Origin of the sequence: Haloarcula sebkhae (genome assembly GCF_014647415.1) — an archaeon.
Taxonomy (GTDB): Archaea; Halobacteriota; Halobacteria; order Halobacteriales; family Haloarculaceae; genus Haloarcula; species Haloarcula sebkhae.
In genome coordinates this window covers 435793-546840 of the sequence record NZ_BMPD01000002.1, presented here as the reverse complement: position 1 = coordinate 546840, position 111048 = coordinate 435793, and the positions used below count along the sequence as shown (strand labels likewise).

At 60.4% G+C, this 111048-nt stretch carries 122 protein-coding genes, 3 tRNA genes and 1 pseudogene (2 of these 126 cut by a window edge); 69 read left to right on the top strand and 57 right to left on the bottom strand.

Annotation, left to right across the window (positions count from 1 at the left end; all coding sequences use genetic code 11):
• Positions 1-1026 carry the 5' portion of a branched-chain amino acid ABC transporter permease gene (locus IEY38_RS08820; protein ID WP_170096066.1) on the bottom strand. 90 nt of this gene lie to the left of the window's left edge, so the window shows 1026 of its 1116 coding nt (coding positions 1-1026); the start codon lies at positions 1024-1026; its stop codon lies beyond the left edge, outside the window.
• Positions 1027-1346: 320 nt separating this feature from the next.
• On the opposite strand from IEY38_RS08820, the gene IEY38_RS08815 reads away from it, so the two are divergent.
• The 11 genes from IEY38_RS08815 (at position 1347) to IEY38_RS08765 (ending at position 9395) form a co-directional block, all read left to right on the top strand.
• On the top strand, positions 1347-2561 hold the full coding sequence (locus IEY38_RS08815; protein WP_188977059.1) for a helix-turn-helix transcriptional regulator: 1215 nt from the start codon (positions 1347-1349) through the stop codon (positions 2559-2561).
• Positions 2562-2701: 140 nt separating this feature from the next.
• Positions 2702-2776: transfer RNA gene (locus IEY38_RS08810), tRNA-Glu, on the top strand.
• Positions 2777-2856: 80 nt separating this feature from the next.
• Complete coding sequence (locus tag IEY38_RS08805) at positions 2857-3552, top strand: competence/damage-inducible protein A (protein WP_188977057.1); 696 nt, start codon at positions 2857-2859, stop codon at positions 3550-3552.
• Positions 3553-3748: 196 nt separating this feature from the next.
• A complete protein-coding gene (locus IEY38_RS08800; RefSeq protein WP_188977055.1) occupies positions 3749-4819 on the top strand; it encodes an ATP-NAD kinase family protein in 1071 nt (356 codons plus the stop codon).
• 98 nt (positions 4820-4917) lie between these two features.
• Positions 4918-5952 (top strand): phosphate signaling complex PhoU family protein, encoded by a 1035-nt coding sequence (locus tag IEY38_RS08795; RefSeq protein WP_170096062.1) that lies wholly within the window; start codon positions 4918-4920, stop codon positions 5950-5952.
• A 143-nt stretch (positions 5953-6095) separates the two neighbouring features.
• Complete coding sequence (locus IEY38_RS08790; protein ID WP_188977053.1) at positions 6096-6326, top strand: HalOD1 output domain-containing protein; 231 nt, start codon at positions 6096-6098, stop codon at positions 6324-6326.
• Between the two features lie 141 nt (positions 6327-6467).
• Positions 6468-6698: a DUF7525 family protein gene (locus tag IEY38_RS08785; RefSeq protein ID WP_229775254.1), complete on the top strand. Its 231-nt coding sequence runs from the start codon at positions 6468-6470 to the stop codon at positions 6696-6698.
• A gap of 63 nt (positions 6699-6761) precedes the next feature.
• Positions 6762-6989 (top strand): DUF7123 family protein, encoded by a 228-nt coding sequence (locus IEY38_RS08780; protein ID WP_004592831.1) that lies wholly within the window; start codon positions 6762-6764, stop codon positions 6987-6989.
• 67 nt (positions 6990-7056) lie between these two features.
• On the top strand, positions 7057-7488 hold the full coding sequence (locus tag IEY38_RS08775) for an SRPBCC family protein (RefSeq protein ID WP_188977051.1): 432 nt from the start codon (positions 7057-7059) through the stop codon (positions 7486-7488).
• A complete protein-coding gene (locus IEY38_RS08770) occupies positions 7485-8303 on the top strand; it encodes a carbon-nitrogen family hydrolase (RefSeq protein WP_188977049.1) in 819 nt (272 codons plus the stop codon). Before IEY38_RS08775 ends, IEY38_RS08770 begins: the two co-directional genes overlap by 4 nt.
• Positions 8304-8381: 78 nt before the next feature.
• A complete protein-coding gene (locus tag IEY38_RS08765) occupies positions 8382-9395 on the top strand; it encodes a DUF4349 domain-containing protein (protein WP_188977047.1) in 1014 nt (337 codons plus the stop codon).
• Positions 9396-9669: 274 nt separating this feature from the next.
• On the opposite strand, the gene IEY38_RS08760 is transcribed toward IEY38_RS08765, so the two are convergent.
• Positions 9670-11787, bottom strand: a complete 2118-nt coding sequence (locus IEY38_RS08760; protein WP_188977045.1) for a CDC48 family AAA ATPase — start codon at positions 11785-11787, stop codon at positions 9670-9672.
• Positions 11788-11872: 85 nt separating this feature from the next.
• Here IEY38_RS08760 and IEY38_RS21645 point away from each other — a divergent pair, with 85 nt between their 5' ends.
• Positions 11873-12007, top strand: a complete 135-nt coding sequence (locus IEY38_RS21645; RefSeq protein ID WP_004517924.1) for a DUF7128 family protein — start codon at positions 11873-11875, stop codon at positions 12005-12007.
• A 39-nt stretch (positions 12008-12046) separates the two neighbouring features.
• On the opposite strand, the gene IEY38_RS08755 is transcribed toward IEY38_RS21645, so the two are convergent.
• A complete protein-coding gene (locus IEY38_RS08755; protein ID WP_170096055.1) occupies positions 12047-12472 on the bottom strand; it encodes a DUF5796 family protein in 426 nt (141 codons plus the stop codon).
• Between the two features lie 123 nt (positions 12473-12595).
• Here IEY38_RS08755 and IEY38_RS08750 point away from each other — a divergent pair, with 123 nt between their 5' ends.
• Both IEY38_RS08750 and IEY38_RS08745 read left to right on the top strand, forming a co-directional pair.
• A complete protein-coding gene (locus tag IEY38_RS08750) occupies positions 12596-14140 on the top strand; it encodes an alkaline phosphatase family protein (RefSeq protein ID WP_188977043.1) in 1545 nt (514 codons plus the stop codon).
• Positions 14141-14216: 76 nt separating this feature from the next.
• Positions 14217-14747, top strand: coding sequence for an Rrf2 family transcriptional regulator (locus tag IEY38_RS08745; protein WP_005534495.1), 531 nt, complete (start codon positions 14217-14219; stop codon positions 14745-14747).
• Positions 14748-14783: 36 nt separating this feature from the next.
• Here IEY38_RS08745 and IEY38_RS08740 read toward each other — a convergent pair whose 3' ends face one another.
• Complete coding sequence (locus IEY38_RS08740) at positions 14784-15734, bottom strand: zinc-dependent metalloprotease (protein WP_188977041.1); 951 nt, start codon at positions 15732-15734, stop codon at positions 14784-14786.
• An 84-nt stretch (positions 15735-15818) separates the two neighbouring features.
• Positions 15819-16097, bottom strand: coding sequence for a hypothetical protein (locus tag IEY38_RS08735; RefSeq protein ID WP_188977039.1), 279 nt, complete (start codon positions 16095-16097; stop codon positions 15819-15821).
• Between the two features lie 113 nt (positions 16098-16210).
• Between IEY38_RS08735 and IEY38_RS08730 the strand changes: the two genes are divergently transcribed.
• The 5 genes from IEY38_RS08730 to IEY38_RS08710 all read left to right on the top strand — a co-directional run bounded on the left by IEY38_RS08730 (position 16211) and on the right by IEY38_RS08710 (position 19767).
• Positions 16211-17269, top strand: a complete 1059-nt coding sequence (locus IEY38_RS08730) for a M20/M25/M40 family metallo-hydrolase (RefSeq protein ID WP_188977037.1) — start codon at positions 16211-16213, stop codon at positions 17267-17269.
• A 71-nt stretch (positions 17270-17340) separates the two neighbouring features.
• Positions 17341-17523: an LSM domain-containing protein gene (locus IEY38_RS08725; protein WP_004517917.1), complete on the top strand. Its 183-nt coding sequence runs from the start codon at positions 17341-17343 to the stop codon at positions 17521-17523.
• Positions 17520-17693, top strand: coding sequence for a 50S ribosomal protein L37e (locus tag IEY38_RS08720; protein WP_004517916.1), 174 nt, complete (start codon positions 17520-17522; stop codon positions 17691-17693). The genes IEY38_RS08725 and IEY38_RS08720 overlap by 4 nt, the downstream gene beginning before the upstream one ends.
• 14 nt (positions 17694-17707) lie before the next feature.
• Positions 17708-19150 (top strand): amidophosphoribosyltransferase, encoded by a 1443-nt coding sequence (purF, locus tag IEY38_RS08715; protein ID WP_170096050.1) that lies wholly within the window; start codon positions 17708-17710, stop codon positions 19148-19150.
• Positions 19151-19206: 56 nt separating this feature from the next.
• Positions 19207-19767 carry a GNAT family N-acetyltransferase gene (locus tag IEY38_RS08710; RefSeq protein WP_188977035.1) on the top strand — a complete coding sequence of 187 codons (561 nt, stop codon included), beginning with the start codon at positions 19207-19209 and terminating at the stop codon, positions 19765-19767.
• Between the two features lie 2 nt (positions 19768-19769).
• On the opposite strand, the gene IEY38_RS08705 is transcribed toward IEY38_RS08710, so the two are convergent.
• Together IEY38_RS08705 and IEY38_RS08700 are read right to left on the bottom strand one after the other, a co-directional pair.
• Positions 19770-20330 (bottom strand): DUF420 domain-containing protein, encoded by a 561-nt coding sequence (locus tag IEY38_RS08705; RefSeq protein ID WP_188977033.1) that lies wholly within the window; start codon positions 20328-20330, stop codon positions 19770-19772.
• Positions 20331-20391: 61 nt separating this feature from the next.
• Positions 20392-21951, bottom strand: a complete 1560-nt coding sequence (locus tag IEY38_RS08700; RefSeq protein ID WP_188977031.1) for a hybrid sensor histidine kinase/response regulator — start codon at positions 21949-21951, stop codon at positions 20392-20394.
• A gap of 129 nt (positions 21952-22080) precedes the next feature.
• Between IEY38_RS08700 and IEY38_RS08695 the strand changes: the two genes are divergently transcribed.
• A complete protein-coding gene (locus IEY38_RS08695) occupies positions 22081-22833 on the top strand; it encodes a TrmB family transcriptional regulator sugar-binding domain-containing protein (RefSeq protein ID WP_188977361.1) in 753 nt (250 codons plus the stop codon).
• Between the two features lie 57 nt (positions 22834-22890).
• Here the strand turns inward: IEY38_RS08695 and IEY38_RS08690 are convergent, their stop codons facing one another.
• Both IEY38_RS08690 and IEY38_RS08685 read right to left on the bottom strand, forming a co-directional pair.
• A complete protein-coding gene (locus IEY38_RS08690; protein ID WP_188977029.1) occupies positions 22891-25164 on the bottom strand; it encodes a CDC48 family AAA ATPase in 2274 nt (757 codons plus the stop codon).
• The gene (locus IEY38_RS08685) at positions 25164-25409 is read right to left on the bottom strand and encodes a DUF7127 family protein (RefSeq protein ID WP_005534511.1); all 246 of its coding nucleotides are present in this window, start codon (positions 25407-25409) and stop codon (positions 25164-25166) included. The genes IEY38_RS08690 and IEY38_RS08685 overlap by 1 nt, the downstream gene beginning before the upstream one ends.
• Before the next feature lie 147 nt (positions 25410-25556).
• Between IEY38_RS08685 and IEY38_RS08680 the strand changes: the two genes are divergently transcribed.
• Positions 25557-26333 carry an alpha/beta fold hydrolase gene (locus IEY38_RS08680; protein ID WP_188977027.1) on the top strand — a complete coding sequence of 259 codons (777 nt, stop codon included), beginning with the start codon at positions 25557-25559 and terminating at the stop codon, positions 26331-26333.
• A gap of 21 nt (positions 26334-26354) precedes the next feature.
• Here the strand turns inward: IEY38_RS08680 and IEY38_RS08675 are convergent, their stop codons facing one another.
• From IEY38_RS08675 to IEY38_RS08660, 4 genes are all read right to left on the bottom strand, one after another.
• Entirely contained in the window at positions 26355-27041 is a 687-nt protein-coding gene (locus IEY38_RS08675) for a protein sorting system archaetidylserine synthase (protein WP_188977025.1), read from the bottom strand.
• Positions 27042-27113: 72 nt separating this feature from the next.
• Positions 27114-27806 carry a metal-dependent hydrolase gene (locus IEY38_RS08670; protein ID WP_188977023.1) on the bottom strand — a complete coding sequence of 231 codons (693 nt, stop codon included), beginning with the start codon at positions 27804-27806 and terminating at the stop codon, positions 27114-27116.
• A gap of 191 nt (positions 27807-27997) precedes the next feature.
• On the bottom strand, positions 27998-28294 hold the full coding sequence (locus tag IEY38_RS08665; protein ID WP_058996015.1) for a hypothetical protein: 297 nt from the start codon (positions 28292-28294) through the stop codon (positions 27998-28000).
• A 14-nt stretch (positions 28295-28308) separates the two neighbouring features.
• Positions 28309-28833, bottom strand: a complete 525-nt coding sequence (locus tag IEY38_RS08660) for a DoxX family membrane protein (RefSeq protein ID WP_005534519.1) — start codon at positions 28831-28833, stop codon at positions 28309-28311.
• A 222-nt stretch (positions 28834-29055) separates the two neighbouring features.
• Between IEY38_RS08660 and IEY38_RS08655 the strand changes: the two genes are divergently transcribed.
• A complete protein-coding gene (locus IEY38_RS08655) occupies positions 29056-30519 on the top strand; it encodes an RtcB family protein (RefSeq protein ID WP_188977021.1) in 1464 nt (487 codons plus the stop codon).
• 55 nt (positions 30520-30574) lie between these two features.
• Positions 30575-30991, top strand: a complete 417-nt coding sequence (locus IEY38_RS08650) for a universal stress protein (RefSeq protein ID WP_188977019.1) — start codon at positions 30575-30577, stop codon at positions 30989-30991.
• 15 nt (positions 30992-31006) lie between these two features.
• Here IEY38_RS08650 and IEY38_RS08645 read toward each other — a convergent pair whose 3' ends face one another.
• The gene (locus IEY38_RS08645) at positions 31007-32146 is read right to left on the bottom strand and encodes an acyl-CoA dehydrogenase family protein (protein WP_188977017.1); all 1140 of its coding nucleotides are present in this window, start codon (positions 32144-32146) and stop codon (positions 31007-31009) included.
• A gap of 82 nt (positions 32147-32228) precedes the next feature.
• Between IEY38_RS08645 and IEY38_RS08640 the strand changes: the two genes are divergently transcribed.
• Complete coding sequence (locus IEY38_RS08640) at positions 32229-33023, top strand: RIO1 family regulatory kinase/ATPase domain-containing protein (protein WP_005534526.1); 795 nt, start codon at positions 32229-32231, stop codon at positions 33021-33023.
• A gap of 17 nt (positions 33024-33040) precedes the next feature.
• Here the strand turns inward: IEY38_RS08640 and IEY38_RS08635 are convergent, their stop codons facing one another.
• From IEY38_RS08635 to IEY38_RS08620, 4 genes are all read right to left on the bottom strand, one after another.
• Complete coding sequence (locus IEY38_RS08635; RefSeq protein ID WP_188977359.1) at positions 33041-33949, bottom strand: DMT family transporter; 909 nt, start codon at positions 33947-33949, stop codon at positions 33041-33043.
• A 144-nt stretch (positions 33950-34093) separates the two neighbouring features.
• Complete coding sequence (locus tag IEY38_RS08630; protein WP_188977016.1) at positions 34094-34579, bottom strand: SRPBCC family protein; 486 nt, start codon at positions 34577-34579, stop codon at positions 34094-34096.
• A 63-nt stretch (positions 34580-34642) separates the two neighbouring features.
• Positions 34643-35899: a Glu/Leu/Phe/Val family dehydrogenase gene (locus IEY38_RS08625; protein WP_188977015.1), complete on the bottom strand. Its 1257-nt coding sequence runs from the start codon at positions 35897-35899 to the stop codon at positions 34643-34645.
• Between the two features lie 190 nt (positions 35900-36089).
• Complete coding sequence (locus tag IEY38_RS08620) at positions 36090-36473, bottom strand: DUF5658 family protein (protein WP_188977014.1); 384 nt, start codon at positions 36471-36473, stop codon at positions 36090-36092.
• Between the two features lie 238 nt (positions 36474-36711).
• Here IEY38_RS08620 and IEY38_RS08615 point away from each other — a divergent pair, with 238 nt between their 5' ends.
• Positions 36712-38721: a PKD domain-containing protein gene (locus tag IEY38_RS08615; RefSeq protein ID WP_188977013.1), complete on the top strand. Its 2010-nt coding sequence runs from the start codon at positions 36712-36714 to the stop codon at positions 38719-38721.
• A gap of 18 nt (positions 38722-38739) precedes the next feature.
• On the opposite strand, the gene IEY38_RS08610 is transcribed toward IEY38_RS08615, so the two are convergent.
• A complete protein-coding gene (locus IEY38_RS08610; protein ID WP_188977012.1) occupies positions 38740-39615 on the bottom strand; it encodes a class 1 fructose-bisphosphatase in 876 nt (291 codons plus the stop codon).
• Between the two features lie 268 nt (positions 39616-39883).
• On the opposite strand from IEY38_RS08610, the gene IEY38_RS08605 reads away from it, so the two are divergent.
• Positions 39884-40741: a 3-hydroxyacyl-CoA dehydrogenase family protein gene (locus IEY38_RS08605; protein WP_188977011.1), complete on the top strand. Its 858-nt coding sequence runs from the start codon at positions 39884-39886 to the stop codon at positions 40739-40741.
• Positions 40742-40846: 105 nt separating this feature from the next.
• Positions 40847-41995 carry an acyl-CoA dehydrogenase gene (locus IEY38_RS08600; RefSeq protein ID WP_170096031.1) on the top strand — a complete coding sequence of 383 codons (1149 nt, stop codon included), beginning with the start codon at positions 40847-40849 and terminating at the stop codon, positions 41993-41995.
• On the opposite strand, the gene IEY38_RS08595 is transcribed toward IEY38_RS08600, so the two are convergent.
• Positions 41992-42246, bottom strand: coding sequence for a hypothetical protein (locus IEY38_RS08595; RefSeq protein WP_005534539.1), 255 nt, complete (start codon positions 42244-42246; stop codon positions 41992-41994). The genes IEY38_RS08600 and IEY38_RS08595 overlap by 4 nt on opposite strands.
• An 88-nt stretch (positions 42247-42334) precedes the next feature.
• Positions 42335-42625, bottom strand: a complete 291-nt coding sequence (locus IEY38_RS08590) for a PadR family transcriptional regulator (protein WP_188977010.1) — start codon at positions 42623-42625, stop codon at positions 42335-42337.
• 87 nt (positions 42626-42712) lie between these two features.
• On the opposite strand from IEY38_RS08590, the gene IEY38_RS08585 reads away from it, so the two are divergent.
• The 6 genes from IEY38_RS08585 (at position 42713) to IEY38_RS08560 (ending at position 49346) form a co-directional block, all read left to right on the top strand.
• Positions 42713-43000, top strand: coding sequence for a DUF7111 family protein (locus IEY38_RS08585; RefSeq protein ID WP_188977009.1), 288 nt, complete (start codon positions 42713-42715; stop codon positions 42998-43000).
• 278 nt (positions 43001-43278) lie between these two features.
• Complete coding sequence (locus tag IEY38_RS08580; protein ID WP_188977008.1) at positions 43279-45945, top strand: alkaline phosphatase PhoX; 2667 nt, start codon at positions 43279-43281, stop codon at positions 45943-45945.
• 45 nt (positions 45946-45990) lie between these two features.
• On the top strand, positions 45991-46728 hold the full coding sequence (locus tag IEY38_RS08575) for a cell surface protein (RefSeq protein WP_188977007.1): 738 nt from the start codon (positions 45991-45993) through the stop codon (positions 46726-46728).
• A 22-nt stretch (positions 46729-46750) separates the two neighbouring features.
• The gene (locus IEY38_RS08570; protein WP_188977005.1) at positions 46751-47173 is read left to right on the top strand and encodes a hypothetical protein; all 423 of its coding nucleotides are present in this window, start codon (positions 46751-46753) and stop codon (positions 47171-47173) included.
• A 207-nt stretch (positions 47174-47380) separates the two neighbouring features.
• Positions 47381-48916, top strand: a complete 1536-nt coding sequence (locus IEY38_RS08565; RefSeq protein WP_188977003.1) for a TrkH family potassium uptake protein — start codon at positions 47381-47383, stop codon at positions 48914-48916.
• Positions 48917-48989: 73 nt separating this feature from the next.
• Positions 48990-49346 carry a hypothetical protein gene (locus IEY38_RS08560; protein ID WP_170096023.1) on the top strand — a complete coding sequence of 119 codons (357 nt, stop codon included), beginning with the start codon at positions 48990-48992 and terminating at the stop codon, positions 49344-49346.
• A 22-nt stretch (positions 49347-49368) separates the two neighbouring features.
• On the opposite strand, the gene IEY38_RS08555 is transcribed toward IEY38_RS08560, so the two are convergent.
• Together IEY38_RS08555 and IEY38_RS08550 are read right to left on the bottom strand one after the other, a co-directional pair.
• The gene (locus tag IEY38_RS08555) at positions 49369-51063 is read right to left on the bottom strand and encodes a potassium transporter TrkG (RefSeq protein ID WP_188977001.1); all 1695 of its coding nucleotides are present in this window, start codon (positions 51061-51063) and stop codon (positions 49369-49371) included.
• A 1-nt stretch (position 51064) separates the two neighbouring features.
• Complete coding sequence (locus tag IEY38_RS08550; protein ID WP_188976998.1) at positions 51065-51748, bottom strand: potassium channel family protein; 684 nt, start codon at positions 51746-51748, stop codon at positions 51065-51067.
• 124 nt (positions 51749-51872) lie between these two features.
• Between IEY38_RS08550 and IEY38_RS21640 the strand changes: the two genes are divergently transcribed.
• The gene (locus IEY38_RS21640; RefSeq protein WP_255356166.1) at positions 51873-52007 is read left to right on the top strand and encodes a hypothetical protein; all 135 of its coding nucleotides are present in this window, start codon (positions 51873-51875) and stop codon (positions 52005-52007) included.
• Positions 52008-52029: 22 nt separating this feature from the next.
• Here the strand turns inward: IEY38_RS21640 and IEY38_RS08545 are convergent, their stop codons facing one another.
• The gene (locus IEY38_RS08545) at positions 52030-52467 is read right to left on the bottom strand and encodes a hypothetical protein (RefSeq protein ID WP_188976996.1); all 438 of its coding nucleotides are present in this window, start codon (positions 52465-52467) and stop codon (positions 52030-52032) included.
• Positions 52468-52608: 141 nt separating this feature from the next.
• On the opposite strand from IEY38_RS08545, the gene IEY38_RS08540 reads away from it, so the two are divergent.
• On the top strand, positions 52609-53487 hold the full coding sequence (locus tag IEY38_RS08540; protein ID WP_188976994.1) for a shikimate kinase: 879 nt from the start codon (positions 52609-52611) through the stop codon (positions 53485-53487).
• On the top strand, positions 53484-53777 hold the full coding sequence (locus IEY38_RS08535) for a chorismate mutase (protein WP_004592890.1): 294 nt from the start codon (positions 53484-53486) through the stop codon (positions 53775-53777). The genes IEY38_RS08540 and IEY38_RS08535 overlap by 4 nt, the downstream gene beginning before the upstream one ends.
• 192 nt (positions 53778-53969) lie before the next feature.
• Here IEY38_RS08535 and IEY38_RS08530 read toward each other — a convergent pair whose 3' ends face one another.
• The 7 genes and pseudogenes from IEY38_RS08530 to IEY38_RS08500 form a co-directional block, all read right to left on the bottom strand.
• Complete coding sequence (locus IEY38_RS08530) at positions 53970-54356, bottom strand: PIN domain-containing protein (RefSeq protein ID WP_188976992.1); 387 nt, start codon at positions 54354-54356, stop codon at positions 53970-53972.
• Positions 54353-54598 (bottom strand): AbrB/MazE/SpoVT family DNA-binding domain-containing protein, encoded by a 246-nt coding sequence (locus IEY38_RS08525; RefSeq protein ID WP_188976991.1) that lies wholly within the window; start codon positions 54596-54598, stop codon positions 54353-54355. The genes IEY38_RS08530 and IEY38_RS08525 overlap by 4 nt, the downstream gene beginning before the upstream one ends.
• Positions 54599-54734: 136 nt before the next feature.
• Entirely contained in the window at positions 54735-55415 is a 681-nt protein-coding gene (locus tag IEY38_RS08520; protein ID WP_188976989.1) for a carbonic anhydrase, read from the bottom strand.
• A gap of 280 nt (positions 55416-55695) precedes the next feature.
• The gene (locus IEY38_RS08515; protein ID WP_229775252.1) at positions 55696-56751 is read right to left on the bottom strand and encodes a tyrosine-type recombinase/integrase; all 1056 of its coding nucleotides are present in this window, start codon (positions 56749-56751) and stop codon (positions 55696-55698) included.
• A 247-nt stretch (positions 56752-56998) separates the two neighbouring features.
• A pseudogene (locus IEY38_RS08510) lies at positions 56999-57150 on the bottom strand (DUF7563 family protein); the annotation flags it as partial.
• A 1-nt stretch (position 57151) separates the two neighbouring features.
• A complete protein-coding gene (locus tag IEY38_RS08505) occupies positions 57152-58048 on the bottom strand; it encodes a hypothetical protein (protein WP_188976987.1) in 897 nt (298 codons plus the stop codon).
• Positions 58045-58248: a hypothetical protein gene (locus tag IEY38_RS08500; protein ID WP_188976985.1), complete on the bottom strand. Its 204-nt coding sequence runs from the start codon at positions 58246-58248 to the stop codon at positions 58045-58047. The genes IEY38_RS08505 and IEY38_RS08500 overlap by 4 nt, the downstream gene beginning before the upstream one ends.
• Before the next feature lie 249 nt (positions 58249-58497).
• Between IEY38_RS08500 and IEY38_RS08495 the strand changes: the two genes are divergently transcribed.
• The 3 genes from IEY38_RS08495 to IEY38_RS08485 all read left to right on the top strand — a co-directional run bounded on the left by IEY38_RS08495 (position 58498) and on the right by IEY38_RS08485 (position 59439).
• The gene (locus IEY38_RS08495) at positions 58498-58761 is read left to right on the top strand and encodes a winged-helix domain-containing protein (RefSeq protein WP_188976984.1); all 264 of its coding nucleotides are present in this window, start codon (positions 58498-58500) and stop codon (positions 58759-58761) included.
• A 156-nt stretch (positions 58762-58917) separates the two neighbouring features.
• Positions 58918-59187: a type II toxin-antitoxin system HicB family antitoxin gene (locus tag IEY38_RS08490; protein ID WP_188976982.1), complete on the top strand. Its 270-nt coding sequence runs from the start codon at positions 58918-58920 to the stop codon at positions 59185-59187.
• Positions 59188-59226: 39 nt separating this feature from the next.
• The gene (locus IEY38_RS08485) at positions 59227-59439 is read left to right on the top strand and encodes a type II toxin-antitoxin system HicA family toxin (protein ID WP_229775251.1); all 213 of its coding nucleotides are present in this window, start codon (positions 59227-59229) and stop codon (positions 59437-59439) included.
• 8 nt (positions 59440-59447) lie between these two features.
• On the opposite strand, the gene IEY38_RS08480 is transcribed toward IEY38_RS08485, so the two are convergent.
• From IEY38_RS08480 to IEY38_RS08450, 7 genes are all read right to left on the bottom strand, one after another.
• Positions 59448-59717, bottom strand: coding sequence for a hypothetical protein (locus IEY38_RS08480; protein WP_188976980.1), 270 nt, complete (start codon positions 59715-59717; stop codon positions 59448-59450).
• A 509-nt stretch (positions 59718-60226) separates the two neighbouring features.
• Positions 60227-62287: a DUF2254 domain-containing protein gene (locus IEY38_RS08475; protein ID WP_188976978.1), complete on the bottom strand. Its 2061-nt coding sequence runs from the start codon at positions 62285-62287 to the stop codon at positions 60227-60229.
• A 363-nt stretch (positions 62288-62650) separates the two neighbouring features.
• Positions 62651-63646, bottom strand: a complete 996-nt coding sequence (locus IEY38_RS08470; protein ID WP_188976976.1) for a Cdc6/Cdc18 family protein — start codon at positions 63644-63646, stop codon at positions 62651-62653.
• 471 nt (positions 63647-64117) lie between these two features.
• A complete protein-coding gene (locus IEY38_RS08465; RefSeq protein WP_188976974.1) occupies positions 64118-65254 on the bottom strand; it encodes a DNA cytosine methyltransferase in 1137 nt (378 codons plus the stop codon).
• A 110-nt stretch (positions 65255-65364) separates the two neighbouring features.
• A complete protein-coding gene (locus IEY38_RS08460; protein ID WP_188976971.1) occupies positions 65365-67029 on the bottom strand; it encodes a DEAD/DEAH box helicase family protein in 1665 nt (554 codons plus the stop codon).
• Entirely contained in the window at positions 67029-69545 is a 2517-nt protein-coding gene (locus IEY38_RS08455; RefSeq protein WP_188976969.1) for an ATP-binding protein, read from the bottom strand. The genes IEY38_RS08460 and IEY38_RS08455 overlap by 1 nt, the downstream gene beginning before the upstream one ends.
• A 99-nt stretch (positions 69546-69644) precedes the next feature.
• Positions 69645-70559, bottom strand: a complete 915-nt coding sequence (locus tag IEY38_RS08450) for a PDDEXK family nuclease (protein ID WP_188976967.1) — start codon at positions 70557-70559, stop codon at positions 69645-69647.
• 93 nt (positions 70560-70652) lie between these two features.
• Here IEY38_RS08450 and IEY38_RS08445 point away from each other — a divergent pair, with 93 nt between their 5' ends.
• The gene (locus tag IEY38_RS08445) at positions 70653-71819 is read left to right on the top strand and encodes a DNA cytosine methyltransferase (protein WP_188976965.1); all 1167 of its coding nucleotides are present in this window, start codon (positions 70653-70655) and stop codon (positions 71817-71819) included.
• Positions 71820-72046: 227 nt separating this feature from the next.
• On the opposite strand, the gene IEY38_RS08440 is transcribed toward IEY38_RS08445, so the two are convergent.
• Together IEY38_RS08440 and IEY38_RS08435 are read right to left on the bottom strand one after the other, a co-directional pair.
• A complete protein-coding gene (locus tag IEY38_RS08440; RefSeq protein ID WP_188976962.1) occupies positions 72047-73378 on the bottom strand; it encodes a hypothetical protein in 1332 nt (443 codons plus the stop codon).
• Positions 73379-73380: 2 nt separating this feature from the next.
• Positions 73381-75441: an AAA family ATPase gene (locus tag IEY38_RS08435; RefSeq protein ID WP_188976960.1), complete on the bottom strand. Its 2061-nt coding sequence runs from the start codon at positions 75439-75441 to the stop codon at positions 73381-73383.
• Positions 75442-75818: 377 nt separating this feature from the next.
• Between IEY38_RS08435 and IEY38_RS08430 the strand changes: the two genes are divergently transcribed.
• Entirely contained in the window at positions 75819-76415 is a 597-nt protein-coding gene (locus IEY38_RS08430; RefSeq protein WP_188976958.1) for a site-specific integrase, read from the top strand.
• 111 nt (positions 76416-76526) lie between these two features.
• A complete protein-coding gene (locus IEY38_RS08425; protein ID WP_188976956.1) occupies positions 76527-78821 on the top strand; it encodes a GLUG motif-containing protein in 2295 nt (764 codons plus the stop codon).
• A 404-nt stretch (positions 78822-79225) separates the two neighbouring features.
• On the opposite strand, the gene IEY38_RS08420 is transcribed toward IEY38_RS08425, so the two are convergent.
• Positions 79226-79474: a hypothetical protein gene (locus tag IEY38_RS08420; protein ID WP_188976954.1), complete on the bottom strand. Its 249-nt coding sequence runs from the start codon at positions 79472-79474 to the stop codon at positions 79226-79228.
• 155 nt (positions 79475-79629) lie between these two features.
• Between IEY38_RS08420 and IEY38_RS08415 the strand changes: the two genes are divergently transcribed.
• The 19 genes from IEY38_RS08415 to IEY38_RS08325 all read left to right on the top strand — a co-directional run bounded on the left by IEY38_RS08415 (position 79630) and on the right by IEY38_RS08325 (position 94539).
• The gene (locus tag IEY38_RS08415) at positions 79630-79809 is read left to right on the top strand and encodes a hypothetical protein (RefSeq protein ID WP_188976952.1); all 180 of its coding nucleotides are present in this window, start codon (positions 79630-79632) and stop codon (positions 79807-79809) included.
• Positions 79806-80366: a hypothetical protein gene (locus tag IEY38_RS08410; protein WP_188976950.1), complete on the top strand. Its 561-nt coding sequence runs from the start codon at positions 79806-79808 to the stop codon at positions 80364-80366. The genes IEY38_RS08415 and IEY38_RS08410 overlap by 4 nt, the downstream gene beginning before the upstream one ends.
• Positions 80363-80941, top strand: a complete 579-nt coding sequence (locus IEY38_RS08405; protein ID WP_188976949.1) for a hypothetical protein — start codon at positions 80363-80365, stop codon at positions 80939-80941. Before IEY38_RS08410 ends, IEY38_RS08405 begins: the two co-directional genes overlap by 4 nt.
• Before the next feature lie 5 nt (positions 80942-80946).
• Positions 80947-81438: a hypothetical protein gene (locus tag IEY38_RS08400; RefSeq protein WP_188976947.1), complete on the top strand. Its 492-nt coding sequence runs from the start codon at positions 80947-80949 to the stop codon at positions 81436-81438.
• Positions 81439-81474: 36 nt separating this feature from the next.
• Positions 81475-81918 carry a hypothetical protein gene (locus tag IEY38_RS08395; RefSeq protein WP_188976945.1) on the top strand — a complete coding sequence of 148 codons (444 nt, stop codon included), beginning with the start codon at positions 81475-81477 and terminating at the stop codon, positions 81916-81918.
• Complete coding sequence (locus IEY38_RS08390; protein ID WP_188976943.1) at positions 81890-82378, top strand: hypothetical protein; 489 nt, start codon at positions 81890-81892, stop codon at positions 82376-82378. Before IEY38_RS08395 ends, IEY38_RS08390 begins: the two co-directional genes overlap by 29 nt.
• Positions 82378-82662, top strand: a complete 285-nt coding sequence (locus IEY38_RS08385; RefSeq protein ID WP_188976941.1) for a hypothetical protein — start codon at positions 82378-82380, stop codon at positions 82660-82662. Before IEY38_RS08390 ends, IEY38_RS08385 begins: the two co-directional genes overlap by 1 nt.
• Positions 82663-82734: 72 nt before the next feature.
• Positions 82735-83985 (top strand): hypothetical protein, encoded by a 1251-nt coding sequence (locus IEY38_RS08380; RefSeq protein WP_229775250.1) that lies wholly within the window; start codon positions 82735-82737, stop codon positions 83983-83985.
• The gene (locus tag IEY38_RS08375; protein ID WP_188976939.1) at positions 83978-84778 is read left to right on the top strand and encodes a hypothetical protein; all 801 of its coding nucleotides are present in this window, start codon (positions 83978-83980) and stop codon (positions 84776-84778) included. The genes IEY38_RS08380 and IEY38_RS08375 overlap by 8 nt, the downstream gene beginning before the upstream one ends.
• Positions 84778-85107, top strand: coding sequence for a hypothetical protein (locus IEY38_RS08370; protein WP_188976937.1), 330 nt, complete (start codon positions 84778-84780; stop codon positions 85105-85107). Before IEY38_RS08375 ends, IEY38_RS08370 begins: the two co-directional genes overlap by 1 nt.
• Positions 85100-87049, top strand: coding sequence for an AAA family ATPase (locus IEY38_RS08365; RefSeq protein ID WP_188976935.1), 1950 nt, complete (start codon positions 85100-85102; stop codon positions 87047-87049). The genes IEY38_RS08370 and IEY38_RS08365 overlap by 8 nt, the downstream gene beginning before the upstream one ends.
• 2 nt (positions 87050-87051) lie before the next feature.
• Positions 87052-88599: a hypothetical protein gene (locus IEY38_RS08360; RefSeq protein WP_188976933.1), complete on the top strand. Its 1548-nt coding sequence runs from the start codon at positions 87052-87054 to the stop codon at positions 88597-88599.
• On the top strand, positions 88592-88804 hold the full coding sequence (locus IEY38_RS08355) for a hypothetical protein (RefSeq protein ID WP_188976931.1): 213 nt from the start codon (positions 88592-88594) through the stop codon (positions 88802-88804). Before IEY38_RS08360 ends, IEY38_RS08355 begins: the two co-directional genes overlap by 8 nt.
• Positions 88794-92813, top strand: coding sequence for an autotransporter outer membrane beta-barrel domain-containing protein (locus tag IEY38_RS08350; RefSeq protein WP_188976929.1), 4020 nt, complete (start codon positions 88794-88796; stop codon positions 92811-92813). The genes IEY38_RS08355 and IEY38_RS08350 overlap by 11 nt, the downstream gene beginning before the upstream one ends.
• The gene (locus IEY38_RS08345; protein WP_188976918.1) at positions 92813-93127 is read left to right on the top strand and encodes a hypothetical protein; all 315 of its coding nucleotides are present in this window, start codon (positions 92813-92815) and stop codon (positions 93125-93127) included. The genes IEY38_RS08350 and IEY38_RS08345 overlap by 1 nt, the downstream gene beginning before the upstream one ends.
• A complete protein-coding gene (locus IEY38_RS08340) occupies positions 93127-93435 on the top strand; it encodes a hypothetical protein (RefSeq protein WP_188976916.1) in 309 nt (102 codons plus the stop codon). The genes IEY38_RS08345 and IEY38_RS08340 overlap by 1 nt, the downstream gene beginning before the upstream one ends.
• Positions 93432-93758, top strand: a complete 327-nt coding sequence (locus IEY38_RS08335) for a transcriptional regulator (protein WP_188976914.1) — start codon at positions 93432-93434, stop codon at positions 93756-93758. The genes IEY38_RS08340 and IEY38_RS08335 overlap by 4 nt, the downstream gene beginning before the upstream one ends.
• The gene (locus IEY38_RS08330) at positions 93755-93973 is read left to right on the top strand and encodes a hypothetical protein (protein WP_188976913.1); all 219 of its coding nucleotides are present in this window, start codon (positions 93755-93757) and stop codon (positions 93971-93973) included. Before IEY38_RS08335 ends, IEY38_RS08330 begins: the two co-directional genes overlap by 4 nt.
• Positions 93974-93975: 2 nt before the next feature.
• The gene (locus IEY38_RS08325) at positions 93976-94539 is read left to right on the top strand and encodes a hypothetical protein (protein WP_229775249.1); all 564 of its coding nucleotides are present in this window, start codon (positions 93976-93978) and stop codon (positions 94537-94539) included.
• Here the strand turns inward: IEY38_RS08325 and IEY38_RS08320 are convergent.
• The 9 genes from IEY38_RS08320 to IEY38_RS08280 all read right to left on the bottom strand — a co-directional run bounded on the left by IEY38_RS08320 (position 94536) and on the right by IEY38_RS08280 (position 100280).
• Complete coding sequence (locus IEY38_RS08320) at positions 94536-94673, bottom strand: hypothetical protein (protein ID WP_188976911.1); 138 nt, start codon at positions 94671-94673, stop codon at positions 94536-94538. The two genes, IEY38_RS08325 and IEY38_RS08320, sit on opposite strands and share 4 nt — an antisense overlap.
• A 38-nt stretch (positions 94674-94711) precedes the next feature.
• A complete protein-coding gene (locus IEY38_RS08315) occupies positions 94712-94936 on the bottom strand; it encodes a hypothetical protein (RefSeq protein WP_188976909.1) in 225 nt (74 codons plus the stop codon).
• Positions 94937-95272: 336 nt separating this feature from the next.
• The gene (locus IEY38_RS08310; RefSeq protein WP_188976908.1) at positions 95273-96907 is read right to left on the bottom strand and encodes a winged helix-turn-helix domain-containing protein; all 1635 of its coding nucleotides are present in this window, start codon (positions 96905-96907) and stop codon (positions 95273-95275) included.
• The gene (locus tag IEY38_RS08305; protein WP_188976907.1) at positions 96904-97434 is read right to left on the bottom strand and encodes a hypothetical protein; all 531 of its coding nucleotides are present in this window, start codon (positions 97432-97434) and stop codon (positions 96904-96906) included. The genes IEY38_RS08310 and IEY38_RS08305 overlap by 4 nt, the downstream gene beginning before the upstream one ends.
• On the bottom strand, positions 97434-97946 hold the full coding sequence (locus IEY38_RS08300; protein ID WP_188976906.1) for a hypothetical protein: 513 nt from the start codon (positions 97944-97946) through the stop codon (positions 97434-97436). Before IEY38_RS08300 ends, IEY38_RS08305 begins: the two co-directional genes overlap by 1 nt.
• Before the next feature lie 413 nt (positions 97947-98359).
• Entirely contained in the window at positions 98360-98692 is a 333-nt protein-coding gene (locus IEY38_RS08295; protein ID WP_188976905.1) for a hypothetical protein, read from the bottom strand.
• A gap of 196 nt (positions 98693-98888) precedes the next feature.
• Positions 98889-99069: transfer RNA gene (locus IEY38_RS08290), tRNA-Trp, on the bottom strand.
• A 54-nt stretch (positions 99070-99123) separates the two neighbouring features.
• Complete coding sequence (locus tag IEY38_RS08285; protein ID WP_050037997.1) at positions 99124-99351, bottom strand: DUF5795 family protein; 228 nt, start codon at positions 99349-99351, stop codon at positions 99124-99126.
• 41 nt (positions 99352-99392) lie between these two features.
• Entirely contained in the window at positions 99393-100280 is an 888-nt protein-coding gene (locus IEY38_RS08280) for a DUF5794 domain-containing protein (protein WP_005534605.1), read from the bottom strand.
• A 413-nt stretch (positions 100281-100693) separates the two neighbouring features.
• Here IEY38_RS08280 and guaB point away from each other — a divergent pair, with 413 nt between their 5' ends.
• Entirely contained in the window at positions 100694-102178 is a 1485-nt protein-coding gene (guaB, locus tag IEY38_RS08275; RefSeq protein WP_170096011.1) for an IMP dehydrogenase, read from the top strand.
• 205 nt (positions 102179-102383) lie between these two features.
• Here the strand turns inward: guaB and IEY38_RS08270 are convergent, their stop codons facing one another.
• Complete coding sequence (locus tag IEY38_RS08270; RefSeq protein WP_170096010.1) at positions 102384-102608, bottom strand: hypothetical protein; 225 nt, start codon at positions 102606-102608, stop codon at positions 102384-102386.
• 87 nt (positions 102609-102695) lie between these two features.
• Between IEY38_RS08270 and IEY38_RS08265 the strand changes: the two genes are divergently transcribed.
• Positions 102696-103136, top strand: coding sequence for a GNAT family N-acetyltransferase (locus IEY38_RS08265; RefSeq protein WP_188977353.1), 441 nt, complete (start codon positions 102696-102698; stop codon positions 103134-103136).
• Between the two features lie 71 nt (positions 103137-103207).
• Here the strand turns inward: IEY38_RS08265 and IEY38_RS08260 are convergent.
• A tRNA-Lys gene (locus tag IEY38_RS08260) sits at positions 103208-103281 on the bottom strand.
• A gap of 256 nt (positions 103282-103537) precedes the next feature.
• On the opposite strand from IEY38_RS08260, the gene IEY38_RS08255 reads away from it, so the two are divergent.
• Positions 103538-105004 (top strand): DHH family phosphoesterase, encoded by a 1467-nt coding sequence (locus tag IEY38_RS08255; protein WP_005534613.1) that lies wholly within the window; start codon positions 103538-103540, stop codon positions 105002-105004.
• On the opposite strand, the gene IEY38_RS08250 is transcribed toward IEY38_RS08255, so the two are convergent.
• Positions 105001-105300 carry a PRC-barrel domain-containing protein gene (locus tag IEY38_RS08250; RefSeq protein WP_005534615.1) on the bottom strand — a complete coding sequence of 100 codons (300 nt, stop codon included), beginning with the start codon at positions 105298-105300 and terminating at the stop codon, positions 105001-105003. The two genes, IEY38_RS08255 and IEY38_RS08250, sit on opposite strands and share 4 nt — an antisense overlap.
• 203 nt (positions 105301-105503) lie before the next feature.
• On the opposite strand from IEY38_RS08250, the gene IEY38_RS08245 reads away from it, so the two are divergent.
• Positions 105504-105959: a redoxin domain-containing protein gene (locus IEY38_RS08245; protein WP_188976904.1), complete on the top strand. Its 456-nt coding sequence runs from the start codon at positions 105504-105506 to the stop codon at positions 105957-105959.
• On the opposite strand, the gene IEY38_RS08240 is transcribed toward IEY38_RS08245, so the two are convergent.
• Positions 105960-106499, bottom strand: coding sequence for a GNAT family N-acetyltransferase (locus IEY38_RS08240; protein ID WP_188976903.1), 540 nt, complete (start codon positions 106497-106499; stop codon positions 105960-105962).
• Positions 106500-106554: 55 nt separating this feature from the next.
• Entirely contained in the window at positions 106555-107073 is a 519-nt protein-coding gene (locus IEY38_RS08235) for a GNAT family N-acetyltransferase (RefSeq protein ID WP_188976902.1), read from the bottom strand.
• Positions 107074-107190: 117 nt separating this feature from the next.
• Here IEY38_RS08235 and nth point away from each other — a divergent pair, with 117 nt between their 5' ends.
• Positions 107191-107874: an endonuclease III gene (nth, locus tag IEY38_RS08230; protein WP_188976901.1), complete on the top strand. Its 684-nt coding sequence runs from the start codon at positions 107191-107193 to the stop codon at positions 107872-107874.
• 16 nt (positions 107875-107890) lie between these two features.
• On the opposite strand, the gene IEY38_RS08225 is transcribed toward nth, so the two are convergent.
• Entirely contained in the window at positions 107891-108397 is a 507-nt protein-coding gene (locus tag IEY38_RS08225; protein WP_188976898.1) for a universal stress protein, read from the bottom strand.
• A gap of 90 nt (positions 108398-108487) precedes the next feature.
• Positions 108488-108970 (bottom strand): DUF7321 family protein, encoded by a 483-nt coding sequence (locus IEY38_RS08220; RefSeq protein ID WP_188976896.1) that lies wholly within the window; start codon positions 108968-108970, stop codon positions 108488-108490.
• 87 nt (positions 108971-109057) lie between these two features.
• Between IEY38_RS08220 and IEY38_RS08215 the strand changes: the two genes are divergently transcribed.
• The 3 genes from IEY38_RS08215 to IEY38_RS08205 all read left to right on the top strand — a co-directional run.
• Positions 109058-109981: a DUF7319 domain-containing protein gene (locus IEY38_RS08215; protein WP_188976894.1), complete on the top strand. Its 924-nt coding sequence runs from the start codon at positions 109058-109060 to the stop codon at positions 109979-109981.
• A gap of 64 nt (positions 109982-110045) precedes the next feature.
• Complete coding sequence (locus IEY38_RS08210) at positions 110046-110702, top strand: halocyanin domain-containing protein (RefSeq protein ID WP_170096001.1); 657 nt, start codon at positions 110046-110048, stop codon at positions 110700-110702.
• Positions 110702-111048, top strand: partial view of a DUF7318 family protein gene (locus tag IEY38_RS08205; RefSeq protein ID WP_170096000.1) — the 5' portion only. Its footprint extends 73 nt past the window's final position; the window shows 347 of its 420 coding nt (coding positions 1-347); it begins with the start codon at positions 110702-110704; its stop codon lies off the right edge, out of view. The genes IEY38_RS08210 and IEY38_RS08205 overlap by 1 nt, the downstream gene beginning before the upstream one ends.

Genomic DNA, 111048 nt, shown 5'->3' with positions numbered 1-111048 from the left:
GGATGGCAACCAGATCAGGGCCAGACTATCGACCAGCCCGATGAGAATCCCGCCGGCCATTGCCCCGTATATCGAGCCGATGCCGCCGACGATGACCGCGGCGAAGATGAGCAGGAGCAGAATCCAGCCGAAGTTGAACGATATCGTGCCGCTTTCGAGCACAAGGAGGTAGCCGCCGATGCCTGCCAGGCCACCGCCGAGAATCCACGTGAGCCGGATCACGCGTTCGGTCGGAATCCCGGTCACGCGTGCGAGGTCTTCGTTGTCGGCCATCGCCCGCATTGCTTTGCCGAGCTTCGTCCGCTGTAACAGCAGGTGGACGCCGAGCATCAACAGGACCGACACCACCAGAAGAGTGATCTCGTTGTCGGTTATCGAAATCATCGAGAACAGCGTCACCCGAAGCCCACCGCTTGCGACCCCGCTTGTCTGTGTGCCGAAGACGAATGCAATGAGATAGCGCAGCGCAAGCGCGACACCGATTGACGCAATCAGCAAAGAGATGTTGTCCGTATTGCGCATGGGGCGATAGGTGAGGCGGTCGACGAGCAACACGACGGCGACCGACCCGATACCGGCGACGACGAGTCCGAGAAGCACTGGAAGGAACGTTGAAACAGTGCTCAACTGCCGCCCCGAATTGAGCATGAACAGTTCGGAAATCGGGGCTCCGGTCCCGAGGCCGGCGGTGATGTACGCGGCGACCCACCCCAGGAACGCCCCAGCAGTCACCGTGTCCCCGTGTGCGAAGTTGGCGAAGTCGAGGATGCTGTAGGTCATCGACAGGCCGATTCCGGCGAGCCCGACCGCCAGTCCGACAAGCAGTCCGTCCACCACCATCGAGAGCAACGAGCCCACGGTGAGGGACCCACCCAGTAATCTGGTCCCGAGGAAGAACACGGTTGTCCCAGCGAGCTTTGCAACTAAATCCAGCAAGAGGAAGCCACTTACGGCGGCCACCACTGCTGCCCCCGGCCGGTCACCCATCACCACACGGCCATCTCTTGCGAACTCGGCAATTCCCATAGGTTACCGTTCGTTGGACCTTCCTGTCTAAATAACCCACCGGAAATTCATGTGAAATACCGGTGTAGAAGCCAAGACACCGGTGTCAAAACAAGAATCGCCCCCTCCCATGGTCGCGTGTCAAGCGAGAGACTAGTGATACCACGGTACAGACTGTCGAATAGAGCCACTTCGAACCCAGTGCGGACCGGGATATTCGAGCGCTCGCACGGCGCGCGATACCAGTTTCGGTCACCACCGATTTGAGTCGTACCAGTCTCGAAAAATCACCGGACACTGGCCGGATACTGGCTGAGAACAGTGCTATTCACAGCGCTTTTATGCGGTCCATCGATGATATACGACAGATGGTACGCCTGGTCGTCGCCAGTCTTGTGCTGGTTCTCCTGCTGGGGAGCGGTGCCGCGCCGCTGGCGATGTCACAGCCGGCCGACGAGAGCGTCGGCGTCCAGACGCCCGACAGGTTCGACCGGACGACGTTCCAGGTCACGCTGTATCAGAACGGGTCCGCGGAGTGGGCAATCATCCACAGGACCCCGCTCGAGAACGAATCCGAGCAACAGCAGTTCGAGGAGTTCGCCACGGAGTTCGAGCAATCGGAGCAGCCACTGTACCGGAATTTCGTCGAGCAGTCGACACTGCTGACACGGTACGGGGCGAACGTGACTGGCCGGGACATGAGTGCGACCGACTACGACCGGTCGGCGACGGTCGACCCGCTGCAAAACACTGGTACAGTGCAGATGTCGTTCCGCTGGCGTAACTTCGCGGTCGTCGAGGGCGACGCAGTCAAGGTCAGCGACGTGTTCGACGGCGGGTTCTACATCGGGTCGAGCCAGTCGTTCGTCTTCGAGCGCGGCCCCGGACTGAAATTCGCCGACGTCCGGCCGACGCCGGACTCACAGAGCGCTCCCGATTCGCTCGAAAACAGCGAGAGCGTCACGTGGAACGGCGAGCAGTCGTTCAACGACCGCCGGCCTTACGTGGAACTGCAACCGCGCGAAACCGGTCAGAGCGCTGGCACTGAGCGAGCCACCACGGCGGGCGGTGACACAGCTGGCGAGGCCGCCAGCGGTCCGTCGTGGCTGCTCCCGGCCGCTGTCGTCGTGATCGTCATCGTCGCCGGCGGTGCGGCCGCGTGGCGGTCCGGGGCACTGGGACAGGTGCTGGGACGTGACGACGACGAACCGCCCGCTGCGTCACCGTCGGCGGCTACGGACACGGAGCAGTCGTCGACGGCTCCGCCGAGTGAGACTGCGGCAGACACCGACACAACGGAGGAACCGGCAGTCCCCGATGAAGAACTACTCACCGACAGCGACCGCGTCCGCAAACTGCTGGAGGAGAACGGCGGCCGAATGAAGCAAGTCGACATCGTCGACAGCACCGACTGGTCGAAGTCGAAGGTGAGTATGCTCCTTTCGGACATGGAAGACGACGGCGACATCTCGAAGCTCAGAGTCGGGCGTGAGAACATTATCAGCCTCGCCGGTCAGGAGCCCGACGCCGCCGGGTCACCGTTCGACGACGAGTGATACCGTCGGCTGTGCGTCTGTGTCGCGTTTCGCCACCGCAGACATCTGGTAATAGTTACAGCTGACAGCATGATAAACCAGCACAGGGCGGGGCTGAAACGCAATGATTATACGTATATCCTCGCTACGAACTTGTGTACGCTCCGTTGGTGTAGTCCGGCCAATCATATCACCCTCTCACGGTGATGACTAGGGTTCAAATCCCTGACGGAGCATTTCTCTCCGATTCAACGGATGCACAGTTACCACGTTCTGTGACCGACAGTATTTGTGTCCCCCAGTCCAATCGGGCGGTATGCGCGTCGCGGTAGTCACCGTCGGAGACGAACTGCTCAGTGGCGAGACGGTCAACACGAACGCCGCGTGGCTGGGACAACAGCTCGCAGAGCGTGGCGTCACTGTCGGCCGAACGACGGTCGTCCCCGACGAGATCGCAGATATTGCCCGCGTGGTCAACGAGTACCACGCGGAGTTCGACGCCGTCATCGTTACCGGCGGCCTCGGACCGACGCACGACGACAAGACAATCGAAGCCGTCGCCGCGGCGTTCGGGCGGGACGTCGTCGAGAGCGAGGACGCCCTCGCGTGGCTTGAGGAACACGGCGGGTACACGCGCGACGACCTGACCGACGGGACGGGGGACGTGCCGGAGGGGTCCCGTGTCTTGCCCAACCACGAGGGCGTCGCGCCCGGCTGTGTCGTCGAGAACTGTTACGTCTTGCCGGGCGTACCAGCCGAGATGAAGCGGATGTTCGAGGAGATTGCGGGCGAGTTCTCCGGCGAGCAGCGGTACGTTCGCACCGTCGACGCCGATGAGCCCGAGAGCGCACTGCTTGACCGACTCGCCGAGGTACAGGAGCAGTTCCCGGTCAAGGTCGGTAGCTATCCCGGCGACCACGTAACCGTCCGGTTCGAGGGGACAGAGGAAGAGCTAGTCGAGGAGGCGGCGGCGTGGTTCAGCGACCGCGTCGAGTCACCGACGGCGGAGTGACTACCGGTAGAGGTGGTTCAGCCAGAGAAACGTAAGCAGCAGGCCACCGAGCGTGATGACTGCGCCGGACGCGTTGATGATTCCTGTCTGGACGCCACTCTGGAGTACGACTGACATAGCAGTGCGTTCTGCGTGGGGTGGCTTGAAAGGCACGCTCCCGGGCCGCTTTTGCCGCGGGGTCGCGTAGTGACGGCGAATGCGACGAATCGGTGTTGTGGTCAACCCCATCGCCGGCATGGGCGGCCGCGTCGGCCTCAAGGGCACTGACGGGAAGATTGCGGAGGCGCGCCGCCGCGGTGCGGAGCAACGCGCACCGGACCGGGCACAGACAGCGCTGGAATCGCTCGCCGACATCGGGGCGGACGTGGAACTGCTTGCGTACGGCGACCCGATGGGGGCGGGACTCGCCCGCGAGACAGGGTTCGACCCGACAGTGGTCGGCTCCCCGGCGAATCCCGACGAGACGATGAGCGATGACACACGAGACGCGATCCGAGCGTTCGTCGAGGCGGACGTGGACGTGATTCTGTTCGTCGGCGGCGACGGCACGGCCGTCGACGTGGCGACGACGCTTGACGGACTGAACGCGGACATCCCGATTCTGGGCGTCCCAGCTGGTGTTAAGGTGTACTCCTCCGTGTTTGGCGTGTCGCCGCGTGCGGCCGGGCGAATCGTCGCCCGCTTCTCCGAGACGGAGCGCGCGGAGGTCAACGACATCGACGAGGACGCTTTTAGAGGTGGAGAAGTGGTCACTGAGCTCCGGGCCGTCGCGGAGGTCCCCGTCGCCGACCAGCGCCAGTCGGCCAAGCAACTGGGCGGCGGCAGTGTCGACTCCCTCGCCGAGAGCGTCGCTGACGCCGTCGAGTCGGGCGTCACCTACGTCCTTGGTCCGGGGAGTACTGTCGGCGCTATCAAGGAACAACTCGGGTTTGACGGGACGACCCTCGGCGTGGACGTGTGGCGTGACGGGGAGGTGCTTGCCCGCGATGCCGCTGAATCTGACATCCTCGACGCCCTCGGCGACCGGAACGTCATCGTCGTCTCGCCTATCGGCGGGCAGGGGTTCGTGTTCGGTCGGGGGAACCAGCAGCTATCGCCGGCGGTCATCAGCCAGTGTGACCTCGAAGTGGTCGCCTCACGGCGGAAACTGGACGGCATCGGCACGCTCCGCGTCGATACAGGTGATTCCGACCTCGACGAGGAACTGCGCGGCTGGCTGCGGGTCCGCGTCGGGCGACACGAACGCAGGCTCGTCGAAGTCGTCTGAAGCTTCTCCAGTCGAGCGAAATGAACCATGATACATCGCTCGCGGTATTTTATCATGTATAGTCAAGATTAAGGTATCTCACGCCCCACAAAGGACATATGGAAACCCGGAAAGTCCAGCGATTGGGACCGTCGACGCTCGCGATGACGTTGCCGGCGGAGTGGGCCAGTGAGCACGACGTTGAAAAAGGCGACGAGGTGTCGCTACGAATGGGCGGCAAAGGCACGCTGACAGTCATGCCCGAGTCCGTCCAGACCGAGGAATCAGAAGCTATCATCCACGCGGAGAACCTCGACGCCGATTCCGTCGAGCGGGCTATCGTCGCCCAGTACGTGCTCGGCCGGCGCGTCATCCACGTCGAAGCCCCGGAGGGCGAGACGCTGGAATCCTCGCACATCAACGCCGTCTACAACGCCGAAACCCAGTTGATGGGTCTCGGTGTCATCGAGGAGACACCCGACCGGATCGCGATTCGCTGTTCCGTCGACCCGGAGGACTTCACGCTCAACAACCTCCTCGAACGGTTGGAATCGACCGGCTCGACGATGCGAAACGAGGCAGTGAAGTCTCTCGCTCACGGCAACCCCGACCTCGCGCAGCGGGCGCTCAACCGCGAGCGACAGGCCAACAAGATATTCGTCCTCCTGTTGCGGCTCATCTTCACGGCCTACCAGAACCCGAACCTCGCGCGGGCCATCGGTCTCAACGACGGCTTCCCGCTCATCGGCTACCGCTCCATCGCGAAGAACCTCGAACTGACGGCGGACAACGCCGAGGACATCGCCGAGATCGCGCTGGAGACGGAGGACCACTCGCTCAACGTCGACAGCTCGACAATGCGGCGTATCCGCGAATTCACCGACCAGGTCAACGACATCACCGAACTTGCGGTGCAGGCGGCCGTCGACCGCAACTACGACACCGCGATTCAGGTCCGGGAGCTGTACAAGGACATCGGCGACAAGGAACACGAAATCCTCGACGACCTGCCCGAAATGGACAACGAGGCGCTGCTGGAAGTGCGTGAAGTGCTGGTCAGCCTCCAACAGACGGCCGAATTCGCGGTCCGGAGCGCAGAGATCGCGACGAATCTCGCACTCAACGAGGAGTCCGAACACACGACCATCGAGTGAGGCGGCTATCGCGGAAGGCGGTCGCGGTTCGCAGCGACTATCCTGTTTTCCGACTCCGTCGCTACGTAACTGAGGTTCACTAGCACGACAGGCTGCTGTGAAAAACACCTGTAGCTTTGATTGGTGATGCTGAAGACTCCAGTATGAAGCGGCCTGTCGACCCATCGACACCCATTCATGTCGCCGTCAAAGAAACCGTCGCGGCGCTTGAGGACTGTCATCCAACACAACTCGGGAGCCTTGATATGGCTGTCGACGGTGAGCGACTGGACGCGGTGCTGGACACCGCCCCAGAGGAGTTACCGATGCTGTTCCAGTACTGTGGCTACACGGTAACAGTCGATGACACGGGGACGCTCTGTGTCAAGAACTGAGGGAACAGACAAACACTACCGGCTATCTGAGGGAGTCGCCGTCGTCTGTCGCTGCTTGCTTGGTCGTGTCGTTCACGGGCGGTCCCTATCCTGTGGCTCCAGCCCGAATGAACTAAGTGGGCAACACCGAAAGCGTCGTACATGAGTTCCAAGGCGTCCAAAAGCGACATGGGGATGGGCCTGGCCCTGCTGTTCGGGCTCGTCTCGGTCGGCGCGGCCCTGTTCACAGCAACCAACAGCTACAACTACGCGATTCTGCACGCACAGGAGCTTGAGACGGGGAACCTGCTCGTGAGCTCCGGGGGCGCGTTCGGGCTCGCGATGCTGGCCGCGGCCGTGGCTATCGTGGCGATCCACGCCTACGACGCCTGATACCGGTATCAGCCGCGAGACTGTGAAGGGAACCGTTAAAAACGCAGAGACCGTATCTCTTGTATGGCCGATTACAGCGAGGAAGACCGACGCATTCTCGAATATCTCCGGGACAGCGTCTCGCGTGGGGAGAGCTACTTCCGCGCGAAGAACATCGCTGAGCAGCTCGGCCTCTCGTCGAAGCAAGTGGGCGCGCGGCTCCCGCGCCTAGCTGAGGAGGCCGACGAAGTCGAAATCGAGAAGTGGGGGCGCGCACGGTCGACGACGTGGCGCGTCACACCGACTGGATAGTCGCCCTCAGGTTTTACACACTGTGACAATCGGTGGATTCATCGGCCAGTAGTCCTCAGTACCTTGCATGACTGTCCGGGTCGAACGAACGATGACTGTGCCGGCCACACCGGAACGTGTCTGGGAATTCATCACCGACCCGGATAAACGGGCCCGGCCGATTAGTGTCGTTACAGACTGGGAGGTCATCGACGACACACACGCGAACTGGTCGATCGAGCTCCCGATTCCAGTAGTCAACCGGACGATGACGGTGAAAACCGAGGACGTCGAGCAGCGTCGCCCGGAGTACGCCCGCTTCATCGGTCGCTCGAAGGTGATGACCGTCCAAGGCGAACACGAACTCGAAGAGACAGCCGACGGCGGGACGAAACTGACGAACCGGTTCATCGTCGACGGCAAGCTGCCCGGCGTCGAGCGATTCTTCAAGCGGAACCTCGACGACGAGATGCAGAACCTCGAACGGGCACTGCGGGACGACCTCGAAGTCGAAGCATGAGGCTCACGCTTGCCCAGATAGACGTGTCATCGGGCTCGGTGGCCGAGAACGTCGGCCGTGCGACGACCGCCATCAGGGACGCGGCCGCGGACGGCGCGGACCTCGTCGTACTCCCGGAACTGTTCAACGTCGGCTACTTCGCCTTCGACCGCTACGCCCGTGACGCAGAGGGGCTGGACGGCGAGACGCTCAGCCGGATTCGCAGCGTCGCAACAGACAACGACGTGGCGGTGCTGGCCGGGAGCGTCGTTGAGGATCTATCGACGAGCGCTGACAGCGGGTTCGACGTGCCCGCAGATGAGGGGCTGGCCAACACCGCTGTGTTCTTCGACCGAGACGGGGAGCGACGGGCAGTGTACCGCAAGCACCACCTGTTCGGCTACGACTCCGCGGAATCCCAGTTGCTGGAACCGGGTGAGACTGTTCCGACCGTCGACTTCGAGGGACTCACCGTGGGAGTCACCACCTGCTATGACCTCCGGTTCCCGGAGCTGTACCGTCACCTCGTCGACGAAGGCGTGACGCTGACGCTCGTGCCCAGCGCGTGGCCGTATCCGCGCGTCGAGCACTGGAAGCTGTTCGGCCGCGCTCGCGCCGTCGAGAACCAGCTGTACGTCGCCGCGGCGAACGGCGTCGGACAGTTCGAAGACGCGGAACTGCTGGGTCGGTCGACGGTGTACGACCCGTGGGGGACGACGCTCACCAGCGCCGACGACCACCCCGCGCTGGTGACCGCCACCCTCGACCCGGCTCGTGTCGAGCAGGTACGCGAGGAGTTCCCGGCGCTTGCTGACCGCCGGACGGACTGGCCGTAACTGCAGTCGCTGTTTGACAAAAAGCGGTTTTTGAGCGTTCGCTGTCGTTATGCTCCTCTCAGAACGAATCCATGCCGTATGGCTTCGCGAGTCAGGGTCCTCGCTGTCGTCGCGCTCCTCCTCCTTGCCGGCTGTGCCGGGTTGGGTGGGAGCGGCGACACGAGCGAGGCACAGGACGGCGGTGACGGCGCACAGATGTCCAGCGGCGGCGACGGATCGAGCCAACCCGTCGAAGCCGATTCCGGGGCGAACGGCGGAGATAGCGAGAACATCCAGGCCGGCGACGCGGCGGCCGACCGGGCCATCATCCGCAACGGGCGGATGGTCGTCGAGGTGGCGAACTACTCCACGACAGCCGACGCAATCGCCGCCCGCGCTCGCACGTCCGGCGGGTACGTGAGCGACTCCAACCGCGAACTCCACCGAAATGACGGCGAGACGTGGTACACCGGATACATCGTCGTCAGAGTGCCAAGCGAGGAGTACGAACCGACGCAGTCGATGGTAGCCGAACAGGGGACGGTCCGCTCCGAGGAGACGACGACGAAAGACGTGACCGATAAACTGGTCGACCTCGAAGCTCGATTGACCAACCTCCGAGAGCGCCGCGACCGACTGCGGACCTTCTACGAACAGGCCAACAGCACGGAGGAGCTGCTCCGCATCGAGGAGGAACTGTCGTCGGTCCAGAGCGATATCGAACGCCTTGAAGCGCAGAAGCGCTCGCTCGAACAGCGGGTCGCCTATTCGACGCTGCGCGTCGAGATTCGCGAGCCAGCTCCGGAGCCGTCGGCGCAGCAGGTGCCGTACCACGAGCGGTCGCTGGTCGCTGCGTTCCTCTCCTCCGTGACTGACGTGTACGTGTTCACCCGTGGCCTGCTGGTGACGGCCGCGAGTCTCGCACCGTGGCTCGTTGTCCTCGCCGTCCCAGTCGTTGGCGGCCGTCGACTCCTCCGCAGTCGGTCGCTCCCGCTGCTGGGCCGACGTGGCACGTCTGAATCAGCCACAGAAGACGGCGACGGCGGCGGTGGCGACCCACAGCAGGAGCCCACTCCCGAACAGACTGACGAGTCGCCCGACGACGACGCGTAGCCGGAACCGAACACCGGGCCTTTTTTGCGTGTGCACTTGCTACGAGTAGCTGCCGGCAAGGCGCTTTTCACGTCGATGCCGGCGTTAACGCCCGTCTCGCTGCTCGGCCACTCAGCGTCGCTCGTCCGCCAAGGCTGTCCGGACAGCCTTTTCACTCCTCTCCCGGAGTCGACCCTTTCGCCTCTCCTCGCCTTTCCGACGGAATCGCCCGGAGAAGTATCTCAGCGGCAAGAACAGACAAACACGGTTCGACTGGGCCACGCCGCCCGGAGTGTTATCGGGCCCGTTCCCGCTCCAGCGCTTTACTGAAGTGCTCGGGCGTGATCTCCACTTCGTCGGCGTTCTCGGTGGCTTCCTCGGGTCCATAGGCTGACGCCATCTCCCGGATGGCCAGCATCGATGCTTCGCGGACGACAGCCTCCAGTTCCGCACCCGAGAAACCGTCAGTCTCCTCGGCAAGATCCCCGATATCGGTGTCGGCAGCGAGTGGTTTCCCGCCGGTGTGGACGGCGAGAATCTCTTCCCGGGCTTCGCGGTCAGGGTTCGGGACTTCGACGTGCTGTTCGATGCGGCCGGGTCGCAGCAGCGCGTCGTCGATCATGTCTCGGCGGTTGGTCGCGGCTAGCACGACCAGATTGGGGTTCTCGGTGATGCCGTCCAGTTCGGCGAGCAGCTGGGAGACGACGCGCTCGGTGACTTCGTTGCCCTGGCCGCGGTGGCTGGCGATGGCGTCGATCTCATCGAGGAAGATGATGCTCGGCGCGGTCTGTCGAGCGCGTTCGAACAACTCCCGCACGGCTTCCTCGCTCTCGCCGACGTAGCGGTCCATGATCTCTGGGCCGGCGACGTGGATGAAGTTCACGTCGCTCTCGCCGGCGACGGCCCGAGCGAGCAGCGTCTTCCCCGTCCCCGGCGGGCCGTACAGCAGGATGCCGCTCGGCGGGTCAGTATTCGTCGCGGTGAACAGTTCACCGTACGACAGCGGCCACTCGATGGTCTCGGTCAGCGTCTGCTTGACCTCGGACAGCCCACCCACGTCGTCGAAGGTCGCCGTCGGCGACTCGGCGACGTACTCCCGCATCGCACTGGGGTCGACCGTCGCGAGCGCGGTTTCGAAGTCGTCCTGATGGACATCGCCGTCGTCGCGGTCGGCCCGGAGCGCGGCCATCGCGGCCTCGGTGGTCAGCGACGCGAGGTCAGCCCCGACGAAGCCGTGTGTCTGTGCAGCGATGCGGTCCAGATCCACGTCGTCGTGCAGCGGCATGTCCCGCGTGTGGACGTCCATAATCTCGCGCCGGCCGTGCTCACCGGGGACGCCGATCTCGATCTCGCGGTCGAAGCGGCCGCCGCGGCGCAGCGCCGGGTCGATGGCGTCGACGCGGTTCGTCGCGCCGATGACGACAACCCGGCCCCGGTCTTCGAGGCCGTCCATCAGCGTGAGCAGCTGTGCGACGACCCGGTTCTCCATGTCGGCGTCCTCGTCCCGGGAGCCGGCGATAGAGTCGATCTCGTCGACGAAGAGGATGGCCGGCGCGTTCGCTTCGGCTCTCTCGAAGGCCTCCCGGAGCCGCTCCTCGCTCTCACCCTTGTACTTCGAGACGATTTCGGGGCCGGAGATAGTGTCGAAGTAGGCGTCGACCTCGTTGGCGACGGCGCGGGCGATGAGGGTCTTCCCCGTCCCGGGTGGGCCGTGCAGCAGGACCCCGCTTGGCGGGTCGATACCCAGACGGCGGAACTCCTCGGGCTCCGAGAGCGGCATCTCTATCATCTCCCGGATACGGTCCAGTTCTTCGTCGAGGCCGCCGATGTCCTCGTAGCTCACGCCGGACTCAGTCTCGGTGGTCGGCGTGTTCGCCGTCGTTGCCTCGCCGGACGACGACTGGCTCGCGTCGCTGCCACCGTCGAGGCCAGGTAGCACGGTCACCGCCGTCGCGTCGGTAACCCGGACCGGCCCCGACGGAGACGTTTTGCGGACGAGGAAGGTACCCAATCCATCGATGTGGGTCCGCTCGTCGGCCTGAATGATCTGGTCGACCAGCCGCTTCCTGACCAGACTCTCGTAGTCCTCGCTGCCCGGCATCGGATCGACCGGCTGGATGGCGATTTCGGCGGCCTCGGAGACCGACCCGCTGGTCACTGTAACCGTGTCGCCGATGTTGACGCCGGCGTTCGCTCTGGTGTCTGAGTCGATGCGGACGAACGACCCGTCGTCGTCCGCCGGCCAGACCTTCACGACGGTCCTGTCGTCGCCTTCAATGATAACAGGCGACCCGCTCAGCACGCCCAACTCGTTCCGTGCGGACTCCGGTAGCCGTGCGATACCGCGCCCGGCGTCGCGCTTGTTCGCACCCTCGACGGTGAGTTCGACACCGGCGTCAGTGGCCCCGCTCATGCCGCCTTCTTGCAATCCGACTCCCTTGAGGGTTCCCGTTGTGTTGCGGGAAAATAATATACGGGCGGCCGTCGGACTCTCTGGTATGGTTGTCCAGACCGAGCGAGACGAGGTCACGTGGTACAAATGCGAGACCTGTGGCCTGATGTTCGACGACCAGAGCGACGCGCGCCAGCACGAGGAGAACTGCGACGACGAAGACCCGTCCTACATCCAGTAACGGTCCTCGTTCCGCGGACACGGCCGCCTCACACAGGCGTCACGCCTCGACGATTTCGAAGCTTCGCTCGCCGAGTTCATCCTCCTCGAAGACGAACACCCGACCGTTCGTCACGTCGTAATCGACTTCGACTTCCGTCCGCATCTGATTGTCCCGAACCGTGACGCCCGGGAACAGTTCGTCCTCCTCGCCGTCGTCGAGGATGACCCGACCGACGCCTGTCTCTTCGAGAATATCGTCGTGTGTCCGGAGGTCGTTGACGTACACGAGGATACCCGACGTCTCTGTCTCGTCAGTAATCAGGACGTGCGTGTCTTTGCCCGGCGCAGTCTGGATACTCCCTTCGACCGTCGTTGGGACGCCGTGGTAGAACGCTTGACGGCCGTCGAGGTACTCCACGACGACGCCGTCCTCGGTCAACTCGACCGAGACGGTGTCCGGTGCGATGTCCGACCGGTTGCTCATACCGACCCTTCCGGCGGCGCGGTCAAAAGTGACGCGTTGTCCGTTTCGGCCCGTAGTCGCCCGGCGACCCATCTCTGGAACGGGTGCGAAAGGGACTAGTGACTCGCCTGTCTCCGTCTCACCATGACGAAGACCCTCGTCGTCGGACTCGACGGTGCGAGCTGGGAACTGCTCGACCCGTGGATCGAGGCCGGCGAGCTCCCGAACTTGGCCGCGCTGCGGGACACCGGCACCTGGGCGGGGACGCGGAGCTGTCTGCCGCCTGTGACCTTCCCGAACTGGAAGTGCTACTCCTCGGGCAAGGACCCCGGTGGGTTCGGTGTCTTCTGGTTCGAGAACGTCGACCTCGACGCGGGCGAAATCAACGTGATGAACGGCGGCGACTACGACACCGCCGAACTGTGGGACTACCTCAACGACGAGGGACAGTCGGCCGGCGTCGTCAATATGCCGACGATGTACCCGCCGCGGGACATCGACGACCTCGTCGTCGCCGGCGGTCCGGACGCCGTCGAGGGGGAGTACAGATCGATCAGCTCCGGCTACACCTCGCCGCCGGAACTGGCCGAGGAACTCGAATCGCGGTTCGACTACAGCGTCCACCCGGACCCGCTATTGTCTTCGAATGACGAACGCGGCGCTGAGGTCGAGGCTATTCTGGACCTGCTAGAGAAGCGCTTCGAGGTGGCGACGACGCTCATGGACGAGCGGGACCTCGATTTCGTCCACGTCACGCTGTTCTATCTCAACGTCCTGCATCACTTCTTCTGGGACGACGAGCCGAGCCTGCGCGCGTGGAAGCTGGTCGACGAGTGGGTCGGCCGGCTCGACGACCGCGAAGATCTGAACCTCGTCCTGATGTCCGACCACGGCTGTGACGCGACCCAGACGGAGTTCTACATCAACGAGTGGCTGGCCGAGAACGGCTACCAAGTTCGGGATACGAGCGTCGATGCGCTCCTCACGCGAATCGGGCTCGACCGGGAAAACCTGCTGGCGGTCGCAAAGCGGGCCGGACTGGTGGACACGCTCGCCCGCGTCGTCCCCGAGTCCATCCAGCAACTCGTCCCGCAACGCGACGGCGTCAAACGGGACAGAAAGCTCGAAGCCGTCGACTTGGAACAGACGAAGGTCGTCGCCAGCGGCCAGGGGCCGGTGTACATCAACCCCCGGTTCGACGTGGAATCGGTCCGTGAGTCGCTGATGGCTGACCTACGCGAGGTGGAAGACGAGCATGGACCGCTGTTCACTGACGTGTACAGAGGCGAAGACGTGTACAACGGCCCCTACGTCGATGCGGGCCCCGACGTGGTCGTCGACCAGCGCCCGGGCGTCCACGTCAACGACGGCATCGGCGGCGGGACCATTCAGAGCGGTCCCGACCGCTGGGCGGCCGAGAACACGCCCTACGGCATTTTCGCCGCCAGCGGGCCGGATTTCGAACCACAGGGGGAACTCGACCGCATCAGCATCCTTGATATCGCCCCGACGGTGCTGGCTGCCCACGGCTGCGCTGTCCCGACTGATATGCGCGGCAAGGTGCTCCCGGTATTCCCCGAGGACCCTGATGTCGGCGAGCGCGACCCACTCAGTATCGATGATGCACTCGGGAGCGACGATGACGACGCCGTCGAAGACCGCCTGAAGCAGCTGGGATACATGGAGTAGCCCCGTCTGTGAGTTCGACCGGCGTTCAAATGAGTGAACCCAATGGGATAAGTAGCCGCTCCCGATACACACCGGTATGGTTAGCATCGATCTGAACAACAGCCAGCGAACGATGCTTACGACGCTGGTAAACAGGTATCAACAGACCGGTGAGGCAGTTACCGGCGAGACAATCGCAGAGGAGATCGACCGGAACCCCGGAACGGTACGGAACCAGATGCAGAGTCTGACCTCGCTGGGACTCGTCGAGGGTATTCCCGGCCCGACGGGTGGGTACAAGCCGACGTCCGAGGCATTCGACGCAATCGACCGCCAGCAGATCGACGAGGCCGAGAGCGTCGTCGTCGCCCACGACTACGAGCGCGTCGACGTCACCGTCGAGGAAATCAACTTCACAAACGTCCACGACCCGGAGAAGTGCCGCGCCCGGTTCCACCTCCAGAGCTCGGTTCAGGACTTCAGCGAGAGTCAGGCGGTCATTCTCGGCCCGACGCCGATCTCGAAGCTCGTCGTCGCCGGGACGGTCGTCGCGGTCGACGAATCGAACAGCGAAATCCTCCTCGACGTCGCGAAGATCGAAGCGCCTGTGGAAGAACCGGAGAAATAAGCGTTCTGCGGGACCGCGTAGCGTGCTGTAGCGGTTTCAGGGGTCGACGCGGTCGATCCACAGCGTCGGCGTCTCTATCTCGTCTTCGGTGGGCAGGGTGTCCGGTGAGTCCCAGACGCGCCCCGCCGCAGCGACGCCGCGGGCATCGGCGACTGTGTCGAAAAACGCCTTCCCGCGTTCGTACTGCTGCCGTTTCATCCCGAGGCCGAGGAGTCGGCGCATGAGCGACGCGATGGGGCCACGTCCCTGCCGGCGCTCGTCGACTTTCCGCCGCAGGTCGTCGTACTCGTCGTCGAAGGCACGGTCCATCAGCAGTTCCGCGTAGCCCTCGACGGCAGTCATCGTCGTATCGAGTTCGCCAAGCGTCGCCCGATCGATGTTGCCGTCGGTGAGATTGTCGATGGCGTCCTCCATCGCCGTTTCGAGGTGGTCCGAGAGCCACGGGGCCGCACCGAACTCCGCCGCGTGCGTGACCTCGTGGAACGCGATCCAGCGGCGGAACCGGTCCCGCTCGACGTTCAACTGATCGGCGACCCGGTGGATGTTGGGACGCACGAAGTACAGTGCGTGGGCGTCGTTGTCCGCGAGCAGGACGGGGTCGTACTGGCCCAGGACGTTGTTCCCCAGAAACGAGAGTGCAACGGCCATCGATCCGGTGTTGACCACGCGGGCGATACCGGGGATGTACTCGGCCTGTTGTTCGATCGGCTCCATCACGCGACTGAACGTGGCGACGTTGGCATCGATCCAGTGGTGGCGGTTCTGGATCTCGACGGTTTCGGGCAGGTCAAAGGCGAGTTCGCCGACCTCCCGGACGCGATCCCTGGCGTCCCGAACGTCGGTCGCGTAGCCGTCGCGTTCGGGCGTCTCGACGGTGAGGTCGCCCGTATCCGTCGCGCCCTTCGCGGCGTCGGCGACGGCACTCCAGTCGATAGGGCCGTCGCCGGTCGCGCCGGCGACAGCCTGAACGCTGTGGTATATTCCCATACGCCTGAAATGTGGCGGGAGAAAATAGGCCTTCTCCCTGTAAAAACGACTCCCCGCGTTCGGTTCGAGAGCGAGACCTATCCGCTACAGGTCGACGTCGCTGTCATCAGCGTCTTCTGACCCGGCGAGATACAGGCGCAGAACGAGCGCGACAACTGCGACGACACCGAGCACCGCGAGCGCGAGGCGACCGACACTGGGGCCGCTGCCGTCTTCTGTATCTGTTTCGTTGCTCGACCCGTCCGTCCGCGACCACTGTGATTTGCTGTCTGATTCGTCGTCATCGTCGCCAGCGCTGAACGGAGCGTTCGCAGTGAACTCCGCACCGTCGAGATGTACTTCGAGGAAGGTGAATTCTGCCATACTAACAGTTCGACGCCCCGACTATTAGCCGTGGCGGTACCATGGCCACGCTGAGATGTCCTAGACCGTATGCCGTCCGTTGTTTTCATGACCACGGGGCAATTATCTCGTGTATGGACACACGACGACGAGAGTTTCTCGAATCGCTGCTGACAACGCCCGGCCCGTCTGGATACGAGGCCGACAGCCAGCGGGTGTGGCTCGACTACGTCAGCGAGTTCGCCGACGAGGTCCGAACGGACGACTACGGGAACGCCGTCGCGAAGGTCGAGGGCGGCGATACGACCGTTGCGCTCGCGGGCCACGGTGACGAAATCGGGTTCATCGTTCGAGACTTCACGGACGACGGCTTCGTCAAACTGGGCCGCATCGGCGGCTCTGACAAGACCGTCTCCCGCGGGCAACACGTCACCATTCACACGGCAGACGGCCCCGTCTCGGGCGTCGTGGGACAGACCGCGATTCACCTCCGGGATTCGGACGACGATTCGGTCCCCGAAATCTCCGAACAGTACGTCGACGTGGGTGCAGCGGACGGCGACGAGGTGGAATCACTCGTCGACCGCGGCGACCCAGTGACGTTCGTCCAGACGCTGAGCGAACTGGAGAACGGCCGCCTTGCCGCACGGGGGATGGACAACCGTATCGGTATCTGGGCGGCCGCCGAGGGCCTCCGCCGCGCGGCAGAATCAGACCCGGACGCGACGGTGTACGCTGTCTCGACAGTACAGGAGGAAGTCGGCGTACAGGGGGCGAAGATGGTCGGGTTCGACCTCGCGCCGGACGTGGCCATCGCGGCGGACGTGACGCACGCAACAGACGCACCGGGTTCGCCCGGCAAGGCCGCGACGGGTGTGGATCTCGGCGAGGGACCGGTCGTCGCCCGCGGGAGCGCGAACCATCCGGTCGCCGTCGACGCTCTTCGAGAGACGAGCGAGGCCGAGGACATCGATATCCAGTTGCAGGCGGCGGGCACTCGAACCGGGACCGATGCGGACGCATTCTACACCTCACGTGGTGGGATTCCATCGGTCAACGTCGGGCTGCCGAACCGCTACATGCACACGCCGGTCGAGGTCATCGATCCCGACGACCTCGACACGCTTGCAGACCTGCTCGCTGGCTTCGCCGTCCGAGCGGCCGAGCGAGCGCCGTTTAGCGTCGACGTGTAGGATAGCGGCACGGTCTCACGTGCCATCAGACAAACGGTACGTTTAAGCGGCCATCACTATCCAAACCGTACATGAGTGGACGACCGCTAGATGTACTCGAAGCGTCCCTCGGTGAGACAGTCACCGTACAGCTGAAGGGTGGCGAACTGTTCGAGGGGGAACTCACTGGCTACGACCAACACATGAACCTCGTCGTCGAGGATGAAGACACAACGATTATACGCGGCGATAACGTCGTCTCAATTACTCCATGACTGGCGCAGGAACTCCGAGTCAGGGCAAGAAAAACACCACGACGCACACGAAGTGTCGACGGTGTGGTGAAAAGTCGTATCACACGAAAAAGAAGGTCTGCTCGTCGTGCGGTTTCGGCAAGTCGGCCAAGCGGCGTGACTACGAGTGGCAGTCGAAAGCGGGCGAATAACACACCCAACACAAATGCACGAGAAGTGCGGCGTTGTTGGCATCTCTCTGGAGGACCGTGACGCCGCCCGACCGCTTTACTACTCCTTGTACGCGCTCCAGCACCGCGGCCAGGAATCGGCCGGTATCGTCACCCACGACGGGTTCCAGCAGTACAGCCACGTCGAGATGGGACTCGTCGGTGACGCGTTCGACCCCGGCGATCTAGAGGCGCTCAACGGCTCAAACGGTATCGGCCACGTCCGATACCCAACCGCCGGGAGCGTCAACGCCTGCTGTGCCCAGCCGTTCTCCGTCTCGTTCAAATCGGGGTCGCTGGGCCTGTCCCACAACGGGAATCTCGTCAACGCCGACGAGATCGGCGACGAACTGGCCGACCTCGGCCACGCCTTCACGTCCGACGGCGACACCGAGGTCATCGCCCACGACCTCGCGCGTAATCTCCTCGAGGAGGATCTGGTTCGGGCCGTCAAGCGAACGATGAACCGCATCCACGGGTCGTACTCGCTGACCATCATGCACGACGAGACGGTCCTCGGCGTGCGCGACCCGCAGGGGAACCGACCGCTGTGTATCGGGGAACTCGAGGACGGCTACGTCCTCGCTTCCGAGTCGGCCGCCATCGACACGCTCGACGGCGAACTGATCCGGGACGTCAAACCCGGCGAACTCGTCGTCTTGCACGCCGACGGCACCGGCTACGACACCTATCAGCTCGTCGAACCCGAGAACACGGCCCATTGCTTCTTCGAACACGTCTACTTCGCGCGACCGGACTCAACCATCGACGAGAACCTCGTCTACGAGGTCCGGCGCGAACTGGGCCGGAAACTCTGGGAGGAGTCCGGTGTCGAATCAGACGTGGTGTTGCCGGTGCCGGACTCCGGGCGCGCGTTCGCTTCCGGGTACGCCGAGGCCGCACAGGACGACGGCTCGGACATCGAGTTCGCCGAAGGGCTGATGAAAAACCGGTACGTCGGCCGCACGTTCATCATGCCGACGCAGGACGAACGCGAGCGGGCCGTTCGGCTGAAGCTCAACCCCATCAAGTCCACAATCGAGGGCAAAAGCGTCACCATCATCGACGACTCTATCGTCCGCGGGACCACCTCGACGCAACTGATCAAGTTGCTGAAAGACGCCGGGGCCGAGGAAGTCCACGTCCGCATCGGCGCGCCGCCAATCGTCGCGCCCTGTTACATGGGCATCGACATGGCCTCCCGCGATGAACTCATCGCTGGGAACCAGTCCGTCGACGAGATCCGCGAGGAAATCGAGGCGGACTCGCTGTCGTACCTCTCTATCGACGCCATCGCGGAGACGCTGGAGACGAGCCGGACTGACCTCTGTCTCGGCTGTGTCACCGGCGAGTATCCCTACGATATCGAGGGCGAGGCGACGGATCGGGACGTTGCCCGCCCGGATATCGGGACGCAGTCGAGCCCGGCCGACGACTAGCGTCGTCGGTGCTGCACAGCACTACATTTTTGCCCAGTCCGAGCGAGGAGTCGCCAATGTCAGGGCCGTCCTTCCTCGCAACCGATCGAACCGCCCTCCGGTCCCCGGAACGAGACGACCTTGACTGGATACAGCGCGTCTTTCACGACGAGAAGGTCTGGGGGCTGGGGACGTACGCCCGCCCGCCGACCGGCGACCAGATGGAGACCTACTACAAAGAGACGCTTTCCGATGAGGACTCGGTCCATCTGCTGGTCTGTGTCGACCCGGCCGGGAGTCCGGGCCCAGTCGAGGACCGAACCGAGCCGGTCGGACTTGTCGCCATGACGGACCACGACCCGGAGCGGGGCACAGCCGAACTGGCCTACTGGCTCGACCCGGACGCCTGGGGGCAGGGGTACGCCACCGAGGCGGCGAGCAGGCTAGTCCAGTATGGCTTCGACCAGCGGGCGCTCCGGAAATGGTCGGCAAAGATTGTGGGCGGAAACGACCGCTCCGTCGCGGTGGTCGAACGCCTGGGATTCAAGAAAGAAGGCACCCACCGGGCGGAGTGGCATCTCGACGGCGCGTGGCGAGACATGTTGTGGTTCGGCCTGCTACGAACAGAGCGCGAGTAAGCTTACCAGACCAGATACAGCATCACGTACACGATGATACCCATCGAGAAGGAGATCAGCCACAGGCTTGCGGCCAGTTTCCCGGCCCGCGGGTGGTTCGTCGACGACAGTTCCGAGGCGGGGTACGTGTAAGCCAGCAGCAAGACGTAGTACACCGCCGGGATGGCGATGATGGCAAGCAGGATGTGGACGGCGAGGAAGGGCAGGTAAAAATATGTCTCGACGACTGATGGCCCGGTGAAGTCCGTCGGCCCTGCAAGTGTTATCCGGTAGAGGTACAGTACGAGAAACAGAGCGAACAGTCCGAACGAGGAGAGCATCAGCTTCCGGTGTCGGGCGACGTCGCCGCGGCGGATCGCTCGGATACCGCCGACGATTGTGCCGATAGCGAGGGCGCTGACCACGGCGTTGGCGTGGGGGATCGCCCCGAGAACGCTCGCGGGTGCAGCGGGGAGCGCCGATCGGGGAATCGCCCCGAGAACGGCTCCGAACACGAGCGCGAGCGACACGACCGTCAACAGGCCAGTGAGTGCTGGCACGCGATACCGAGCCTGAAGATCCATACCACAACTCCGGCCTGGATGCAAAATACGGTTTCGAGTCACGTACGGCGAGGCGGGGTCGCTACGTGGTTTTCGCTGCCGGCCGCTTGACGTCGGTGACGTTCAGCCGGACCCGCTCCGTTGATTCGTTGGAGAGGGCGATTTCCCACCCGTGGCCCTGTGCGATTTCCCACCCGTGGCCCTGTGCGATTTCCCGGATCACGGCGAGGTGGAGCCCGACCCCCTCGTCACTGGAGGCGTAATAGAGTTCAAACGGCCCTTTGTTCCCCGCCTCCAGCGGGACACCGTCGTATTCGAGGGCGAATCCGTCAGCCGTGTCGGTGACGGTTATTTTGCCGGTGTCGCCCTGCTCCATGGCGAGCCGGAAGAAGTTTTCCGCAAGCTGACACAGCCGGTTGCCATCGGCCAGTATCGTCTCGGTACAGTCGATTTCGATGGTCGACCCACCGGTGTCGACCGTCGTCCAGGCGTCCGCCATCACGTCGGAGAGCGTGACTGGCTCGACGGTGTACTGTCTGCCGCCCTGTCGAGCGATTTCCATGAGATCGTCGATGAGAAACGACATACGGGTGTGGCTGCGCTGGATGGCGTCGAACTCCTCGGCGGCGTGTTCAGTGGCTAGCAGTTCGACCCGTCCCATCGCTGCCTGAAGCGGGTTCCGGAGTTCGTGTGAGATGATCTGTGCGAGCTCACGGAGCCGCTCTTTCTGTCGTTCCAATTCCGTCGTCCGCTGCTGGAGCGCGTCTTTCGTCTGGCTCGCGTCGATAGCCAGCGCGATATTGTGGCCGACCTCTCTGAACGTATCCTGTTCTTCCGTGTCGAAGATATCGACACGGTCGGCGTACACTCCGAGGACGCCGTACGACGCCCCATCGTACACCAGCGGGACAGCGAGAACTCGGGAACAGTCTGTCTCCAGTGCGTCTGTGTCATCCGCGACCGTTGCTGGGTCGATGTCTGCAACGACCAGTCGGTCCTCCGACTCGGCCCGCCGCAACGGTTCCGGTGCAGTGATGGAGACGTGGTCACGCTGTGACCCCAGCGCTCGAACGACCGGTCTGTCGTGCTGACAGGTCACCGTACAGGCCTCGCTGTATCTAGCCGTGCCCGCCAGAACCGCCGTGATATCGCGTTCGATATCCATCCGTGACTGTGAGCGGACGAGGGCCTGATTGACCAGCCGGACGGCCTCGTTGAGCTGTTTTCGCTTGTTCGCCCGTTGGCGGGCGGGGCTGGACGCGACGGCGGCGTCGACCTGTGCCAGCAGTCGCTGGTGGGCGTCGTTCACGGTACTCGGAACGTAGCCGAACACGTCGCGGCTGTACGCTTCGCGGGCGATATCGCCGTTTGTCACCTCAGCGAAAAGGACCACCGGGAGCTCGGGATGGCTCTCCCGCAGTCGTTCGATAACGGTCAGCCCACCGAGATACTGCGTCCCGTCCAGGTTCTCCACTTCGCAGTTCGTGACGACGCAGTCCGCGTCATAATCGCCGAGTGCACACTCCAAATCACGAACCCCGTCGAACTCGTGAACGGTGAGACCACTGTCCCGGAGCATCGAAATCGCGGCCCTGTCCTGACTTGGACTGCGGACAAACAGGACGGTGGGCTGTGACTTCATCACCTTTCCGAGGAGATACATACATAAAGAAGTTACACCCTAACTATCGTCACTGATGACATTTCCCGCCACAGCGACGCTCTCTCCGAATTCAGGGGACGATTTATACACGTGGCACCGAATTCTCTGCTGATGGCACAATCGGGACTGCAAACCCATCAGACCCAGTCGGCAGTCATCGATGCGATGCACTCACTTATTGACAGTGCCGAGGAGAGTCTCACGATCGCGGTCCCAAAATCGGCCCTCCATGAGTTTGTGCCGCAACTCGGCGCAGCTATCGAGCGGGATGTATTGGTGTTGTTACTGGTCCATGGCGATGAGACAGCACCAACACCCGCATACGACGATATTGCCACGGCGGTGCGGACAATCGAGAGCGGCATTACCCCACTGCTCGTGACCGCTGATATGCAGCGCGGACTCACGGGGCATTCCGAACTGCTGACTAATTCGATGGCGGACTATCAGGCGACCGAATTCGATAACGAAAACCTCGCACACGATGAGTTCACGATGTTCCTCGGGAGCCACTGGCTGATGGGAACGGAATGCTACATCGCCGACGTCTGTGTGTTCCCGCGGACGTTTTCGGCGTTCCAGTTCGCGGTGCTTGCGGCGGCGCTGGCGCTGCGCGAGGGCACGCCGATCACCGCTCGCGCCCGGGTACTCTCGACGGCGGACCGCACTGAGACGACGATATCAGGACCGGTAATAAACGCCCGGCAGAGTATCGTCTATCCCGCATCGAGTAAGAACCCGGCCGAACGGTCGCTCACCATCGAAACCGATTCGGGACCGGTCACCGTCGGCGGCTCAGGTGCGACGAGAGAAGTCTACGAGTGTCGCGAAATCACGCTGGACAGGGGTGATGAGCAATAACGAAGCGGGAAACGTGCCGACAGTGCGGAAAAATCAGCAGTGGTGTGCCGACCGTCGCTACTGGAAGGTTCGGCTAGCCGTGCTCTCCTCGGTGACGCCGGGTTCGGCCCGGTCGAAGCGCTGTTCGATCTCGTCGTAGCGCTCGCGGGTCTCCTCGGTGACGCTGGGGCCGACTTCTTCGAGCGCGTGCTCAAAGTGGTCCATCGTCACACGGACGTTGCTGACACTGTCGCCGATCTCCTCGGGGTCCACGCTGTTGATGAACTCCCGGGTCGCGGCCATCGACGCCTCGCGGGCGACCGCTTCGATGTCTGCGCCGACGTAGCCGTCCGTTCGGCTGGCCAGTTGGTCGAGATCGACGCCGTCGGCCAGCGGCTTGTCGCGAGTGTGAACCTGGAAGATAGCGCGCCGGGCTTCCTCGTCCGGGACGGGCACGTGGACGTGCCTGTCGAGTCGGCCGGGGCGCAGGAGCGCGTCGTCGATGAGGTCCGGCCGGTTCGTGGTCGCGACGACGACGACGTTTTCCATGTCCTCGATGCCGTCTAGCTCCGTCAGGAGCTGGGAGACGACGCGCTCGCCGACGCCGGAGTCGGTCGTGCCGCCGCCACGTTCGCCGGCGATGGAGTCGATCTCGTCGAAGAACACCACGGTCGGGGCGTTCTCGCGGGCCTTGCTGAACACTTCGCGGACGCCCTTCTCGGACTCGCCGACGAACTTGTTCAGGAGTTCCGGTCCCTTCACGGAGATGAAGTTGGACTGGGCCTCGTTGGCGACGGCTTTCGCCAGCAGCGTCTTCCCGGTGCCGGGCGGGCCGTACATCAGCACGCCCTTTGCGGCTTCCAGATCCATCGACTCGAACACGTCCTCGTACTCCAGCGGCCACTGGATGGTCTCCCGGAGCCGCTCCTTGGTACCTTCGAGGCCACCGACGGAGTCCCAGGTAACGTCCGGGACTTCGACGAAGACCTCCCGGAGCGCGGAGGGCTCGATGCCCTTCATCGCCTCGCGGAAGTCCGTATCGCTGATCTCCAGCCGTTCCAGTACCTCGGCGTCGATCTCGTCGGATTCGAGGTCGAGTTCGGGGCGGATACGTCGGAGTGCGTTCATCGCACTCTCTTTCGTGAGGGAGGCGAGGTCAGCGCCGACGAAGCCGTGGGTGTTCTCGGCGTAGTTCTCGATGTTGATCTCCTCGGAGAGGGGCATCCCGCGGGTGTGGACCTGCAGGATCTCCTTGCGACCCTCCTTGTCCGGGACACCGATCTCGATCTCGCGGTCGAAGCGGCCACCACGGCGCAGCGCCGGGTCGATGGCGTCGACGCGGTTCGTCGCCCCGATGACGATGACCTGCCCGCGCTCTTCGAGCCCGTCCATCAAGCTGAGTAGCTGGGCGACGACGCGGCGTTCCACGTCGCCCTGGGTCTCGCCGCGCTTCGGGGCGATAGAGTCGATCTCGTCAATGAAGACGATAGCGGGGGAGTTCTCCGAGGCCTCGTCGAAGATCTCGCGGAGTTGCTCCTCGCTCTCGCCGTAGTACTTCGACATGATCTCCGGGCCGGAGATAGTGGTGAAGTAGGCGTCGATCTCGTTTGCGACAGCCTTGGCCATCAGCGTCTTCCCGGTGCCGGGCGGGCCGTGCAGGAGGACGCCCTTCGGCGGCTCGATACCGAGCTGCTGGAACAGTTCGGGGTGGCGCATCGGCAGCTCGATCATCTCACGGACCTGTTCGAGCTCGCGGTCGAGGCCGCCGATGTCCTCGTAGGTCACGTCAGGCGTGTCGCGGGCTTCGGGTGCGCCCTCGCCGCTGTGGACCTGCTCGGCGGGCATCTCGCTGACCTGTATGTCTGTGGAGTCGGTCACGACGACCGTCCCGGAGGGCTCGGTTTCGGCGATCTTCAGCGGGATCTTCTGGCCGGACATCGAGGAGAGCGGTCCGAGGCCGAAGCTCACCGGAACGGTCTGGCCCTGTGTGACGGCCTGACCGCTGAGGTTGTTCCGGATCATCGGGCCGACGTTGCCCCGAACCCGGAGGTTCTGGGGCAGCGCGACGGTGACCGAGGTCGCGGGGTTGACATCGGCCTTTTCGATGTTGACCGGGTCGTCGATACCGACGTTGGCTTCCTGACGAAGCTGCCCGTCAATGCGAACGATACCCTTCCCCTCGTCCTCGGGGTAGCCGGGCCAGACGCGGGCGACTGCGCGGCTGTCCTGTTTCCCTTCGAGAACGATGTAGTCGCCGTTCTCGAGTTCGAGTTCGTCCATCGCGGCGCGGTCGATAGCCGCGAGGCCACGGCCGGCGTCTTTCTGTTTGAGTGGTTTGACAGTAAGTCTCATCAGTTATCTCCCTCGTCCTCTGACAGTTCGATAGTGAGAACCCCGTGATTGATAAACGCTCGTGCGTCACCGGCAGGGATCTCTTGTTCATGTTGATGGCCGTCAGCGACGACGATGACGGTCCCATCGACCACATCGACACTCGCATCGGCAGCGGGTCCCACGTCCGCCGCGAGCACGACGCTGTCGTCGTACTCGAATCGGCGGAGGGGCGTCTCGTCGAACAACTGCTGTTCTGAAGTCATGCTAACTCAAAGTAAGCGTGACAAGTATATAAACCTATCGCCGAAATACGCCGTACGGCGGGAAAATCTTGGGAGTTGCTTGAATGCGGTTCACACCCGTTCTGGGCGCGCCAATCCTTTATCCACACCGCTTCCGAACGGTGTTGCATGAACTGGATCGAGCACGACGGGCGAGTCACGGCGTACAGAGAGACGCAGTCTGCTACAGCGGGACCGACGGCGCTGTATGTTCACGGTAGCGGCGCGACACACCGCGTGTGGGGTCGACAGTACGCGCCCTCCGGACCGACTCATCCCGCTGTCGCGCTGGACCTGTCCGGGCACGGTGACTCCGACGACATCGACGCCGATGCCGGGATCACGACCCTCAACGCCTACGCGGACGACGTGGTCGCTGTAGGGCGGGAGACGGACGCGGACGTGCTGGTCGGTAATTCGCTGGGTGGGGCCGTCGCCCAGTGGGTGGCGCTGGAGCGGGACTGGACGCCCGCGGCAATAGTGTTGCTGGGGACCGGCCCCGAACTCCCGGTGTTTGAAGGACTGCAGGAGTGGCTCGCAACCGACTGGGACCGTGCTGTCGAGTTCTTACACGAACGGGACCGCCTGTTCCACGACACGGATCACGAGGCCCTCGCCCGCTCCCGCGAGCAGATGGCGGCGGTCGGGCAGGCCGTGACCCGGCGCGATTTCATGACCTGTCACGGATTCGACGTGCGAGACCGACTCGGCGAGATTGATATACCTGTGCTGGCCGTCTGTGGCGAGCACGACAAACTGACCCCGCGGGCGTATCACGAGACGCTGGCCCACGAGATCCCCGACGGGGAGGTGTCGTTCGTCCCCGACGCCGCACACCTCGCGATGGTCGAACAACCCGAGGCGTTCAACGACATTCTGAGAGAGTTCATCGAGGACACGGTCTGAGCGGGGCGCGACCTGTGAGGATTACTCTCCGGGGTAAACCCACGGTCCAAGCGCAAAGAACAGCAGCGCGATGGCGAGCATCGCCCGCGGCCCGGCCCGGAAGAACGCCATCGGTGCGATGACGGCGACGGCTTGTACAACACCCATCGGGATGGCGTATTTCGGCCCCGGCTTTGGATAGTCGAAGGGCGCGATCATCGCAAGCGAGAGACCGAGCGCACCGACACTCAGAACGAGCGGGTTCGTGATGCCGCTCAGATACGCCGTCGCGATGATGATACTCCCGAGCGTGTTTGGCATGCCCGGCCGTTCGTCGGGTGCGTCGAAATACGTCGAGTAGAACGCCGTCCTGACAATGGAACACACGACGTACGCAGAGGCGAGCAGGGCGAGGCCGACGAACACGGCTGGATGGGCGGATTCGATACCGCCGTAGGCGTCCGTCAACAGCACGTAGAGAAAGAGGCTCGGTGTCGCACCGAACGAAACCACGTCAGTCACGGAATCCAGCAGCGGGCCGACCGCCGAGCTGTCACCGTTCCGGGCAACGATCCCGTCGATTGCATCGGCGATGACCGCCAGCAGAATGAGGCGAGCGGCCAGATGGGGGTCAGTGAAGGCGATGGCTCCGGCGACGAACCCGACGACGGCGTTGAACAACGTCACCGTGTCGGCAACACTGAGTCGTCGGCGTACCTCGAAGCCCATGGTTTCCCGGTGTGCCAGGTCGTATATGAAGGACTCGAAAGCGAACGCTCCGCAGTGCCGCCCGGCGGTCCATCACTCGTCGGGGAGGTCGTGGCCGATGCGGAGGCGAGCAGCGGTGGCAAGCGTCCCGACGACAAGGATGACCAGCTCCCAGCCGCTCCGGGCGATGGGGAACACGCGGTCGACGGTTTCGGGTTCCGGCTGTCCCGGGTTGGGGTCGATGCCAGTACTCATCTGCACCTCGCTGGAGTTGCCCATCGACTGCGTGGTCGACCCGCCGCTCCCCCCCGTACCGGTGCCACCGGATGTCTGAGCGGGCGGGTCGGGCAGTTCGACGAACGTCTGGACGATGCCACGCTGGCTCGACAGCTCTAGGTGGCCGCTGAGCTGGTAGAACTGGTCGTACAGCGGCCAGAAGAGGTTCGCACCGCCCGTAATCAGGTCTAGGAGTACGTGACCAACCACGTACACCACGACGCAGAACCAGCTGACACGGACACCGTAGGCCCCCCAGCGGCCCCTGATATACGATTCGTCACGCACGTACAGGTCGACTCCAATGAGGAGCGCCAGCACTGCCGGGATGACGAGATTCGTCGTCGCAGCCCGGTGGCCGGCCTGCCAGTAGAGGCCGAGGAACGCGTCTACATCGGGGAATGTGACGACGAGTACCGACAGGAGCAGCGACCGCTTATCGAATGCAGCACCCAGCAGCGTTGCAGCAAGTAACCCCACAAAAGCGTAGTGAACCACCAGCGAAGGCATATAGATATCAACACGACCACAGAAATGAGCGTTGTGGTGGGCTCTATCAGAATCAGAAACTACCCCACCTGATTAATATGGCCACAGTAAATACATTGTCAGTGGGGAATCGGTGGGGTGGAGCGGCACCCACTATCACTTCTGTAGACAGGCTCGACACGTCGGGTTAAAACAACGAAAACGAGAACTGCTTAATCTGCCGTGATTTCTTGCTGTGTCGTGGCCGTCTCAGTCTTCATTGGGGCGACGAGCCTGTAGACCCCGTACAGGGCCAGGACCAGAAGGCCGGCCAAGACCAGCCCGGTCCGGAGCGTCGGATCGATCATCGGCGTCGCGATGATCTCGCCTGCGTCGTTCGTCAGCGGTGCCGCGCTGTAGGGCTTCCCCGCCAGTATCTCCACGATGCCGAGGACGACGACGCCCAGCAGCATCAATCCGCCGCTGAGTGCCATCGCCGCTTTGTCGATGACGGTGGTGTGTTGTTGCATTGGTGGTCACCTCGTTAACCGAGCAGGTACCTGAGTTTCGGGTGTCGTTTGACCAGTTTGGTCTTCTCGATGATCGCATCGAGGCCGTAGTAGCGACCGGTGGCCAGCACGATCATCGTCACGAACAGTAGTATGCCCATGAAGTCGCTGTTGACCAGCCCGTGGCCGAACTCCGCGTTGCCGATCCAGAACAGGGACATGAAGAAGACCCCGAACACGGAGGCGAGTCGGACCAGTGCGCCGACCATCAGCCCGAGCCCGATGAGCGTCTCGCCCAGCGGGACCATCGCCTGAATGACCCAGCCCAGGTATTCGCCCATCAGCACGGGGATCGGACCGAGTGCCGTGCCAGTCATCTGCTTGAGGTAGGTCGGCCCGTACGTGTAGGCCAGCCCGTTCTCGATGAGCTTCGTTACGCCTGCGTGGAAGAACCACCAGCCGGTTACGACACGCAGGAACGCCAGCCAGTACGCGGTCCAAGCCCCGCCGAGCTCGAGCTCGAAGTCGTCTGCCAGGGGGTTCGCCGCTTGATAGGACATCTGTGTCACCTCACATGTGAAGTTCCGCACCACGGTGGCATATAAGGGGAAGGGTGTTCTCACAGACTGAAAACCCATCTCAGCGGCTGAGAAGGGGAACATCAACGATTTAGCGTGTCCTCGCCCGTTCGGCTGTGGTTTTTTATTTGCTCCGGAGGGGAGGCACCCACTCACGGGCCACCGTGAGGTTCAAACCCTCTATGCGACTACGATACGACACCAATGGTACTCGAACTGACGGGCGAACACACCACGGCGCGAGTGATGGTCGATGACGAATCGCTCGTCGAGAGCGGGTGTCGGGAGCAGATCGAGACGCTCATCGACCATCCCGCGTTCACCGAACCGGTGCGGATCATGCCGGACACGCACTGGGGGGCCGGCGCACCCATCGGCTTCACGATGCCGCTGGGCGAGCGGGTCGTCCCGAACATCGTCGGCGTCGACGTTGGCTGTGGGATGGCCGCGACGAATCTCGGACCGGAACTCCCGCTGGAAGACGAAGAGCGCGAGCGTCGCGTCCGCGAAGCTGTCCCGATGGGGCGAAACGTTCACGACTACGACGACGCGGTCCACTTCGTGGAGGAGTTCCCGTTCGAGCGGGCCAACCGCGTCTTCGAGCAGTTCGACACGGCCTACGCCGAGCGGTTCGGCGAACACATCGATCCCGTGGAGTTCGACTTCGACGGCTACGACGAGGACTACTTCGAATCACTGTGTGACCGCGTGCTGGCGGATCAGCGCCAGGGCATGGGGTACATCATCAAGAGCGCGGGGACGCTGGGCGGCGGGAACCACTTCGTCGAGTTCGGCCAGGCACGCGAATCGGGCGACTACTGGCTGGTCATCCACAGCGGTTCCCGTTACCTCGGAAAGTCCGTCGCCGAGTACTGGCAGTCGACGGCGACGGACCGCCGGACCATCGGTGAGATCCGCGACCAGATTCCTGAGGAGTACGTCGAGTATCTAAAGTTCGACCCCGATACGGTCGAATCCCGAGACCTCTACGCCTGGGTCACCGGCGGCATGGGCGAGTCCTACATCCGGAAGGACCGTCTCCGCCGCGAACTGGACGGCAAGGAAATCGAGGACGCCTTCGACGCGCTGGGACAGGTCCAGGACGCCATCCACAGCAGCGACGACGAGGACCGCAACACGGACCTTGACTGGCTGGAAGGCCGCGAGGCCCACGGCTACCTCGTCGACATGCTGTTCGCCCAGCAGTACGCCCGCTGGAACCGCGAACTGATGAGCGATGCCGTCTGCGACGCACTCGACATCGACCCCATCGACCGCTTCCAGTCTATTCACAACTACATCGACTTCCGCGACCTCACCATCCGCAAGGGCGCGACTCCAGCCCGCGACGGCCAGCGGCTGCTCGTCCCGTTCAACATGGCCGACGGGTCGATTATCGCACGCGGGAAGGGCAACGACGAGTACCACCAGACAGCGCCACACGGTGCAGGCCGCGTGATGAGCCGGCGGCAGGCACACAGCGAGGTCGACATGGACGAGTTCGCCGAAGCGATGGACGGTATCTACTCGGAGTCTGTCATCAAAGGCGTCCGGGACGAAGCGCCGATGGCGTACAAGGACGCCGACGCGATACTCTCGGCCATCCAGCCGACTGCCGAGGTTGTCGAGTACGTCGACGCTGTCCACAATCTGAAGGCGACAGAGTAAGCATACCTGTTAGTCTGGCAGAAAGTGATTTGCACGCGAAGGCCTTGTGTCCTGTATGACCATTCTCGTGGCTATCGCCAACGATTCGGTCTCTCCGACAGTTATTGACACGGCGGTTCGCCTCGCCGACGGGCTTGACGAGGAACTGTACGTCGTCCACCTCGTCGACGAAGACACCGCTGACGGCACGGCCATGCAACTCCGGGACGAGATGCGTGACCGGTTCCGCGACGCCACCGTCGTGGCGACGGTCGCTATCGAACACGTCGGCCGGTCAGCAATGCGTTCGGGCACGCGGATCGGCAACGAACTGCTCGAACTCGCGGCTGACGTGGATGTTCAGCACATCGTCATGGGTCACGAGCCGAAGGGGCTGGCCGGGAGACTCCGGGAAGGCGACGCCGCAGTTGCTGTCATCGACGCCGCCGACGTGCCCGTTACTATCGTCCCGGAAGGTCCGTCCGACGTGTAGGCGTTCCGAAGGTCGTTACAGGCCCAGTTCTCGGCCGAGCACCATTCGCTGTATCTCGCTCGTTCCCTCGCCGATCTCCATGAGCTTCGCGTCCCGGTAGAACCGCTGCGGGGCGAAATCCGTCGTGTACCCGTAGCCGCCAAGCACCTGAACGGCGTCTTCGGCGACCTCACGACAGATTTCGCTGGCGTCGAGCTTTGCCAGCGACGACATGCGCGTCACGTCTTCGCCCTGGTCGTACATCGTCGCGGCCTTGTGGGTCAGCAGGCGGGCTCGCTCGATTTTGCGGTCCATCTCGACGATTTTGTCCCGGACAGCGTCGAACTTCGAGATGGGTCGGTCGAACTGCTCGCGTTCGGTAGCGTAAGATTTCGCGGCCTCGAAAGCACCCTGTGCTAGCCCCGTCGAGAGCGCGGCGATGGAGATGCGCCCACCGTTAAGCGTCTTCAGCGTCTGCGCCCAGCCGTCGCCCTCCTCGCCAAGCAGTCGATCCGCGGGAATCCGGCAGTCGTCAAACAGCAACTCGCAGGTCGGTGAGGCATTCAGGCCCATCTTGTCCCACTCGGTCGTCACTTCCCAGCCATCGTCTTCCGGGGCGACGATGAACGTCGAGATACCGTCGTAGCCGGTCTCTGGATCGGTGACGGCTTTGACTAGCACCGACCCGGCGACAGAAGCGTTCGTGATGAACTGCTTGGTGCCGTTGAGGACGTACTCGTCCCCGTCCCGCTCGGCTGTCGTGTCCATGTCGCTGGCGTCGCTCCCGCTGCCCGGCTCTGTGAGCGCCCAGCCGCCGAGCTGTTCGCCGGCGGCGAGTGGTGTGAGCCAGCGTTCTTTCTGTGCGTCCGTGCCGAACAGCTCTATCGGCTTGGCCCCGAGTGACGTGTGAGCCACGTACGAGAGTCCGATGCTCCCGGAGACGCGTCCGAGTTCCTCGGCGACGAGCGCGTACATTAGCGTGTCGCCACCGAGTCCGCCCCACTCCTCGCTGATCGGCACGCCCATCACGTCCAACTCGCCGAGTTCGTCGAATACCGCCGCCGGGAAACGGTGCTCCTCCTCGATCTCCTGGGCTATCGGCTCAATCTCGTTCTCGCAGAACTCGCGGACCGAATCTCGGATCATCCGGTGTTCGCTGGGAACGTCGAACTCCATACTCGACCTATGTTTTATGTTAATAAATACCACACGGGGCGGACGCAAGCCATTTGCCCGTCCATAGCCTTCCCTAAGGGGAATGGCGTTCCGGCGATTCCTCCGCGGGACGGTCCCCTGGGAGCAACTCGAAGGCGTGGTGCAGGCGGTAATCGAACGGTACGACGAGCCCGCGGCCCACGTGACGTTTCTGGAAGCGGAGAACTGGCTCTCGACGCCGCTGGTGGTCAACGATCAGTGGTTCGTGAAAGTCATCACGGGGCAGAACTCGCTGGTCCATACGCTGCTGACCGCCGGCCGCAACATCGGCGCGTTCTCGTCAGGCACGGAGGGCTTTTTCGAGCACTTCGGGACACCTTACGAGATGGCGGAACACGAACTCGCGGCAACCCAGCGGATGCGGGAGATCGGCGTCAACGCTCCCGAGCCCATCGAAGCCTTCGAGTACGACGGGATGGGAGTACTGGTACTTGAATACATTCCCGACTTCGAGCCGCTGGACGACCTACCGGCCGAAACCGTCGAGCGACATAGCCCGACGGTATTCGACTTCCTCCACCGGATGCACGAGGACGGTCTGGCCCACGGTGACTTCCGCTGTGAGAACGTACTCGTAGCCCACGACGACCTGTACTTCATCGACGCCACGAGCGTCCGCGAGGCGGCCATTAGTGACGCTCGCGCATATGACCTTGCGTGTGCGCTGGGTGCACTGGAACCGCTCATTGGTGCGCCGGCCGCTGTCTCCGCCGCCGCATGCCACTACGATACGTCCGAGTTGCTGGCCGCGGAGGAGTTCCTCGATTTCGTCAACATCCGCCCGGACCACGACTTCGCCGCCGCTGAAATCCGCGGAGCCGTTGAAAAACGCGCATAGGACGACCCGGAACGGCCTCAGTCCGCCGGCGTTGCCCCGCTGGCTCGGCTTCTGGCGACGACGCCGATACCGATCAGCACGACGGCCCCGCCGGCCACAGTCGACGGACCCGGTATCTCCGCGAGCAACAGCAACGCTAGCAGCGCGCTCCCGACCGGCTCGCCGAGCAGTGAGACGCTGACCATGCTGGATTCGACGTGTGCCAGCGCCCAGTTGAGGACGGTGTGGCCGAACACACCGGGACCGACGGCCATCGCGAGAAACAGCGCCCACTCTCGGGGTGGGTAGCCGGTCACGGGGTGTCCCGAGGCAACGACGAAGATGAAGAGACATACAGCGGCGACGCCGTAGACGACGGTCACGTAGGGAACGAGCGGGAACCGCTGGCGGAGCGAGCGCCCAGCGAGCACGTAGCCGGCAGCCATGACACCGCCGACGAGGGCCAAGGCGTTGCCGTACAGTGGACGCTGGCCGACGGTCCCGCTCCCGAGCAGTTCGCCGACAGACATCACGATGATACCGCCGATAGCGACCAGAATGCCCGCCGTCGTGCCACGCGTGACACGCTCGTCCAGCAGCGCCCACGCACCGACGGCGACGAACAGCGGCTGGCACTGGACCAACGTGACCGACGCCGCGACGCTCGTCCACGCCAGACTCTCGAACCACGCGGCGAAGTGCACTGCGAGCGCGACACCAGTCGCCGCAGCCGCCAGTACGTCTCGTCGAGCGAGCCGTCCGAACGCCGACCGATGCCGGCCTAGCGCCAGCGGCGCTAGCAGTACGGTCGTCAACAGGACGCGGTAGAACGCCGCCACGGACGCCGCGGCCCCGCTCCAGCGGACGAGAATCGCGCTCGTACTGACCGCGAGGACAGCGACAACCAGCCCGATTCGTGGGTCGATTCGCGGCTCAGTCACGCCGATTTCGCTCCATTATCGCGCGGAAATCTCACAGCCCCATCAACTACCGCAGCGACACGTCCACGCATCCTGTGGCAGTATCCGACACTGGGATAAAGAAACACCGGATACCATAGTCGGGCCCGTGCCGTCCGCGGGCAGGCCACGTTACCCTTCAAGCAGTTCCTTCGTCTGCTGATGGCGATACCGGAACATCGGTTCCATCCCGAGACAGCCAAAGGGGCCAAGCGCCTGTCCGAGCGGCCCGCCAGGCAGTTCGAACTCGACATGGTCGTGGACGAGCGTCTCCCTGTCGCTCAGCGCACGGAAGGTGTGCGTGTGCTCCCAGTGGGGGAACGGCCCTTCCTCCATTACGTCGCGGAACATCGCTTCGTCCTCGCCTTCTTCCCGGGCAACGATGTTCGAAACCCACCGCTGGCGCGGTGGCACACCGAACGGCTTGATCGAGGATTCGACGACAGACCCGGCGGTTAGTTCGTCGGGATTCGGTTCGCCGTCCGGTCCCCGCTCTTCCTCGATGCGGATGTTCATCCAGTCGGGGGTCAGTGCAACCAGGCCGTCGCCTGTCGCGTGGAATTTCCAGACCTCTGACAGCGGAGCTTCGACGCGGACCTGCCGCTCGTAAATGTCCATACACACAGTAGGGGAAGCGCCGGCAAAACACCCGCGGTAGCCGCGACTGATTCCGGAACGCGGTCAGGGCCAGATGCCGCCTTCCTCAGCCGCAGCGACGACGCGCTGGATGGCGACGACGTACATCGCGGTCCGGAAGTTTGGCGCGCCGGTCTCCTCGTAGGTCTCGACGAGGTCGTCAAACGCGTTCGTGATGATGGTCTCCAGTTCGCTGTTCACACGCTCCTCGGACCAGTAGAAGCGCTGGCGGTTCTGGACCCACTCGAAGTACGACACCGTGACGCCGCCGGCGTTGGCGAGGATGTCGGGGAACACAGCCACGTCACGGTCGCTGAGGACATCGTCCGCGTTCGGCGTTAGCGGGCCGTTCGCCGCCTCCACGACGATGTCGGCCTGCACATCCTGCGCGAGGTCGCCGTCGATGGCGTTTTCCAGCGCCGCCGGGACTAGCAGATCCACGTCCATCGTCAGCAGCTCTTCGTTCGTCAGCTCCTCCGTTGCGCCCTCGTAGCCGGTCAGCGACCCAGTCTCGCTCTTGAACGCCTTCGCGTCGCGTGCGTCGAGTCCGTCGGGGTTGTAGACGGCTCCCGAGGAGTCCGATACGGCGACGATGTTCGCGCCCAGATCCTCGATGAGCTTCGCCGCCACAGAGCCGGCGTTGCCGTAGCCCTGCACGGCCACCGTCGCGTCCGCCATGTCCTTCCCGAGATAGTCGAACGCTTCGCGTGCGGTGAGCATCACGGATCGGCCGGTCGCTTCGACGCGGCCCGCACTGCCCCCCGACTCCGGGGCTTTGCCGGTGATGACGCCGGGCTCGGTAGTGTTCTCCAGCGTCTCATATGTGTCTTTGATCCAGTTCATCTCGCGCTGGCCGGTGTTGACATCGGGGGCGGGGATGTCCTGGTCCTCGCCGATAATCGGGCGGAGTTCCTTCGCGAACGACCGCGTTATCCGTTCGATTTCGCTGGCCGAGTACTGTCGCGGGTCGATCTCGATGCCGCCTTTCCCGCCGCCGTAGGGGATGTTTACCGCAGCGCACTTGTACACCATCCAGCCAGACAGTGCCTTGACCTCGTCGCGTGTGACCTGTGGGTGATAGCGAATCCCACCTTTGTACGGCCCTCTGTCACCGTTAAACTGTGACCGGTAGGCACGAAACACCTCAACGGACCCGTCGTCCATCTCCACAGAGAGGTTCGCCTCCAGCACCCGCTCGGGGTGTTTCAGCCGCTCAAGCACGTCGGTCGAATATTCGAGATAGTCCGACGCGTCGTCGATCTGCTCCTGTAAACTCTCAAACGGGTTTACCTCAGGCGACATACAGTCAATATCTCAGACTGTGGGCAAAAGGGTACCGCCGTCCATGGGATTTTCCAGATGTCAATTACCTACAACGGACCTGATTAATCAGACGGGGTGTCTGCAACTGAATCGGCCACGGCGACACGATACGTTCGGGGTACTAGTCCAGTGAGAGGACGAAACTGGAGGATAAGATAATCCGGCGTGGCTACAGGCTGAGCAGGAGTGTCGCGTTGATCACGACGGCCGCTACCCACGGAAGTGCCAGTCCGAGTGGCACGACGACGCCACGCTGGTCGCTCAACAACTGGCGGGTCAGCCCTGCCAGCCCGAGGACGCCAACCTTCGTCAGGCCGAGAACCGCGATTCCGAACGTCTCTATCGCGGCCCGCATCAGCGGATTTCCCTCCTGCAGGCCGTGCTGGAGGCCGACGTGTGTCAGCCACACGTCGATGATGAGCGTCACGGCGACGACAAGCCATAGCTCTCGCTCGACGGCCACAAGTTCGTCGAGCAGGGCGCTACACCATCCGTCGATGGTCCCTATCGAGACCGTTCGGTCCGTTCTGAGCACGTCACCCTCCGCAACCACGCCCCCACGTGGTCTGTTATCTGGTTGTCATCCCACGTATTAAATACACACTGTTTACTGCTGAAACCGGTGGAGTAGGGACTGTATACCCAAGGGAAACCCGATGCCACCGGATCGAGTTTGAACGACGCGTTCAATGCACCCAGTGCATATAATGTCGCAGCTACCGCGCATGCGATTATCACCTCTCATAATGGTGGCGCACCATTGATATCGGGTGCCGGACTACTCACGCATCATGAGTGCCACCGGCCACGCCCGAGAGACGCCGCCGTCGGCCAGGCGTCGTCGCTGGTGGCTTCCGCTTCTCCTCGTACTCTTTTTGCTCCCACTGCTCGGTATCGTCGGTTCCGGCACGGCCGCGGCCGAAGACACAGAATCGCCGGAATGGGGCAATGTGACGCGGGGCAATTCTACGACTATCGAGGTGTCCCTGTACGACGACGGCGGGTCGATAGACACGAGTACGATTCAGGCGGCGGATTTCGCGTTAACTGAGGGCCGAGTGGAGAACGTCTCGGTCGCATCGATCAACGCCTCCGGAGCAAACAGGACAGGGGTACGCGTCTCCCTGCTGCTGGAGAAAAAAGTCGACACAGACAACGTCACCGTCAGCCTCCGTGACACTGGCAGTATCTCAGACGAAGCAGGGAACGAGCTTCCCCACGAGTCAGTCACCGTCACCGGGATGGACTCCGTCGTACCGAAGTACCAGTCGTTCGAACTGAGTCGCGTCAATAGCTCTACTGCCCGCATCTCTGTCGGGATTCACGAACCGATACAGCAGCTCGAGATCTCCGTCGGTGGCCCGTCGATAGACACACTCAACATCTCGGGGTTCACCGAACGCACCGGCAGTACGCTCACGTATACACGAAAGTACACCTTCCCGGAGGAAGGCGAGTACTCGCTGCTGTTGCTGTCGGTAACTGACGAGAACGGAAACGAGAACTCCTTTGGCCGACAGCAGACGTTTCTCTATGACGACTCCGCGCCGAACGTCACCGTCACTGGGCCGGAGAACGCAACGGTCGGCGAGTCGGTGACCTTCTCCGCGGCGGAGACGACAGACGATCAGGGCATCGACTCGGTCCGGTGGCAAGTCGGGAGTGATACAATTCTCACAGGCAAGAACATCACAGTAGCCTTTGCTTCACCCGGCAGTCACGAAGTCACGGCGACGGCCGCTGATCCGCTCGGGAACACGGAAACAGTGACGAAAGTCGTGTCTGTGACGGGGAATGGTCCCGCTGGGAACGTGACCGTGCGGCAGCCGAACGCGACAATGGCGAACGTCTCGGTAAACGGGTCCGGTCAGGCACAACGGATTCAGCCCATAGACGGAGCGCTCGTCACCGGCCAGAACGGGACGCTAGAGCGGCTTGCCGTTTCCTTCCCGCGTAACGAATCTACGACACTCACTATTCGTTCCCGTCGTCCCACGTCAGCGTTCGCGACTGCCACTGGCCACATCGCTATCAGCCAGTTCGACATCGATCACGGCTCCGTCCCGGCTCAGGACGCGACGTTCACGTTTACTGTGGACCGTGACGCGCTGGCGGCGGTCGGCGCGATGCCCGATGCCGTGACGCTCTTCCGGAGCGGCGACGGGTGGATGCCGTTGTCGACTGAGATCGCGAGCCGGGGCGAGTCACACATCGTCTACCGGGCTGAGTCGCCGGGTCTCTCGACCTTCGTCGTTGGCGTCGAACAGACGACAGCGACAGACATGGATGCGGAGACGGCGACGAACGACTCGGAAGCGTCGACGTCCGAACCAGAGATGACGGAGAAATCGACAGAGAAGCCCGGACAGCCGGATATCGTGGTTACGAACGCTACGGCGGTACCATCGACACTCGGTCCCGGCGACCGGACTGTCATCACGGTCGAACTGGAAAACCGGGGCACCGCGAGCGGCGACAACAACGTGATCGTCGCGCTCAACACGTCGATACTGACAACACGGACAGTCACTGTTCCTGCCGGTGAGACGCGAACGACGGAGTTTGCCCGCTCAGTGCCAGAGGGGACCACTGGAAAATTGACTGTCGACGGGCAACGCGTCGGGAACGTGACGGATGACAGCGGTGGCCTCTCGATTCCAGCGCTGCCGTCGATTGGGGTTCCGAACCCGCTCTCGCTGTGGCCTGACGGCATCGTCGGAACCGTTCTCGGTGGGCTACTGGGCATCGCTGTCGGGCTGTACAGTGTTCTGAAAGGACTGGCGATCTACCTCGGCTACTGAACGACAGAATCCAGGTCGTCAGTCGATATTCGCTTCGAGTCGGTCGATCAGGTCGTCGTTCCCGAGATACAGCGGCGTCCGCTCGTGCAGCCCGTCAGGTTCGATTTCGAGTAGCGACTGGTCACCGTCGGAGGATCGACCGCCGGCCGATTCGAGGATGTAGGCCATCGGGTGTCCCTCGAACTGGACTCGGAGTTTCCCCTCAGGGCGTGACTCCAGTTCGGGGTACGAGAAGATACCGCCGTAGGTGAGCACCTGATTGATGTCCGCGACCATCGCCCCGCCGTAGCGGAGTTTCAGTTCGTGACGGACCTCTGCGGCGTATGACTCGAACTCGTCTGTCCAGGAGTCGACGCCGCCGCCGAACCCGAACACTGTGGGATCTTCAGGGACCGTCACATCGTCGTCGACGACCCGCTTGTCGCCGTCTTCGAGGATGTACTCGTGGACACTGCCGTCCCGAGCAACGACCATTGAGGTGATCGGGCCGTAGATGACGAACCCGGCGGCGAGGAGATTGGTGCCGACAGTCGGCGGCTGTTCGCTGTAGATGCCGAAAATCGTCCCCATCCCGCTGTTCGGTTCGAGGTTGCTCGATCCGTCGAGGGGGTCCATCGCGACGTGGAGGCGACCGTCTGTTGTTTTCACCGCTGCGCGTTCCTCGCTGGCGTAGGAGGCAACGCCGTCGATGCCCAGCACCCGCTGCTCAAACAGTTCGTCGGCACGCAGGTCAGCCGCGAGCTGGTCGTCGCCGGTGGGGTTGACGGAGTTGCTCTGGCCACGGTAGTCGGCAACAGCGCGGCGGACGTCCGGCGTCGTCGCGGCGATGGTGTCGATGACTTCCGTGACTGTCTGCGCGGCTTCGGTGGTCGAGGTGTCGAGTGACTTACTCATTTGTCAGATGTAGGGGCAGGGACTGGCCATCCAGTGACCAGTCGAATTTGTCTCCGAGCCTGCTGCCCGCAGGGTCTCTCATCACCAGTTGGTTCTACGGCACACCATAAGTATCTTTTTCCTGACATTTACTACATTTCGAGTGAATATTCAGTCGCGGGGCAGTGCTTGCCGCTAAGCCTGTGACTGGTTAACTCGGGGAACTCCGGCCCCGCGATGATCCGATACCGTCGGCAGACTTACACGACCACCGGACGAAGGCGCCGGTATGCATCTCGAAACTGTCGACACTGTCGGCGTCGTTGGAGCTGGAACGATGGGCAACGGCATCGCCCAGGTCGCCGCGACGGCCGGCTACGATGTCGTCATGCGCGATGTGACAGAAGAACTGGTTGCCGCCGGGTTCGAGGAGATACAGTCGAGCTTCGAGACACTCGTTGCGCGCGACACAGTGACAGAACAGGAGGCAGAAGCGGCAACAGCCCGCATCACCGGCACCACCGAGATGGACGACCTCGCGGATGCCGACCTCGTCGTCGAGGCCGTCACGGAGGACATGGAGATCAAGCAGTCTGTGTTCGAGGACCTCGACGCAGTCTGTGGGCCTGACACAGTGCTTGCCAGCAACACGAGCACGCTCTCGATTACGACAATCGCCAGTGCCACCGAACGGCCTGAGCAGGTTCTCGGACTGCACTTCATGAACCCCGTGCCGGTCATGAAAGGCGTTGAACTCGTCGTCGGCGAGAAAACTAGCGACGAGACAGTGACGCTGGGCCGGGAGTTCGCCCACGACATCGGCAAGGAAACCTGGGAAGCCGACGACAAGCCCGGCTTCGTCGTAAACCGCGTCCTGATGCCCTGGATCAACGAAGGCATCCGGGCATACGACGAAGGTGTCGCCGACAAGGCCGACATCGACCGCGGGCTAACGCTCGGGACGAACGTCCCCATGGGGCCGCTCGAACTAGCCGACCACATCGGCCTCGACGTGGTTCTTGACGCCTCTGAGACGCTGTATGAGGAGTTGGGTGACCGCTACAAGCCTGCATACCTGCTCAAGCGCAAGGTTGCAGCCGGCGATCTCGGCAAAAAGTCCGGTAAGGGCTTCTACGAGTACGATTGACCGATCCGCGGTGACAAAGGCCGACAGTAGCAGTCTGAGTACGATACCCGGCAACGGGCCGAGCGTTGGCCAACAGTAAAGACCCAACCAGCGTTAGAATCTGTCATGGACTTTAGCCCCACACAGGAACAGCGCCAGATACAGGAGATGGTCGCGGACTTCGTCGACGAGGAGGTCAAGCCGCGGGCAGCGGAGATCGACGAAACCGACGAGTTCCCGTGGGATCTCGTCGACGAGATGGCCGACCTCGGTCTGATGGGAATGCCGATTCCGGAGGAGTACGGCGGGGCCGAACTAGATTATCACAGCTACGCCATGGCCCTGGAAGAGATTTCGCGTGGAAGCGGCGGGCTCGGCACAATCGTCGCCGCACACATCTCGCTGGCCTGCAACATGATCTACGAGTTCGGGAACGAGGCCCAGAAAGAGACCTACCTCACACCGCTTGCCGAGGGCGAGGAGATCGGCGCGTTCGCCCTCTCCGAAGCGGGTGCGGGCAGTGACGTGCCCGCGATGGACACCACTGCCGAACCCGTCGACGGCGGCGACGCCTATCTGGTCAACGGCGGCAAGCTCTGGATCTCCAACGGGTCCGTCGCCGACACTGTCGTTTTGTTCGCGAAGACCGACCCCGAGGCCGGCAACAAGGGTATCTCCTCGTTCATCGTTCGCCCCGAGGAGGACGACGGCTTCATCGTCGAAGGGACCGAGCACAAACTCGGTGACAAGGGCTGTCCGACTGCCGAACTGCGGTTCGACGATATGCGCATCCCTGCCGACCGTATGCTCGGTGAGGAGGGCCGCGGGTTCGTCCACGCGCTCAAAACGCTCAACGGCGGACGCATCACTATCGCGGCCCGCGGTGTCGGCATCGCCCAAGCTGCGCTGGACGAGGCACTGAAATACGCCCAGGACCGTGAGCAGTTCGACCAGCCGATCAGCGATTTCCAAGCCATCCAGCACAAGCTCGCCGACATGGACACGAAGACGCAGGCGGCCCGCCTGCTGATGCACCAGGCTGCCGATAAGAAGATGGCCGGCGAGTCGTTCGTCAAGGAGGCCGCCCAGGCCAAGCTCTACGCCTCCGAGGTGTCCCGAGAAGTGGCGAACGAGGGCATTCAGGTCCACGGCGGCTACGGCTACACGAAAGACTTCCCGGCCGAGCGGTTCTACCGCGACGCCAAACTCAACGAGATCTACGAGGGGACCAGCGAGGTTCTTCGGAATACGATTGCCAGCGAGCTTCTCGACTAGGGAAGCGAGAGGAGCCCTTCGACCACGACCGCACGCGTGAAGTAGAACGGTTTTCCGTCCGCACGGTAGCATCTCGCGCTGGCAATTCCAAGCGCGAGAAGCACTGCCACACCGACGGTCCCGGCGAGCATGCCGACAACTACTGACGGCTGGATGGTTGTGCGTGCGAACACGTACGTCGCGACGCTGGCGAGCGCCGCAAACGGGAGAGCGTCCAGACCTGCTAGGAGGAGTGAGCGGGACAGGGACATACCTGTGTTCTGTGGGAGCGCTCACAAAAAGGATATCCCATCCATCAGTGCCGGCGAAACGAAATTCGGCAGGGCCAAGAATGAATAGTTAGCTATCCTCGCCGAGCGCCTCGCGCATCCACTCGAACTGGTCCCGGAGCCGCCGCTCGCCAGCCTCGGTCAGCGAGTACTTGTCGGCGATGCCGTCCTCGCGGTGAGCGACGAACCCCGCCGACTCCAGCGCGTCGAGCGCGCCGTAGAAGCTCTTCGGTTCGATTCGCGTGTCGTAGCGGCGTTCGAGCCGCGTTTTCAGCCGCTGGCCGGAGAGTTCCCCGTCCTCGGCAGCAGCCAGCAGGACGCACATATCGCGCCGGCGGCCGCTCTGGAGCCACTTCGCCATAGGTGTCCGGTCACAGCCGCCCGGTTTCGCGTTTGCGGTTCCGAGTGGACCGCCAAGTTCGCATACCCCCGGTCCCTAGGGCCGCCGATGACCGATTCCGAACTCCCCGTCGAGGCGTCAGCCGACGGTATCACGGCCACCTACCGAGAGACCGACGAGGAACGGCTGCTGATATTCGAGAGCGACAGCGGGAGCGCCGCGGTCGCACAGAACATCGAGGGGTACGCGATGCTGAAGGTCCGGCCGACCGCTGACGGCGACGAACTGGAGCGATACTACGGCTTCGACATGGCACTCGACCACGCGGCGGAACTGCTCGGTGTGTCCCCGAACGAGCTGCCGGTTCCCGACCCGGCTGCTGACATGGGGATGTAGCGGCTGGCTACGACAGTCGTCGGTGTGACTTGTGACCTGACAGCGTGAGTATTGTGTGGTGATTATCCTGTTCGTCGACTGGTAAGTAGGTGAGTACGAACCGGAGTGTGAGCGGATGTCGTCGGAGCCATCCAGTACGTATTCTGTAAAAATAGCAGTATTTGCGATATGTCCAGCTGGTTAGTAGTATAGCTAAAATTGATATCACAAGAGGACTCCGAATACATCATTCAGATATTATAAAACTGCTTTAATAATCACTGCCACCCCTCACTCGCATGGTCGATTTCACTCGACGGCAGGTGCTTTCACAGTCGGTGGCTGCTGCGCTTGGGGCCAGCGTCATCGGCGTGGCAAGCGGCGAAGAGGTCGAAGAGACAGACACACCTGGGGCACCGAGCGTCGCCGGGAGTCTCAAACGCTTCTCGACGACGGCGTTTGGCGCGGAGGTGACAGGGCCGTTCGTCTTCGAGGACGGGTCACTGCTGTACAGCCTCCAGCACCCGGAAGGGGAGAATCCCGAACCGTTCGGACGGGCCGCAGTGGGCTATTTCAGCGGCTTCCAGTTCGAGTTCGACGGGAGCAACGACGATTTCCCGGAGGTAGGGGTTCCGGACACCGAGGAGAAACAGCGGCAGGTCCGATCAGCGGCCGGTGACTACGAAATCCTCATACAGGGGCGCGAACCGATCAACGACGGCGAGGAGCGCCTCGGCGTGGTCCAGACGCCTGACGGGACAGATATCACGCAGGAGAACTTCGCCGGCACGCAGTACGGCGGCGCGGCGACGAACCCCGACTGTAACCAGTTCGTCCCGAGCAACGACGAGGGGACCGAGGGCTACCTGTTTACAAACTGGGAGAACAGCCCCGGGTGCGTCTCGCGGGTCCCGCTCAGCCAGGACGAGAACGGCGAGTGGAGCGCAGACACCGAGAACGCGATGAACCTGACCAACACCGACTCGCTCCGTGAACACGGCGGGACGCGGATCAACTGTTACGGCGACCTCAGCCCGTGGGAGACGATGATCTCCGCCGAGGAGAACTACGCACACCCCCGCGTCAGCCTGACGGCGACGGTAAGCGACATCGTCGAGGCGGGGTCGGGCGAGGGCCTCATCGGCGGGTGTCAGTTCTGGAACCGGCCGAACCCGAGCAAGATATCGGGCGCAATCGAGTCCTACGCCGAGAGCGGCGACCTCGACGAGAACTTCGGCCCGCAGGGCTACTGGGCGCTGACCGGCGTCGAGTTCCTCGCGTACTACCTCGGTGCGGAGCGCGACGACCAAGGGGACAGCGAGAACCTCGACACGACACTGCTCGACGACGTGTATCCGAATCCGTACCGGTACGGGTACTTCGTCGACTTCCGCGAACCGACCGCCGACGAACCTGAAGCGGTCAAGTACTATGTGATGGGGCGGGCCTCGTGGGAGGCACCCGACATCGAAGGCGACCAGCGGACCCTCTATGGTTGCTCGGACGGCGACAGCAAGGGCATCTACAAGTTCGTCGCCGACGAACCGATTCCGGAGTACGACGAACCGATGGACGTCGCCGGGACGCTGTACGCACCGAAGATCACGAACGACGCAGCCAACGCTGCCGAAGCCGGGGAGCGGAACTCTCCCGCACAGACTCCACTCGAAATCGAGTGGATAGAACTCGGCCACGCCACCAACGGCGAGGTCGAATCCTGGGTCGCCGAGTACGACGACGTGACTCAGGCTGACTACCTCAGCGCACACGCCGACTGGGCGGACGGCGACGAGGTGACAGCGGCGGTCATCAAGCAGGCCGACCTGTCCGTCATCGAGAACGGGAACCGGAACTACATCACGAACGAGGAAATCGTCGAGTGGGCCGAGCAGTACGAGGCGAACGGGCCCGACGGCGTCGACGAGGAACTCCGTCGCGTCCCGTTCCTTGAGACCCGTGCAGCCGCCAAGGAGATCGATGCATCCATCGAGTTCAACAAGGCAGAGGGCGTTGACACCGTGGATAACTCACAGCCCGGCGATTTCATCTACTTCGGTATTTCGGAGTTCAACGACGCACTCGCGGACGACGAGGGCGATATCCAACTCGACCGCGTCGACGGCGGCGTCGTCTATCGCGGGGTGCTGGAATCGGACTACAACGTCTCGACGCTCGAACCAGTCATCACTGGCCCCGATTTCACCGACTCGCCGGAGGACGCGAACGATGCGCTCCGGAACATCGACAACGTCTACACGATGCGCGACGGCCGCGTCATCTGCTGTGAGGACGGCTTCGGCGGCCCAGCGCGCTCGTACCCGAACGACGGTCTCTATGTCTACCAGCCCAACGTCGTCGTCAGCGCCAACTCCGCCGCGGTCGGCAGCGGGTCGACGGGTAGCGTCCCGCTGACTGCCTCGTCACTCCCCGCTGGCTTTTCCGGTGCCCAGCTCTCCGTCACCGTCTCGAACCCCGAAATCGCGTCCATCACCGGCATTTCATTCCCCGACGCGCTCGGACTCACAGAGAGTTCCATCAGCGACGACGGCTCGTCGGCGACAATCCGTGTTGCCGACGTCGATACGAACGTCCAGTCCGGCGCGATGGACGTGTCACTCGCAACGCTCGACGTCCGCGCCAACGGTGGCGGCACGACTGACCTGACCGTCACTATCGAGCAGATGGACGACGAGAACGGCAACGCCATCGAGGCAGAAGTTCGAAACGGCATCGTCGTGGGCGGCCCGCAGACGGTCGTCGGCGACGCCGCACCGACCGACCCCGACGGCGACGGTCACTTCGAGGACCTCAACGGCAACGGCCGTCTCGACTACGAGGACGTGCAGGTGCTGTTCTCAAACATGGACTCCGACAGCATCCAGCTGAACACCGGCGCGTACGACTTCAACGAAAACGGCAAGATCGACTTCGCCGACGTGACGGCCCTCTACGAAGAGGTCAACTGACGGCCGCGACCGGATCCCATTCCCATCTTTCGATACAGCAACACAATGACCGACGACACCACCCGTTCGATACCCGGTCGCGTCCGAACCGCCAGCCGCCCCCTCGCGCTCGTCGCGCTCGTCCTCCTCGCGGGGACGGTCCCCGCACTCGCCACAGGGCAGAGTACGCCAGCAATCAGTATCGAGACAGACTCCGTCGCTGCCGGCGAAACGATGGCCGTACCGGTCGTCCTCACCAGCGCGCCGGACGGACTGGCCGGCTACCAGCTCGAACTCTCCGTCGATGACCCCGCTGTCGCCCGATTCAAGAACGCGAGCTACCCCGACCGGTTCGGACTCACGACCGATCCCGTCGTTAGTTCAGATGGCGGGACAGTCACGCTTGAGGCGGCTGACCTTGACGGGCAGATCGAGCCCGGAGCTAGCGGTGTGACACTCGCGACAGTCACGCTCGCTGGCGTCGACGTCGGTGAGACGCAGGTGACTGTCGCGTCGAATCAGGTCGACGCCGACGGCGGCGGGGCGGTTGAGCCGGCCACAGAGGCGGCAACAGTCACGGTGACCGGCGAGACGACCGACACTGTCGCTGCCAGCTCGACCGAAGCGTCCTCATCGGCCGCCGGGTCCGCAACCGAATCGGCGAGTGCCGCGGGTGACGCGACCGGCGATGCTACGGCTGTCGGCGACCAGTCGACGACCGGAGCCGACGGTTCGATCCCGATGGCGTTGGTGCTCGCCGCAGTCGCCGGAGCGGTGGTACTCGCGGCCAGAACCGCTCGATAACCGTAACAACTCAACACTACCCATGCCACAATCAGGCACCGCAGATACACCGACGGACAGTCCGACCTACCGCGAGTACATCCTCGACGTGCGCATCGTCGAACGAACGACAGACGAGGGCAAGACACGCTACCGATTCGAGGCCCCAAACCACCAGGGGGCCGAGTTCGCGGACCCGGAGATGGCGACGCTGTACGCCGACGTGTACTTCGACGTGAACGGCTTTCAGGAGGCCGAGACTGGGGACCGCGGCGTCCCGCCGACCGTCATCCAGGCCGGCCGTGATACGCTCGTCGCGTACTTCCTCACGCAGGACGGCGTTGACATCCACTGGGCAGCGTCGTTCTACGGCGAGAAACCGGAGAAAATCGAGCGGTACATTTCGCGCGTCCGTAAGCGGTCAAAGCAGATCCGCGAGGGAGCGAAAGAACAGGGCCACGCCTGAGTCGCCACTGCAGCGTCTCCAGTAGTTCCAGCCCAATATCCACACCAGAGACGCGACTGCGTACGAACGCAATACGCTTCCAGAACGGAACAGAAAGCCATCGAACCGAAGACGTTCACGAGTGAATCCGCCGGAAACAGCGCTGTTGGAACGTGGGGCTTTTTCATATCGGGAGTGTGAGCGTCAGTTAATGGTCGGTGATTAGTGATGTCGGTTCGCGTCGACTGGCGACAGAGCGTCGCTCTGACCGGCACTGTCATCAAGTATCTCGCCGTCGCAATGCTGGTCCCGCTCGGGATCGGTTTGCTGTACGGAGAAGATACCGTTGTCTTCCTGATTTCTATCGGGATCGCCATCACACTCGGCGTAGCGATAGAGCAAGCCAGCGACAGCCACGAACTCGGGCCGCGCGAAGCGCTGTTGTTCGTCGGCCTCTCCTGGGGTGCTGTCGCAGTTGTCGGCGCGATTCCGTACGTTATCGCGGGGTACGGGACTGAATCAGCACTCGGTGAGCCTGTGAACGCGCTGTTCGAATCGATGTCCGGGTTTACCACCACTGGCGCGACCGCTACCAACGAAATATCGTTTGCTCGCCACTCCCACGCGCTGTTGATGTGGCGACAGCTCACCCAGTGGCTCGGCGGCATGGGTATTATTGTCCTGATGGTCGCCATTCTTCCGGAGGCAGCCGTCAACGGGGCGCAGTTGATCGAATCAGAAGCGCCTGGTCCCGAACTCCAGAAGCTGACGCCGAAGATAGCCGAGACCGCCCGACTCCTCTGGCTGTTCTATCTGGGCTTTACTGTCCTGTACGTCCTCATTCTGCTCGGCCTCCATTACGCGGGCTACGCACCGAATATGGATGCGTATAATGCCGTTGCTCATGCATTCACGACGCTGCCGACCGGCGGTTTCTCCCCACAGGCAGAGAGCATCGCCTACTTCTCACCGGCTGTCCAGTGGGCCGTCATTCCGTTCATGCTCATCGCCGGGATGAACTTCGCGCTGTTTTACCTTCTGTTGCAGGACGAGTACGCCGCCTTCCTCAAGGACCGAGAACTACAGGCGTACCTCAGCGCGAACGCCGGCGTGGCCGTCATCCTCTGGGGACTGCTCTTTACCGGGTCCGCGCCGCCGCTCGAACTCGGGGGCATTACACAGGGGGCGCTGGAGAACTCGCTCCGGCAAGCCACGTTTCAGGTCGCCTCGTTGCTGAACTCGACCGGGTACGCGACGAGCGACTTCGCCCAGTGGGGCAACACCGCACAGGGAGTCCTGGTGTTCGCGATGTTCATCGGCGGCTCCGCAGGGTCGACCGGTGGCGGCGTCAAAATCGTCCGATGGCTCGTCGTGCTCAAGAGCATCCGACGCCAACTGTTCACGACAGCCCACCCTAGCGCCGTCAAACCAGTTCGGCTCGGCGGGCAGGTCATCGACGAGGACGTTATCAACGCGATATATGGATTCACCCTGTTGTACCTGCTCACGTTCGGTGTCGCGACGGTGTTCCTCCTCCTCGATGCCGGTCGTGTCGGGCTCGAACTGACTGTTTTCGAAGCCATCAGCGCAAGCCTGGCGACCATCGGGAATATCGGCCCCGGGTTCGGCTTTCTGGGGCCGTTCGGGACCTACGAACTCTTCCCGGAGACCAGCAAACTGCTGATGATCTTCCTGATGTGGATCGGTCGACTGGAGATCATTCCGGTGTTCGTGATATTTACCGGGGCGTTCTGGAACGAGTGAGTGCCGGCAACTTGTTCCACCGCTATTTGTAGCCGCCAGTTCAGTTATATACCTCCCAGATAGAGATGTCCGTATGTCCAGTCCTGAAAACGGACCGACACCGCCTGAGGGGGTCCCGGATAAAGTGGCGACGGAACTGCCACAGTTGACGCCTGACGAACTCCGCAATACGATCATCTATGCGCAGGAACTCCTGCGCTTTCACGACGAGACGGACTCGCCGGTGGAACCAGGCCCCAACGAGGAAATCCTTCGCGCGACCAAACGCGATGGCTACACTGAGGTGGTGAAGCGGACTACCTGTGCTGAAGAATGTGCTGACTGTCCACACGGACCGTATCTCTACCACGTCAAAGAGGAGACCAGACCCGAAGGTGGAACGAAAGTCCGCTGGATGTTTCTTGGCGAAGTGTATCCTGACGAAGAGTGAGAGACAGCGGGCGACCGCTCAGCTACGGGTCTAGCCCGTACAGTCCAGCGCGGATGAACACGAGTATCGGGATGATCTCCAGGCGGCCGACCCACATGTTCAGCACGAACATTCCCTCCGCAAGCGGGGACATCGACGGCCCGGTGATGCCCGAGGAAAGGCCGACGTTCCCTTGCGCGCTGGCGACTTCGAACAGAGCATCGGCGTAGCCGAACCCCGGTCCCGCGACGTTGGTGAGGACGATACTGCTGGTGACGAGAATGATGAGCCATAGCAGCGTCACGATGGCCGCTTCGCTGAACTCCCGCTCCATCGACTCGCGGTCGAGCGTCCGGTCGCCGATGCGGGCCGTAATCACCGCGTTCGTCGGGAGGAACACTCGCGAGAACTGCCAGATGATCCCGCGAGCGATGGTGTATCCTCGGATGATTTTGATGCCCCCAACAGTGGACCCCGCAGCGCCGCCAAGCACCATTGCACCGGCCACGAGCACCTTGCCGCCGGCGAGCCAGCGACCGATCGGTGCCGACTGGAAGCCGGTACAGCTGAGGGCGCTGACCCACTGGAACGTCGAGTCCCGGACCGCATCAAGCTGTGCAGCGTCGAGCATCGGCACCGAAAACGGCAGGAACGACTGGGTGGCAAACGCCTCAGTCGTCGCAGGAACGGACCACGCGTTTTGTACTGAGAGCCCAGCGACGCCGAGCGCGAGCAGGATAAACAGCCAGCGAGTCTGCAGGTCCGACACCAGTTCGCGAACCTGCCTATCGTGCAAGACGACGTAGTGGACCGGGAACGCAATCGCACCGAGAATCATGATCGGCAACAGGACGGTCTCGACAAGCGGCGAGTTGTACGTCGCAATCGAGTTGTCCGTGACCGAGAACCCGCCGGTCGTGAGCCCGGTCATGGCGTGATTGAGCGCCTGCCAGGCGGCCTCCCACAGCGACAGCGACGCCGCGTACTCGCTGTCGCTGGCGAGGATGGCACCGAACAGGAGCGCAAAGGAGAGGACCGTGTAGCCGGCGACGAGTTTCCAGACGGTGCGAACGGTGGAGACGACGCTGGGATGGATCTTCTCCTCGCGGGCCTCGCTCTGGTAGAGCGCGTAACTGCCGCTGCCGGGCCGCGACAGGATGGAGACGGTCAGAACGATGACTCCGACGCCACCGACGTACTGGATGAACGACCGCCACCACTGGACGGCGCGAGGAAGCGAGGGCTCGTGAATCGCCATCGTCAGGCCGCTCCCGGTCCACCCACTCATGCTCTCGAAGAATGCGTGGAGTGGGTTCCGGAAGTACGCCAGACTGGAGAGCGTGGTCGTTCCGCCGACCCTGATCGGCTCCCACGCACTCGTGTCCGTCCCGACCGGAACGAACGTATCCATGACAGCAGGGGGCGTGAACCATGCGGTCAACAGAAACGGCAACGACCCGAACGCGGCGACCAGCAGCCACCCGCCGGCGGCGATGACCATGCCGTGTTTCATCTGTGGGGCTGGGGCATCGGTGAACCAACGGTTCGCGAGGCCGCCGACAGCGGCGGTCACCCCGGCCGCAGTAAAGAACCCGAAAGCGGCGTAGAACTCCTGAAAGCCCAGCGCAATCGCGGCTGTGATCGTCATCAGTCCGGCCTCCATCAGCAGGAGCGAGCCAATATCGCGGGCGATCGTTTTCAGGTCCGTCGGGATCAGCCCGCCGTTCCGTCGCGACATGTCAGCTGTGATCCTCGGAGTGGCCGAAGATGTCGGTCACCTCCGGTGTCGCACCGTCTCCCGAGTAGACCGTGAGCAGATCGTTCGCCTCAATGCGTGTATCGCCGCGGGGCGTTATCGGATCACCGTCGCCGTTGCGCTCGATGGCCACGATAAGCGTCTGGCCGCCAATGAGCCCCTCCGTGTTGGCCTCCTCTAGTGTCTTGCCTGCAATCGGAGCATCTGGCGTGACTGTTATTTCGAACACCTCCGCCTGATCGCCAATGCGCATGAAGTCGACGATAGACGGCCGTTTGACAGCCCGGTAGAGATACTCGGCGATGAGCCGCTGTGGGTTCTGCATCGTGTTGACGCCGATCTGGCGGAACACGTTCATGTGCTCGGGATTGTGGACGACGGAGACGATGTCCGGCACCTCCAGTTCCTGTGCCAGCAGACAGACCATGATGTTGGTCGCGTCCTGATCGGTTGTCGAGATGAGCGCGTCGGCACGGTCCGCACCGGCGTCCTCCAGCGTATCCTTCACCGTCGCGTCGTCGTTGATAACGAGACAGTCGTACTGTCTCGATGCGCGTTCCGCCCGCTCCTCGTTGCGTTCGATGACGACGACCTCGTTCCCCCCCGCTGTCGCAATCTCAAGCAACGGCGACCCGATATCACCCGCACCAACGATGACAATATACATTTTTGCCAGTGTACTGAACCGATCGTTGAAAGCCTACCGTTCCCAGTCGCAGTGAGGACACTGCAGTAGTTCGGGTACGTCCCGCTCCCAAACCACTATACTGTCGCCGATTGAACCGCACGATATGGCACATCTAACCGAGCAGTTCGACCATCCGGCGTGGCTGACAGCCGCCGGGACGCTCGCCGGCTACGGCATCATCCTCCTGTTCATGTTCCTGTTGCTGTTTATTCTGCCGTACCTCCTGTTCCCGGCCTGAGCGGAACCCGAGTCTCCCGATTTCACTCGTATCTCGAATCGATGAGAAACCCGAGCGAGATGAGTCCACAGACCATCGACAGGAATCCGACGATAGCGAGGCCGAACGGCGGGTTGTCGCCGGGGTAGGTTATGAGTCCGCCAAAGGAGGTGATACTGATGCCCCACAGGCCGACCGTTAGCACGAGATCCGCATACGTGTTCCAGGCGTCTTCGAGTGCGGGTTCGACGCGAGCGAGCCACCACCCGGACGTGTCCGACTGAGAGGACGACCCGCGACCCAGAAGTTGGCGAACTGCGGGCCGACCACCAGCAATGACGAGCGCAGCAGTGGAGAGCACTGCAACCCCCGCCAGCGCCGATACTGTGGCTGCCTGGACCTGTAACAACAGAAACAGGCTGACGTAGCCCAGAACCGCGATGCCCGCCGCGAGTCCACGAAGTATGTTCCCGATGCTCATTTCCCGTTGCTGGCTCCCTTCGAACTGGTCGGTATAGTGTTGTCCGTCTTACTGTGACGCGATCGCTTCGCTGCTGCGGTCAATGTGGCCGCTACAGGGGTATCGCAGTTAGTAAATAGGTCCGTGTGAGAGTACACGTCGATGGAAGGGAAGGCAGCAGCGCCCGCAGCAGGGACGGTCCTCAACGCGCTCGCGACCGGCCACGGCGCGGCGTTTGCTATCGACGAGTACACGACAGCGACCGTCACGCTCTCGACTGAGACCGACGGTGTCACCGGCGAGGTGGACGGTGCGCCGGACGCCGACACGCGGCTCATCGAGCGCTGTGTCGAGTACGTTATTGATGCCCACGGCGGTCCACAGAACGTGGGCGTCCCGGCGGTCTCCGGCGGGACCGTCACCACCGAGAGCGAGGTCCCGATGGCGTCGGGGCTCAAAAGCTCCAGCGCGGCCGCAAACGCGACCGTCATGGCGACGCTCGACGCCCTCGATGCGACCGAGCGGATGAGCCGTGAGGACATGGCCCGTCTGGGCGTCATGGCCGCTCGCGACGTGGGTGTCACCGTCACCGGGGCCTTCGACGACGCGTCGGCGTCGATGCTCGGCGGCGTCACCGTCACTGACAACGAGGACGACGCACTCCTGGCCCGCGAGGAAGTCGACTGGGACGTGCTCGTCTGGACGCCACCGGAACAGTCGTTTAGTGCTGACGCAGATGTCGAGCGATGCCGGCAGATCGCACCGATGGCTCGCCTCGTCGAGGATCTCGCGCTCGACGGCGACTACCAGCGGGCTATGACAGTCAACGGGCTCGCGTTCTCGGCCGCGCTGGACTTCGAGACGGACCCGGTACTCGACGCGCTCCAGCACGTCGAGGGCGTTTCCCTGTCGGGGACGGGACCGTCGTTCACCGCCGTCGGTGAGCGGGCCGCACTCGAAGCCGTACAGGACGCCTGGGACGAGCGACCCGGGGCGACCTGGCTGACGACGACACAAACCGAGGGAACACACACAGTATGAGCACGAATCCGAACCCAGAGGACATGTCGCTGGACGAACTGCGCGACGAAATCCGGACTATCGACCGGGAGATCGTCGAGAAAATCGCACAGCGAACCTACGTGGCTGACACCATCGCACAGGTCAAAGACGAGAAGGGGCTACCGACGACCGACGAGCAACAGGAGCAGGCCGTCATGGACCGCGCCGGTGACAACGCGGAGCAATTCGATGTCGACGAAAACCTCGTGAAAGCGATTTTCCGGTTGCTGATCGAACTGAACAAGGTCGAACAGCGAGAGAGTCGGTAGCAGAAGAACGGCTTCAATAGGACTTCTATACGCGTATTAGTGGCTTGAGTGCGATGTTACTCGCTCCACCGTCCGAACTTTTGGACTCGACGGGCAGTCGGAAGAGTTGGTCCGGTCTGTCGCACCCGTGGTCAGCATAACTATCGTGAAAACCATGATTCAGGACTGTGCAACTCTCTTTTCAGTCCGAAGTCATTCTTTGTCGGTCGGTTCGAGTGGGACTCGGTCGACCTCCACTTCTCCATAGTCCTTCTCAGAGGAGAGGACATCCAATCCCCGCGTTTCCGCAGTCGCTGCATGAAATGCGTCGAACGGCGTCATTCCCTCGTCGTAGTAGTTAACGGCTTTCAGAACTACCTGTTTCTCTTCCTCGTTTCGTACGGGGACGAGTTCGAGCAGGTTTGCTACCAGCGGAACGTAGTCGAACTCGTAACGTTCCCGAGCGAGAAGGAGTTCGAGGTACGAGAACGGTGACGTTTCGACATCGTACTCGACGAGGGCGTCCTCTGCGGAGCTCTGTAGCCAACCGGTATCCTTTGCCAGTGCGAGCAGGAAATCTGTCTCGACATACACCGTCATCTGTCGCCACCGTCCTCCTCAGCTACGTCTTTCGCTTCCGCCTCGATATCATCTTGAATCTCCTGGACGGATGCATCGTGAAGCTCACCTGCTGCCTCACGGACAGCGGTGAGTGGATCGTCTGCGACGGGGATCAGTTCGATTCTGTCCTCGTACATGACAATGTGATACTTCTGGCCGTACTTTTCGCGCACCTCTTTTGGGATATACAGCCGTCCCTGTGCATCCGTTTCTGTTGACATAGAACGGACTTAGTTACCACAGATAAAGAGTGTTACCATCAGTGAAATCCTAATGGTTCCATAAAACCCTTTTAATAGTGGTGGAGACTGTTATCGAACTGAATACGGTCGAACAGCGCGAAAGCCGGTAGCCGGACTAGTACTCCCAGAGGCGATTGATCCGTGAGTCGATATCGGGGTTGGCCGCCCGGAGCGCGTCGACATCGGTTTCGCCGTCGACGTTGATGACGTGGACCTCACCCCGTTGCCCCCCGTACACGTCCTGAAAGTCGTAGACGACACCGAACACGTCGACGGTGTCGGGCACGTCGTCGCTGCCTCGGAGGAACTCGACTTGCCTGTCGACGTTGTACTCAACGAGTCGGTTGACGGCTGCCGCCCGCTCGATATCTTCTGGGAGGTGTTCCAGTGCCGGCTCGAGATGGGGCTTGAGAACACTGAGACAGTGATCAATGCCCGCCGGTTCGTCGAGGCCGTCCGTCAGGTCGTCATAGGTTGCCGTCACCGCTCCACAACCGGTGTGGCCGACGACGACGGCAGTTTCGGTCATCGTATGCTCGATCGGGTACAGTACGTCACCGGACACCGCCTCGCCGGATGCGGTCCGCTGAATGACTCGGTTCCCGATATTGCTACAGGTAAAGAGATGCCCCGGCTCGCTGTTGCCCCACATATGGTCCTGGAGCACCCGCGAGTCGGAGCAACAGACCGTGACAGCATCTGGCCTTTGAGAGTTCTGGACGCTGTCGAACCGGTCCCGGAACTCCACCGCGTGGTCGGCGTTTCCGACAAGTAAATCACGTAATAACTGACTCATGCGTGGGCAGATATCCCCCACGCAGTAAACTCATTGGACTTAGGCAGTGTTGGCGTCCCAACTTGGAACTGATTTCGAGAATCTATGATTCCGGAATGCGCTGGCTTCGCTGAGAGCGGGTTTTTGAAGACAGATATAGATTATTTAGCTGTAATACTACGCGAAAATCAATGAATAGACAGGTCTGGAAGGGTAACAGTATGGGGTCGGAGGGTTAGCACCTATCGAGTTACTGGTGTATTTATCTTCGATTCGGCTAATCGTACTGCTGTTGAGTTGTCTAACTATCATCGGAATCTGAGAACTCCAGTTGATCGACGAAGGCGCGACGCCGCTCTTCGAGCTTCTCCACGTCGCTGGCCTTGTCGTAGTATCGCCGGAGCGTGTCCGGGTCGCTGTTCACGCGCTCGCCAACGGCCTCGTAGGACAGGCCCGAGTTCAGTTGCCACGTGATCGAACCCGTCCGCACCTGGTGGGGCGATCGCGATGACGGGCACTGACTCGCGGTGTTGCGTTCAGTCCACTCGCAGGTCCGCGGTGACTTCCCATGCGGACACGGTCCCGCGACGCACGGCAGCGTCGCCTGATAAACCCAATTCTGAATTGTCGAGCTCGCAGGTCGGCCCTGTCGTCCGACCAGCAGCGGCCGACGACCGCCCCCGTCACGCCGCTCTTGGCGAACCTGCTCAATCCACACGTCCAACACCTGGCACGTCTCGGCCGGCAGCCCAACCGGGCGCTCGCCGTCCATCTTCTTTTTCAGCGGCGTCGTGTCCGGATGGTGGCGGAACCAGACGAGCTGGTCATCGGGCTGATAGTCCGACACATCGAGCGACCGAAGCGCACCAAGACGCGCTCCAGTGAACCACGCGAGTTCGAGCACGACGTGGTTCACGCTGGCGTACTCGACGCGAGACTCCCGATAGTGCTGAATGAGCGCCTGCGCGTCCTCAGCTTCTAACAGCGTGTCGTCAGTCTCGTCAGTCTGACTGAGCACCGGGATGTTGACCTTGTACGGCAGCATCTCGTCGACCGCCTCGATGCCGGCCGCGTACTCCAGCCAGACCTTCAACGCCGTCATCTGGCCCTTGATCGTCGTCGGAGCGAGGTCCTGCCCTTGGCGGAACAGCTTGAACTGCTCCAAATGCCAGCCTGTCACATCGCCAATACACTCGATATCCTCGCGGTCCTCCGCCCACTCCACGAACTGGCGAAGTCTCGTCTCGTAGTCGCGAAGCGTCTCAGCAGTGTAATCCAACTGCCGCGCGTCGAGGAACATCTCGTAAATCTCCCGAACCGACAACTCGCCGGGGTCCTCGACCGGTGGCTGACTCACCGCGCGACACCTCCCGATACTCGACGGTCGAAACTACCAAACCCGTGGTCTGTGTGTGTTTGCATGGGTCTCTGTTGGTGACAGCGAGCGCGGCTAGGGTCCCAAGCTGAGACGCGCTCGCTGTCGAGTGACCCATCCGGAATCGAACCGGATTTCCACCAGTGGGCCAGAACCGCCGAGTCGCTACTATCAGCCGTCGTCAGTCGCTCTTTTCAGGATCGTACCGAGTCGGCTCCGTACCGTTGTTGTGTCGAGTCGACCGCGCCTTGCGAACCCCGCGCCGTCGCGGACCCGATCCTCACAGAACGGACAGACCCGGGGCTGGTCGACACCGTCGGGCGTGAATACCTGGACATACTGGTCGGTGACTGTTGATCCGCATCCCTGGCAGGTCGGCATCTCAGACCTCGCCTCCGTAGCGACGCTGCAAGCGGTCGAGTTCATCCATCAGCTCGGACGTTTCCGAGAGCGGGAGACCGGACACCTCGGACAGAAGCCGCTGTACAGGGTCGCGCTTCGTCCGGCCGTCTTTCAGCTGGTCGACAGCGTCGAACAACGCCTCGATGTCTTGTTTGGCCACTCCAGCGTTTCGTCCGTAGATGAGGTCTCGCGCGTCGTCGTCGGTGAGACCGGTCTGTCGGAGACGTTCGAGGTCGGCGGTCAGTCTGGAAACCGTCTCGGCGGCGTTGGCCAGCGACTCCAGTTGGGCGACGAACTCGTCGGCATCCAGCGTGGTCAGATTCTCAACGACAACCTCGTCGGGCCGGTCGTCAGCGTCCTCAACGAAGAGGTGGTCCAGCGGCGTCTGGTCTTGCCCGCCGTCGGTGACGAGTTCTTCGTCGTCATCGCGTTGATCGTCGGCCGGGTCGTAGACAGTCGTCACTCGGTCCATATCGGGCGCTCGGAACAGTTTGTTCGTCCCGTCGTCAGCGTAGTAATGGCTGAACTCAGCGTCACAGTCGGGACAGATCACCACCTCACGCTTCTGGTACTCCAGATCGCCGCCGCAGTCGGGACAGACGACGAATGACCCGTCGGCGTAGTGCTTGGTTTCCGCGACTATCCGCGTGCCACCGTCGGTGACGATCTCCGCGAAGCGGTCACTACAGCACTGAAGCGCTGGGCCACGAGACCTGAAGCGAGCGCCACACACGCAGTAGTGCCAGCGGTCGTCGTCGCGCCTGCGAAGTCGCTCCGCGGCCTCGGCCCACGACTCGCCGTTGGCGACGCCGATGTCCTTGATGTCGCGCAATCCGATGCTGTCGGCACTTCCGTCGCTGTCGGTAATTTCTCTCATGCTTGCTCCAGAACGCGCTCAGTCGTCAGTGCGGCCGCGCTGTGGCCACACGAGTCGATGGTCGTCCGCTCGTCCGCGGTGAGCCCGTCGACGGGCCTGCCACAGAACGGACAGGTAACGTTTGCTTTCCAGTTAGTATCCTGTTCGTAACGCGCTGAATCGTGCGGGAGGCTTTTGTCGCCCCCGTGTGTTGCGTTCATCACGGTTGCTCCTGCAACCGACGCGACACCCGTGCTGGTGACACGGTGTCGCACTCCGTTTTCCAGAGTGCTACAACCCTGAGGGAGCGTCGCGTCGACCGTAATGTCCAAATGATTCCCCACGGGTATTAGTATTTGGGGAAATGATTGGACAGCGTGTCTATATTTATAGACAATATGGGCGATTCCGAAGAGGGTTTTAGATGGCTCTTCGGGGATGGACCTATGTCTCGGCACCGAGCAAATTGGATGACAGGCAGCGATGATGCCATCCTGGAATTTTTGAAAGACACCGGTGCCGGTCACAACTATCAGGGTATCGCAAACAATTTCGAGGATAGAGGTATCGAGATCTCGTATAAAACTATTACTCGAAGATTGCCGAAACTCGAAGGTGCAGACCTTGTCCGGATTCTTCCCGGGAAAGGGAAATATTACGCTATCACCGAGCGCGGTAAGGGATATCTTGATGGGGAAGCCGATCTCCGCGACGAGCCAGATCCATCTAAATAAGACGGCTTTATCACTCAGGCTTTTGAACCCCCAAGTGGGTAATCGGCCGTTATCACCACTCCCCAAACTCACTTCGGCCGATTCCCGTTCTCCCACCCCCCATTCCATTCTCGCTGGCCGAACGCTTATGCCGCTGATACGGCAAATACGACTATAATGGCCAGTTCGACGCGCGACGGAGATATCCACGAGGACGAGATCCGGATGTGGCCCGAGGATGACAGCTGGGCCATCACTCACATCGAAACTGGCGTCACCACGCAGGGCGACACCCGTCAAGAGGCTCTGGAGATGCTCGACAAAGCGGTTGCGCTCCACAAAGGCGAGGTCGGTCACGAGCCGACCGACGAGGAACTCCAAGAGATGGGGATCGACCCCGAGGACAACACCACGAGGGACGGCGAACTCCCCGACTTTCTGCAGTAGATGGGGCGACGTACGTTCTCCGGCAGCTAGGTCGTAAAAGTGCTCGTGAACGTCGGCGGCTTCAAGTGGCGACGGACGGCCGGCGACCACGCACAGCTCTACTACGAGCATCCGACCAACAAGGACGACCGCCGCCAGGTCACCGTCCCGCTGCACGACGAACTCCGAACGGGGACACTCCGCAACATCGCCGAGAGTGCCGGCGCGGACGACTTCGACGCGTTCTGCGAGTGGGTCGACCGCAACGCGTAGCGCCCCGCTCATGCCTCGATCTCCTCGATTCCCAGCCCTAGCAGCGACTCGACCAGCCATTCGGGCAGCTCGGGCTCGACGAGCAGGTCGTCGGTCACCACGCTGGTCGAGAGCAGCTCCGCGACGGCTTCGCCGTCGATGCCGAACTCCCAGCGTTCCTCGCGTTCGACCTCGATGCGACTGCTGTACTCAGGGTCGCTGTGGTAGATGAACGCCTTCGTCTCCTTGCCTTCGACCTTCTCGCGCTTGATTCGATCTGGTGTCTGAGTACGCGGCATATTTGCGACGATGAGATGGTATGTAAAAGGACTGGGGCGCGGATGAACGGAAATAGTTTTCAGCAAGAAACAGATAATAGGAATCCCGCTCATGCCTACGAAATACCCAAAATCAGCTGATGATCGGAAGATGATCGGAAGTGAACGGAAGCTCCGCCGTCTGGCGATTCCGGAATGAGCGGTTCTGGTGGGACTATCCTATCACAAATGGCGTGCTGAATAGAGAAGATATCTTCAGTAGTGATTTCGATCAATACCAGCTCAGTGAGAGAAGAATACACCTCAACTTACTCGATTAATTCATCAACTTGGAGGAGAGTAAAAGTTCTTTACCTCCATTACGTGAGCTTTGGTCTCAACGAAATCAAAGAGATCCTGTGAGAGCCAGATAGGCGCTCTGAATTCAGCAAAGTCTCGGTTAACTACTTCCAATAGTGAGACATCTTATGCGTGGGTATGTACACTTCACTAAGTGCGGCTATCACATCTACAATACTCCGGACCAATTTTTAGCTGCCGTCCTCTTGTCGGTCCCGAAGCTCTTCGTGGAATTGTTGATAGTAGTTTCCATCGCCGTTGAGGGTATCGCTGATATTCTCTTGGAAACGATTACTCCAAATGGCATCTGGACGGAGCCACCATCCACCACGATAATCAAACGTGTTCGTCGGGTAGTCATATCTCTCGAGGGTAGACGTATAGAATCGGGTTGTACTGGTGTCGATTTCCTCAAAATTCTCTATCAGGACATCCATTAGTTCTGGACAGACGTTTTCGGGGTCATGGAATTGGCTTATCCAGGCCCCGAATATCTTGAGTTCTTGATAGAGTTGATGTAGGGTTCGATTATTTACGGTGTCGGGGGAGGGATAGCTATCTGCGAGATTTGTATATAGCTCTACCAGTGGAGTGATGAAGGTAGCTAATGCGTCTGGATCGTCTTGGTAGAAGTAGATTAGCATCGCATAGAAATCCGTAATCCGGCGGTTGATATCGAGGTCAAGATTGTCGGATTCTTCGAGACTGTTAGTGTACTCGTGTTTTATTAGGTTGGTGAAGTTGTTGTTCAGATCGCTCAGGAGGCTTTTTTTGATGTCCTCGTCGACTGGTGATGAGTTCTCTAATGCGAAGAGGAACTGTGTGTATCCTTTGTAAATGTCTTTGTGATTGTGTTCAGGGCTTTGAAGACTGATCCGCCGAAGGAAGTCGATTAATTCGGAGAGGTAGTCGGCTATGGATCTCTGCGTGGCCGGGTCCAGTCCTTGGTGTTGCTGGAGTTCCCCTCCTACGCGGGCAGCAAACGGTTCAAGTCCGAAAAGAGCAGCATAGAGCACTTGGTTTGTGTAGAAGTCGTAGTTTTCTTTGGCCTGATTGAAGCTTTCAGCGAAATCGTCGAAAAGCATCGAGACGTCGGTATCTGGGGCGTATCCTTCAGTACAGAGCATTCTGAGGAAGGTGACGTACATCCTCTGGTATTGGAGGTGGGCGTTTTGGAGGAGATTAGCGAGGAAGCTGTCGCTGGCTGTCGCGCAGAGCCGTGCGAGGGAATCGGTTTTACCTTGGTATACCCGGTATGAGTCCAAGTCACCGTTGAGAATTGCCGTTGTACTCATTTCGCCGAGCTTTCGTAGCGCAATGTGGGCGGCTGCAGTACGGTCGAATTCGAGTGAGTCTTCAAATTGGCTTTTCAGAAGGTTAGCCCACCGAGATCCAGGAGTGCCGAGTTCACGGTCTTTAGTGATTGCGAGGCCAATATCACCGACTGTCTCGACGACGCTTTCAGAGTACTTTTGTCGTGTGTAGTCATCGAACGCTGCTGCCCCGATGAACTGGAATTGATCGTTTAGTTCATTGATGAAATCGTCGTTGACTTCAGAATCATCCGTTTCTTTGAGGTACTTTTTGACGATTTCTGTGAGAGCATCTAGACAGCTATTGACGACGTTTTGTTGGTTCTGCTCAATGGCTTGGATGCAAGTACTGACTATGAGCTGAGCATCAGTATTGAGCTTTGAGACGTAGTCTTCGTCTTGGAGGGATGTGCCGAGAAAGGTAGTCCGGTAAATTCTGTCTTGGGAGATTTGTTGTTTGAGGTCTTCTGTGATGTAGTCGATAATGTTAGAAATGTCGATGAAGTATCCTGCAAAGGCGATGAGTGCGCCAACGAGTAATGCTGTTGATATGGAAAATGCGTAGCCGATCACTGTCAGTGGTGGTCCCCAACTGAAGTAGCTCCCGGAAATGTTGAAGATTGAAGCTGTGAGGATGAAACCGATTGTCCAGAGAAAGTACTTGTCATGAAGTATGACACTGGAGAGTCTGGATGAGTATTCTTGATTCGCGTTTTGGAGTAAAAATATCACGACGAGAAAGACTAGGCTGATGATACTCAGAATTAGATTGAGCGACGATTCGAAAAAACCGTTGGAAGGGTCTTGAACGAGGATTGAAAGCGAGGTTAGGTATATACCGAGTTCGCCTAATGTGATACCGATAGCGGCAACAAGTATGACGCCGATCGCTGCCCAGAAACCCAGTTTTCCGTACTGATAAAGTGAAAACTGCGACACACGTGTCCGCAAACGGATATCAAAACGGCTTGAGATGCGGGAATTGAGTTCAGACAGGTAGGGAACATTTCGCATGATGCTATCAGCTACTTACGCCTCTGTATCCGATATTTAAAACTACTATGTACTTTGGCATGAGGACCGGTATTGAGTGATCTGATTGGACGATTAATACCTTCAACATGGGGTTAATATCTGCAGGACTCATCTATATTCCTTCTCTCGCTCTTACCTAAGAGACCACGGAGGACTCATAAGGATCAGAGAGAGTATTACATGTTCTGCTAAATGTACGCCTTGCATACAGCAGAGTGGCCGAAACCAATCACCAGTAGAGTAGTTCAACACCCCAATGAACGGAAGTCAGGCGAGTGAGCGGTACGACTTCCCGCGACCGTTCCCGTCGTCGTCGATGAGATCGTACTGTTTCAGGCTCCGCAGATACCGCCGCCGCGTCGGGCGCGCCTTCGGCGAGTCGCACTGGTCCTCGTAACGAGCGTGCAACGTCCCCGCGTCAAGCTCGCCGGCTTGGTCAATAACCCGGAATAGCAGTCGCTGGTGCGTACCAAGAGCGCGGATTTTCCGCTGTTTGACTTCGCGTTGTGCATCGTCGGCGATTTCATCGACGACTTCGACCGTCAGTTCGCGCGTCTCGTTGTTCTCGACGTAGGCGGCAGCCCGCCGCAACAGAGCGATACCATCACGAGCGTTCCCGGCCGCGATGTCTGCGATGAATTCAACTGCGGTGTCGTCGACGCGTGAGGCCACCAGACCGTGGGTCACGCGAGCGTTAAGGATATCCACCAACTCGGAGTGGCTGTACTTCTCCAGGCGGACAATGGGGGCGGCGCTGAGCCGTGAGTACACTTTCTCGTCAAGATTGGCCAGCCATTCGTCCTCGTCGGTCGTGATACAGATAATCGAGACGCCGGGAATCTCGTGGAGCACGTATAGCGGGCGTTCGTCCATCACCGAGACCTCGTCGAGGATGATGATGACCTGATCATCACACTCGCGGAGGCGGTCGACAGCTACCGAGGTCGGTGTTCCTTCGCGACGGAGATCGGCCCCGAGCCCCATGTCGCGGACAGCCTTGTGCATCACCGCGGCGGCAGTGTTGTCGCTCATGCCGTTGACGTAGGCCCAGCGGACGCCGAGGTGTTCGGCTTCGAGCTGGCCGAGCGTGTACTTCGCGACGGTCGTCTTGCCGGCCCCGCTCGGCCCGAAAATGAACACGTGGTCGCCTCGATCTAGCGTCGACGGCGTGAGTTGTGACGAAAGGTGGTCGATCTGTCCCTCGCGATGGTAGAGGTCCCGCGGCACGAACTCTGGGCGAAGCGCTCTGGCATCGGTAATCATTGCATTCCGGATGGTCAGCAGATACCGTCAAAAGGGCGGGCCATGTCCGGAGTGAAAGTGAAACTGTGTCGCTAACTCCAGATAACAACGCACTCGTTAGAAAACCCCATCGCAGGTCCAGCACCTCCCGTTCAAGCTGGCCGAGATCGAGCTTCACAATCGTGGTCTTTCCAACGCCATTAGTGCTGAACAGACATATTTCTTCGGTTCGGTCCAGCGAAGACGGTACGAGAACCGAAGAAAGGTACTTGATCTGTCCATCCCGATGGTGGGGGTCTCTTTGGACGTACTCGGGCCGGAGTACTCTGGCATCTGTAATCATCGCTTAGTATACGCATACTGAGCGGTGGTAAAAAGAGAAAACCAGCCGGAGTGAAAGTGAACGTGGGAAGCAATCGGAACTGCTTATTGAACCCAAATTCTGTCGCCACACCTCGTCGGTATGATACAAGGATGACAGAATCTCGTATGTTAGCTAACAGCGACAATCTGGTGTTGCTGCTTGACTGCTATTCCAATCTGCTTTGCAAGCCGGGGGGGAACTGCGTTTCCAACCTGACTGTACTGGGGAACAGTATCCTTCCGTCGCTTACCTCCCGTCGTTCTGGGCCCTTTGAACTCAAATTTATCAGGGAAAGACTGTAATCGGGCAAGTTCACGTACAGTCGGGATGCGAGGCCATTGGTAGTGGACGAAATCATCAGGAAGCGTGGTGACAGTCGGTGCTGGCTCAAGGGGATCCCATCTTTGAAGTGAGTGTTTCTTTGTTTGGTACTCCGCTGGAAGGTCCTCTCCAGTTTCTCCTGGCGATAATTGTTTGAAGCGTTCACGAACTCGTTCCGTATGGTTTGTTGCTTTATGATTTGCAAGCCCTTCGTTCGAGTCTCTCTGCATTTCTTCTTGATATTCTGTGAGTGGTGCCAGCTTATAATCGTCAGCTTCTTCACCGTAACGAAGGAATGCGAGGTCGCCAATCGCGTCTTCTGTGGTAACCCAAGGCTCCGCCGCTGAATCGGGAACCTCCTCAGGATCAGTTGCCGGATTGTAATGCGTAGGTGAGGGTGGATCAACCCGTCCGGACTTTGATGCTAAAAAGAATACCCGTTCTCTATGCTGTGGGGCACCATAATCAGCCGCATTAAGAACACACGGTTTGGACGGGATCTCGTATCCTTCGCTCCGGAATGCCCTCACAATTCGATCTCGATATTCTCCATCACGCATCGAGAGTATCCCTTTAACATTCTCCATGACGACGATTTCTGGATCAATATATGAAACAATATTTATATAATTGGCAACAAGCGAGTTTTTAGGGTTGTCTGGGTCCATTTTGCCAGCCGTGGAGAATCCTTTACAGGGAGGCCCCCCGATCACGATATCAATATCGGAAGGGTTGATCGCAGCACGTTCAACTAGCACCTCTGGTGACACTTTCTTCATGTCCGCCTCGACCGTGTTTATATCTCCGAAATTATGTGAATATGTTTCAAGAGCCGATTCACTACGGTCGATTGCTGCCGCGATATTAAACCCAGCTTCCCGAAAACCGAGAGAGAATCCGCCTGCCCCAGCAAACAAGTCGATACAAGTAAGTGACTTTGTCATCCTGAAGTTTATAACAAATCCACCAGGTAAAACAGTTTCGGGACGATTAGCTAATTCCCTTCTAGTTTGATATTTAGGGGAGAGACCCTACTTACCGGTACAAACGGGAATCAGGGAAAATCAACTTTTTCAGTATCATCATACGTACTTATTTCTGCCTTATCTTCTAAGTATTCTCGGAAGAAACTCTGTGCTTGCTGGTCACGGAAATTTAGATTGAATGATCGTGTGAGAACTTCCTTTTCCTCGCCTTTTTCAAGTTCGGTATCAATCTCGATGGCTTCAGCAATCCGGCGGATATCGGCCACAAGATCCATAACAGTGACCTTTTCTTTCCCTTCTGCAAGGCGCAATCCACGGCCCAGTTGCTGGAGGAATATCCGGCGGCTGTGTGTGACCCGGAGGAATACGATGATGTCAACTTCAGGGATGTCAACCCCCTCATTCAGCATATTGACAGCGGTGAGGATCTCAAGGTCGCCACGACGGAACGACCGGAGTCGGCGCTGTGCACCTCGGTCTTTGAGACCACTATGAAGGGGGCGTGCCCCAAACCCACGTTCTCGGAATGCTGCTGCCATTCGCTTAGCATGGTCAATCGAGGCACAATACACAATTGCACGACCAGTATCGCTATCTCTCCAGACATCTTGGAATTCATCGATAATTTCGTCGTCTCGCTCTTCTATAAAGAGATTCTTGTTGAGGTCAGTGATTGTGTAGTCCTTGTTAGAGACTTCATGCATATGTTCCCAATCAATATTGTCGCAGTAAAGACGGTAGTCTACATCAGTAAGATAACCTTTCCGCAGGGCTTCTATCACACCAATCGTAAGCGACTCACGTACTGGACCGAACAGTTCTTCCATGGATTTGTCATCTTCCCGCCAGGGAGTCGCAGTAAGTCCCAGAAGAAAGTCTGGCTCTGTCTTCTCTAAGACGCGCTGGTACGAGTCAGCGGGGGCGTGATGAGCTTCGTCAACGACAACAATATCATATTCTTCGGCACGCGCTTGGTTAAACCTGTCAGGGTTGTCCAGTGACTGGAACGTCCCTATGTCGATACCAGCACGGTATGCTGGAGATTCAGACCCATACCAGAGATGAGTGCTGACTTCCTTCGGGAGGTGTGCCCAAAGCGATTCCTCGAATTGCCGAATAAGAGGCTTTTGATCAGCGAGTACAAGAATCCGAAGGTCGGGGTCCCCATCAAGTATACGGCTAAGAAACCTACCGGCAACGAAGGTCTTTCCAAGTCCAGTCGCAAGAGAGAGCAATGCATGATCTTCCCCGTCGTAATATAGCTGAAGTAACTTGCTGATCGGGATTTTTTGATATTCTCGGGGCTCGAAATCTGTCTCTGGCCATCGCGGGAGCTCTTTATACCGGTCCAGTAGGTCAGCCCCTTCTAACTTCCCAATATCGTATCCCTCATGATTGAGTGTTTTGCGGTAATCGTTTGCAGAACCGGAGAGCCTTGTGTTCGTTACGCAAACACCTTGCTCGATGTCATAGAACTCCATTGCACGCTTTACATCTCGCACGATCTTTTTTCCGGCTGTATGCTCGACGCTGGATTTGAACTTGACCTGTGCGACGACATCTCGTTCATCACTCGAGATAATGACATCTGCCCCATGGTCACCGGGTCCACCCACTATCGCTACATGGGGCCATCCTTTGTGCACAAAGAGTCGGCCGACGGCCCTCTCAACGGCACGCCAAGACCCTTCTTCGAGCCGGTGTTTCGACAGGAAACCCTTAGCTGATGGCATCAATCGTGTACCGGGGTTTTCGTATCGAGGAGTCTGATACTTGCAGCTGCTCTCTCAACCAGTGTTTGGCGGCTGGGATCTGCTCCCTCTACTTCAAATTCGAGGCCCTCGTCTGCAAGTAACTGTGCATCCCGGAGGTAACCGATGAAATCGTCAACGGCTTCTTGTTTGAGTTCGCTGGACGGCAAGTTGTAGTATTCTCGGTTCCACACTTCACCATCGAAGAATTCGCCGGGATTGTTCCTAAAGTACCGGACTAGTTCGCGGTGAGAGGCATACTGGAGATACCTTGTCGACTGGAATAAATCCTCCAACTCGCCAGAAGGAGCCTCATCACTAAGATACCTTCGAGTGGCCTCTTCCTGAGCGTCCTCGGGGACATTGTATTCACCCAGCTCGAATTCCTTTACTGCGATTGCCTGCTTAATCCGTCCGAGTACTTGGGTCGCTTGCTTTGCGAGTTCACTTGTCGATTGTTGCTCGTCATGGCAATATTTAGATAAGAGAGCGGCGTAAATCCGGCTTTGTGTCCATCCTCCAGGATCATCACGGAGACTCAATAGCGTACTGGCGACCTCCATTAGGACTGAATCGATCGGACTATGTCCAAACCCGTCGTATAATTCGTGTTCAGGGTCGTAGGTGATCTTACGACTTCTCATCCCGGCATATTCGACTCTCAAGGGCTCACCATTCAGATCACCACTTGTAACCCGGAAGACCGTGACCTCAATATCAGGTTCGTCTAATTCATCAAGTCCATACTGACCGGATATCTCATCTTCTTCCTCCGTCTCGAAGGTTGGCTCCCCACTCTCCTCTCCTGTTTCATCGTCTTCCGCAGTTTCTTCCTGCTCCTGTTCTGTCTGTCCATCCTCACTACCGCTGCCCGCTTCTTCCTGTCCCTCCAGTATATCTCCACTATCGCTGCCCGCTTCTTCCTGTCCCCCCAATGTATCTCCACCATCGCTGCCCTCGGGATCAATATTAAACCCGCCTGATCCACCATCATCGGTGGAATCGTTCACGCCATCCCTGTTCGAGGAGTTATCTGCAAAGGGGTTTCCTGAACTTCGCTTGGCAGTTTCAGCACGCTCGACAGCTTCCCACCACTTACTGTCGTCCCGATATTCCGGGTTTCCTTCCCAGAACTTCTCAGCCCACCGGCTCGGCTCAGCGTTAATCGCTTTCACCGATCCATCATCCAGCACTTCCCCTGGGACAAGCCGCTTTTTGCCTGCTTCATTTCCAGTTCGATAGCCCTTGAAGAGCCTCCCGAGAGGCGACCGGTTCGGCTCATGCCCGTGTTCACGGGCATATGTGGGTCGGAACGCGGCCTTACCACGGATCTCCTCGCGAACCTTTTGCCACCGATCATTTCCTTTCCGAAACCCGTCTTTCACGTTGGTGACTGGCACGAAATCAATGTGGAGTTCACCCACAATCCGGCCACCCCAGTGTTCCGTGTCGATCGGGTATTCTTTTTCGACTTCTCCGGTCTCGGGATTTTCCCAGTAGAACAACGACTTGTCTAGCTCTTCGATTACCCTTCCATTTCGGATCAGGTCAATCCCGTAGTGACTCTGGTCGAAGAAGCGTTGGATCCCGACCCATCCCCACACACGCTGCTCACGATGGACGATGTCGCCTCCATCGTCACACGTCGGGCATAGGTAAACAGATCCGTTATCGTCTTCCTCCTGACGGAGTAATCGTTCTTCCCACCATGACCAGCACCCCTTGCAGTAGTATCCCTCCCCAACTTTCCGATCAATATCTATGACTGCCGGGAATTCTTCGCCGTCAACCTCGACGCTGCGCTCTTCTGACCAGATACAGTGGGGGCGGGGCTGGATATGTTCACGATTAAATCGTATCTCGACGTTGTTGTTCTCCAAAACCGAGGTATACATCCGGCCGAGACCGGACTTAAGATTCTGTTTCCTCCGGAGAGTCCGAGCGAATTCTTCCAATTGTCCGATGACAATCTTCGTCCCGTGATCTCCCGAGTTCATTTTTTCTTCGAATTCAACATCCACATCATAGCTATTCTCGGCGACGAGTTCCCTGAGGTCGATAGTAGCGACCGCCCAGTAGTCATCTCCAGCACGAGTCGTTTTCACCGTAGTTTTGCTTCCGAGCCGGGCGGTCGCAATATTGAACCCGACTCCGAAGAGCCCCATGTTTCCCATGGGGTCTTTCCCTGAGTATCCGGCTTTGAGGTTATATTCCAGATCTTCCGGGGACATACCCGGACCATTATCCCAGATTACTACCTCGGCGTTTTCGTAGTTGTCGTCATATTCGTGGATCGTTGGTGTCTCTATCTCGATCCGGAGAGCTTCGCCTCCGGCATCCTCTGGTGTCTGTCCGGGAGTTCCGTCAACCCCCTCGTCAAGAGCGTTGTCAATAAATTCCGCAAAGCATCGCTTTGGCGGGAGGTCAACCTCTCCCAACATCTGCAGGATACGAGGTGTGGGTGTAATATCGATCGTGATATCGTCTTGGCTCGCCATGATGTAATACCGAACACTGCCAGTCATAAAAATCGAATGGAAGACCTCTTTTCTATGCAAGAAATGATAATGCATCAATTGTCGGGCGAGTTCGTTGGCCTACTGATCTTTCATCAAAGAGGGTAACCGGTTCTGAAAAAGTTCGGTATACGAGATCACGCTTTCTTTGCCAGAGTGTTGGTTTTGTTTGACAGCATTGAATACAACGAGTGTGAATCCCTCATTGGCGATTTCAGTGACTTTCTGGTCAGTCACATTACTCCGCCTCGATGATGTGAAAATGCTGTTCCCGGCTCCGGTCACAATGAACCGTGGTACATCGTCATCGTTAATGCTCCCATCGGTGAGCGATTGACGGAACCTGTCTCTTAGTGTCGTTAGATAGGAGATGTAAACGGGAGCTTCCTGACCAGTCTCTTCACGGTACAACTGGTAGAGATATCCATTACCAGCATTCTGGAGCGATTCGATTGTGTATCCTGCTTTCTCGAGCAGATTTTCCACGTGACTACGGAGCGAACTCCCGGCCCGCTTCCGTCGAGATTGTTGTGCGGACACGCTAATTGCGTCCATCGCGGGATATAACAGCGGCAATATCTCAGTAAACGCTTCCTCAAAGTCATCAGTGGACTCGTAAATTTCCTCGAGTTCTGTGAATAAGTCCTGCAATCGCGGGTATTCGGTAAAATGGCCTCCCCCAGTGCTACCAGTTTTAAATGACTGTAACGATATCTGCCCTGTGTCGTACTTTTGTTGCAAGAACACGACCAGAGCCTCACGATAGACGCGCTGCTCGCGTTCGGTATAGATTTCTTGCTCAAGCTCGAGAAGCCGTTCTAGCACTTGATCCGCCTGTTGATCAATCACGTCCGGATTCAGTGAGCCATGTCGCTTCTCATATTTGTCGAGAGCTGCCTCTGTAAGGATAGTTGAATCCGGAAGCCGGTCTGCTTTCACTTCCTCAAGAAATCCTGAACCCTGTAGTTCGTTTGCGATTTCGTCACTTAGATTCATTGTAACATATTCAGATGTATGGGATTCTTCGAGCCGGTTTCGTTCTGGCTGCAACCGTTATGTTCTTTTGGGACCGTATGGTTCTTCAGGGTAATGACTTCCGGACTGACCTGTGTCGATTTATTCTGCGGGGCGGGCGGATTCAGTCTGGGATTTTTTAATGCTGGATTTGACATAGTGGCGGCAACCGATTATCAGGAGAGCGCCAGACGTACGTATACTCATAATATTGATTCACCATTCTTGCAAGCAGATATTGCTGATTTGGCTGGCGATATCGGGCCACTCAGGGACCGTGGCAATTTCGGTGACGAAATAGTTGATGTCGTGGTTGGAGGGCCTCCATGCAAGGGTTTCAGTACTGCCGGCGTGTACAATCCGGAGGATCCCCGCTCATCGCTTTTGCATCATTATATTAGGGTGGTTAAACATCTCCAGCCGCGTGCAATAGTCGTTGAAAACGTTCCTGGTGCGAAAGGGCTGAAGAATGGTGCGTACGTTGATGCCCTGCTAAAAAACGCTCGCGAACTTGGGTATAAGACAAGAATGCTAGAGTTGAATGCTGCCGACTACGGGGTACCACAGCTCCGAAACCGACTTATTTTTGTGGGCTACAGAGATGACTCCCCAGTTTCCCCTCCAGTTCCAACGCATACCGGCGATGCACGCCAGAAACGCCTCGGTGAGGCATCTATTAATAAGGAGCACGTGACTGTCGCCGAGGCAATCAGTGATCTATCGTTCCTTAGCTCTGGCGAGGAGAGTTCTGACTACGAATTGCCCCCGCAAAGCGAGTACCAAGAGCAAATGCGGCGTTATCATGACGGGCCCTTATTCAATCACAAGGCAACAGACCACAGTGATACCGTTCAAGAACGATTCCGGACGTTAGAGGAGGGTGAGGGAATAGACGATCTACCGCCTCGCCTCCAGACAAATAAGCACTCTATGAGGAAGTATGATCGAACGGAGCCGGCCCACACGGTGACAACCCTCCCTGAGGATTTCGTGCATTACGAGCAACCTCGTATCCCAACAGTCAGGGAACTGGCCCGGCTCCAGTCATTCCCAGATTGGTTCGAGTTCAAGGGCCCACGAACAACTGGTGGTTCACGACGGATCGATTCACTCCCGCAGTACTCGCAGGTCGGGAACGCTGTTCCGCCGTTGATGGCTGAGGCAATAGGACGGCACGTAAAGGCGACTCTGACAGGACAGGATCCCAAAGCGGCCGCTGAAGCGCGACTCAATCGCTCTTGAGCGCCTATCACTCGGTAGCCAGCCGCCACGACATCGGTAAACCGTCGTGGCTTACTACATATTCCGATATTAGACGAAATAACGCTTCGTATAACAGACCGTTACAGACGTTTAATTACATCTCCCTTACTCTATGGAACGATCTAACCAAATAATGATATTACCCTTGACAACGAATCCTCCATGGATTGGTGGCGAGTCGGGCAAGTACTCAGCTATTAGCACCCTCAGGTTAGGTCAAAACCCAATTTCGCTGGAGTCAGATGAGATATCGATTCCACGGATTCTACCTCTGTCTCAACGCCGTCTGTACAGAGCAGGCCAGTGACATTGATATCGCTCGTGTCATTGCCAAAGAGATACTGTTGGTTCTCCCGAGCAAAGTAGAGATATTCAAAGAGTTCCCGAAGGCCGGTTGAAAAGGTACTTTGGATTCGAGTGTACTTCACCTCGCCAATAATAACGTCAGTCAGTATACCGCGATCTTGCTCATCTTTATTAAGACTATATTGTAGTATCAGAAAATCAGGTCGGCCGCTGTAGAAACTCCCTGCAGTGTCTGCATCCAGGAACGTATCGACGGCACGTTCATGGGCATCAAGCGCTTCGGCGTGTCGCCGTACCATCTCAGGAATCTTCGGCGACTGCAGTTCCTTGGGTGAAGGGTAGGATTCAAAAAACTCGAGCGGACCCGACTGATCATAGTACACCTCAATCCGCCGTTCGTCATCCTTGAGACGCGCCAGAACATCCGTCCCAGTATCTATACGCCGCAACTCAAGCTCTGGATGCCGACGCCGGAGTCGCCGAATCACACCAAACACACAGAACAGTTCGAAAACCTTGTGATCCGCAGAGGGGGCGATAAGCGTTTCCGAGAGAAGCTCCCGGACACGCTCATTCTCAAATCTGTTGTTGAGGAGATCATCGTAGAGCCGATAAAGTCGGTGGCTCTCGGTGTAGAGTCGATGTCGTGATCGACGTGCTGTCGTGAGATCACGCTCAGATAGCGAAATTCGCTCAGGTTCGGGTAGCGCATCGAGATGAATATTCTGCGCGAGGAGCTGTTGCAGATCGACGATATCTTGATCATTCCACATCGAGCGCCACTCTTGATCGATCGCCTCAACATCATTCGTCAGTGGTTCGGCAATTACGGCAAGCAACTTCTTCACAACCCGATTCTCAGGGATGTCATAGGCGACTTCCGAATCGCGAACAACGAACAGGGTGGGATCGTTGTATCCCGCAGCCGCTCTCGCTTGTCGCGTCTCACGCCAGTCGATCGATCCCCGTATCTCCCCTCGAACCGTCTCGGTCTGTTCCCGAGTTACTGACTTGATTCGTCGGATCCATTCAGGAATGCGGTCAACATAGTTGACGACATCAGGAGCGAGTACGAAATGCAGCTTTTTTAACTGGTCAAAGTTCTCAATGTTCAACCCCTCATAGTCAAATGTATCTGCGTACTTCTCATGGTTGATCGTCCCCGCGCCGAGGTACGTGATGAGTTCTTGTCTAATCGCTTTCCTGAGCGTCGAAACGCTTGTTTTCGACATTGTCACGCAGTAGACCCGAGTGCCAGATCCAGATCAAACATATCGTTGGCCTTCTGGCTGAGATACTGGTGGTCAAGCCGGAGGCTGATTCGCTTGGTATCGGCATTTTCGGTTGCAATCGGTTTACCTTCAGCGAGATCTTCCAGCAATCCTTTTTGTTTCGACTGTCGCAAACCCTCCAATTGCGGGAAGATGTAGTTGATGACCGTCGAGGTGAGAGCCGCGCTTCGATCGCCCCCTTCGAACGCTTCTAGTTGTCGGAGCATGTCGAGGATGATCGCCGGTCCAATCGATCGATACTCGTTGACGATCGCCCAGATGATAGATAATTCATCGTACCACGCTCCAATGGTATCCTGCAGGTCGGGGTTATCACGTTGCCAGACAGTCGCGTAGTTATGCCCTGCCGCAGGGTCCAAAAGGTCGGTAGTGACGATACCATCCTCCATCAGCGAGGGGACACCGACGTGAATGAAACTGAACCGTCGCATAAACGCGAACGAGAGGTCGTAGAGAGAGGTCTTATCGAACGTATTCATCGTTCCCAGAATCCGCCACGCCGGCGTGACTGGGAAACGATCCGGTTCCGTAGCAATAGTTTCGATATCGTCTGTGTCGCTGGCAACCCAATCGAGGCGGATCCGACTGTCTCGCTCGTAAGGTAATTCAACAGAATCTCCTGAGAGGACGGAAAACAGTGGACCAAGGGCTTTGTCGATGTTCGCACGGTTCAATTCATCAATCACCAGCCACTGGTTCCGGATCTTGTTATCATCGCCGCGGAAACACTGCAACACCAAGCGTGGATCGAACTCTAATTCCTGATCTGACCGCGTTGGGACGTACCCGCCGACGGTATCGAAGGAACTCCATTCTGAAGTTGCTGTCGTGAATGCATAGTCGTCAACAGCATCATGCGTGGTGATTTGTTCAGCGACAGCCTTCGCGATCTTGGTTTTCCCGGTACCGGGAGGTCCGGTGAAGATGATATGCTTACCAGCGTTGATCGCGGCATTGATTTGCTGTTGAATCCGAGTGGCTTCGCCGCCATAGAAGAAGAGACCATCTGGGAGGTCGACGGTGGCATCGCTCAGTTCAATCCGAGTTTTGAGGCGATCGACGTTGGTATCTTCGGCATGAGCCTGTTCCAAGATGTACTCACCGGCTTTTTTACTGAGATTGAACAGATATTGTTGGTTCATTCCAGCTTTGTTCACCGGATAATAGTTCTCCAGCCGAACGTCCTCTTTCCAGAGATATCCAAAGATATCCGCGAACTGTACTGGGTTATCGAAGCGAGTTACTTCAACATCGACTCGACGATGCTCTGCCTCATCTTCCTCGAGAATGTAGGAAGGCGAAGTAACCTCTGAGTATCCAATAATCTCCCCATTGCTGTAATTAAATACCATATCCCCGGCCTCTAGCTTTTGCAGATCGTAGTGCGGGAGATTATCTCGCGGCGCTTGGAGATATCCTTCTTCGAGCTCGTCCGGGTTTTTACTCTGGTTGACCCAGTAGTACGGTGCCGTCTCAGTGAGAATCTCGTCAGTGCAGGTGTGTTGCTTTTTTCCCATTGGATCGTCTTTGTAGGATCTTATGGCAGCTTCGATCGATCCATAAATTGATCGCAGCGTCGCCTGGCTGTCTGCTGCAGGCCGCATAAACCCTTGTACGCGGGAGCCATTCGAGTAGCCGAGATCACTGAGAACTTCTGTATATGGGAAGTCGACGTCCTCGTATTCTGTGAGCGTGTATCCGAGCTCACTCTCTGCATTATCCCATACGACCTTCCCGAACTCCCGACTCCTGAATGTCGTCCCAACGCGGCCAACCGAGAATACGTCTCCATCTTTCGTAAACAGGACATAATCGCCTGACTCCATTTCTTGCCAGTACGTCTCCTTCGTTGGCCCATGTGTCGTTCCCCAGACCCGGGCAGCATCTATCTCAGCGATTTCGTCAGGCAGCGGGATATTACTGAACTCGACCTCAGACTCGACAGTCTCCTCAAAGTAGGGCATCCAATCGTTGTTCACTGGATGAAAATACAGCTTTGTCATTAGCTACTTTCCAACTCAAGTAGGAGATTGATAGCCTTTGTCTCCTGAGAATGCGTGTGCTTCAACTCCTACAACAGCGCTTATCGACCTTACAAATCGCGAATCATGTCGTTCCGTAGAAACAGGCTGGGCCGAATAATTAGCTCATCTTGGTACATGTACCACTATGATCACCGACGATTGGTTGGCGAAATTTAACCCTTTCTAAGCACCACGGCTATCATTTTCTCTATGTATTGCGGGCACCCGTGAGCGTGTCTAACGACTTGTGTAACAAGTCGTAACAAAAACCCCGGATTACACTCGAAACCCGGTGTGTGTCCGCGCCGATCACGCCGGTCGCAGGGCCTTTAGTAACGGAAAGTAAAGCAATCGTAATGCGAATCGAAGCCACAGATGGCAACGAACACAAAGTCTGGCTCACCGATATCGAAATCGAGGACCTCCGCCGGGCCACGAACAGCCAGCGCGACGACCTCATCATCCAACTCGGTGCGTTCGTTGGCCTGCGCGCCTTCGAGATCCCACAGGTTCGTCCCGTCAATGTGAAAGCGACCGAGAGCGGACAGTACCGGCTTCGCGTTCGATCAGGAAAAGACACGTCGGGCAGCAGCGGCAAGCCACGCGACGCCTACCTCCCCGACAGCGTCGAGCGCGACCTCCAGCGCTTCCAGAACGAACACAATATCGCCCCAAAAGACTCATTTATCAACCTGACACAGCCAGGTGTCCGCGCGGTGGTGCGCCGCACCGCTGCCCGAACTGCCGAGGCGACCGGTGACGCCGACTTCGAGAAGGTGAGCACGCACGACCTTCGCCGTCGGTTCGCTCAGCGCCTCTTGGTCGACGAGCAGATGAACCCGCGTGTGGTGATGGCCGTCGGCGGCTGGGACAGTTTCGCTGCCATCGAGCCCTATTTGAATGCCCCGAGTGAGGAGATTATCGACGAAGCATTCGCAGAAGTCGGGCTGTAACCGGCTTATATTATGGCTATCTTACACCATACAAATATTTGTATGGTTTCATTGACCTACTAGATACAATAACACACTAAGGTTTACATGTTTTCTAACAGAGGAAATTGTATGCGACGGCTGTGTACCACACTTTTGCTCGTCGGACTGGTGGTTCTATCCGGGTGCACCGGTTTCGGATTATCCGATACCTCAGTAGAATCATCAGTCGAGACCTCTACGGAACCTGCCATACAAGCCGACACAAATACCGAAGCCTCAACTACGACATCAACACCGGCACCTGTCGACTCAGATGGTGATGGCCTTACTGACGCCCGAGAGCAGAAATTAGGGACGAATCCTCAAAAGAATCATTCTGATAGCGACGGTTTGGCTGACGCTGTTGAACTCCAACTGAATACCGATCCTACTGTCGCTGATACAGACGGGGACTCGATTAACGATGGCCGTGAAGTCAATAAATACGGAACGAATCCGCGGGTGGCTGATTCAGATCGAGACGGTCTCTCCGATTACACCGAGGCGGAGGGCCAATCAAACCCGACTAGATGGGATACAGACCGGGACGGCCTGAACGATCAACGCGAAGCCAAGCTTGGAACAGATCCTTCTCAACGAGACACGGACGGAGATGGCATTTCTGATGGTCTCGAAGTCAAGAGACCATCTATATATCCTGATGCAGATCCACTTCGGAAAGATGTCTACGTTGAACTAGACTACATGGCGGGTAATGGGCTATCCCGGAATGATTACGACACAGAACAGGTTGTAGATGAATTCGCAAACGCACCCACTAAAAATCCTGATGGAACAAAGGGGATCTCGCTACATATCCGTTATAATGACACTGTTCCATATCGTGGTGGAATCTACTTCTCGTCACCTACTCGTACTGATGAACTCAACAGCTTTGACGCCTACGAAGATGAATTCCGCGACTTCGACCGCAAGGGATACCACTATGCTCTCGGTGTGAACGATCTGAAACGCACCAATTCTGATGCGATGAGACTTGGGGGGAGAGCAGGCGGTGGCAAGTTTGCGTTCGAACCGGACCAGTCAATATTCGCTCATGAACTCGGCCACTCTCTCGGATTGAAGGAATTCCGTGGTATCGACTCGGAAAAAATATCCTACAGCGAATATCCTAGTGTTATGAACTACAACTCCCCTCGTGGAGCGGTCGGATACGCAACAGGGGATGAATCAGACACCGCTCAAAACGATTGGAGTGTGGTTACGAACTCGATGGGGAAGCATGTGGACACTGGCGGCGTCCGTGCTCGGTGCATCACTCCCGAGTTTGCGGGTGGGGCTGGTACCACGTCAAATCCATACAAAATAGAGACGGTCGACCAACTGAGTTGTATCCGTGCTGACATAGACGCTAACTACGAACTGACCGCAGATATCAATGCAGCTGGCCGCACCGGGTTCAAATCAATCGGTGGTCATGGGTCAGTGTTCCGAGGCACGCTTGATGGGAATGGCCACGCGATTCGGAACCTTACTCTCCGGCAACCCAAGCAGAGCTCAGTTGCATTGTTTGGTGTGACCGCGGGGACGATACGTGACCTTCGTATCATCAGTGCAGATGTGGTCGCGAAAGAGTCAGTTGCCATCCTTGCCAACGAAAACCGAGGAATGATCCGAAACGTGACTGTTACCGGAACCATTAGCGGCTCTACGACCCGTGCCGGATACGGTGGTAGCAACGTTGGCGGGGTAGTTGTGACCAATGGTGACTCAACTATTAACCGGTACAAGACAGACACAGACGCAAAACTCGTCCGCGTGACATCAGACGTGAATGTGACTGGCAATGGAGCTGGGGGAATAGCCGTAATGAACACTGGGCAGATCGTCCAATCTGCAGCTCTCGGCGATGTCAATGGTGGGTTTGTCGGGAACCCTAGCGGAATCGGCGGCCTCGTTGGGACCAATATAGGGCGAATTAACCAGTCGTTCGCGACTGGAAACGTAACCGGGGGGTGGCAGGTAGGGGGGCTTGCTGGGGTCCACGCCCGAGGACGTATTACCGACTCATTCGCGAACGGTACTGTTCATGGCCATTACCGTACAATTGGCGGGCTCATCGGCGTCAATATGCAGGGTGGGACAGTAAAACGGTCCTATGCGGCCGGTTCGGTCACTACCAGCGAGAATCCGCCACATGTCGGAGGTACCATCGGTAAGATGGACGGCGGTACCGTTACAAACACCTATTGGAATGCTTCACGGTCAGGTATCGAACAAGCTGTTGGAAGTGGGTCCGCTGATATCACCCGTGCGAACACGCGTGAACAGTTGTCGAGATTGGATTTCGAGAGGGTCTGGCGATCGACCAGTGGCGACCCAACCTTGCAGTGGACTTCGGAAACACGGCTGCCGCCGACGTAGCAGGCAGCCCTGACCCCAGAAGCTGGGTGCGGATTTGTACTCCTGTCTGGCTCTTTTCTAACTGACCGGATAGCATTCTGTAGTGAGTTCAATAAGCAGCATCATGTGCTCACGATCGCCTTCCCGAAGATGAGTATCTGGACCCTCCCCGCAGAAGATTCCTATCCAAGTGAAAATCCGAATTTCGAGCTATAAAACGCGTGCAGGTGGTACTACGGAGTTTGATTGAGTAGGGCTCGTTGCTGTTCAAAGTCTTTCTCGGGAAGTACTTGTCGACGCCAAGTGTGCTGAGGAGATTGTCAGGGTGTATTCGCTCAGCAGCGGATATTGGGCTAAAGTTGAGGCGGACGAACGAATGACCGGCAGCGCCATCACAACCGTGGCCGACCCGAGATAGGCCTACTCTACCTTTTCCCGAATACGTCTTCGTCAACGATCCGCTCGGCAGCGAGTCGTTGAATTGCCTCACACTCCGATAGCTCGGGAACGTCGCCGTCACACACTCGCACGACGTAGGCACGCTCGTCGAGTCGGTCGACAGTCAGGTGTGCCTCGTCGGGCTCGCCATCACTGTCGAGTAATCCGTCACGTTCGAGAAAGTCCTTCGGCAGCGTCACGAGACCTGACCCACTTCGGTTCTGTAATTTCTGCATATCGGAGTGGCAAGTTCGTGGTTATTATGTGTTGCTTCTATAGTGGTTCCGTGTAATGTTCGTCCCCATTTTCTGTAACTCACCGGCGGGTATATGGCCTGATAACCATATCGGCGGCCAACCCGCGGCCCAGCCGCGGGGGAGTACCCCTACCCATGACGAACAACAGTCCCGACAGCCGAAATCCGCCGGACAGCGCGGGCGAGACTGCGTATCGGCCGTATCGAATCGACTGGCACAACGTTGACGAGCGCCGTCGCGAGCGAACCCGTCGAGAAGCCGCGGGAGCAAGCCGCGACCTCACGGCAACCCTCGTCGCTGGAGGTAGCGTATGATAGACATCGAAGTCGACAGTGTCCGGCGGTCAGACCTCTCGGTTCTGGGCTGGCTCGGCGTCGGTCTCACTGCCGCCGGGCTAGCCTACGCTGGCTGGACGCTCATCACCTCAATGACCGTCGGTGGCGGCGTCGTTGACGGACTCATCGTCGGCGTTGGGGCCGCTCTCATTGGCGGAATCGTCGCCTACGGCAACGCCATCCCGGAGATGGATGCCATGTGCGACCACTGCGGCGACCGCATCGTCGCACATTCCAGTCGCGACGGCCACGACGAGTCCATCGAAGTGGCCTGCAGTTCGGACCCGCGACGGGGCCGATTAGGGCCGCTGTCGGTGGTGCTGCAGCGTCGGACGGACACCTACCACTACTGTTCGGGCGAGTGCGTGGCAGCCGACGTTGACCGGCGTCGGATGCAGATTCCGTCTCGCAGCGAGACGGGCTCGACTGCAGCTGCCCGACTCGCGGCGACCGACGGCGGCACGGACCAGACCGACGGCGGACAGACAGACAACCAGGGCGTTCCCCAGCCCGAAACCAGGGGTTCAGACCGATGATAGGACCATTCTCGACTGACAAGAACAGTTCACGACCGATTGCGCTACTGCTGGCCGGGCTCATCTGTGCTGGCATTGCCCTCGCTGGCGTCGGTGGCGCGGCCGCAGCCACGACCGAGACGCCGACAGAGACCTCAACCTCGGACACGCTGGCGGACAAGACCGTCGCGGTGGACAACCAGACCCAGCAGGTCTACCTCGAAGTGACGAACACCAGCGCTCAAACCGTCGATTACACCGTCTACGGAGTGTCTGACGGTATCACCACGCAGGTCGACTCCGGGGCGGTGTCGGCAGCCGATGGCGAGACCACCGAGAAAACCTTCGCTGTCGATTCTGGCGAGTACGATTCCTATCGTATTCTCGTCGAAGAGGACGGGACGGACAGCGACAACGAGACGGCAGAGAACATCGAGATCGGCGAGATCGTCCAGCAGGAGTCGGGCGGCGCAATCTTCGGCGGCGGCGGAGACGGCATTTTCACGCCGATGAACATTCTCATCGCGGCGCTACTGGTGGCCGCGGCGTTCCTGCTGGGGCTGTTCGACCCGATCAAGCGCCGGATTGCGGGGTGATCTGAATGTCCTCATCGTCTGACCCGAGCCTCAGCCTCGGTGACGGCAGCGGAAAGGAGACATTGAGTGGCATCACGACGTTCCTGCAGGCTGATGGTGACGCCGGCAAGGTGCTGTCAGCGTCGATTATCGGGCTGATCGTGTCGCCGGTCATCGCGGTCGTCGACGTAATCTACGCGGTGGCGAACTTCTTCAGTCAGCCGTTCAACAGCGCTGGGGACGCCATTGGCTCACTGCTCGAAGGTCTCTTCGAGGCTCCGGGGAACCTCTTGATTGCCGGGGCAGAGGTCTCGGAAAACGTCTTACGCTCAATCTTCAGTGATACGCTGGCCGGACTCTTGGCGTTCCCGGTGACTGTCGCACTTGTCATCGCTGGCCTGTTCCTCGTCGTGAGATATCTTAACGAGGATGAGACCGGAGACACACTGCCGGGCGTGCCTTTCGACGTGCCGACGGACATCTTCGGAGTCGAAGAGGAGGACACGATAGACGAATGACGGCCCGCCAGCCCCACACTTCGGAGGGCAACCCCGATGGCTGATGACTCGGGGCTGACGGCCTGGATAAAGAACGGGGACAAGAACAGCGAATTCGAGGATTATCGGATCGTCAAAACGTCGAACCCGGTCGAATGGGACCGCGTCGGAACGTCGATTCTGCTGTCTGTGGTTGCGACGCTTTATGTTGGTATTCGTAGATTTATCGACGAACTCTTCGGGATTCCCGAGCGGCTCATTAAGGGCGCGACCTCGTTCGTCGGGGACGTGAGCCCCGGCGAGACGCCTACGGGATCGGGCGTGCTGGGCGAGTTGTTCGTCCCAATTCTGAAGTGGTACCAACAGGACCTTTGGGCCGGCAGCGTCGAACAGTTCGGACTCTGGGGCTACCTCGTAGCGCTGGGGTTTACACTACTGACGCTGTTTGTCGCCGTTCGCGGGCTTCGAGAAGGTGCCCAGCGACTCGCAGGAGGTGACTGACGTGGCACCTAACCCACGGACGGAACTGCTGGAACTGCTCCCGCCAGAACTGCAAGCCTTCGCAGCCTCTCCGCTCGGGTTCATCCTCGGGCTCATTCTGACGCCGCTGTTGAACGGCGTCGAAGGCGTGGTGTCCCGAGCCATCTGGGCAATCAATTTCGTGTTCTTCGGACAGTCGCGGTCGTCGACCGACGGCGTGTTCGGGCTCGCGGATGTGCCGGTGGTCATCACGAACAAGCTCATCGACGCTGGGTCGGCAATCGGCAAGCCGATTCTCGACGGCGTCATCTCGCCGGGCGTCCAGCTGGTGATTGAGTTTTTCAACTGGACGGGACCGGTAGGACTGCTGGGGGCGGCGATTGTGTTCGCTCTCGTTGTGGTCGTGTACGCGACCGGGCTGCGAACGGCTGTCGAGATTGTGCTGGACTTCATTCCCGGCGGAGGTGCCTTCATCAACTAATGTCGCTCAAAGAGTTCCTCACCCACCCAGCAAGCGCGGCGACGGCAACAGCGACGACACTGTTCGGGGCGTTCCAGTTCGACGTGATTGCAGTGCTGTTTCACTGGAGCTGGGCGAACCTCGGGCAGTTGTTCTACGGGGCGACGCTGCTGGTCAGCTCCGCGCCGGTCCTGCCGATCACGCAGTCGACAGCCTCGAAGATCGTCGCTGGGCTGGCGACGTTGCTCCTGCTGAAACTGCTGCTGAAAGCACGCGAACAGATTGACAACCGAACGGACGGCTAAACTCATGATTCAGAACGAACACTTCAAGCGGACGTATCGAACAAGAACGGCGGACAGCGTGGAGGTCGACCAATGCCCGAAGTGACGACGGCGACGCTCACCGGCTGGGCCATCGTCGGGATGATTGCCTACGTCATTGGCGAGTACACATCGGTGCTGGCAAAGACGACCTATCCGATCAAGTGGTTCAAGGGCCGCCCAGCACGGCTGGCGACGGGCCTGACGGGTGGGTTCTTCGGTGGCGTGTACGTCGGCGGGTTCCTTTGGAGTGCGGCGGCGTCGTTCATCGGGGCCGGGGCGCTGGCCGGCGGTGGCACGGTGTTCCTCGGGCTGACAGGCAAAGAGACGCTGGTCGTGTTCCTTTCGGCGCTGGTTGGGACGTGGCAGACCTCAATCATCCTCGCGAATGCGCCCATTGCGGTCGGGATATTCATCGGCTTGCTGGCGCTGCCGGTGATGCTGTCCATCCGGGACAGCGACCTCACAAAAGCCGGGTTTTTCCAGCGGAAACTCCGGCAAGGCGCAATCTCGCCCAGCGGTGAGGAAACGGTCGGGACGCGACGAGTTGCGAACAAAATAAAGAAGGTGTATCGACACGGTGAGCATCTCTATGCCCCGGTATCCGGCCTTCGGCCGATGCTGGCGCGCTACTGGGCAGACCCGGCCACAATCCCGACCGAGGACTGGAAGAGCTACGACAGTGGCGACGGTGACCTCGACCAGCTCTTCGAGGTTGACCCAGAGTCCGAGAAGGTTCTCAAGCACAAGCCGGCGCGACTGAAATTCAGTCCGTCGCTGACGAAAGACGTGCCCGAAGCGGACCTTCGAGACCCGCCGGATGCGGACGGCATTACGGCGCTGCCGGGAGCAATCTCGGCGACGGTATCGAACTGGTTTGCGCGTCGGAATTGGCGATTCATCGCGATAGCGCTGGGCGGTGGGGCAGCAATCTATCTCGCGACAGTTGCGGCGCTGGGCTCGACAGTGATCGGGCTCGGGCTGGCGACGCTACCGGCACTCATCGAGGGCTATGAGGCTCGCAACGGGTCGCTCGAAGTCGACTGGGGACCATCCCACTGGAACGACGTGCAAGCACAAGTCCAGACCGAGCGCCACGAGTACGAACAGCGCAAGACCTTCGATGATGTCCTGCAGGCAGTAACGGACCTCGAATGGTCCGAACACGAGAAAGGCCAGCAGATCGTCGACCGCGTTCGCACGGAGATTCAGAAAGCGCTCGACGACGAACACGGCGGGAACAACAGTCCGTCGACAAACCTCTCGCCATCCTCACCACAGCAGGGGGTTGACGCGGATGACTGACCCGATGGCGGCCGACGGCCACCACGCGCTCAAGTGGCTCGCGAGCGACGACGACTCGGTTGATCGGTCGTTCGCGGCGGGGCTGGACTCGCTTCGCGCCCAGCAGCGGCACCTACAACAGAACCTTCGCGATGGCTTCCAGACCCGGACGGAAGTGCTGGAATGGTGCCATGCCGTCGATGTGGTCTCTGGCGGGCAAACGCCCGAGAGATGGCACGAGGACCTCGTGAAAGACCGCTGGGAGGTCGCTTGCCTCATGGCAGATGCAACCGACAGGGTGTCAATCTGCGAGCAAGCACCGCAAGATGACGCGACGGCCGATGCGTTCCGTCGGGGGCTCATTCGGAAGGTGTTGCTGCCAGCCTTCCAGAGTGCCACTGAAATGCTGCGTGAGCGCGTTGCAGAGTTCAGCGATGAAGAGGGCGTCAAAGACGCCGAACGGATTCAGTTCGTCGCTGGGCGGCCGCGATTGCATCAGCGCGCCGTCGAACAACATGGAATTCTCCGCTGGACGCTGCGGGACCCGCCCCGGGTCGAATCTGAGGTGATGGCGTGGGCTGAGGATATCATTCACATGACCGAGGGCCACGTCCGCAGCGGGTTCATCGAGGACGTGCTGGACCGCCACGGCGAGTGGTGGCACTCGCTGACCAAGGGGCCGTCAGTCCGGCTTGAGTGGCTGCTGGCCGGCGAGATTTTCCCGGCGATGAATGCCACGCTGTCGGAACTTGTGACCAACAGCAACGAGTTGGCTGACGTTGCTGGCCGTGCCAAGGAGGTGCCGCCCGGATAATGGATATCGAAGAGATTCGAGCGGCCAGGGCTCGCGAACAGGACGCGGCGTCGCTCGTGCAGCTGGCCGAACCGACAGTGTTCGACCGCGCACAAGACGCCGTCGACGCTGGCGAGGTTGACACCGACGACGCGGTGCAATTGACGACAGAGTTGGCCGACGAACGGGCGGGCAAGCTCCTGAAGCTGGCGTCGTTCCGGGCGTCGGGGATGGTAGTCAACTGGGACGGCGTCACTGACCAGGAGCGAGCGCTCGTCGAGGACCTCGCCGACCGGATCGGCAGGTGGCGCGAGTCGATCACGCCGGACACGGAGGACAGCGATGAGTGACGAACTGTCCGACCGGGTCGCTCAGTACCTCCGCTGGCAGGTCAGCGATAAGGTGGCGCTGCTGGCTCAGCGCTACCCCGACGACACGTCGCTAACGCTGGACTGGACGGACCTCGCTCGGTGGGACCCGACGCTGGCCGAAGATATCCTCGATGCGCCCGATTCGATGCTCGACTACGTCGAGGCAGGGATTCGAGACACGCCGCTGCCCGTCGACGTGTCGCTGGGGCAAGCGACGCCGCGCTTCGAGAACCTGCCCGAATCGCACACCACAGCGCCCGGCGAGTTCAGTCCAAGCGACCGGCGCGGGCAACTGCTGGCGCTCGAAGGCCAGATCGCGAAGCGAACGCAGGTCCAGCCGCGACTGGTCGAAGCCGCCTTCGAGTGCCAGCGCTGCGGGACGCTCACCCGGATTCCCTTCGAGCCCGGGCAGTTCATCGAACCCTTCGAGTGCGTCGGGTGCGAGACGAAAGGGCCGTTCCGGGTCAATCCCGACCAGTCCCGCTACGAGGACTATCAAAAGCTCTTGCTGGAAAACCCCAGCAGTGCGGCACTGGGCGGGGACACATCCGATATCATCGCGCATCTGCAGGGTGACCTCGCGGGACACGGGGCCATCGCGAACTGTCAGGACGTGGTTCTGGTCGGTGAACTGCAGTTTCGCGGTGGCGGGCCACACCCTGAGCCACAGGTCGTCGTGAACTCGGTTCAGGCAGCCGGGCAGACCTATCAAGACACGGAGTTCACAGCGGACCAGCGCGCCCTCTTCGAGCGCCTTCGCGAGCGGCCAGCGTCCTTCGACGTTGATATCGAAAACCCGTCGACGGCTGATGTACTGATGGCCGCCGCAGCGCCAAAGTTCGTTTCTGGGTCGCACCCACGGGACCGGCAGGTCGTTCGTGGGCTCGTTCTGCAGCTGGTAAGCGCGTCGACGTTCGACGGACCCGACGGCTCGCACTATCGCGGCGACGTTCACGTCCTGCTGCCGGGCGACCCGGGCACTGGGAAGTCGGTGCTGGCGAAGTGGGCGGCCGCCGTCGCTCCTAGATCCGCGTTCGCGAGCGGCGAGCGTGTGTCTGGGCCGGGACTGACCGCAGCGGCCGTGAAAGACGATTTCTCGGATGGCGGGTTTTCGATAGAACCGGGCGTGCTGGTTCGCGCCCACGAGGGGATCGCCGTCGTCGACGAACTGGACAAAGCCGGCGACGACGCCATCGAGAAAATGCACTCGGCGCTGGCCGACCAGATATTGCCGCTGTCGCTGGGCGGGCAGTCAATGACACTGCCAGCGGAGTGCGGACTGTTAGGCGTGTGCAACCCGCTCGGTGGACACTTTTCGGGTGACGTGTCGCTGGTCGAGGCGCTGGGTATCAACAGCCCGCTGCTGTCGCGGTTTGACCTCATCATGCAGATGCGGTCGAAACAGGACCGTGAACACGTCCGCGAGTTGGCTGAGTCGATGATACGGACATGGTCAGCTTCGCTCAAAGACGCGACTGGGCAGGCGCTCAGCGAGCCTGACGCCGAAGCCATCGACCCGATACTCTCGATGGACCAGTACCGAGCGGTCCTGCTGCGGGCTCGACAGTTGCATCCGACGCCCGCAAACGACAACGTCATCGAGGCGCTGGCGGCGTGGTTTGAAGAGCAAAAGATGGCGCTACCCGAGCGCTATCGCGATGCGCTCGCGAACGCGGACGGGCAGTACCACGGGCCGCCCGTGCCGGTGACCGCTCGCAAGCTCGGGGCCGCGCGGCGTGTCGCACAGGCGAGCGCCCGAGCGAACCTGCGTGAAGAGATTACGATGGCCGATGTCGAGGTCGCGAAGGAAATGGTCAGCCGGTCGCTAGCCGACCTCGATATCCCGATTGTTCACAACGCCGGCCTCGGCGGCGGGGACGTGCAACGCCGTGAGCCGGCTGATTTGACTGGAGTGAGCTAACGATGTCACAGAGAAAACCAAAATCGGAACAGGACGGATTTTCCGAACAGACGAAACAGGGCGCACAGATTCTCCACGGAAGAGACCCAAATCCGATGTGGAACGAGGACGCCGAAGAGATTCGGACGCGATTCGGTATCCCGGAGTTCGACCCGGAAGCGTTCTATCCGCGCGAGGGGGCGGCACTGTCGGGCGTCTACCCTGATTTTCTCGTGCATATCGAGAGTTCGGCGGACGGCCCGTCGACGGTGAACTCGCCGGGGGCGTCGCTGACAATGGTCGAAGCCCCGAAGGGCTCGGGAAAGTCGACCGCTGCCGACCAGTTTGCCACGTACCAGATGGAACACAACGACGAGCGCATTGTCCGCAATGGGCGACAGAAAAGCTCGGACTGGCGGCGGATGGCCGACTGGACAACATTGTGGCTGCCCAGCGGCGTCGACGTTGATGGCCGCTGGATGGAAGCCGTCGACCGCGACGATCCCGATCCCGAGGAACTGTGTCGGGACGTGCGCTACTACTCGGATGTCCTCGAACTTGTCGAGCGGCTGCAGGCACATCCGAAAGGCACGTACAACGTCGTGTTCCCAGACCCGTACTTTCGCAAGTGCGAGGACGCACTGTCGACGGCGGATGCGACGGTCGAACAGCCGACGCTCATCCCCAAGAACGAGCCGAACCCGACGCCAGCATCCCACTGGTGGTTTGGGTTCCTCGCGGCCCGGACCTTTGACGGCTTGCGTGTCGACAGCGATGGCGAGCGGAACTGGATGACCGCCCACATTGACGAGTTCGGAATGCTCGCGCCCGAATCAGCGCCGGGCGGCGAGTCGGGCCACTGGACGCACCAGTGCATCCAGATTATGGCCAACATCGCGAAGGAAATGCGGTCGGCTGGCCTCTCGCTGGTCGGCTACGGCCATCACGAAGAAGACGTCCACAACCACTGGCTCAAAGAGTTCGATTTCTGGGTCGAACTATCGAATCACGACCGCGGGAATAGAACGACCAAGACCGAGGCACCGAAGCCCTTCCGCGATATCGAACAGGATCAAGACCTGCTGTCGAAGCGACCGAAAGGCTTCGGACTGTGCTACACTGGCAGTCGGTTCTCCGAGTTCCAGTTTTCCGATCTGGGCTATCCCCACGACACGCCAGAGTTCCAGCTGCGGCTTGGCATTCCGTCGTCGGTTGACGTGTCGACTAGCGATGATGGCGGCATGATCGTCGAGGACCTCCAGGTCGCGACCGACGACGCCGGCCAGCCGACACTTCTTGAAGAGTACCGCGCTGCCAACGGCGCTGTTCACGAGCTGCGTGTCCTCGCGCCGGGCGACGGTATCATCGATATCGCTGGCGACCAGCCAGAGGTACTCGAAGCGCTGTCGAGCCCGTATCCTGATGGCGAGTTCCCCGAACAGCCGATTCAAACGACCCAGAACCACTATGATATCATGTTCAATCCCGACAGTAGCACGGAGATCGTGGCGGCGCGCATCCCGAGACGCACTGGGCCCGGCGCGACAGCGGAGGTCGTGGCCGATGACTGACCCAGCAACGCCACTGCTGATAGACGATATCGAACGCCCTTTTAAGTTCACGACGGCCGGCTCCGGCGGGCCGGCTGGCGGGGCGAGCGGCACCGATCACCGCGAGCGGACAAAAATGTCCGTACGGTACGCGCGCGTATCTGGAACAGGAACGGAAGGGGGGACCCCCCTGAACCCTGTTGGAGGTGTCGCTGATGGACAGTGACGACCTGCCACTATCGAGTGAACAACTCTCGATTGTTGGGATGGCGCTGGCCGTCGTCGTCGTGTCCGTCGCCGCGCCAATGCTGTTCGCGCCACAGTCGAATGCTCCCGAGGACGCGAACAGTGGGACCGTGTACTCGACACCGACCGACGACGGTTCGCAGGCTGAGTCAGCGTCGACGCCAGCGCCACCAGCCAGCAATCCTATCGATGAACTGAGTACCGCGCCACGCGACCCGGACGTGCCGCTGTCGACAGTGCCCGACACGCACATCGAGAGCGACGAGACCGAGCCATCGCTGTCGGCGTCGGCTGGAGCACAGACACTCCGGGCCTCGACGACGACCGTCGACGGTGAGCCAGCGCTGAATCTCACCGACGACCGGACCCACGACGGCCGCTGGGTCGGCGTCTCGACTGAGTGGCTCAAACAACAGCACGGCTCGGTGCCAGCCGTCGCCAGCGTCGTTCACGAGTCCGGCGCGGTCTACCAGGAAGAGATTCACGTTCGCGATGGCGAAGCCCAGTTCTGGGTCAGCGGCTTCTCGACGAACACGGTCACGTTCGGTGGCACGCTGCAGATCGACGGCCAGCCCGCGACGACCGGCACCACGCATCTGTATGAGATTCGAGACCTCGACAGTGCCACGGACCCAGAAATCACGCTCACCGGACAGGTCAACACGGAACGCGACACGAAACAGGTCATTGGAGCGACCGACGGCGAGTCGATTCCGCTGTCGGTGGCTGGCGATAACCTTGCACCGCGCAATCCCGAGGTGACCTTTACCGGCGTCACTCAGACCACGACCGACGCGAGCCTGTTCGCGACGACGCTCTCGGATGGCGGGACCGTGGATTACAGCGTCGGCGGGAACCAGCCGGCAACGAACGTCTCGGCGACATTTATCGGCAAATCGACAACGAACACCGAGAGTCTGTCGCAGAATGGCCTGTCCGACGGGTCAACGATATCCTTCGTTGTCGATGGCAATATCCCCGCGAACAACGTCGCAGCGACCTTTAGCGGGCAACGGTCGTCGGTCAGTCAGACAGACTCGGCCACGGTGCCAGCCGGCGGGTCGATGTCGGTCAACGTTGGGACGGTCTACGACCCGACAGGGCCGTCAGGCAATAACAAGCCCACGCTAACAGTCACAGCCGACGACAACCCAAACCCGTTCGTTGTGGCTGATAGCAAGCTAGAGGCCAAGGACAGCAATATTCCGTATGAGAGTGGTGTTCGTTTCACAGCTAAACGACCTGCGAAACAGGTCAAAGTCACCATTGGACCGGACCATGAGCAGGGGGCAACTCCCAATAAAATCACTCTCGAAGGTCCTAGCGGATCAGAGATAGCCACGGCCACTCCGTCGAGTGTTGACCCTGGAGATGTTATTACGCTCACTCCCAATCAACCGATCCAAAGTGGCAGCGACTACACGATTATCTACGACAGTGGAAATAGTCTGTCACAATTGACAAAATCCAACGGTTATGACGACATATCAGGAAATTCGGATGTAGGCATTGACTACGCAATAAACGATGAGTACATGTATGACAATGTCGTTTATACTTTCTCTGGAATTGAGCTAACAGGACTGCCGGGGACTGTCTCGGCATCCGCTAACGATGGCGCAAGCGTCTCTCTGGGGTCACTGTCTGACGGACAGACTCAGACCGTGGAAATGCCCCTGTCTGCAGATGCCTCCCAGATATCTATCGATGCCCCGGCCGGGAAATTCGATGCTGAACTCTCCTACAATAAACAAATAGCGACTGAGAACCCTTCCATAGACCTCGACGGCGACGGGAACGCAGACGCCAGCTACAGCGGCACAGTCCTCGACTCTGAATCGGTTACCGTCAGCGCATCGACTATCCCGACGGGCTCGCACACGGCGACGGTCATGACCGACGGCGGCCAGGTCGACGCCGATATCGACTATACCGAGCGGACGGCGACAAAGAACCCCTCGCTCGATATCAACGACGACGGTACAGCTGATGCGTCCTACGATGGCGTTCTGTTAGAGGGCGAGACGGTCACGCGCTCGGTAACGGATATCTCACCGGGCAGTCAGACCGCACAGGTGTCGACCGGCCACGAGGTCGGCGTTGAGGCAGGGTCGACTGTCACCACGGTCACGCAGGACCCGACGCTGGACATCGATAGCGATGGCACGGCCGAAGCCGAATACCTCGGACAGCTCGCCGAAGGCGAGTCCCAGACCGTCCAGATTGACGAGTTCGATAGCTCGGTCTCGGAAGCGCTGGTCGGAACCCAGTCGGGCGCTGTCGACGTGGATATCGGCTACACCGAACGCACCGTCACCGAGGACGCTGGCGTCATCATCAACGGCCAGCCCATTCGGATGTCGGGTACGCTCACGCAGGACAGCACGCGCACGCTGACCGCCAATAGCAGCTGGCTGCAGTCGGGCCAGAACAACGTCACTGTCGTCGCTGGCGATGGCGACACCGGCACCGACGCTCCCGCGCCCACTGTCGAAATCGATTACCACCACGAGATGACCAGCCAGCGGGCGGTCACCTTCCAAGACCAGGCGTTCAGCGAGCGCTACAATATCACTCGCACGTACCTCTCAAGCCGCGAAAGTGCCACGCTGACCATTCCCCACGCCGAGAATATCATCTCCCTGCGAACGCTTGAGGTGCGGCTCGGTCAGTCCGGTGACTGGACGCAGATTCCCGCGTCGGCCCGGTCCATGCAGGGTACGGAACTGCAGATCGATATCGCACAACTGACCGGCGGGACCGTCCCCGAGGGAACTACTGTCGAAGTGCGCTCGGTCGGCTCGAAGATCGACGTGCATAACGGCGCGGTCACGGTCATGCAAGCCACGCCGGTTGGGACCGATTTGGACTCGCGTGTCCGACTCGACAGCTGGTCGACTGACTCCTACATCAGCGTCGGGAATACCTCGCAGGACCAGCAACTGCATTACGGCGTCAACGAGAGCTACTCGGCGGAAGGTGACTATGCGGAACTGTCGACGCGCCACCCCCAGCAAGTTCACTTCCCCGAAGCCGTCGCTGGCAGTGAGGTCGGCATCCGTGCCGCGCCTATCCAACTGTCGCCGGTCAACGGCACCATTCGGGCGAGCGTGCCCGAGCAAGCGACCAACGCCACCAGCCCGGCGTTCACCGTCGACCCGGGCCAGCGGTCGGGCGAGTCCTTCTCTGTCGAGTATCTGGGCGCGACTGAAGGCTCGTGGTACGGCATCTATGAGGTCGACACGAGCCAGCGCTTCGACCGCGTGCAAGGTCGCGAGCCGATGACGGTGCCGAAAGATAACATCGACTCAGTAGTCCGGGTGAAAACCGCATCGGCACCGACGGCGAACCCCGGCGGCGCGTCGACGATCTTCGGGGCGGCCGAACAGGGCAACCTCTTCGGACTGGTCGCACTGTTCGGCTCGATTGCGATGCTGTTCATCATTGGCCGACGGCCCGAGCGCTCCCGCGAGGTGATCGACTCGGTGGCGACCAGGGCTGGGTCGGCTGCCGGGCAACTCCCGCGCGTTGGCGGGCTCGTCGAGGACGGTGTCGCGAGCGGTGTCGAAGCGCTCGGTGACGCCATCGTTAAACTGGGTGAGAACACGCTGCTGACCAGCGCCGTCGGCGCGGCGGCACTGGTGGCAGCCATTCAGTCGGGGTACATCGAAATCGGGCCGGAACTCGGGGCGATGCTGGCCGTTGCTGGTATCGCCATCGGGTCGCTGGTCGCACTCCGGCGGGCCGAGGCATTCACGACGGCGCGGTGGATTGCGATTGTCGGCGTCAGTGGTGTCATTGCGCTGCAGGCGCTCGGTGAGGGCGACCTGCTGACGGCGCTGGTCAATTCGGATGCGTTCGTGATCGTACTGGTCATCGCTGGCTACGCGGTCATCCAGCTCGTGCGAGAGTACCGTGCGAACAACTCGCCGAACGACGACCGGCCGCAGGTGAATATCATTGCGAACCGCGGTGGTGGTGACGACTGATGTTCGTCGACGGCGTGGTCAAGCAGGTCTTAGACAACGCAGACCGGAACAGCTACCCGGGATTCGAGACCGGCGAGGACTTGGAGCGACTGGCAGGTGAGGACACAGTCGTCGTGTTGAACGACGACGCACCAAGTCGGCTGGACCAGTGGCTACCGTGGCGCTCGACGCGGCCAATGGCTGAATGGGCTCCGGTCGTTGTGATGCGTCCCGGCCGCGCTCCTGAAACTGGTGAGCGGGTCGCGTGGGAGCTGTGCCCCACGCCGGTCGACGGCGTGTTCGTTCGGGAATATCGCAGCGGAGGTGACGACTGATGTTCGACTGGTTCAGCGCGCTCGTCGCGGAGTTCGGAAAAGAGGTCGCGCTGGTGGTCGCTGTCCTGTATGGCGGCTACAAGTTCCGCCGTATCCAGAGTCTCATCGGTGGCGTAGTCGCGGCGGTCGGGACGGCTGCGACGTTCCTGGCGCTCATCGTGGGCGCGCTCGTGCTGGGCATGGCGACGGGCTGGATTAGCGTCGACGTAGGACAGATGATCGGTGATATCGTCGCTGGGGCCGGCACTGCGTGGGACGTGGCCGGAGAGGATGCACTCGACTGGGTCACAACGGAGGTGCTTGGATGACGGACATCGATGGCGTCGAGGACGATCCCGAGTGGGCGGCCTTCGAGAGACTTTCACCAGCGGCTCAGACCTGCCTGCATCGGGTCGCAGCACACGACGGCGACGGCTGGCGCGGACTCATCACACAGACCGTTCAGGAGGGCATTGACGCAAGTGAGCGCCATGTCCGGCGCACACTCTCGGAACTGGAAGCGAAGGGACTGGTCGAAGCGTCGGGACCGAACAAGCGCCGCGAAACGTTCTCGCTGACTGAGGACGGCCGCGAGGTGCTGGCCGGGATGCGGGACTGTCTTGAGAAGTCGCTGGGGGGTGTCGAAGGGTGATCGTACCCGAAGGTTCGTGGGTCGAAGAGGCTCGCGGCCACCCACGGAAGCTCGTCGCCCTGGTCGTCGGGCTGGTGCTCGTTGGCTCCGGTCATCAGCTGCTGCTGTGGCTGGGGCTCGCGCTGTCGAGTGTCGCCGTCGGGCAGTTGGCGGCCTACTGGGGCGATGAGACCGATTCGAGTGTCGAGCGGAGAGCAGCTGCGGAAGGTGAGTGATTATGATGTTACAAGCACTGACAACATTGTTTTCGGCGATTGCACAGCAAACTGCGGAGTTGACTGGTCTGGGGGCGGGGCTGGCGACCATTGCAGCGATTACAGCAGTCGGATTAGTATTGCTGATGGCAGTGATACAGGCCCTAACCAAGCGAAACATCTGGAACTACCTTTCACGCGTTAATGGAATCGGTGTTCTCGCCATCGGAACGGCGGTGTCAGTACTGTACGCGGTTGAAACCCAGAATTTCGAGTTACTGCGAGTGTACGGGACGCCGATTGCCGGCTTCCTGATCCTCGTGATTGGTATCAAATCCGAGCGGGTGTCTGGATATATTGGGCTGTTTGAGTGGCTGACACTGGATGATGCGCTACGGGCAATAATCGTCGCGGCCTCTGTACCAACGCTGGCTGTTGTAGTCAGTTCCGGCCCACAAAACGTGTCGATATCTACGTACTTGAGTGGGTTTCCAATTACCGGTCTACTGATTCTTGGGGTAATCGTAATCATCCCGGCAAAGAAACTGAAAGAGCCAGACGAGATGCAGGAACCAGACGACAACTAACGTTCAATCAGTTCACCGGTCTTAATGAGTGCCAGTGGGTCGTATCCGTCCCGGTAGACTGTGTAGAGATAATACGCAAACGAGAGTAAGACGAGCATCATCCCAATAACTATCCCGTCCATTGTTGCGTTCATGTCTAATATTAGGTAGGCTCCAATCATATTTGTTCGGGTCAGTCGTCGGTTACAGGATGTTCGACGAGCGAGCGGTAGACAGCTGGTTCTCTCCCCTTCCCGCCTTCCTTCGCTAACACTCCCGAATCGTGCATCGTCTCAAGACAGTCTCTAGCTGTCCTCTCACTGACGCCGATTGCTTGGGCAAATGCTTCGGGGCGAATCTCGTCGGTCTTCTTAAGCGCGGTGTTCCATATCTGGTCTCGCGATGTCCACTTCGCCATGTAGAAGATATCTTCACCACAAGAATGTAAAGGTTCGGTGCTATATCGCAAAAGAGATTCCGAGAACCGCTAAATCAGCCGATAGAATATATATTCTCCACAACCGGATGCGGAGCGGGGCGGGGGTGTATTTTTGCGCCCCGCAGGGGCGTGGCCTTAGCCACACCTCCTAAGGGGGTTTGCCCGCCGGATGGGACCGCGACCGGCGACGATCCGGGGAATAGACTGAGATGATAACAGAATAACTTGACCCGAAACGGTGGGGTAGGGGGCGGGCGCTATGTTACTTATAAAAGAACAGGTCGCAGAACAGTGATGCCTCTCAGCTGTCGGGCGTTATCGGAGGGTCCGAACCGGGCGCTCGTACTGCGTGCCGTCGATGCTGACCGCGACGATCGCGTCCAGCACGGTCGCTGGGTCACGACCGTCCTTCTTCCAGGCGCGCACCATCTCGCCGATTACCTCGCCGACGAGCGGTTGGTTCGTCGATTTATACTCCGAAAGCACCGTATCGATACGGACGACGGGGCGCTGCCCCTCGTACTCGGGCGCGTCGAACTCGGCCCCATACTTCGCGAGCCACCGATCGAACGCGCTCGACGCCGACTGCCGGACGTCTATGTCGACAAGATGGGCTGCCCGATCGGCTGCCGAATCGATCGCATGTTCGACGGACTCAACGAGCCCGCGTACCTCTTGGCGAAGCTTCTCCGAGACGAACCGGACGTGGCCGTTGTCGCTCGTGATGACGCCTTCCAAGCGCTGGAGCATCCGGTAGACCGTCGACACCGATGTGTCGGTCGCGTCAGCCAACTCCTGGGCGTGCATCCCTCCGTCAGTCGCAAGCGTCTCGGTCAACTGCCTGTCAGATGGAGCCATATCCCGAAGAACGGTCATCAGGAGGTGCTCCTGCTGGGCCTCCAGGCGCGGTAGCGGGTCCCCGTGGATCGGAACCGACGACTCCGCAGGGGCGGCTTCGAAGTGGTCGTCAGCGACGAAAGTCGTCCCGCCAGCGTCGACTGGTACGCCAGCCCATGAAAGCAGCGACAGCAGCCGCTCGTCGAGTTCTCGAATCACGTCGTGCCGGTCGGCCCACGCCACCGATCCCGTTGCCGTCCGACCCGCAGTGAACTTCACACCGAGCTTCGGGTGATACAGCGGATCGTCCGGGCTGAAGTTCTCCGGGTTCTCCGGCAGGTAGCTCTTGATTTGTCCACCGAGACGGTGCTGAGGGACCAGTTCCTGCGCACTCACAGACCCGTGTCTGAGTGCGTGATGGTGGCCCCGTTCCTCCTCGTTGTCCCACTTGTACTCGCCAACGGTTCCGTCCGCGTCCGACAGAAGCATCGTCAGCCGGTCGAAGACACTGCCGGTCCCGATGAGCTTCTCGTTCATCGAGCGCGTGAGCCGAAGATACCGCTCGACCGCGGTAAGGTGGCCATCGAATGGGGCGTCGAAGTAGCCGTGGTAGAGACCGACACCAGCGTCGTCGGCCAGCTCAAAGATTGCCCGCGCCAGCAGGCCCGGGAGTTCGTCGAGGTCGATGTTGGACGGCTGGGCGTGGACGCTCACACCCTCATCGGCCGCGCTGTGGTGAAAGGGGAACGTCAGTTTTTCACCATCCGGCTTTCGCATCCCCGGGAAGCGTGGCGAGACGTTGAAGTTGCACTTGCGCTCACCCTCGCCGTCGACGTGGATGTCGAACTCGTAGAGCGTGTCGCTGTCGACCGGATCTCTCGGGCGGGGGGCGATGCCTGAGGTCGAGTAGTTCAGTCGGAGATCGCATACTTCGCCGTCGATGACGATCTCGGAAACCTCGGTATAACCGTCGCATTCGTTGATAAGCAAGTCCGCGAGCGCCCAGTACGGGTCGAGCCCATCATAGTCCGAAGCGTCGCTGTTTCCTGACTCGACTGGGCCATAGTACAGCCACGCGTCGGCTTCGTGGATGTGAGGGGCGACCTGGCTCACTGGTCCTCACCCCCATCGGTCGCGAAGGCACCGAGCGTGGACGTCTTCGTTCGCGGACTCGTCTCGTTGGTATCGACGCCACCTGACTGGTGGGTGTCGACGAGACGCTGGGCGGCTGCCTTGTCACGTTCCCGTAGGTCCGCGGGCGTGACTTCGTCCTCACCGTCACAGCACTCACACGGGCGACGTGGCCCACAGGGGAGTCGGTCTGGCCGCTCGCCGTGGAGTTCGAGCCATTCCTCGCGCTGATCCAGACGCTGCATGATCTTTGCCCGCGGCTTTTCGAGCGGGTTCCGCGCTTTCTCGGCAAACCGGTTGTTTGCGAGTTTCCGCTCGATGCTTCGCCAAGCACGAACCCGCTCGATGCTGTCGATGCCGTCGATGAGCGAGAACACCAACTTGCGACGATCCGGATGCGACAGCAGGTCCTGGTCCAGCCACCGGGCAGGGTCCTCGCCGATATCCTCTTCGAGCCTTGGACAGCGCAGCCGCTCGCGTCGATCTCCTGCCTGCGTCGTCGACGGCATTACACACCGTCACCCCCGACAATTGAGGGATTGAGGATGATCGACCAGCGGAGCTGGGCGCACGTTTCTTCGCGACGATCCACGTCGTACCACCGACCGCGTAGGTGCTCGTCGATGATGCTCGCCGGCACGACAGCGATAGCGGCCAGTTCCTTCGCGGCGTCGGACTCGTAGACCGCCAGAAGGTACGTCTCGGCCTGCTCGACAAGCCAGCCGTGCTGGCCGCCATCTTTGCCCTTGAAACACCAGGAGCTGTGCACCGTCGCTGAACCTTTTGAGCGCTTGCGGACGCACGCCTTGATCTCCAATCGCGACCCCGATTCGACGAGCGGCGTCGCCCACCGAACGGGCACACCGGCCGATACCGTCGAGGGTTCGAATAGGCCAGTTGTGACGGCATCGAAGTGATCGTCTTCGTCGGCGGCCGCGTCAAGCGTGCCAATAGCATCGACAACCAACGTCTCAACGTCCGTCCCGATAGCCTTCGGCTGGGCGAACGCGTCGGTGCTCACTTGTCACACCCCCGAGTAATCAGCACTGATAACGGCGCCAGCAAATTCAAATAGGCTTCTGGAAAATGTTTAAATGCAGTCCGAAGAGCGTGTGACACTCTCGTGCGATTTCGATAATACCCGTCGCAAACAGAGGCACCCACTGAACTTTTTTCTCGTTCAACACTGTCCAGAGATTTCCCCCCGTCAGTCATCGGCTCGCCATCGTCCGGGCGAGCGCGACCACGGCGGTTCGCCTGTGCCCGGACGCGATTGGCCTGCCGTGGCTGGAACTCACAGAAGTGCCTCCAAATGAGCTGCCACTGCCGCTCACAGGGGCCACACATCTCTCTGGTTTCGCCGTCAGGCCACCGCATCCGGCAGGTCCGCCCGACTGCATCGCAGGAGTCGCACACATCATCGTGGGAGACCATCTACGCGTCACCTCCCTGCGTGTCCCACTCGAACTCGTGGTCAAGCGACGCGTCGCCGGCGAGTTTGGCGGCGAGCGTCTCCTCGGGATAGTCGTGATTCCCAAACTCGCTGGTGTCGGCGTCGTCGCCGGTATCGATACTTCGGTGGAGCTTCGACCCGTTTTTTGCTGTGAACAGGAGGGTCTCGACGTCTTTCTCGGAGACCGTTTCCCAGTCGTCAGGGAAGCACTGGTTACAAAAGCCGAGATTGTCCACGCGCGCGGAGTCGGCTGGGAGCGGCTGCCAGCGCCCGTCGGCCAAGCATGGCGTCTCCAGCGTGACTTGGGGCGTCATGGGCGACACCTCCGGCCGTCGTCGGTTGCTGGGCAGCGCTGGTCGTCCCCTTCTATGACTTGGCCACAGAACTCGCAGATGAGGGGGAGCCCCTCGGTAGAGCGACGGTCGAGGCTCACGCGGACCACCTCGTACTGACCGCTCTGGAGTGGTGGAGCGAAAGCGGTGAAATATACCGCTTTACTTTTATACGGAGTGGGGTCGGAGGGATTTGAACCCCCGATCGGCTGATATCTCCGTCCTGCGCCTCGGAACTCCAGAGGGTCATCGTCGCGAACCGGTGATCAGCCGGCCGCTCAGTATATCAGCCCTCGAAGTGTCGTCCCAGGCGCGTGGCCTCTGGAGTCAGCCGCCTTCCCGGACTAGGCCACGACCCCGCACTCCGGCGTAAGCCGACTCGCATTAAAGGGATTTCGATTGGCAGACGGCGCTCAGTCGCGGTCAGTGTCCGACCAGTCGCATTCTTGGCACTTGTATCCAGTGACAAATTCCAGCGCAGAGGGCATGTATCCCACAGAGATGACGTTTTCGCCACACTCAGGGCAGTCGTCATCGGCGTCTTCGATCGGCTCTGCATCCATGACGTCTTCGCCTTCGATGAGTTCGGCCAGGCTCTCGGGGGTCTGCATCCGACCCTGGACCACGCGATTGTCGCTCATACCGGACAGCCGAGCCTGAGAGGCCTAAAAGTTCTCCCTCGTCACAGCCACGGGGCGCGCTCTTGGTCAGGCTCGTACTCGACAGCGGCCCCTTCGTCGGTCTGCTCGTCGGCGGCGACGCCCTGGGACGCGCCGCCGTCGGCGAAGGCGGCGGTGAGGTCAACGGCGTCGGGTCGGTATTCCGTGTGACGCGTCCGGGCGTTCTCCGGATCGAACGACAGCAGTGCCGTGACGGCCAGCACGGCCAGCGCCACCGGCGCGTCGGTCGGCATCACGCCGAGGACAGAGAGGGCGAGGACACCGAGCGCGACAGCACTCCCGAAGCGGAAGCGGTCGATGTCGACGGCATTGCGGAGCCATGGACTCGCCAAAGCGACGGCGAGGGCGAAGCCGATACCGACGCCGGTGGTGGCGGCCGCGCGGAGCAGGACACCGGGTTCGATAGCGGTGACCAGCTTTGCGCCGGCGGGGTCGAGGCTCGCCAGTAGGCCGAGTCCGACGATGACGGCCGGCCGCGGCAGGTACTCGCCGATTCGGGCGCTTGCAGTCTGTGCGGCGATCGCGAGGATGACGAGGCCAGCGAAGCGTTCGAGAGTCCCCAGTTTGACGATCCCCGCGATCGTCGGGGCAAGGGCCGCTTCGACGAGCGCGATCGGCATCAGGACGGCCCCAATGATGAGTACCGCGCGCGCCTGCTGTCGGGGACCGCCTTCGAGTTCGGCTAACACGACGGCGACAGTGGCCGACCCGCCGAAGACGAGCAAACCCACTTCGAGGACGCCCATCCAGGTCGAGAGTGCCCCTGCGAGGACGAGCACCGGGAAGATGCCGTCGACAAGGGGGAGGCCCATTACGGTCGCCAGCAGCCGACCACCGCGGCCGACCTGCTGCTCAATGTCGAGTGCAATCGGGTGTCTAGAGATACTCATGTCGTGTTACGGTCGAGCGTAACCCAACTCCCGTCGGGAAGTTCTCACTCGGTCCTGACGCACACGACAGGCCTGCCAGAACTTGTTACCGAACCACGCGAACGTTGTGTTGCCCGACGCTGTGGACGTCATCTGACGGGCAGTACCGTTCCGTGCGGGTTCGGTGAGTCGCATGTTCATAATTATCCTTCATTCGCACATAACCGTTGCGTGAGAACTGCGCACATACGCCACCGCTTTTCCGGAATGCCCCGCTGTTTGTGGACGAATGTCTCACCTTCGGGACCAGGGCGTGACAAATGAGAGATCGATGGTGGATTTCTGGAAGGGGCTGCCGGGGACAGGTGTGGCATCGAACCCCACGTAGCACCGAGTCTCGCAACGTTTTTGCCGGACCGTCGTGGACGATTTACATGGCGAACGATTCCGAGCCTTTCTCAGAGAAGCTCCGAGTGCCGGAGGCGCTGACGTTCGACGATGTGCTCCTCAGACCCAAGGAGTCCCGCGTCGAACCAGACGAGGCAGATACCACAACACGGGTTTCGAAGTCGGTCGAACTAACCGTCCCTGTTGTCTCCGCGGCGATGGACACCGTCACCGAGAGCGATATGGCGATCGCGATGGCGCGGCAGGGTGGTATCGGCGTCCTCCACCGCAACATGAACGCCGACCAGATGGCGACAGAGATCGAGCGGGTCAAACGCGCCGACGAACTCATCATCCGCGACGTCGTGACGGCCAGCCCGAACCAGACCGTTCGAGAGGTCGACGAGATGATGGAACGCGAGGGTGTCTCCGGCGCACCGGTTGTCGGTGACGACAACGACGAAGTGCTGGGCATCATCTCCGGGACGGATATCCGCCCGTATCTAGAGGTCGGTGAGGACGACGCCGTCACGGATGCGATGACCGACGAAGTCGTCACCGCACCCGAGGACGTGACCCCCCGCGAAGCGCTAGAATTGATGTACGACCACAAGATCGAGCGCGTCCCGATAGTCGACGACGAGAACCGACTCGTCGGGCTGGTCACGATGCAGGGCATCCTCCAGCGCCGCGAGTACGACCAGGCCGCCCGCGCGGACGACGGCTCGCTCCGCTGTGGTGCCGCTGTCGGTCCCTTCGAGATGGACCGCGCACAGGTCGCCGACGACGCCGGTGCTGACATCCTGTTCATCGACTGTGCGCACGCCCACAACGCGAACGTCATCGAGAGCGCCCGTGAGATCAAGGCCGAAGTAGACGCCGACGTCGTCGTCGGCAACATCGGGACCCGAGAAGCCGCCGAAGCCGTCGTTGACTTCGCCGACGGCGTCAAGGTCGGCATCGGTCCCGGCTCCATCTGTACCACCCGTGTGGTCACCGGTGCCGGGATGCCACAGATCACCGCCGTCGCGCAGGTCGCCGACGTGGCGAGCCAGCACGACGTGCCGGTCATCGCTGACGGCGGTATCCGCTACTCCGGCGACGCCATCAAGGCCATCGCCGCGGGCGCGGACGCGGTGATGCTCGGCTCCTACTTCGCCGGGACAGACGAGGCTCCGGGCCGCGTCATCACGATGAACGGCAAGAAGTACAAGCAGTACCGCGGGATGGGCAGCGTCGGCGCGATGAACGAGGGCGGCGGCGAGCGCTACCTCAAGGACGACGAGGAGGGTGAGGAGTTCGTCCCTGAGGGCGTCGAAGCCGCGACGCCGTACAAGGGCTCGCTGGCCTCCGAACTCCACCAGCTCGTCGGCGGGATGCAGTCCGGGATGGGCTATGTCGGGGCCGAGACGATTCCCGAGTTCAAGCAGCGCGCCGAATTCGTGCGGGTCTCCGCGGCCGGACAGCAGGAAAGCCATCCACACGACGTGATGATTACGGACGAAGCGCCCAACTACAGCCCCGACAGCTAACGCTGACAACCGGAGTGGACGCAGAAAGCCGCAGCCGATTATAAGTCGGTTTCGCAGGCCGGACTACACGCCTCTTTCTGTGCTGCATTCGCGTCGGGATACGCTTTGAATGACTCACCACAGCTCGCACACTCGAACGTATCGAAGTCGGACATAGCGGCCCACTGTACTCGTGCCGCGGAAAAAATCATTTCGGGATCGCCGGTCAGTCGTAGTAGTCTTCGTCCAGCGGCAGCTCCGTCCCGGACGACGTGACTTTGTCGACGGTCGCCTCCAGACGGAGTGTCTCGCTGCACTCGGGGCAGATAACCGCCACGTCGACCTGTAGAGAGTCATCGGCGTCGTAGATTCCCAGAACCTCCGCATCAGAGGCGTACAGATACTCCGCCGACAGTTCGTGCTCGTGGTCGCGAGCGTAGTCGTACGTCATGCATGCCCGCTACACCCGGGTCTGTGTTGATGGTTTCGGCGGTTCTCAGTGACAGCACATACAGGGGACCCGCTCGAAGCGACGGTCATGAGCAACGTGGAAGTCGATGTCGGTTCCTGGGATGCGTTCCGAGACGCGGCAACCGCCGTTCGAAAAGCAGTGTTCGTCAAGGAACAGGGCGTCTCTGAGGATGAGGAACTCGATGGAAATGACTCGGAAGCCGTTCAGTTTCTGGCTCGTGACGACGAGTATCCCGTTGGGACTGCTCGGCTCCGGTTCCCCGAGCCCACGGTCGGCAGGGTCGAGCGAGTCGCGGTCCGTAAGCCCTATCGAGAGGATGGCGTCGGCGCGGCGTTGATGCAGGCCGTCGAAGCTGCCGCTCGTGACGATGGTGCAACCGAACTTAAACTCCACGCACAGACTCACGTTGAGCCGTTTTACCAGCAACTCGGCTATGAGACGGTCAGCGACGAATTCGAGGAAGCCGGCATCCCACACGTCAAGATGCGAAAACAGCTGGACGGCTGAGTTGCCCACCAGGCGGATCAGAAGGATATCGGATTCGCGCCACTCACGGTTTTATTCGCGGCGCAAGAATACGGGCCGGAAGGGATTTGAACCCTCGACCGACGGCTTAAGAGGCCGTCGCTCTGCCAGACTGAGCTACCGGCCCAGTGCACTCATTTCTCTGGACGGCCCGGTAAAATAGGTTTTCATTCGGACGCCTCGTGTCGGTCGGTCTCACGTTTCGTGCACACAATAGTCGGCTAGCGGCAATTGGACCTCGGCACGAGGGCTGGCGGGCGCGACTGTGACCGTTCTGGACGACGTTTGACGGCTTCTCAGACCAGCCTGTCAGGAGAGCGTTCCCAGTTGTTGGTGAAATAGCTGGCATTAAAGAGGCTTGACGCCAAGCGATACAGACACTAATGAGTACAGCCAGCGGCATCACGATGGCCTCTATGTCGACCTACGCCATCCTCGGGTGTGGGAGTGTTGGCCACGCCGTGGCGGAAGAACTCGTCGAGGAGGGGAAAGACGTACTCATCCTCGACGCGGACGAGGGGCGAGTGGAGGCGCTCCGTGACCAGGACCTCAACGCACAGCAGGCAGACATCTGCGAGACTGACGTTGCCCAGACGGTTGCCGACCGCGACGTGGTTCTCATCATGTCTCCGGACGTGAACGCCAACGCCGAGGCGGTGCAGAACATCCGCGAGTCCGGCGGCGAGCAGTTCATCGTCGCCCGCGCCGACGACCCGGTGTCCGCCGACGACCTCACGGAACTCGGTGCAGACGTGGTTATCAATCCCTCCGCGGTCATCGCGGATTCGGCACTTCGAGCGCTTGAAACTGGTGAACTGGAGTACAAGGCTTCCCAGCTCGGAGATGTCATCGACGGGACCGAGGAACGCATGGCGATACTCATCCACCGGTCGCCGGACCCCGATTCCATCGCCTCGGCGGCCGCATTGCGGGCCATCGCTGCGAGCCGTGACGTAGAAGCAGATATCATCTACGAGGGCGAGATCGGGCACCAGGAGAACCGTGCGTTCGTCAATCTCCTCGGCATCGAACTGACTTCGAACGAGGATGTCGACCTCGACGAGTACGACACGTTCGCGCTGGTGGACGTTGCCAAGGGCGGCGAACCGGCTATCGACTCGGTCGACATCGTTGTCGATCACTACGAGCACGAACACGAACTGGAACACGACGCCGCCTTCTCCGATATCCGGCCCAACATCTCGGCCACGTCGACGATTCTAACGAAGTACATCCAGGAACTCGATCTCAATCTCGACCAGAGCGTCGCCACGGCGCTGCTGTACGGCATCCGTGCCGAGACGCTGGATTTCAAACGGGACACGACGCCGGCAGACCTGACCGCCGCAGCGTATCTGTACCCGTTCGCCGACCACGACACGCTTGAACAGGTCGAATCGCCGTCGATGAGTCCGGAAACGCTTGACGTGCTCGCCGAGGCGATCCGGAACCGCGAGGTTCAGGGAAGCCACCTCGTCTCCAACGCCGGGTTCATCCGGGATCGTGACGCCTTAGCGCAAGCAGCCCAGCACCTCCTCAATCTGGAGGGGATTACGACGACAGCCGTGTTCGCCATCGCCGATGACACCATCTATCTCGCTGCCCGTTCGAAGGACATCCGGATGAACATCGGCAAGGTGCTGTCGGACGCGTTCGGCGGGATGGGGGAGACAGCAGGTCACTCCACCGACGCTAGCGTCGAGATACCGCTGGGCATCTTCACCGGCCTCGATACGAGCGACGACAACAGAGATACACTGCTGGAACTCACTGAAGAAGCGGTCAAACGGAAACTGTTCGAAGCGATGGGCGTCGACAGTTCCAGTAGCGAGAGTTCGAACGGAAACTAGGCGGGGACTTCTTCTTCTTCGTCGCCGGCCTCGGGCTGGCGGAGCCGTTCGACGATATCGCTGACGATGACGATATCGCCGACAGCCTGAACCCACCGGTACGGGATGATGACGCCTCGCGATGCGTTCACCTCTTCGTCAAACAGTTCTGTGTTAAGCTGGTGGAGTGCCAGCCCTGTCACTTCCTTTCGGTCGAGTTCCAGCCGAAGGTCTTCGACTTCGCCGACGAACACGCCGTTTTTCGAATACACCTCGCGACCCACGAGGGCTGTAATCTCCTGTGGCAGATTCTCCATTCCCATACGACGGTGGTTGGTCGGACGGCTTATAAAGCTTCTTTGCGACTGAAACGTCCGCAGTGCAGGGGATCAATACCACGCAGCAATCCTGGAATTGATTTTCAGGCTGATTCTGTCTCCCCAGTAGCACTGCCGCCACGCGGGTACCAGTCGCCTGTCTGGGTCGCGGGACTTTTGTCCCGCTCCCCCGTTCGCTCAGTATGCTCTCTCCCGGTGAACCTGCCCCGGATTTCGATCTACAAGGGACCGCTGACGGGGGTGTCGGTGCCTATCGGCTGTCGGCTGCGACGAACCGCGCGCCGGCAGTCGTGGCGTTCGTTCCCGGCGACGGCCCCGAGTCGCAGGCCGTCCTCAGTGCACTGGCCGACGCAGACTGGGCGAGCGTATCGGAGGCCGTGGCCGTCCTTGGTGTTCTCCCGGCAGATATTGACGACTGCCGGTCGCTCGCAGCGGCGCTGTCGCTTCCATACCCGTTGCTGGCCGACACCCACGGCGTCGCGACGCAGTTCGGCGTCAGAAAACAGGACGGGAGCGTCCAGCGAGCGGCGTTCGTCGTCGACCAGCGATGTCGGGTTCGGGGGGCGACTGTGTTCGACGAGACCGACGGGACCGCGCCACCCCTCGACGAAGTTCTGCGTGGTCTCGCCGAATTGTAGCTACTCACCGTGGTCCAGTTCGCCCTCTAACAGACCGTAGATGTACACGTCTTCGTAGCGGCCATCGCGGAACCAGTGGTCCCGCAGCGTCCCCTCTCGCTGGAACCCCGTCTTTTCGAGCACGCGCTGTGACCCTTCGTTACCGGCGAAGACCTTCGCGTACACCCGATGGAAGCGGCGCTCTCGAAAGGCGTACTCGGTGATCGTCCGGGCGGCGTCGGTCGCGTAGCCGTTGCCCCACGCGTCCGGCGTGAGCCAGTAGCCGAGTTCGGCCATCCCTATCCGGTCCGTAACGTCGTTCAGCCCGATAATGCCGACCGCCTCGCCATCGACACAGACGAGCAGATGCACGTCGTCGGTCTCGCCGCTGGCGACGGATTCGACCCACTCGCGCTCAGCCTCCTCGGAGATCGGCTCTGTGGCTGAGAGACCGTGTCTGACATCCGGGTCGTTGATCGTCTCTTGCAGGAACGACACGTCTTCGTCTTCGACCGTTCGGAGCGTTACCGTCTCGCCCCGGAGGAATACTGGTCCAGGCATATACAGACCGACGAGGGGGTACTGAAAGAAGCTTCGGAAGGTGTGTGAGAAGATTTCAAGGAGACCACTCATCAGCGAGCAGGCCGAACTCCAGTAGGTCGACGTACTCGCCGTCGACGAAGGCGTGGTCGCGCCGCCGTCCCTCCTGCTGGAATCCGACTTTTTCCAGCACACGTGCGGAGGCTGGGTTGGTGGTGTAGCAGTCCGCGCCGAGCTTGTTCAGTCGCAGTTCCTGAAACGCATACTGTGCGAGACAGTCGACGGCATCGGTCGCGTAGCCGTTGCCCCAGTGGTCCGGACAGATCGAGTACCCGAGCACACCAAATCCCCACGGATGGTGGTCCTCGTGAAGCATGCACGTCCCCACCGGCTCATCGTCCACACAGACGACAAAGTGCGTGTCGGCATCGCGGTTATCGAGGTCGTCGGTGGCAGGCTCGGAGAGCGGCTCGCTGAAACCGATATTGTGCCGGACCTGCGGCTCGTTTAAGAGCCGCTGTAACAGGTCGCTATCGGTTGCTTGCTGCGGGTGGAGCGTCACCCGTTCGCCGTGGATGAACACTGGTCCTGACATAGGTGAAACCAGTCGCAACTGACACAAGGCTGTTGTCGTAGTCTGTGAGGAGATACCATGCAAGTACTGGGCAGTAGAAAACGACACGGAAAAGGGAACTCAGTACTGTCCTGCGGTATGGGAACGCCGCTGGAGTCACGCGAGGAACAGGCAACGGAGGTCGTCGACCGACTGCACGAGGAATACCCCGACTCGGCGATTTCACTGAACTACAGCAACCGTCTGGAACTGCTGATTGCCGTCGTCCTCTCGGCACAGTGTACTGACGAGCGAGTCAACGAGGTCACGGCGGACCTGTTCGAGAAGTACCAGAGCGCCGAAGACTACGCCGAAGCCACCGAGGAGGAACTCGCCGAGGACATCTACGGCATCACGTTCCACAACAACAAGGGCGGCTATCTTCAGGGAATCGGTGAAATTCTGACCGGTGAACACGACGGCGAGGTGCCCGATACGATGTCGGCGCTGACAGACCTCCCGGGTGTCGGCCGCAAGACGGCGAACGTCGTCCTCCAGCACGGCCACGATGTCGTCGAAGGGATCGTCGTGGACACACACGTCCAGCGGCTCTCGCGGCGACTGGGGCTTACTGAGAAAGAGCGTCCGGAGGCTATCGAGCAGGATCTGCTGGACGTGGTGCCAGAAGGCGAGTGGCAGCAGTTCACCCACCTGCTCATCGACCACGGGAGAGCCGTGTGCGGTGCGCGGTCGGCCGACTGCGAGGCGTGCGTGCTCGCGGACATCTGTCCTTCCGAGAAAGGAGACAGCGACGTCGACCTCGCCAGCGGCGAGGCGTGGTAGCCCCGCACCGAGCGGCTCAGTCTTTGTCGTCACCGAGGCGTGCAGTGAGCACGGGCACGTCCGACGTCCGAACGACTTTTTCTGCGACGCTGCCGAGCAGATACCGCTCGATGCCCGTTCGACCGTGAGTCCCCATGACGATGAGGTCGATGTCGTTCTCGTCGGCGTAGTCAAGGATCGCGCTGTGTGGGGGGCCGCGTTCGATAGCGGTGACGGTATCGACTCCGTCGGCCTCGTCTGCCGCCGAGTCGACGATGGCCTGCGCGCGCTCCTGTAGCGATGAGTCGATGTTGTGCTCTTCGCCGACCATCCCCGGCTCCGATTCGTCGTGTTCCTCCGCAGTCATGCCGGTCGTCGCTCCCGCCGGGCCGGCTGAGGTCATGCCGATGTGCGGCGACGACGTATCGAGGACAGTCATGATGTGTAACGTCGCGTTGTGCGTTTCGGCGAGATTTCGCGCATGTTCCAGCGCGGCTGCTGCTCCGTCACTACCGTCCGTCGGAAAGAGAATGTGTTCGTACATTGGAACCACAGCTAGCGATGGACATGCAATGCTAATGAAACATCTAGTCTGTTCGCAAAAGCCGAGAATCAGGACCGCTATCGACAGCGCTCACGCCACGTACCGGAGGGCGTACCGAGCGACGCCGACCAGATACGCCAGCACCCAGAAGATGACGTAGCCGAACACGCCGATGCGGAGTCGCGAGCGCCAGTGGCTGAACGTCTCATCGCCGATTTCGTCCAGTAACAGATCCTCGTCGTACTCGTTGTAGAGGTCGTGTTCCCGCTTCGCCCGGAATATCCGGACGATGCCCGTTCCGCCGAAGGCAAGCAGCGCGTACGCTTGGAGGCCGAGCATCGCGTGGACAGCGGATAGGCCACCGAGCTGGTCTGGGAGCCGTGGGACCATCCAGAACACCATCGGGACGGTGGTCAACACCAACCCCGTCGTGACGAACTTCAGATGATGCACGAGCACGTCCCAGGTGACCGGCTCCGTCTCGATGATGTAGTACGCGCCGTACAGGAAACAGGGGAGGCTGAGACTCACCGACAGTAACGCGACTGTGGCCACGAGGCCGTCCGACACCATGGACCGACCTAGGGACAGTGCTCGCTAAAGACTGCCGGATGCAGAAGGTCAGAACTTGTAAGCCGTCGCGGTCCGTACACCCGAGCAATGGCCGACCCGGACTCGACGTCTCCCACGGAGGACGAGCGCGGGAACACCCCTGCGGACGCGGTAGCTGCCGAAACCGAGCCCGGCGAACACGGGGCTGAGGGCGACGGCGGTGAGACCGCCGGTGCTGGCGAGTCGGGCGATGACGGTGAGTCGGATGAGGAGCTTGATACGGAGGCGCTCCGGAAGCAAGTCGAGGGGAAGTACGACTTCGACAACTTCGGCCCGGCGGACATGGCCGAGATGACCGCCGAGGAATGGGACGTTGCCTTCGACGAGGACTCTTGGATCACCGGCGACGAACTCCTTGACCGGGTCACGCGGGACCTCCGAAGTCGCGTCGCAAGCCGCGACGTGTTCGCCCGTATCGAACGCCATCGGGATCCGCCGCGGGTGCTTGCGTACTCCGACGAAGGCTACGCGGTCGTCTACCCAGACGGAAGCCTCGAAGGAGAGGGAACCGTCATGCGTGACGTAAAGCCCACGGTCGCGCTGTGTTCGATGGACTCCTATGACGTGCCCGAGGACGTTCCCGACAGGCCTCTCCCCCAACCGGAGGAGGTCCCCGAAGGTGGCGGCGAACTTGGCAACTGGATGCTACAGGCGATCGCCGGGGCACAATTTTTGGCTGGGATTGCCCTGCTCGGAGGTGCGGTTCTTGCGACCGCCGGCGTCATCGGCAACAGGGGGACCAGCATTGCACTGCTGGTCGTGGCTGGCGTCGCCTTCATCGGCGTGTCGCTCGTCCTCTTTTTCACCGTCGCAAACGCGAGGCTCTCGGACACGTTCCGCTCTGAGGAGTACCGGGACAGACTGCGGGCCATCGGGCTTGAGGATGGCGAGCGACCGGAGTTCGTTCCGGAGCTCAGCCCGCAGAATTCGCGGTCTGAAGCGGGGGCTGGCGAAACTGACGAAGCCGGGTAATGACGGTTCCTGCGGGTGGTATTCGGTGGGTTTATACAAACTCAGTCCTGATTCCAGAGTGTATATGAACAGACGGGAGTTCGTCCGGACAGCAGGGGGGGCCGCCGGTGCCGCGGCGACCCTCAGTGCCACCGGCGCAGCCGCCGCACAGGAGGAAGGCGGTGGCGGTGGCGAAACCGTCCCGGACTACGGCGGTTTCCTGGATCAGGTCAGTAACTTCGACGGGTCAACCGCTGACGCGACCGGACAGGATACAGCAACTGTCGAGGTCGGCGTGAAGGCCAACGGAGGTGCCTTCGGGTTCGGTCCGCCCGCTATCCACGTCGACAACGGCGCAACCGTCCAGTTCGAATGGACGGGCAACGGCGGCGGCCACAACGTCGTCTCGAAGGGCGACGGACCACTGGACTCTGGCAGTTCGACTTCCAGTGCCGGCGTCAACTACGAACACACCTTCGAGGAAGACGGCATCTATCCCTACTACTGTTCGCCCCACCAGGGGCTCAACATGAAGGGTGCTGTCGTTGTCGGCGAGGAGTATGCGACGCAGACAATCGGTGGCGGCGGCCCCGTCGAGGTCGCTCCCCACGAAGCTGGCGTCCCGATACAGCCACACTACGTCGGGTTCGGCGCTGGACTCGCAGTCATCATCCCGCTTATCTTCACCTTCTTCCAGCTGAAGTACGGCGAGTCGCCCCACACTAGCGGAGGGAACAACTGATGGCATCCGAAGGCTCCACCTACGGTGACATCCACCGATACGAACCGCCGCGCGAGAGCACAGCAGCGGCCGTCGGCATCGTACTCCTGACAATTATCCAGGTTGGCCTTGTCGGACTCTTCACCTACGGCATGATCGCCGGGTGGGCGTCCGGCATCGGCACGTCGCTGACACTGCGGCTCATCGAGGCCAACATGTTCATGGGCGGCGTGTTGACGGCGATCTTCATCGACCTGGCGTTCATCATGCTGCTGTACCGCAAGGAGTTCCTCCCCGACGTGATGATCGTCAAGAAGCGCCGTCGCAAATGGGAGGACCTCTACATCCGTCAGGAAGACGTCGACGG

Bases quoted from the DNA above. Each gene is read 5' to 3' on its own strand.
- IEY38_RS08815 (WP_188977059.1), top strand. From the start codon at position 1,347: ATGCGGTCCATCGATGATATACGACAGATGGTACGCCTGGTCGTCGCC.
- IEY38_RS08805 (WP_188977057.1), top strand. From the start codon at position 2,857: ATGCGCGTCGCGGTAGTCACCGTCGGAGACGAACTGCTCAGTGGCGAG.
- IEY38_RS08800 (WP_188977055.1), top strand. From the start codon at position 3,749: ATGCGACGAATCGGTGTTGTGGTCAACCCCATCGCCGGCATGGGCGGC.
- IEY38_RS08795 (WP_170096062.1), top strand. From the start codon at position 4,918: ATGGAAACCCGGAAAGTCCAGCGATTGGGACCGTCGACGCTCGCGATG.
- IEY38_RS08790 (WP_188977053.1), top strand. From the start codon at position 6,096: ATGAAGCGGCCTGTCGACCCATCGACACCCATTCATGTCGCCGTCAAA.
- IEY38_RS08785 (WP_229775254.1), top strand. From the start codon at position 6,468: ATGAGTTCCAAGGCGTCCAAAAGCGACATGGGGATGGGCCTGGCCCTG.
- IEY38_RS08780 (WP_004592831.1), top strand. From the start codon at position 6,762: ATGGCCGATTACAGCGAGGAAGACCGACGCATTCTCGAATATCTCCGG.
- IEY38_RS08775 (WP_188977051.1), top strand. From the start codon at position 7,057: ATGACTGTCCGGGTCGAACGAACGATGACTGTGCCGGCCACACCGGAA.
- IEY38_RS08770 (WP_188977049.1), top strand. From the start codon at position 7,485: ATGAGGCTCACGCTTGCCCAGATAGACGTGTCATCGGGCTCGGTGGCC.
- IEY38_RS08765 (WP_188977047.1), top strand. From the start codon at position 8,382: ATGGCTTCGCGAGTCAGGGTCCTCGCTGTCGTCGCGCTCCTCCTCCTT.
- IEY38_RS08760 (WP_188977045.1), bottom strand. From the start codon at position 11,787: ATGAGCGGGGCCACTGACGCCGGTGTCGAACTCACCGTCGAGGGTGCG.
- IEY38_RS21645 (WP_004517924.1), top strand. From the start codon at position 11,873: ATGGTTGTCCAGACCGAGCGAGACGAGGTCACGTGGTACAAATGCGAG.
- IEY38_RS08755 (WP_170096055.1), bottom strand. From the start codon at position 12,472: ATGAGCAACCGGTCGGACATCGCACCGGACACCGTCTCGGTCGAGTTG.
- IEY38_RS08750 (WP_188977043.1), top strand. From the start codon at position 12,596: ATGACGAAGACCCTCGTCGTCGGACTCGACGGTGCGAGCTGGGAACTG.
- IEY38_RS08745 (WP_005534495.1), top strand. From the start codon at position 14,217: ATGGTTAGCATCGATCTGAACAACAGCCAGCGAACGATGCTTACGACG.
- IEY38_RS08740 (WP_188977041.1), bottom strand. From the start codon at position 15,734: ATGGGAATATACCACAGCGTTCAGGCTGTCGCCGGCGCGACCGGCGAC.
- IEY38_RS08735 (WP_188977039.1), bottom strand. From the start codon at position 16,097: ATGGCAGAATTCACCTTCCTCGAAGTACATCTCGACGGTGCGGAGTTC.
- IEY38_RS08730 (WP_188977037.1), top strand. From the start codon at position 16,211: ATGGACACACGACGACGAGAGTTTCTCGAATCGCTGCTGACAACGCCC.
- IEY38_RS08725 (WP_004517917.1), top strand. From the start codon at position 17,341: ATGAGTGGACGACCGCTAGATGTACTCGAAGCGTCCCTCGGTGAGACA.
- IEY38_RS08720 (WP_004517916.1), top strand. From the start codon at position 17,520: ATGACTGGCGCAGGAACTCCGAGTCAGGGCAAGAAAAACACCACGACG.
- purF (WP_170096050.1), top strand. From the start codon at position 17,708: ATGCACGAGAAGTGCGGCGTTGTTGGCATCTCTCTGGAGGACCGTGAC.
- IEY38_RS08710 (WP_188977035.1), top strand. From the start codon at position 19,207: ATGTCAGGGCCGTCCTTCCTCGCAACCGATCGAACCGCCCTCCGGTCC.
- IEY38_RS08705 (WP_188977033.1), bottom strand. From the start codon at position 20,330: ATGGATCTTCAGGCTCGGTATCGCGTGCCAGCACTCACTGGCCTGTTG.
- IEY38_RS08700 (WP_188977031.1), bottom strand. From the start codon at position 21,951: ATGAAGTCACAGCCCACCGTCCTGTTTGTCCGCAGTCCAAGTCAGGAC.
- IEY38_RS08690 (WP_188977029.1), bottom strand. From the start codon at position 25,164: ATGAGACTTACTGTCAAACCACTCAAACAGAAAGACGCCGGCCGTGGC.
- IEY38_RS08685 (WP_005534511.1), bottom strand. From the start codon at position 25,409: ATGACTTCAGAACAGCAGTTGTTCGACGAGACGCCCCTCCGCCGATTC.
- IEY38_RS08680 (WP_188977027.1), top strand. From the start codon at position 25,557: ATGAACTGGATCGAGCACGACGGGCGAGTCACGGCGTACAGAGAGACG.
- IEY38_RS08675 (WP_188977025.1), bottom strand. From the start codon at position 27,041: ATGGGCTTCGAGGTACGCCGACGACTCAGTGTTGCCGACACGGTGACG.
- IEY38_RS08670 (WP_188977023.1), bottom strand. From the start codon at position 27,806: ATGCCTTCGCTGGTGGTTCACTACGCTTTTGTGGGGTTACTTGCTGCA.
- IEY38_RS08665 (WP_058996015.1), bottom strand. From the start codon at position 28,294: ATGCAACAACACACCACCGTCATCGACAAAGCGGCGATGGCACTCAGC.
- IEY38_RS08660 (WP_005534519.1), bottom strand. From the start codon at position 28,833: ATGTCCTATCAAGCGGCGAACCCCCTGGCAGACGACTTCGAGCTCGAG.
- IEY38_RS08655 (WP_188977021.1), top strand. From the start codon at position 29,056: ATGGTACTCGAACTGACGGGCGAACACACCACGGCGCGAGTGATGGTC.
- IEY38_RS08650 (WP_188977019.1), top strand. From the start codon at position 30,575: ATGACCATTCTCGTGGCTATCGCCAACGATTCGGTCTCTCCGACAGTT.
- IEY38_RS08645 (WP_188977017.1), bottom strand. From the start codon at position 32,146: ATGGAGTTCGACGTTCCCAGCGAACACCGGATGATCCGAGATTCGGTC.
- IEY38_RS08640 (WP_005534526.1), top strand. From the start codon at position 32,229: ATGGCGTTCCGGCGATTCCTCCGCGGGACGGTCCCCTGGGAGCAACTC.
- IEY38_RS08630 (WP_188977016.1), bottom strand. From the start codon at position 34,579: ATGGACATTTACGAGCGGCAGGTCCGCGTCGAAGCTCCGCTGTCAGAG.
- IEY38_RS08625 (WP_188977015.1), bottom strand. From the start codon at position 35,899: ATGTCGCCTGAGGTAAACCCGTTTGAGAGTTTACAGGAGCAGATCGAC.
- IEY38_RS08615 (WP_188977013.1), top strand. From the start codon at position 36,712: ATGAGTGCCACCGGCCACGCCCGAGAGACGCCGCCGTCGGCCAGGCGT.
- IEY38_RS08610 (WP_188977012.1), bottom strand. From the start codon at position 39,615: ATGAGTAAGTCACTCGACACCTCGACCACCGAAGCCGCGCAGACAGTC.
- IEY38_RS08605 (WP_188977011.1), top strand. From the start codon at position 39,884: ATGCATCTCGAAACTGTCGACACTGTCGGCGTCGTTGGAGCTGGAACG.
- IEY38_RS08600 (WP_170096031.1), top strand. From the start codon at position 40,847: ATGGACTTTAGCCCCACACAGGAACAGCGCCAGATACAGGAGATGGTC.
- IEY38_RS08595 (WP_005534539.1), bottom strand. From the start codon at position 42,246: ATGTCCCTGTCCCGCTCACTCCTCCTAGCAGGTCTGGACGCTCTCCCG.
- IEY38_RS08590 (WP_188977010.1), bottom strand. From the start codon at position 42,625: ATGGCGAAGTGGCTCCAGAGCGGCCGCCGGCGCGATATGTGCGTCCTG.
- IEY38_RS08585 (WP_188977009.1), top strand. From the start codon at position 42,713: ATGACCGATTCCGAACTCCCCGTCGAGGCGTCAGCCGACGGTATCACG.
- IEY38_RS08580 (WP_188977008.1), top strand. From the start codon at position 43,279: ATGGTCGATTTCACTCGACGGCAGGTGCTTTCACAGTCGGTGGCTGCT.
- IEY38_RS08575 (WP_188977007.1), top strand. From the start codon at position 45,991: ATGACCGACGACACCACCCGTTCGATACCCGGTCGCGTCCGAACCGCC.
- IEY38_RS08570 (WP_188977005.1), top strand. From the start codon at position 46,751: ATGCCACAATCAGGCACCGCAGATACACCGACGGACAGTCCGACCTAC.
- IEY38_RS08565 (WP_188977003.1), top strand. From the start codon at position 47,381: ATGTCGGTTCGCGTCGACTGGCGACAGAGCGTCGCTCTGACCGGCACT.
- IEY38_RS08560 (WP_170096023.1), top strand. From the start codon at position 48,990: ATGTCCAGTCCTGAAAACGGACCGACACCGCCTGAGGGGGTCCCGGAT.
- IEY38_RS08555 (WP_188977001.1), bottom strand. From the start codon at position 51,063: ATGTCGCGACGGAACGGCGGGCTGATCCCGACGGACCTGAAAACGATC.
- IEY38_RS08550 (WP_188976998.1), bottom strand. From the start codon at position 51,748: ATGTATATTGTCATCGTTGGTGCGGGTGATATCGGGTCGCCGTTGCTT.
- IEY38_RS21640 (WP_255356166.1), top strand. From the start codon at position 51,873: ATGGCACATCTAACCGAGCAGTTCGACCATCCGGCGTGGCTGACAGCC.
- IEY38_RS08545 (WP_188976996.1), bottom strand. From the start codon at position 52,467: ATGAGCATCGGGAACATACTTCGTGGACTCGCGGCGGGCATCGCGGTT.
- IEY38_RS08540 (WP_188976994.1), top strand. From the start codon at position 52,609: ATGGAAGGGAAGGCAGCAGCGCCCGCAGCAGGGACGGTCCTCAACGCG.
- IEY38_RS08535 (WP_004592890.1), top strand. From the start codon at position 53,484: ATGAGCACGAATCCGAACCCAGAGGACATGTCGCTGGACGAACTGCGC.
- IEY38_RS08530 (WP_188976992.1), bottom strand. From the start codon at position 54,356: ATGACGGTGTATGTCGAGACAGATTTCCTGCTCGCACTGGCAAAGGAT.
- IEY38_RS08525 (WP_188976991.1), bottom strand. From the start codon at position 54,598: ATGTCAACAGAAACGGATGCACAGGGACGGCTGTATATCCCAAAAGAG.
- IEY38_RS08520 (WP_188976989.1), bottom strand. From the start codon at position 55,415: ATGAGTCAGTTATTACGTGATTTACTTGTCGGAAACGCCGACCACGCG.
- IEY38_RS08505 (WP_188976987.1), bottom strand. From the start codon at position 58,048: ATGAGAGAAATTACCGACAGCGACGGAAGTGCCGACAGCATCGGATTG.
- IEY38_RS08500 (WP_188976985.1), bottom strand. From the start codon at position 58,248: ATGAACGCAACACACGGGGGCGACAAAAGCCTCCCGCACGATTCAGCG.
- IEY38_RS08495 (WP_188976984.1), top strand. From the start codon at position 58,498: ATGACAGGCAGCGATGATGCCATCCTGGAATTTTTGAAAGACACCGGT.
- IEY38_RS08490 (WP_188976982.1), top strand. From the start codon at position 58,918: ATGGCCAGTTCGACGCGCGACGGAGATATCCACGAGGACGAGATCCGG.
- IEY38_RS08480 (WP_188976980.1), bottom strand. From the start codon at position 59,717: ATGCCGCGTACTCAGACACCAGATCGAATCAAGCGCGAGAAGGTCGAA.
- IEY38_RS08470 (WP_188976976.1), bottom strand. From the start codon at position 63,646: ATGATTACCGATGCCAGAGCGCTTCGCCCAGAGTTCGTGCCGCGGGAC.
- IEY38_RS08465 (WP_188976974.1), bottom strand. From the start codon at position 65,254: ATGACAAAGTCACTTACTTGTATCGACTTGTTTGCTGGGGCAGGCGGA.
- IEY38_RS08460 (WP_188976971.1), bottom strand. From the start codon at position 67,029: ATGCCATCAGCTAAGGGTTTCCTGTCGAAACACCGGCTCGAAGAAGGG.
- IEY38_RS08455 (WP_188976969.1), bottom strand. From the start codon at position 69,545: ATGGCGAGCCAAGACGATATCACGATCGATATTACACCCACACCTCGT.
- IEY38_RS08450 (WP_188976967.1), bottom strand. From the start codon at position 70,559: ATGAATCTAAGTGACGAAATCGCAAACGAACTACAGGGTTCAGGATTT.
- IEY38_RS08445 (WP_188976965.1), top strand. From the start codon at position 70,653: ATGACTTCCGGACTGACCTGTGTCGATTTATTCTGCGGGGCGGGCGGA.
- IEY38_RS08440 (WP_188976962.1), bottom strand. From the start codon at position 73,378: ATGTCGAAAACAAGCGTTTCGACGCTCAGGAAAGCGATTAGACAAGAA.
- IEY38_RS08435 (WP_188976960.1), bottom strand. From the start codon at position 75,441: ATGACAAAGCTGTATTTTCATCCAGTGAACAACGATTGGATGCCCTAC.
- IEY38_RS08430 (WP_188976958.1), top strand. From the start codon at position 75,819: ATGCGAATCGAAGCCACAGATGGCAACGAACACAAAGTCTGGCTCACC.
- IEY38_RS08425 (WP_188976956.1), top strand. From the start codon at position 76,527: ATGCGACGGCTGTGTACCACACTTTTGCTCGTCGGACTGGTGGTTCTA.
- IEY38_RS08420 (WP_188976954.1), bottom strand. From the start codon at position 79,474: ATGCAGAAATTACAGAACCGAAGTGGGTCAGGTCTCGTGACGCTGCCG.
- IEY38_RS08415 (WP_188976952.1), top strand. From the start codon at position 79,630: ATGACGAACAACAGTCCCGACAGCCGAAATCCGCCGGACAGCGCGGGC.
- IEY38_RS08410 (WP_188976950.1), top strand. From the start codon at position 79,806: ATGATAGACATCGAAGTCGACAGTGTCCGGCGGTCAGACCTCTCGGTT.
- IEY38_RS08405 (WP_188976949.1), top strand. From the start codon at position 80,363: ATGATAGGACCATTCTCGACTGACAAGAACAGTTCACGACCGATTGCG.
- IEY38_RS08400 (WP_188976947.1), top strand. From the start codon at position 80,947: ATGTCCTCATCGTCTGACCCGAGCCTCAGCCTCGGTGACGGCAGCGGA.
- IEY38_RS08395 (WP_188976945.1), top strand. From the start codon at position 81,475: ATGGCTGATGACTCGGGGCTGACGGCCTGGATAAAGAACGGGGACAAG.
- IEY38_RS08385 (WP_188976941.1), top strand. From the start codon at position 82,378: ATGTCGCTCAAAGAGTTCCTCACCCACCCAGCAAGCGCGGCGACGGCA.
- IEY38_RS08380 (WP_229775250.1), top strand. From the start codon at position 82,735: ATGCCCGAAGTGACGACGGCGACGCTCACCGGCTGGGCCATCGTCGGG.
- IEY38_RS08375 (WP_188976939.1), top strand. From the start codon at position 83,978: ATGACTGACCCGATGGCGGCCGACGGCCACCACGCGCTCAAGTGGCTC.
- IEY38_RS08370 (WP_188976937.1), top strand. From the start codon at position 84,778: ATGGATATCGAAGAGATTCGAGCGGCCAGGGCTCGCGAACAGGACGCG.
- IEY38_RS08365 (WP_188976935.1), top strand. From the start codon at position 85,100: ATGAGTGACGAACTGTCCGACCGGGTCGCTCAGTACCTCCGCTGGCAG.
- IEY38_RS08360 (WP_188976933.1), top strand. From the start codon at position 87,052: ATGTCACAGAGAAAACCAAAATCGGAACAGGACGGATTTTCCGAACAG.
- IEY38_RS08355 (WP_188976931.1), top strand. From the start codon at position 88,592: ATGACTGACCCAGCAACGCCACTGCTGATAGACGATATCGAACGCCCT.
- IEY38_RS08350 (WP_188976929.1), top strand. From the start codon at position 88,794: ATGGACAGTGACGACCTGCCACTATCGAGTGAACAACTCTCGATTGTT.
- IEY38_RS08345 (WP_188976918.1), top strand. From the start codon at position 92,813: ATGTTCGTCGACGGCGTGGTCAAGCAGGTCTTAGACAACGCAGACCGG.
- IEY38_RS08340 (WP_188976916.1), top strand. From the start codon at position 93,127: ATGTTCGACTGGTTCAGCGCGCTCGTCGCGGAGTTCGGAAAAGAGGTC.
- IEY38_RS08335 (WP_188976914.1), top strand. From the start codon at position 93,432: ATGACGGACATCGATGGCGTCGAGGACGATCCCGAGTGGGCGGCCTTC.
- IEY38_RS08325 (WP_229775249.1), top strand. From the start codon at position 93,976: ATGATGTTACAAGCACTGACAACATTGTTTTCGGCGATTGCACAGCAA.
- IEY38_RS08320 (WP_188976911.1), bottom strand. From the start codon at position 94,673: ATGAACGCAACAATGGACGGGATAGTTATTGGGATGATGCTCGTCTTA.
- IEY38_RS08315 (WP_188976909.1), bottom strand. From the start codon at position 94,936: ATGGCGAAGTGGACATCGCGAGACCAGATATGGAACACCGCGCTTAAG.
- IEY38_RS08305 (WP_188976907.1), bottom strand. From the start codon at position 97,434: ATGCCGTCGACGACGCAGGCAGGAGATCGACGCGAGCGGCTGCGCTGT.
- IEY38_RS08295 (WP_188976905.1), bottom strand. From the start codon at position 98,692: ATGACGCCCCAAGTCACGCTGGAGACGCCATGCTTGGCCGACGGGCGC.
- IEY38_RS08285 (WP_050037997.1), bottom strand. From the start codon at position 99,351: ATGAGCGACAATCGCGTGGTCCAGGGTCGGATGCAGACCCCCGAGAGC.
- IEY38_RS08280 (WP_005534605.1), bottom strand. From the start codon at position 100,280: ATGAGTATCTCTAGACACCCGATTGCACTCGACATTGAGCAGCAGGTC.
- guaB (WP_170096011.1), top strand. From the start codon at position 100,694: ATGGCGAACGATTCCGAGCCTTTCTCAGAGAAGCTCCGAGTGCCGGAG.
- IEY38_RS08270 (WP_170096010.1), bottom strand. From the start codon at position 102,608: ATGACGTACGACTACGCTCGCGACCACGAGCACGAACTGTCGGCGGAG.
- IEY38_RS08265 (WP_188977353.1), top strand. From the start codon at position 102,696: ATGAGCAACGTGGAAGTCGATGTCGGTTCCTGGGATGCGTTCCGAGAC.
- IEY38_RS08255 (WP_005534613.1), top strand. From the start codon at position 103,538: ATGAGTACAGCCAGCGGCATCACGATGGCCTCTATGTCGACCTACGCC.
- IEY38_RS08250 (WP_005534615.1), bottom strand. From the start codon at position 105,300: ATGGAGAATCTGCCACAGGAGATTACAGCCCTCGTGGGTCGCGAGGTG.
- IEY38_RS08245 (WP_188976904.1), top strand. From the start codon at position 105,504: ATGCTCTCTCCCGGTGAACCTGCCCCGGATTTCGATCTACAAGGGACC.
- IEY38_RS08240 (WP_188976903.1), bottom strand. From the start codon at position 106,499: ATGCCTGGACCAGTATTCCTCCGGGGCGAGACGGTAACGCTCCGAACG.
- IEY38_RS08235 (WP_188976902.1), bottom strand. From the start codon at position 107,073: ATGTCAGGACCAGTGTTCATCCACGGCGAACGGGTGACGCTCCACCCG.
- nth (WP_188976901.1), top strand. From the start codon at position 107,191: ATGGGAACGCCGCTGGAGTCACGCGAGGAACAGGCAACGGAGGTCGTC.
- IEY38_RS08225 (WP_188976898.1), bottom strand. From the start codon at position 108,397: ATGTACGAACACATTCTCTTTCCGACGGACGGTAGTGACGGAGCAGCA.
- IEY38_RS08220 (WP_188976896.1), bottom strand. From the start codon at position 108,970: ATGGTGTCGGACGGCCTCGTGGCCACAGTCGCGTTACTGTCGGTGAGT.
- IEY38_RS08215 (WP_188976894.1), top strand. From the start codon at position 109,058: ATGGCCGACCCGGACTCGACGTCTCCCACGGAGGACGAGCGCGGGAAC.
- IEY38_RS08210 (WP_170096001.1), top strand. From the start codon at position 110,046: ATGAACAGACGGGAGTTCGTCCGGACAGCAGGGGGGGCCGCCGGTGCC.